Source organism: Novosphingobium sp. GW821-FHT09E05 (assembly GCF_059416165.1).
Map to the genome: position 1 here is coordinate 846186 of NZ_JBWKOQ010000001.1, position 114404 is coordinate 960589.

Sequence of the window (114404 nt, forward strand, 5' to 3'; positions counted from 1 at the left end):
GGGCAGGGCGGCCGAAATAGTAGCCCTGGCCCTCGTCGCAGCCCTCGGCCTCGAGCACGCGCAGCTGGCCCTCGGTCTCGATCCCCTCGGCCAGCACCGGAATGTCGAGGCTGCGGCCGAGCGCCAGGACCGCGCGGATGATGGCGCGGGCCTGGGCGCTGCCCTCGGACTTCAGGAGGAACGACTTGTCGATCTTGATCTTGTCGAACGGGAACGACTGCAGCGTGTCGAGCGAGGAATAGCCGGTGCCGAAATCGTCGATGGCCACGCTCACGCCCATCGCCTTGATCCCCCGCAGGCAGTGGAGGGCGCGCAGCTTGTCGTGGATGATCGCGGTCTCGGTGATCTCGAGTTCGAGGCGGCGCGCGGGCAGCCCCGTATCGAGCAGGATCGCGCGTACCATCTCGACGAGGTCGGGCTGGAGGAACTGCACCGCCGAGAGGTTGACCGCGACCTTCTCCTCGCCCGGCCAGGTCCGTGCCTCGGTGCAGGCCTGGCGCAGCACCCATTCGCCGAGGGGGATGATCTCGCCGGTCTCCTCGGCGATCGGGATGAACTCGTCGGGAGGCACGAGGCCGCGGCGCGGATGGGTCCAGCGCAGCAAGGCCTCGTACCCCGCCAGCGCGCCGGTGCGCAGCGTGCGCTGGGGCTGGTAGAGCAGGGTCAGCTCGCCGCGCGCGGCCGCCTGGCGCAGGTCGTTGGCGAGCTGGCGGCGCTCGCGCGCGCTCTCGTCCATCCCGGCTTCGAAGAAGCACACCGACTCGCCGATGGTGGCCTTGGCGCGGTACATGGCGAGGTCGGCGTTGTTGAGCAGCGTCTCGCGCGTGGCGCCGTGCTGCGGGCAGACCGCGACGCCGAGGCTGGCGCCGACCACCAGCGGCTGGCCGCCATCGTCGAAGGGCGCGGCGACGGGCTCGACGATGCAGCGCCGGATGCGCGCGATGAAGTCGTTGAGATCGGCGCGGCGGGTGAAACGCAGGGCGGCGGCGAACTCGTCGCCGCCGAGCCGGGCGATCGACTCGCCGTCGCGGCGGGTGAGGATGAAGCGCTCGGCCAGGGTGCGCAGCAGGCGGTCGCCCGAGGCGTGGCCGAAAGTGTCGTTGACCTCCTTGAAGCGGTCGAGGTCGATCGCGACCACGGCGACCTTCTCGCCCGTCTGCACGCTTTGCGCGATCATCTCGTCCAGCCCGAGATAGAAGCGGGCGCGGTTGGGCAGGCCGGTCAGCGCGTCGTGCATCGCCATGTGCGCGATCTTCGCCTCGGAGCGGCGCTGGCGGGTGATGTCCTCGAAAGTCGCGATCCAGCCGCCGCCGGGCACCGGACGCTCGCTGATGGCGAGAACGAGGTCCTCGCTGAAGTCGAGGTTCCAGGTCGGGTTGCCGCCCGACGCCTGCGCGCGCGCCACCGACTTGCGGATCATGTCGAGCGTTTCGGCGGGGCGGTATTCGGTCGAGAAGAAGCCCGCATAGGCCAGCTGCGACAGCGTGGAGCCCGGCGGGCAGCGCTCCTCGGGAATGCCCCAGATGCTGAAGAACGCACGGTTGGCGAAGACCAGCCGCTCCTCGGCGTCGAACAGGCACAGGCCCTGGCTCATGTGTTCGAGCGCCGTGTCCATCTGGTCGGTCTTGGCAGCGAGCGCGTCCTGCGCCGCCTTGATCTCGGTGATGTCGCGGGTGATGAGCGAATAGCCGATGGGCGTGCCGTTCTCGTCGCACAGCGTCTCGATCGTGCCATGCGCCCAGAAGTGCGAGCCGTCGCGGCGCACGCAGACCCACTGGCCCTTGGCGATGCCGTTCGCGTCGGCCTCGGCGATGGCGAGGGCGGGGCGGTGGGCGGCGCGGTCCTCCTCGGTGAAGAGGCGCGCGAAGGGCAGGCCGATGGCCTCGTCCTCGTCGTAGCCGATCAGCGACAGGCCGCCCGCGTTCCACTGCGCCACCCGGGCGCTGCGATCGAGCATGCAGATCGCGTAGTCGGAGGTGCCCTTGACGAGCATCGAGAACTGCCGCTCGCCCATCAGCCGCGCGGCATGGCTGCGCTGGCGCCACTGGTGCGCGAAGGCGCTGAGCGTCATGATTGCCAGCGAGGCGACGCAGAGCCATGCCGCCAAAGCCTCCTGCGGCACCGAGATGCCCCGATCGGACGACATGCGCGAAGGAATGAAGCTGAGCGCGGCGGTGCCGGTGAAGTGCAGCACGAGGACCGCCAGCGAGGTCAGCACGGTCGCCGCGAAGACCTGCAGGTTGTTGCGGGCGCGCAGCGCGATGTAGAGCGCGGGGTGCAGCAGCATGACCGGCAGCAGCACCGAGGCGGCGACGAGGTGCCAGTCCCAGCGCAGCAGCGCCGGCACCCGCAGCGCCGCCATGCCGGTATAGTGCATGGCGGCCAGCCCGGCGCTCAGCATCAGCGCCGCCGAGGCGCGGCCCACCAGGCTGCGCGACTGTACCGCGAACCACAGCGCCACCTGCGCGCCGACCACGCTCATGGCGAGCGACGCCGCCGTCATGCCCGGCGAGTAGCCGGCGACGTAGCCGCTGTCGTAGCCCAGGATGGTGATGAAGTGCGCGGCCCAGCCGCCGAAGCCGAGCATCAGCCCGGCCAGCAGGCACCATCCCCGCTGCTGGCGCCGGCGCGACGGCCCCCGCGCGGTCACCGCATGCTGCAGCAGGGACATGGCCTTGCCCGTCGCCAGTCCGCAGGCGAGCACCGCCAGGAGCACCATCTCCGGCCGATGCTGGTCCCTCACGCAGACGATGACTTCGAGGAGGTGTGTCGCGCCAATTCCGCTCATGCCCACGGCCCTATCGCGGCAATATTTAACGGCGCTTTGCAAAGACCCTGTCCACCGGGCCGGAAGTGGGTCCACAACGGCGGTAATCATGCGAAATGGCCCGCCGCACGGAGTGCGACGGGCCAAGCTTTCCTCCCCAGGAAAACTCCGAATTACCGCAAAACCTTAGCGCCGCGTCGCGCTGCCGAGGCGGTGGTAGAGGTTGGAATACTTGGACGAGATCGGATCATCTTCGTGCGCCTTGAGGTAGTAGAGAACGGCCTCCTGCAGCAGCTTGAAGTCCTCGTTCGAGAGCACCGCGCGGGCGCGGGCCGGTTCGGCGGTCATGGTGGTGGTCATGCTCATTCCTTTCCTTGCTTGCGGGTTGCTTCCCCTGGAACCCCGGGGGGATTCCCGAGGCTTCCATCCAAACTGGTGTCGTTTCGAACCCTTGCGCGCCCCTTTCTCGCCATCCCCGCGAAGGCGGGGCCCCATCTGACGTCCTTGCAACACGAGCATTCATCAGGTGGGTTCCCGCCTTCGCGGGAATGACGAAGAAGGGTTTACGCCGCGAACTGGTTCATCGTGTTGTGCGCGCCGCCGGCCTTGAGCGCGGCCTCGCCGGCGAAGTATTCCTTGTGGTCGTCGCCGAGGTCGGAGCCGGCCATGTTCTGGTGGCGGACGCAGGCGATGCCCTGGCGGATCTCCTCGCGCTGCACGCCCTTCACGTAGCCGAGCATCCCGGCCTCGCCGAAGTATTCCTTGGCCAGGTTGTCGGTCGACAGCGCCGCGGTGTGGTAGGTCGGCAGGGTGATGAGATGGTGGAAGATCCCCGCCTCGCGCGCCGAGTCCTTCTGGAAGGTGCGGATGCGCTCGTCGGCCTCGTCCGCCAGCGCGGTGCCGTCGTAGTCCACGCTCATCAGGCGCGCTCGGTCGTAGGCCGAGACATCCTCGCCCGCCGCAGCCCAGGCATCGTAGACCTGCTGGCGGAAATTCAGCGTCCAGTTGAAGCTGGGCGAGTTGTTGTAGACCAGCTTGGCGTTCGGGATCACCTCGCGGATGCGGCGGACCATGCCGCCGATCTGGCCGATGTGCGGCTTCTCGGTCTCGATCCACAGCAGGTCCGCGCCGTTCTCGAGCGCATGGATGCAGTCGAGCACGCAGCGGTCCTCGCCGGTCCCGGCGCGGAACTGGTAGAGGTTGCTCGGCAGGCGGCGCGGCTTCATCAGCTTGCCGTCGCGGCTGATGAGCACATCGCCGTGGCCGATCTCGCCGACCTCCTCGCAGTCGAGGAAACCGTTGTACAGGTCGCCGATGTCGCCCGCCTCCCGGGTGAAGGCGATCTGCTTCGTCAGCCCCGCGCCGAGCGAGTCGGTGCGCGCCACGATCACGCCGTCGTCGACGCCCAGTTCCATGAAGGCGTAGCGGACCGCGCGGATCTTCGCGATGAAGTCCTCGTGCGGGACGGTGACCTTGCCGTCCTGGTGACCGCACTGCTTCTCGTCCGAGACCTGGTTCTCGATCTGGATGCAGCAGGCGCCGGCCTCGATGAACTTGCGGGCGAGCAGGTAGGTCGCCTCGGCATTGCCGAAGCCTGCGTCGATGTCGGCGACGATCGGCACGACATGCGTCTCATAGGTGTCGACCGCGTGCTCGAGGCGCCTGGCCTCCATCTCGTCGCCGGCCTCACGGGCCTTGTCGAGTTCGCGGAACATCATGCCCAGCTCGCGCGCATCGGCCTGGCGCAGGAAGGTGTACAGCTCCTCGATCAGAGCGGGGACCGAGGTCTTCTCGTGCATAGACTGGTCGGGCAAGGGGCCGAAGTCGCTGCGCAGCGCGGCGACCATCCAGCCCGAGAGGTACAGGTAGCGGCCCTTGGTCGTGCCGAAGTGCTTCTTGATCGAGATCATCTTCTGCTGGCCGATGAACCCGTGCCAGCAGCCCAGCGACTGGGTGTAGTTGGCGGGGTCGCGATCATAGGCGGCCATGTCCTCGCGCATGATCTTCGCGGTGTGGCGGGCGATGTCGAGGCCGGTCTGGAAGCGGTTCTGCAGGCGCATGCGCGCGACCGACTCGGCCTCGATCCCGTTCCAGTGGGACTGTGTGCCGATCGCCTTGCCGGCCTCGATGATCTTGCTCTGGTAGGTCACGAGTGGGTTTCCCTTGCGGAAGAATGTCTGTTCGATGACCCCTGAGGTAGTCGGCCGATCGGCGGCGCGGAACTGGCTGCGCGGTGCTGTTGTCAAACTTTACAGATTTTCCTTGTAAAGTTGTACTGTCCTGACAAGGTTAGTCGGAATGGCAGAAAACCGTCCTCTATACCTCGGACCGCGCCTGCGCCGGTTGCGCCGTGAACTTGGCCTCACCCAGCAGGCGATGGCCGACGACCTCGAGATTTCGCCTAGCTACGTCGCGCTGATCGAGCGTAACCAGCGCCCCGTCACGGCCGACATGCTGCTGCGCCTCGCCCGCACCTACCGCCTCGACATCGCCGAGATCGCCGGCGACGACACCGCCGACTACGCTCGCCGCCTCACCGACGTGCTGCGCGACCCGATCTTCGCCGACATCGACCTGCCCGCGCTCGAAGTGGCGGACCTCGCCACCAGCTTCCCCGGCGTCTCCGAAGCGCTGCTGCGCCTGTACCAGGCCTATGCGCGCGAGGCGCAGGCGCTCGCCGAACAGCGCGCCGCCGGGCCGATGGCGGACGAAAACGAACCCGTGCGCGAGGCCCAGCGCTTCCTCGCAGGCGCGCGCAACTACTTCCACGCGCTCGACAGCCGCGCCGAGGACCTCGCCGCCGAGATCGACAGGGCGGGCGGGGCGACCGAATGGCTGGCAGAGCAGGGCGTGCGGGTGCGCTTCCTGCCGCCGGACGTTCTCGTCGATTCGCTGCGGCGCTTCGACCGGCACAACCAGCAACTGCTGATCGCCGACACGCTCGACGCCGCCAGCCGCGCCTTCCAGATCGCCACCCACATCGCCCACACCGCGCTGCGCAGCGAGATCAAGCAGGCGATCCGCGCCGACAGCTTCTCCAGCCGCACCACCGCCACGCTGCTGCTGCGCGCGCTGGCCGGTTACGCCGCCGCCGCGATCGTCATGCCCTATGGCCGCTTCGCCCGCGCGGCGGACCAGCGCGGCTACGACATCGACGCGCTCTGCGCCCTGTTCGGCGCCAGCTTCGAGCAGGTCGCCCACCGCCTCACCACGCTCCAGCGCCCCGGCGAGGAGCGCGTGGGCTTCTTCTTCATCCGCGTGGACGAGGCGGGCAACGTCTCCAAGCGCCTCGACGGCGCGGGCTTCCCCTTCGCCGCGCACGGGGGCGGGTGCCCGCTGTGGAGCGTCCACCAGGTCTTCCGCCGCCCCGGCGAGATCTCCACCCAGTGGCTCGAACTGCCCGGCGGCGAGCGGTTCTTCTCGATTGCGCGCACCGTCACCGGCGGGGCTACGGGGTACGGGGCCCCGCGCGTGGTGCGCGCCGTGGCGCTCGCCTGCGCGGCGGAGCAGGCGGCGCGGCTGGTCTATGCGCGAGGCGCCGATTCCGCCGCCTTGCCCACGCCGATCGGCGTGACCTGCCGCCTGTGCCAGCGGGCCGAATGCACCGCGCGCTCGGTCCCCCCGATCGGCCGCGACGTGCTGGCGGATGACTACCGCCGCGCCGCCCAGCCCTATACCTTTGCGGAAAGCTGAGCGGTTTGCGAGACACTCTGCCCAGATAGCGCGTCGCCCCCGCGAAGGCGGGGGCCCCGCTTTCCTTGCGTATTGGGCGAAGAGAAGGAACAAGCGTCATCCCCGCCTTCACGGGGATGACGAGGAGGTGGGTAGGGCGGTCACCGCTCTAGCGGTATCCTCGCAAACCGCGTTGTGCTCGCATCGACAATCCTCAATATCGACGATAAGTTTGAAATAGCGAATTAACTGCCCGCTTCCCAGGTGGGGAGGATGGACAAGCGGCGCGCCGCTTTCCATCGTCGGACGAACGCGAAAGCAGCCGCCGGGCCCTCGGGCACCAGGCGGGCGAGAGAGGGAACGAGAGAGTGAGCAGAGACACCGCCCCATCGGTCCTGGAGACGCCCGAAGCCGACGCGCCCGGCAAGGCCAACACCTTCGCCCAGCTCATCCGCGCCGCCGCTGCCGCTTACGGCGATGCCGTCGCCGTGGTGCTGGAGGACGGCGAGGATGTCGTCTCCCAGATCACCTACCGCGAACTCGACCAGCGTTCTGCCCTGATCGCGCGCGGCCTCGCAGCGCGCGGGATCGGCAAGGGCGCGCGGGTTGGCTTCGTCCATGGCAACGGCCCGGACTTCGCGGTGGCGCTGGCGGCGATCAGCCGGATCGGGGCGATCGCGGTGCCGATCAGCACGATGATCCGCGCGAACGAACTCGTCCGCGTGCTGCGCCAGAGCGACGTGCAAGGCGTGATCCTCCAGCGCACCATGCTGGGCAAGGACTTCGCCGAGCGCATGCTCGACGCGCTGCCCGAACTGGAGGGCCAGCACAGCGGCGCGCTGCGGCTGGCCAAGGCCCCGTACTTGCGCTGGATCGTCTCGGACGGGGAGGGCCTGCCTTCCTGCGTCGCCGGCCCCGAATTCCTCACCGATGCCGCCGCCACCGTCGATGAGGCGCTGCTGGCCGAGATCGAATCCGAAGTGCACCCCACCGATCAGATGGTCGAGATATACACCTCCGGCTCGATGGCGCTGCCCAAAGGCGTGCGCCATGCCCACGGCCCGGTGCTGTTCCGCAGCCATACGATGCGCGAGATGATCGGCCACGAATACGCCAAGCGCGTGCCCTGCATGCTGCCGATGTTCTGGGTCGGCGGACTGATGATGTACCTCGTCCCCGGGCTCGAGGCGGGCTCGGTGGTGGTCTGTACCGAGCGCACGCTGTCGAACAGCCGCTTCGCCATGGGCTCGGTGCTCGCCGAGGAGGACCTCGCGCTGATCCGGGGCCCGAAGCCCTGGTGGGGGCTGGGGATGAGCGAGACTCTGGGGCCCTACTCCTGGGGCGACGACTTCCGCGCGCCCGGCTACCCGGTCTGCGCGCCGATGGACCACTTCGGCCCCGGCTACGAAATCCGCATTGCCGACCCCGAGCACCGCCCCGTCGCTCCCGGCGAGGTCGGCGAGATGCAGGTGCGTGGCTACCCCGTCGCCAGCGGCCTCCACAAGATCGAGCGGTCCGAGCATTATACGCCCGACGGCTACTACCGCACCGGCGACATGTGCACGGTGGAGGAGCGCGCCGAGGGGCAACGCGTCCACTTCGTCGGGCGCGGGGGGGACATGATCAAGGTCGCCAGCTCCAACGTCTCGCCCGCCGAGGTGGAGATGGAACTGCAGTCGCTGGACGGCGTCCACAACGCCTACGTGGTCGGCATCCCCGACAAGGAACGCGGCGCGCTGCTGGTCGCCGCCGTGGTGCCGCGCGAGGGCGCGGCGCTCGACTTCGCCGCGATCGAGGCGGAACTGCGCCGCCGCCTGTCGGGCTACAAGGTCCCGCGCGCCTACGTCCAGCTCTCCCGCGAGGAAGTGCCGTTGTTGCATTCGAACAAGGTGGCGCGGCGCGAGGTAGCGAAGATGATGGAGGAGCGGTTGGGGCGGGGGTGAGGTGGGCAGACGTTGTTCACTCCCCCGAAACCCTCACCTCGTCATCCCCGCGTAGGCGGGGATCCCGCTTGTTCCCTCAAACCTCGGGGCCAACCGCAAGAAAGCGGGCCCCCCGCCTTCGCGGGGGCGACATTTGTTGGGTGCAAAACGCCGGCATGCCGCTCACCGAATTCGCCCTATTGAACAGTTGTGTCTATTGACGAACCGGCGGCCTTGCCCCTAGGCCACGCAATTCGAAATAGCGAAAGAGCCCATGTCGCGTTCCTCTCCCGGCGTCGCCCGCGTGGCCGCCATTCTCAACTTCATCGCCGATCACCCGGGGCAGGCCTTCGCGCTCACCGACCTCGTCCGCGCGCTGAAGCTGAGCCGGGCGACCTGCCATGCGCTGCTGACCGGACTGGTCGACGTTGGCTACCTCTACCGCACCACCGACAAGACTTACGTGCTCGGCCCCGCGCTGGCCGCGATCGGGCGCACGGCGGCGGACCACTTCTCGCCGTTGCAGGTCGCGCAGCCCGAGATGCGCAGCCTTGCCGACGAGTTCGACGTGGTCTGCGGCGCCTACTTCCTCGAAGGCGACGTGATCCACCTGCGCGAGCGCGCGGCCTCGCTCAGCCACATCGGCTACCCGGTGCCGCTGGGCACGCGCATGCCGCTGCGCTGGATCCAGGCGACCGTCTACTACGCCCGCGCCCCGCGCGAGGCCGAGGCGTGGATCGCCCGCGCCGACCCGGCGCCGGTCGACGATCAATTGGCGCAGTTCCGCGCCGGCATGGAGTTCGTGCGCGCGCAGGGCTTCATCGCCCTGGTCCGCCGACCGGGCGCCGACGAGGCGGGCATCCGCTCGGGGACCGAGGACCCGCCGGTGATCCCGCAGGTCGATATCCAGGCCGACCGCGTCTATCCGCTGATGGCGGTGATGGCGCCCATCTACGACGCCCGCAACCGGGTGATGATGGCGCTGGTCATGGCCGGCTTCGACGGTGCGATGAACGGCACGGCGGTGAACCACGCCGGCCAGCGCCTGGCCGCCGCCTGCGAGCGCATCTCGGGCTTCCTCTCCGGTCGCGGCGAGACCGACTGAGCCGGCGCTTCGGTGCCCGCCTCAAACTGGTGTGGCGCTTTTCTCCCATCAAATCCCACTCGGGCGAGGTGTGCTTCGCTTGACCGCGTCTTGTTGTCGTCCTATCAAATAGGCGAAAACAAATTCGCGATGTCGAACTAAATGACGGCATCGACGAGATAGCGGGAGAGTGGCCTTGTCCGACGTGATCGTTGCCCCGGAAACGCGGGACCTTGAGGAACTGGCCTCGCGGCTCGAAGACTGGCTGTCGGGCAAGCTCCCCGGCGCGAGCGGCATCACCGTCACCAACCTCGCCTATCCGCGCGGCGCCGGGCAGAGCCACGAAACGGTTCTGTTCGACGCGCACTGGAGCGCGGGTGGGCGCGAACATGCGCAAGGCTGCGTCGTGCGGATCAAGCCGAAGAGCTTCACGGTCTTCCCCGACAACCTGTTCGACGAACAGTACCAGGTCATGAAACTGCTCGCCGAGGAAGGCGAGGTCCGCGTGGCGAAGCCGCTGTGGTTCGAGGAGGACCCCGGTATCCTCGGCAACGCGTTCTTCGTGATGGAGAAGAAGCAGGGCCGCGTCCCCGTCTCGATCCCGCCCTACGCCCGCGAGGGCTGGCTGCGCGACGCCTCGCCCGAGCAGCGGCGGACCTTGTGGCAGGGCGCGGTGGAGCAGCTTGCGCTCGTCCAGCGCGTGCCCGTCTCCAAGGTCGGCTTCCTCAAAGGCGCCCCTGGCGCGGAGCAGGGGCTGGCGCAGGAGTGGGACAAGTACCAGCGCTTCACCGCCTGGCTCGAGGAAACGGCGCCGCAGCCGGTGCTGCGCGCCGCGCTGGCGCGGCTCGAGGCCGATTGGCCGCTACACGATCCGGAAGGCCTCGTCTGGGGCGATGCGCGGATCGGCAACATGATGTTCGACGCGGATTTCCGGGTCGTCGCGGTGATGGACTGGGAGCAGCCATCGCTGGGCGGGGCGCTGCACGACCTCGCGTGGTTCTCCACGCTCTCCGAGACCATGCACGGCAAGAGTTCCACCCACGGCGCCTATCTCGAAGGCATGGGCACCCGCGACGAGACGGTGGCTTTGTGGGAGCAGATCAGCGGCAAGTCGGCAGAGGGCCTCGCTTGGTACGAGGAATTCACCCACTTCAAGATGACCTGCACGGGGGTGCGCCTCGGCCACCTGCGCGGCACGCCGATGATGGACGAGGCGGCGATGCGGCGGCGCCTGAAGGTGGCGTGAGGGGCAGGCGGGCGTGATGCAGGAAGATCGGCGCGCGCGGGGTAACGTTGCGCCGCGCCGCGTTTGCGGGTAGGGGCTCTGCATTCGCCTGGACCCGGTGCAATTCCGGGTGGCTATTCCGGCCGCCGATCCGCCGGACAACGCATTTCGCACGCCGATCCGAAGCCGCCCTGCATGGCGGGGTCCTTTGCGAATTCTGCGGACACGCACATCCATGAACACGACACGCCTGGCCCGGTACCGCGCTGAATGGTTCAGCGACGCCGGCAGTGCCCGCCGCGACGTCCTGGCCGGCATGGTCGGCACCTTCGCGCTGATCCCCGAGGTCATCGCCTTTTCCTTCGTCGCCGGCATCGACCCCGAGGTCGGCCTGTTCGCCTCCTTCGTCATCGGCATCGTCATCGCCTTCGCGGGCGGGCGGCCCGCCATGATCTCGGGCGCGGCCGGTTCGGTCGCGCTGGTGGTGGCCTCGCTGGTGCATGGCCATGGCCTGCAGTACCTGCTGGCGGCGACGCTGCTGGCGGGCCTGCTCCAGATCGTCTTCGGACTGCTGAAGCTCGACGTTCTGCTGCGGTTCGTGTCGCGATCGGTGCGGACGGGCTTCGTCAACGCGCTCGCCATTCTGATCTTCTCGGCGCAGGTGCCGCAGATGCTCGGCGTGACATGGCACACTTACGCGATGATCGCCGGCGGCCTCGGCATCATCTACCTGGTCCCCCGCCTGACGACGGCCATTCCTTCGCCGCTGATCTGCATCGTCGTGCTGACCGTCATCAGCATCGCCTTCCCGATGCCGATCCATACCGTGGCGGATCTCGGGCGCCTCCCCGCCTCTTTGCCGGGCTTCCACATCCCCGATTTCCCGCTCGATCTCGCCGCCTTCCGCGTGGTCGCGCCCTATGCCTTCGCGATGGCCGCCGTCGGACTGCTGGAATCGATGATGACCGCGAGCGTGGTCGACGACCTGACCGAGACGACCAGTTCGAAGGCGCGGGAATGCACCGGCCTCGGCCTCGCCAATGTCGCGGCGGGCCTGTTCGGCGGCATCGCCGGGTGCGGCATGATCGGCCAGACCGTGGGCAACGTGCGCTACGGCGGCCGCGGGCGGCTCTCGACGCTGGTGGCCGGCGTCTTCCTGCTCGTGGTCATGGTGCCCCTGCGGCCGTGGGCCGCGCAGGTGCCGGTCGCGGCGCTGGTGGCGATCATGATCATGGTGTCCGTCAGCACCTTCGCCTGGGGATCGCTGGCCGACCTCGCCAGGCATCCCAAGGTGTCGGGCGTCGTCATGCTCGCCACGGTGGCGGTCACGGTCGCCACGCACGACCTTTCGGCAGGCGTCGGGGTCGGGGTGCTGCTGAGCGGGGTGTTCTTCGCCTTCAAGGTCACCAAGCTGATGCACGTCCGGGATGCGTTCGACCCGGCCACCCAGACCCGGACCTACACCGTCTCCGGCCAGGTCTTCTTCGCGAGCGCCGAGATCTTCGCCGATCGCTTCGACTTGCGCGACACGGCACGAAACGTGCACATCGACCTCACCGCGGCGCATCTTTGGGATGTGACGGCGGTCGGGGCGCTCGAAGAGGTCGTCACCCGGATGCGCCGCCACGGGATGCAGGTCGAGCTGGTGGGCCTCAACGAGGCCAGCGCCGTGCTCGTGGACCGGCACGCGCCGCTGGTGCGCGATGCGGCCGCCTGACCCGGCCGCACAAAACGCAACGCCGGGCTCTTGACCCGTCCGTGCCGGCGGGGCACCCAAGCGCCATGACCAAAAAGACCAGGAACGTCGCGAGCCTGGCACTGACCGCGCTCGCATTCGCCATCGCCGCTCCCCAGGCTGTCCTTGCGCAGGACGGCGGCGCGCTCACCGACACCATGATGAACGAGCAGGTGAAGTCCTACGACTGGGTGAGGCCCCAGGCGGACTACGTGCGCAAGGTCGTGATGGTGCCGATGCGCGACGGCAAGAAGCTCTACACCGTCATCGTCTACCGCAAGGGCACCACCGACGGCCCAATACTGCTCAGCCGCACCCCCTACAACGCCGACGGCATGACCAGCCGCAACCGCAGCCAGAAGATCGAGGAAATCCTCCCCGTCGCCGACGCCGAGTTCGTCAACGACGGCTACATCCGCGTCTACCAGGACGTGCGCGGGCTCGACGGGTCCGAGGGCGACTACGTGATGAACCGGCCGCTGCGCGGGCCGCTCAACAAGACCAGGGTCGACCACGCGACCGACGCCTACGACACCATCGACTGGCTGGTGAAGAACGTAAAGGAGAGCAACGGCAAGGTCGGCATCACAGGCTCGTCCTACCTCGGCTTCACTTCGCTGATGGCGCTGGTCGATCCGCACCCGGCGCTCAAGGCCTCGGTGCCGCAGAGCCCAATGGTCGACGGCTGGATGGGCGACGACTGGTTCCACAACGGCGCCTTCCGCACCTTCGGCTTCGACTACGACCTCGGCCAGACGGTCAAGACGGGCGGCGGCGCGGTGCCGCGCGGGACCGGCGACGACTACAGCGCCTATCTCGCGGCCGGCTCGGCGATGGACTACGCCAGGGCTTACGGTCTCACCGACCTGCCGGTGGTGCGCAAGGTGCTCGAGCATCCGAGCTACGACGCCTGGTGGCAGGGGCAGGCGGTCGACAAGCTGCTGGCGCAGCGCAAGCTGACGGTGCCGACCATGCTCGTCGTCGGCCAGTGGGACCAGGAGGACAGCTACGGCGCCCCGGCGGTCTACCAGGCGCTCAAGGCCAGCGGAGCCGACAACGTGAGCCTGGTGATCGGCCCCTGGCGCCACTCCCAGGTGAACTACGAGGCGCGCTCGCTGGGGGCGCTGAAGTGGGAGGGCGATACCGGCCTGCAGTTCCGCAAGCAGTACATGAAGCCGTTCCTCGACTGCCACCTCAAGACCAGTGCGCCGGCCTGCGATACGCCGCCGGTGCTGACTTACGCGACCGGCGAGAACCGTTGGGAAGTGTCGCAGCAGTGGCCGGCGGGCGCCTATACCCCGCTCTATCTCGGCGCTAACTACGCGCTATCGTGGTCCAAACCGCAGGCAGGCACCGACGCCTACGTCTCCGACCCCGCGAAGCCGGTGCCGATGCTGCCGCGCCCGATCACGATGTCGGGCGACGAGTGGAAGACCTGGCTCGTCCACGACCAGCGTTTCGTCGACGGGCGCACCGACGTGCTCAGCTACCAGACCGGGGTGCTCGACAAGCCGCTCCACATCAAGGGCGCGCCCAAGGTGGACCTGCGCGCGGCGACCAGCGGGCGCGACAGCGACTACGTGGTGAAGCTGATCGACGTCTACCCGGCCGAGAACAGCGCCGATCCGACGATGGCCGGCTACCAGCTCGGCATCGGCATCGAGATCTTCCGCGGCCGCTACGTGAGCGGTTTCGACAACCCGCAGCCGCTGGAGCCGGGCAAGGTCTACGACTTCAAGTGGGCGCTGCCCAACGTCGACCACGTGTTCCTGCCGGGCCACAAGATCATGGTGCAGGTCCAGTCGAGCCTGTTCCCGCTCTACGACCGCAACCCGCAGAGCTGGGTGCCATCCATCATGGAGGCGAAGCCTAGCGACTATGTGAAGGCCACCGAAACGATACACTGGGGCGGCGACTCGGCCAGCGCCGTCTGGCTGCCGGTCGCGCAGGACTGAGGCAGGGGAGATCCACTCCCCGCCCGATACGGGGAGTGGATTATGGCCGGAGCATTCGATCTGTCGGGGCGCGTGGCGCTCGTCACCGGCGGGGCCAGCGGCATCGGCGCGGGTATCTGCGAAGTGCTCACCGAAGCCGGCGCGTGGGTTGTCATCGCCGACCGTGACGAAGCCGGCGCGCGCGCCTGCATCGAGGCGGGCACGGCCGCGGACCATGTCGCCGTCGACCTCACCGACGAAGCCTCGATCGTCGCGGCCTGCGCCGCGGTGGTGGAGCGGCACGGCGCGCCGTGGCTGCTGGTCAACAACGCCGGGCTCCAGCACCGCGAGATGCTGCTCGACGCCACCGCGGCGCACTGGGAGCGGATCAACGCCGTCAACGCCCGCGCGCCGTTCCTGATGATCCGCGAGGTCGCGCGCGCGATGATCGCGGGCGGGGCGGCCGGAAATGACGGCGGCCGCATCGTCAACTGCGCTTCCTCTGGCCTCGTCGGCCAGTTCGTCCAGGGCCTCGCCGCCTATACTGCGAGCAAGGGCGCGATCGCTGCGCTGACGACCGCCGCCGCGTTCGAGCTGGCGGAACATGGCATCACCGTCAACACCGTGCTGCCCGGCGGGGTCGGCACCCCCGGCGCGATCGGCGCGGAAGGCCCGCCACCCGTCGGCCCCGGCAACCGCCGCCCGCCGCTCGGCACCTGTACCCCGCGCGACATCGCCTCCGCCGTGCTCTACTTCGCGACCCCGATGGCCGCGCGCGTGACCAACCAGGTTATCGCGGTGGACGGCGGCTTCACGGTCACCTGAGCAACGCAAAAGGGCCGCACCCTGCGGCGCGGCCCTTGTCGTATCGTATCGCGAAGGAGCTTACTTCGGCGGCATGCGGATCGCGCCGTCGAGGCGGATGCACTGGCCGTTGAAGTAGGTGTTGCGCGCCAGTTCCAGCACGAAGGAGCCGAACTCCTCCGGCTTGCCGAGGCGGCGGGGGAAGGGCACGGCCTTGCCGAGGTTCTCGTAGACCTCCGGGGCGTGCTCCTTGACGCGCAGCATCGGCGGGGTGGCGAACGTGCCCGGCATGATCGCGTTGACGCGGATGCCGAGGTCCATGAGGTCGCGCGCCATCGGCAGGACCATCGCGTTCACCGCGCCCTTGCCGCCGCCGTAGGCGACCTGGCCGACCTGGCCGTCCTGCGCCGCGGCCGAGGAGGTGAGAATGATCGCCCCGCGCTCGCCGTCATCGTTCAGCGGTTCGGCATTGGCCATACCCAGCGCCGCGATCGAGGCGACGCGGTACGAGGCGGTGAAGATGCCCTCGGCCGACTTGGAGATCTGCTCGGTCGCGGTGCGCTTGTAGGCGCCGGTCTTCTTGTCGAACGAGACGGTCTTGCCGCCGCCGGCGACGATCGCACAGTGGACGACGATCCGCTCCTGTCCGTGGGCCGCGCGGGCCTTGGCGAAGCCGGCCTCGACGCTGTCCTCGTCCATGATGTTGACGTTGCAGAAGATGCCGCCGATCTCGGCTGCGAAGGCCTCGCCGGCTTCCTCGCTGATGTCGAAGATGGCGACCTTGACGCCCGCGTCCGCCAGCGCCTGCGCACTGGCGCGGCCCAGGCCCGAGGCGCCGCCGGTGACGATGGCGGCCAGCGTGTTGTCGATCTGCATTGGAATGTTTCTCCCCGAACTCTGCTCGAATCGTATGCTGGTCTCGCTACCGCAGGGAGTGGACACATGTCGAAACGCCGATGCTAACCCACTGCAAGTATCGCCCCTGCGGAGGCGGCGCGCTCTCACTGGTCCGCATCGGCAATCGCGCTTGCACGCGCTGCCGATGCTCTTGCGCCTCCGGGCGAGCGCGCCTTGGATGGCGTCGCGAAAGAGCGAAGTTCAACGATACGGAACGGATGAGCGATGGCCGAAGGTGACGTCACCCTGGATACCAGCGATGTCGACAAGTGGGTGGGCAAGCCCGTCATCTTCGCGGAGTTCTACGACCCCTGCAACGCGACCGACATCCGCCGCTGGGTGCAGGCGATGGACTACGCCAACCCGCTCCACTGGGACGAGCAATATGCGCGGGCGAGCAGGTTCGGCGGCATCGTCGCGCCGCAGAGCTTCACCGTGGCGATGGACTACGGCCACGGCTGCCACCCCTCCTGCGTGGGCAAGATCCCCGGCTCGCACCTGATCTTCGCGGGCGAGGAGTGGTGGTTCTACGGCACCCCCGTCCGCCCCGGCGACAAGCTAACGCAGGAGCGCAGCTTCGCCGGCTACAAGATCTCCGACACCGCCTTCGCCGGGCCGACGATGTTCGCCGACGGCGACACCGTTCACCGCAACCAGCACGGGGCCCTCGTCGCCAAGGAGCGCGCGACCTCGATCCGCTACCTCGTGGAGGAGGCCGCCAGGCGCAAGGTCTACGACAAGGGCAACGTGCCGCCCAAGCTGTGGTCGCGCTCCGAACTGGAGGAAGTGGCGAAGGTGCGGCTCGACTGGATCCGGGCCGGGCGCTCGGGCGTCTCGCCGTCATGGAGCGAGGTCAAGGTCGGTGACACGCTGCCGCGCCGCGTGATCGGCCCGCACAGCCGCGTGACTTTCGCGCTCGAATGCCGCGCGCACCGCCAGAACATCTGGGGGACATGGCGCTGGAACGTGCCCGAAGGCGTCTACGATCCCGCGACCGAGGACGCCGGTTTCGCCGACGACATGTCCTACGACTTCGAGGCCCGCAAGATCGATCCCCGCCACGGTGACGGCCTGTTCCACGGCCCCAGCTCCGGCCACATCAACGCCGAGAAGGGCGAGAAGGTCGGCATGGGCGGGGTCTACGGCTACGGCTCGTCGATGAACGCCTGGCATCTGGATACGGTGGCCTACTGGGCGGGGGTCGACGGCTTCATCTGGCACTCCAAGACCCAGTTCCGCAGCCCCGCCTTCGAGGGCGACGTGACCTACGTGGACGCCGCCGTGGTCGACAAGCAGGAGACCAGCGCGTTCGGCCTGCCGGTGGTGACGGTCGAAACCCGCATGACCACGCAGGAAGGCGCGACGATCCTCAAGGGCACCGCCACCGTCTCGCTGCCGCGCTGAAGGGAACCGCCATGGCCGACCGCGAGGACATCATCGAACTGCTGAACCTCTACGGGTTCGCCATGGACACCCGCCGCTGGGACCTGTTCGACCGGATCTTCACAGCCGACGTCGACGCCGACTACGGCCCGACCTCCAGCTGGACGGACCGCGAGCGGTTCAAGGTCGATTTCGGCTCGTTCCACGAACTGTTCGACGCCACCCAGCACATGATGACCAACCACCTCGTCAAGGTGGAGGGCGACCGCGCCTCGGCCCATACTTACGGCAGCTGGCGTCTCATCCGTCACGCTGCGGGGGATCCGCCGGTGTGGGACGGCACCGGCTATTACGACGATAGCCTGGTGCGCACCGCCGGGGGATGGCGGATCGAAAAACGCACCTGCCGCGTGGTGTTCTGGACCGGCAACCCGCGCGTCCAGACGCCGCTGGAGGATATGGTCTTCCAGCTCGACCTCGTCTCGCTCCACGAGGAGGAGCGGGCCGGGCGCATCGGGTTTGCCCGTGCGCTTGGGTGAGGGATGGAAGCATACACCTCCCAAACCCGTCGTCCCCGCCAAGGCGCGGACCCGCTTGTTCTTTCGGCCTCGCGTATGAAGCGGGCCCCCCGCCTACGCGGGGGCGACGGAGTGTTGTAGCGGCCGCCTAGCCAGAGGAGCACCGGGGGGACGCACGCCGATATCGCCCCGCCGGTTCGACAACGATACGACCTTGCGGGACAACCGCCGGGCACTGGGGAGAGCCTGAATGTCCACGAGCTACACCGGCGAACTGCGCCGCAACGTGCGGCCGCTGATCGCCGCCAGCCTGGGGTCGGGCACCAGCCTGCCGCTGTTCGCCTATACCAACAGCGCTTTCGCGCCGCACCTCGTGCGCGAATTCGGCTGGTCGCGCTCGCAGTTCGCGCTCGTCGGGCTGACGATGCTGACGACGATCTTCATCCTGCCCTTCGTCGGCCGCTTCACCGACCGGCTGGGCGTGCGGCGCATGGCGCTGCTGGGGACGCTGGCGATCCCGCTGTGCTTCATCGGCTATTCGACGCAGAACGGCAGCTTCGCCTGGTTCCTCGCTGCCTCCACCGCGACGCTGGCGGTGGGCAGTCTGACCAGCACGCTCGTCTACACCCGCCTCATCGCCGAGAACTTCGAGAAGGCGACCGGCCTCGCGCTGACGATCGTCAACTGCGTGCCGGCACTGCTGGCGATGGCGCTGGTGCCGCTGACCAACTGGTGGATCGAGGCCATCGGCTGGCGCAGCGCCTACCTCGTGCTCGGCGCGATCGCATTGTTGGCGGGGCTGGCAGCGGTGCGGATGATCCCCAAGGGCACCGGGCCGGGGCACGAGGCGGGGCCGGGGGCCAACCTGCCCGACCTGCCGGCCACGGCCGAACTCCACCGCCCGGCGCGCGGCGACTATGGCACGATCCTCAGGAGCCCGGTGTTCTGGACGATCTTCGCCGCGATGTTCCTGTGCCTGCTGCAGACCCCGCTTCACGCCTCGCAGATGAACCTGATGCTGGTGGACAACCATATCTCCGCGCAGACCGCCGCGAACATCGTGACGATCTACGCGGCGGGCACGGTGATCGGCCGCATCGCCTGCGGCCTCGCGCTCGACCGTTTCGCGACGCCGCTGGTGACGAGCCTGTCGATGGTGCTGCCCGCGCTCGGTTTCTTCGTGCTGGGGACGAGCCACGATTCGGTGCCGGTGATCGGCGCCGCCATGTTCCTCGTCGGCCTCGCGGTGGGGGCGGAGAGCGACCTGATCTCGTACCTCGTGGCGCGCTACTTCAGCTTGCGAATCTACAACACGACGCTCGGGCTGGTCTACACGGTGAGCTTCCTTGCCTCGGCGCTGGGCGCGCTGGCGATCAGCCGCACGCTCGCCGCCTACGACAGCTTCGCGCCGTTCCTCTACGCGGTGTCGGGCTCGATCGCGGTGGGCGCGCTGCTGTTCCTGTTCCTGCCGTGGTCGGCGGACAGGCCGAAGGTCGGTTGACGGGCGGCTGAGCCGGTCAGCCCGGCTTGTTCTGCGTCTCGCCCGTTTCGAGGTCCAGTGCGGCGATGCCCGCTTCCGCCGCCGTCGCTTCGGCGATGAGCGCGCGCAGCGCCGTGGCGGTGTCTCCCAGCAGGCGGCTGCTGATCGGCAGGTCCCCATTCACGAAGCGCCGGAGCGCCCGCTCATCAATGCCGAGACGGCGCGATGCGGCGGTCGTGCCGCCGAACACCTGGATGCAATGGGCGAAGTGGTCGCGCGTATCCTGGATTGCGGACGATGCGGTCATGGGTTCTCCTCTCACCCCTCTCGGCGGTGAAGTGCTGGCTGGGGCGGCAGGATACGAAATTCCGAAACAAGTAATTGGATATGATCTATATACTGATTTTTTTAATTCATTAATACCAACTATAATCACAAAATGACTGTGATCATAACTGGGATTCATTGTGCGCTTGTGATACTCAGCAACCGTAATGTCAAGATGTTCAATTGGTATATTGTGGTTGGCGCTGTGGAACTCGATCAGCGCAGCTTTTCCCGCTTAGCGACGCCGCTCTGCTAATTATTTAAGCTTGGCGATACATCGTGCTGCAGGTTGGCAAGTCGTCCCCATGCGGGTAGTTCGTAGCGGAAGTTCATTGCCGAACAAAATGGTGTTCTGGCAGGTGTCGACCAACATATGCTGTTCAGCGGCGAACGAACCAACGCCAGCTTCTCCCAAGAGCGGTCGGCCGGCCTCGGGACCGCCGATATGTTCATCTGCCATGCTCCAGCGAAGGAAGCTCGGCGATTTGTGGCGCCCAAAATGACGCAAACGTTACGAAGACTGCAGGGTGAAGCGGATAACTGAATAGATACCCCTGCATGAGGTCGCAGCCGATGTTCTGCAAGTTTGTTGCCTGTACAGAGGTCTCGACCCCTTCCACAATGCACACCAGGCCAAGCGAACTGCAAAGGTTGAGGACTGCGTGGATGATCGATACGCTGTAGGTGTTATCAAGGTCCAAGGCGAAGCTTCGATCAATCTTGACCTTGTCGAGCGGCAGGCGATGGAGATTGCTCAGGCTAGAATACCCGGTACCGAAATCGTCGAGTGCAACCTCCATGCCCAAGGCGCGAAACCGGCGGAGCGCATTGATTGCTGCGTCAAGGTTTCGCATTACTGCGGTCTCAGTCACTTCGATACATAGACGGCCGGGATCGACCGGCGAGCGGTTGACCATGTGGAGAATCGCATTGACCGTGTCAGCGCACTGCAGATCGCAAGCAGACACGTTTACGGAAAGGCTTCGGCCGGCCGGCAGAACTTCGAGCAGTTCCAGCGCGCGACGCATTGCGTTTCGCGTGAGGATATGAATCAGAGCGCTGCGTTCCGCTATTTCGACAAAACGCTGTGGCTGGATGACCCCCAGTCGTGCACTCGTCCAGCGCGCCAGGAGTTCGCCGCCCACTATCGCGCCGGTCCTCATCGAGACGATTGGCTGTACGTCAAACTGCAATTCGCTTTCAAATGCGCTGGATTGCAGTTCGGCCTCGATAGTGTGGTCGTCCGTTACCCGCCGGTCGAGCTCCGGGCTGAATAACACAGGGCGGCCAGTTCTCTCACGCTTTGCGTGGTAGAGCGCATGGTCCGCTCGCTTTGCAAGTGCAAGCGGGCTCAGCTCGGCATCGACAAACGCTCCCAGCCCTATGGATGCCCCGACGCTCACTTGGCGGTCACAAATCCGCATCGGCGTCGCCACTACTGCGCACATCCTCTCGGCGAGCTGAAATGCTGCTTCCGCATCCAGCCACAGGATGATGGCGAACTCATCACCGCCGATGCGATAGAGTGTGGCAGCGGTCCCTGCCGTGTCGCGAAATACCTGAGCGACCTCCACCAGCAAGCGGTCTCCGACCAGGTGGCCAAAGGTATCATTGACTGCCTTGAAGCGGTCCAGGTCCACCAATCCCACGGTCATCGCGTTGAGGTTCGCCGGCGTGGCCGCAGTCTCCAGATCGGCGTAGAATCGCCGCCGGTTGTAGAGTCCCGTAAGCTCGTCGCTGTCGGCTAGCAACCGCGCCTCGCGCTCCTGCCGGCCCGCTTCCGCTGCGGTGTAGGAGTGCTCCGCCAGTTGCACGTTGAGATGTCGAACCCGGCGCGCGATCATCGCCGCGATGGCGAGGAACAAGACGATGCACAAGCAGATGATCGGCATCGCTTCGCGAACCGCCAAAGAACCCGGAGCGAGGCGCTTCCAAGCGATCGTGCCAATGTAAGCTCCCGACCAGTCGCGCACATCGGTCGACGCCTCGTCACGCGAGGCCTTGCCGTCAGGGAGCCATCGCAGATCCCGCAAGCCGAAGCCCTTCGCCCATTCTGCCAGCAGTTTATGGTCGAGCAAACGTATGTCGACGAAAATGCGGTAGGACGACATGTCGAGCGTTGCGGGGCCTCGTTCCCGCACGATCGGGGAGAAGGCAATCAAGGCCGGCGTTCCCCCCGCCTTTCCAAGAAGTACGACGGCGTCGCCCCGCAGTCTGACGGCGGCTTCGTTGACAGGAACTCTGGCAAGCAAAGCTTTCAGCGTGCGCGATCCGATCAATTCAGCAAGTGGCGGTTCCCGCCCTTCTGGAAGATGCGCAAACAATGTGCGCCCGTGTGCATCAATCACGTAACCCGTGCCGATGGGGGTCCCCCACTGCGATGCTATCCATGGATCCTGCATAGAGCCGTAAGCATGGGTGAACGCATCGTCCCAATGCGCGTTGATGTAGGCTTCGTTGCTGATACGCGAGCGTTCGCGGTCGATGGCCCCAGATATCGAGATCGCTGCCAGTTTATCGGCGTGGTCATCGGCGTGAGAGACGAGAAAGCTTACGATTAGCGCTGAAGTCAACACCGAGAGAAATATCAACACAGTCAACAGCGCAGTGTTAGACGAACTGCCGGCTCGCGATATGCGCAGCGCAACGCGGTATGCTTTCCTAAGCGCGGCGTACAATGTTGCCATCGACCTAAACTGGCTGAAACGCATTAACGGGGAGTAAAATTCCTACTCCTGAGCGCACGTCTGAAAATTCGATCCAGGCGAAGCTCCCGTTTTTTCTAAATTACTTCGCTTGCAAAGCGCCCAGCGAAAGCCTTCGAACCACCTCCTGCTATTTGGCTAAAGATGGGCTGCCACTCCGGCCCCGGGTTTGAATCTTTGTGAGCTCACACTCGCGATCGCGCCGGGCGCTCACGGTAAATTGCTCCGCTTCCAGACCGGACGAACCGAAGTCAAAATGCTACCTGGCCATTCGACTTCGACAGAAGCTCAATGGGCGATCCATGATCCCTCCACACGAAACGATCACGATGGCGGCTTCACGAGTAAAGGAAGTCACCATGCGAAGGAACAGCAATCCCGCCCTATCGCTGGTCTGCGCCCTGATCCCTCTGGTCGTCATCGGGTACGCGATGTGGTGGGGGCGCTGAGTGTCATGGGGCCAAGCCGCTATCGTGTCACCCAGCCCTTCAAGCTGGACGTCTTCGGTTGTTTGGAAAGACCGAGTGCATTGTTTCGGAGATGCACTTCTCTCCGGGCGCGAACCGAGTAGCTGGCACTTTGCAACAGCGTTACAATCCCCCGGTCTGTGATAAGATCGTGACCCCGGAGGATGCCGGCGGCACGTCGCAGGAGAGCACATGAACGATATCACCAGCGAATTCGAAGCGCATGATTTCTTCCGCAGCGATCGGTTCATCGACGATCCCTACGGCTACTTCGATTACCTGAGAGACCAGTCTCCGGTGGTGCGCGAGCCGCATCAGGGGATCGTCATGGTAACGGGCTACGCCGAAGCGCTCGAAGTCTACAACGATCCCGCGCGGTTCTCGTCCTGCATGTCGACGACGGGGCCGTTCGCGGGTTGCCCCATCCCGCTGGCGGGTCACGAGCAAGAAGATATTTCCGAACTGATCGAAACCTATCGCGACCAGACGCCGTTCAGCGACCAGCTCCCTACCATGGATCCTCCGACGCACTCGGCCCACCGGGCATTGCTGATGTCGCTGATCACACCGAAGCGCCTCAAGGAAAATGAGGCGTTCATGTGGAAGCTGGCCGATCAGCAGATCGACACGTTCCTTGCCCGCGGCGAATGCGAATTCATGGACGACTTCGCCCAGCCTTTTGCCGTGCTCGTCGTATCCGATCTGCTCGGCGTGCCGCCCGAGGACCGGACCGAGTTCCGCAAGCACCTGATCCGCGTGGAGCAGGAAAGTGGCGGAGCCGTGGTCGGCGGCACGGACGGGGAGGTCAACCACGGTCCTCTCGTGTGGCTCTACGATAAGTTCTCGAACTATATCGAGGACCGCAGGGCAAATCCCCGGGAGGATATCCTGACCGGGCTCGCCAGGGCCACCTTCCCCGGCGGCGAGGTGCCGGAGCCGCTCGACGTTGCCCGGATCGCCGCCAATCTGTTCGCGGCCGGCCAGGAAACCACGGTGCGTTTGCTCAGCTATGCGTTCAAGGTGGTGGGCGAACGTCCCGACCTTCAGAAGCGCCTGCGCGAGGATCGCAGCCTCATCCCCAATTTCGTCGAGGAATGCCTGCGGATCGAGGGGCCGGTAAAGGGCGACTTCCGATTGGCCAAGAAGCCGACGAGCGTCGGGGGTGTCGATGTCCCCGCCGGTGCCTTCCTCTATATCGCCAACAGCGCCGCCAACCGGGATGCGCGCAAGTTCGAAAACCCCGGCGAATTCGAACTGGACCGGAAGAACGCCCGCCTGCATGTGGCCTTCGGCGCAGGCCGCCATGCGTGTCCGGGCGCTCCCCTGGCGCGCGCCGAGGCGGTCGTCAGCCTCAATCGCATGTTCGACCGGACCAGCGACATCCGCATCTCGGAGAAGGTCCACGGGCCCGCCGACGCGCGGCGCTACGGCTATCTGCCCACATTCATCCTGCGCGGACTGACGCATATCGCGCTGGAGTTCGATCCGGTGGAGGCTGGCCCGCGATGAATGTCCATGTCGACACGGACCTCTGCGCAGGTTTTGGCATCTGCGTGGGTATCTGCCCCGAGGTGTTCGAACTGCACGACGACGGCTACGCCACGGTGCTGGTGGGCGAGGTGCCGCCGGAGCTCGAGGATCTGGTGCGCCGGGCGGCGAGCCAGTGCCCGGCACAAGCGATTTCCATAAGAGGCGACTCCTCACCAGATTGAGCCCGGTCAAACACCTATCCAACGAAACGTCGAAGGCCAATTCGACTGCCGATATCAACGGAGGAGAGCCTGAGGATGTGGCAACGTCGTAAGCCTAAGGGGATCCGGCAGCATTAATATGGGCGCGCAGGCTGTCGGAGGCCTGCGCACTCCGGCTCGCGCACACCTGCATAGCGTTCACAAAGTGCCGTTGCGCGCCTCGGTGGTGAAGAAGATCGCAGGTTGTGTGCGATCGATGCATGGTCGTGTCGATGATGCTCAAACGACCTTTGCGAGCAGGCTAGGCGGGTTGGCTCAGCGGCGCGTCTTCATGCTTCTGGCCACACGTTATCGCGCTCAGCATCGACCCCGTCGTTTGCGATCGACGTCAGCACCGATCGGGCGGCCCGTTTCCGAAGAATTCTCCAACGTCGCACCGGCAAAGCCCCACCTGAATGACGTGCAGCGCCTCGCGAAAGCTCCGCCGGTCCGATCGTCCGTTGGCGCGTCCTCGACATGGGATTGCCCCTGAAGCGTCCAGCGCAGGCATGTTCAGCTGGCCATAATTGCTCCATCGCCGCTCCACATGCCGTGTCTAAGAGGCAGGTCGGTTTTCAACGTGACTGGAAAAAGCGATGCATGCGGACCTTGCGAGAATCTCTATTGAAGCAGCGTCACGGTCCGAGTTCTGGAAAGCGCCAAAATCGCCAGCAGCCTCGCGTCGACGATCGCCACTGTGGCCGCTCACGGCAGGACTGGCTGCCGGTTCGATACTTCTTCTATCGGGTTGCGGGCTGGCGACATTGCCGGTCAAAGCAGTGAGCAAGACGGTCGATTGGACGACCACCAGCCAGGACGAAGCAGATCGTAATCGCGGGCGAGAGATGCGCAAACGCGATGAGGCCTATAGTGAATGCGCGCGGCGGCACTTGTCGGACTGCTAGTTACGCGCCTCGTACTCCTATCATCCCAAATAAAATGGCAGGCTTGGCCGTGCGCGAGTGCCGCACCCAGGTTCCATGATGCGTCGGGACTTGCGCTACCGTCGGTGCCTGCCTGAAACAGTAAGGCAAAAAATAATGTGTTATCTTCGCCATAACTCCTGGTCGTCGCGTCTGGCGTACGGGCTCGTTTTTGCTGCCCTGACGATAGGCCCTGCCGTACAAGCAGTGCGAGCCGAAGCCACGAGCGACGCCGCGGTTACATTCCGTCATCGAACTATGATCTCGGCACCGGTCGTCATTGAAGGTGCGGTGAATGTCGTCGGTTTCGCTGGTTTGGCGGCAGGCACGGCCGGGCGGCTGGAGATCGATGGTGATCTCATCCGCTTCAACGGTAAGACGGAGCACGGCACGATTCCCATGGGTGCGGTGCGCGTCGTGGCTCTGGAGCATTCCAACAAGGGGCTCATGCGCGGCGTCAAAGGCAATCTCGCGAGCATGGCGCCGCAGGCGGGGCAAATTTACAGCATGATCAGGCCGGGGGCGGAGACGCTGACACTGTTCTACGTCGATGAACACCAGGGATTTCACGGCGCCGTCCTGCTCTTGCCGAAGACGAGCAGGCAAAGCGTACTGCAGGCCTTCGACCAAGCGGGCATCCACCCTGCGGCGGTTATGGACGACCGCCTTAGTGATAGTCTTCGACCTGATGGCGTGCGCTTAGCGGCACGGGGTCACCGCCCTCGCGAACATAGCGTTCGGATAAACCTGCCCGGTTCCAACGGTAAACTGCCGCCGGCCTTTGTCGCGGCGACTTATGAGGAGCTCATCGCGCAATTGCGAAAGAGCAGCATGTTCGAGACCGTCTGGCGGCAGGGCGACATACGCAGCGATGACGATGCTGCCATGCTAGACCTGGACGTCACGCAGTACAAGAAGGGCAATGCTGGAGTACGTGGGGCGTTGCCCATTGTCGGCATGGTAGCCGGCAAGACGCTCATCCGGGCCGACCTGCGATTTACCGATGCCCAAGGCACCGTGGTTCTGCAGCGGGAAGTGAAGGGTTCGGTGCGCATGATGGGTGAAAGCATCGCTGCGAGCAAAAGTCTGGCGCAGCGTGTTTCCGCTGCGCTCATGAAGGAAGCGGGCCATTTCGAGGACGCTGCGCTTGGGTATGACACGTCTCATGCTTCCGAGCTTGCCAACCAGGATCGGTGACGAGGCCAACCTGGCTGGTATTGCTATGGGGCGATGGTCAGCTGCAGCACACGGCCCTCGCCACCAGTCGCAGCCGTGATCGCAAGTGTTCCGCCGTGAGCATCGACGATCGCCGCCGCCAGAGCCGGGCCGATGGCGCAGGTCATCTTTGTGCCCGCCCTGCCGTCGGCGGGCGAAAAGGGAATAAGCAGGTCCTCGTCTTCGCCGGGCAAAAGCTGATCCGCCGCGCCCGAGATACGCAGTACCGGCTGCGGGAACACTTCCAATTCCACGGCCAGACGCCCGCCCGACGGGGTGCGATCGACAAGATGTCGCAGCAGGATCGAGACAGCCTGAACAAGGCACGCGAAGTCTCCCCGTCCACGCGCCGTTCTCGTGTTCGCGACAATTTCCACGGTGGCCGCCTGCGCGATCGGCTGCACATCCGCTATTGCACGCTCCACGACAAGCGCCAGATCAATCGGCCGAACGTCCAATGATATTTCGCCCGAGTGGGCACGGGCGAACAGGCTGACTTCCTCGACGCTGCGCAGGACCTGATCGACGAGTTGCAGCAGACGGGCGCATTCCCCCGTCGATGGCGCTAGCACCGCATCGTCCAGCGCATGGAGTCTCCCTTTCAGGATCGTCAGCGGGGTTCGCAGTTCGTGGGCGAGGGCGGCCGCGAAGATATGGCGGCCTTGTTGCATTACCCTTCCAGCCAAAGGCGATACCCTACACCCCGTACTGGCTCGATAATGTCCGCGCAGCCGGCTACTACCAGCTTCTGGCGCAGTTTGGAGAGGTGACTGTCAATGACGCGGTCGTAGGCTTCGCTGCCCGGCGCTGCCGCCTCCAACAATTCGGCGCGGGTGAACGCCCGGCGCGGATAGCGTGCCATATGCGCGAGAATGGCGAACTCGGTCGGCGTCAGGTTGAGACGTACGGAGATGGCATCCTCGCCTGCACAGCTAACAACCCTGGCTTCGAGGTCGATCTCTAGCGGTCCGATCGTCAGCCGCTTGGGTTCGCGCTCACCATTCGCGCGGCGCAGGACGGCGCGGATGCGCTCGATTACCTCCGAAGGATTGAAAGGCTTGATGACATAATCGTCGGCGCCGATGCGAAAGGACGATAGCTTGGAGACGTCGTCGTCGACGGCCGTCAGCATAATGACCGGCGTGTCCGTGCGGCGCCTGATTGCGGCAAGAACGTCCAGTCCGTCGCCGCCGGGCAGGCCGATATCCAGGAGCACCAGATCCGGCCCACCCTGGTGATGGGTCATCACCGCCTCGCTGACCGAGGAGGCCCTCAATGCCTGCATTCCTGCCCGCTCGATGTACGCAACCAGAAGGTCGGCGATCTCCCGCTCGTCTTCCACCACCAGAATCTTCGACGTCATGCTTCCACCTCGCGCCCAATATGACCGCGATCGATGGAGGAATCGTGGAGAAACCGCGCTGCTGCACCGCGCGGTCAAATCGGAAGCGCGACGAGCGGAATAAGTTATCGATGAAGTGAAGGTAGGGTGAGCACGCTGCCGGGCCGTCTCCCGCTTGGAAAGACACTCTTTCGTGACGGAACAGGCATGAAACCTTCATCGCTTTTGACATTCGGCGGCCCTGCAAGCGGCAGTAGTGGTGCTCAGATTGCTGTCTCGCTGCGGTATTCGCAGACAGGCGCCCGTCTGCAGCGAAGCGCCCGTCTGCCCGTTTTCCTTCCTGCCTGGAGCGCAATGCCGGTACCAGATACCGTTTATCCGGCGCAGCGCGGGTCTGGAACCGGGGAGGGCGCGTGCAAAGAGCAGGGCAACCGGTGGCTGGCGGCAACGCTGAGCGCTTTGGGAGCCGTCATTCACAACCGGCTGGCCCTGGATGCCGTGCCTGTAGTGTTCCGGTGGCTGTGGCTTAAAAGAAATGCCGTGGCAACGCAAAAGGCCTTCGAGGCGGCGCATACTCGCGATCGGCGCATGATGATGACGGCAGGTGTGACCCATGAGCTGCGCACGCCGCTGACCATCCTCAAAGGTCGATTGCATGGTATCGAGGACGGCGTCATCAATCCTGATGTCGGTGAAACCTCGCGCCTCCTGCGTCAGGTCGAGCATGTGCTGGCCATCGTCAACGATCTCGATACCCTGGCCCAATACGAGCTCGGTCGCATCACGATGAACCGCCGCAGCGTCGATCTCTGCGAGATCGTGGGCGGGGTGGTGGCCGACCTGAAACCGCTGCTCGCGCGCCACGATGTCACGATCTTCGAGGACTATGCACCCGTCGTTCTCTATGCCGATCCAGTGCGGCTCACGCAGATCGTGACTAATCTGGTCACCAACGCGGCAAAACATTCGGTCGCAGGTGGCGAGGTCCTGGTGAGGATCACTGTCCAGCGAGGCGATGTTGTAATCAGTGTGCTCGACGACGGGCCGGGCTTTGCCCCTGAAGATAAAGAAAGCTTGTTCGCTCCGTTCTGGCAGTCGGAAGCCACGATCAGGCGTCCAGGATGTTCCGGGACCGGAATGGGTCTGGCGCTGTCGGCTCGCCTAGTGGAAGCTCATGGTGGGCGCATCACGGCTGAAAACCGCAGCGATGGTCCTGGTGCCCGCTTCGACGTGATGTTCCCTGTCTCCTGATCCGCTGTGCCGATCGGGCCAGGCGCTCAGAAGCTGCGCTCGATCCGGATCATTAGCGTGCGCGGTCTGGGCGGCGTGCGCTGCGGCTGGTTTCGATAAGTAAAGGGATTACCGAAGGCAAATGTGTTTCGGCCACTATCCAGGAGGTTGGAAACGCTCGCTACGAGACGCCAGCCATCGCGGCCCGCCATCATCCCTGAGCCGAGCATCCACAGCGAGGGCATGTCAAGCGGACGGGTGGGATCATACCCCAGACGCGAGCTCCCCGAATAACTCGCGGACAGGTATGCTCCCAGATTCCAGCTTCCGATATTTCCGTCCCAACTCAGCCTTGCCTTGGCGGACCTGTCCGGGAGCACGGGCAGGCGTAGATTGTCATCCTCGATGAGGCCGGAACGCAAGCGCCCGTGCTGCCTGATGAACGACACATCGAGGCCGAAGCCCCCCCAATGCACCTTGGATCCGAATTCCACGCCAAGATTGCCGGCATTGCCGATGTTGGTCGTGACTACCAGGCCATCGAGGCCGACGCGGTCGCTCTGGACATTGCTCCAGCGCAAGGCGAAGGCGGAGAGATCAAGATCAAGATGGCCGTCGAGCAGTGACATCCGGCTCCCCAGTTCAATGTCCTGCAACCTGTCTGCCTGAAACGTCGTCAGCTCTCCCGCCGCATCCAGGCTGCGGCCTCCCGCGCGCACTGCCGTGCCATACCGCAGCCAGACCAAGGCGCCGTCACGGGGGCGCCAGGACAGGGACAGACTGGGGGAAAAGCCGTTCTGGTCTATAGACGGTCCCGTGGTCGCACGCGGATCATCCCAGATGTTGGAAACGTAGGCTCTCAGGCCGGCAGTGAGGTCCAGCACCGAGTTCAAGGCCAGTGTACCCTCTGCATAAGCCGAAGCCTGCAAGTTGAGATTGGCCTGGATGCGACTGGCGACGGGAGCGGTCGACGGCGCTACGAACAGGCCCTGAGTGACGTTGATGGCATCTATGACCGAAACGCCGGCCAACCAGTGAAAGCGCCCTTGCGCTCGGCTCAGGCGAAATTCCTGGCTGATCAGATAAACGCGCCGCGTCTCGTCATAGAAAGTCGCGTCAGCTGCGGTCTTCGTGCTCCCCGTGCTGCCGGCATCGTAGTGGCTGACCACGCGGTTGTTTTCGATCGTCGTGGATGACAGGAAATCCAGCCCGCCGATCGGCCCGCTGGCTTCGATCCGGACAAGCGTGAAGTCGTTTTCGCTGGGCTCCAGTATCCGAGAGACGCGGGCCATTCCTTGCGTCGCATACTGCGCATCGCGGGTCTTAAGGTTCTGCTTTACGATCGACAAGTCGATGGTCCAGTCAGGGCCAGGCTTCCAGCGGAGATTTAGCCGCCCACCTTCCATATGCGAACTGTTGGTATTGGTTCGGCCAAGGGCTGGATGATCGATCCAGCCTCCCTCCTGCTCGGCATAGCCAACTGCCCGCAGGCCGAGCGCGTCCTGCACCAAGGGGATATTCACCCAGGCTTCGCCGGCACCGCCCGTGCCGCCATGGGCGACGTCCGACGCTTCGAGAGCTATCGAGCCGGCGGTGCGGTCCAATTGCGGTCGATTGGTGACGATGCGCACGATCCCCCCGAGTGCGCCTGCTCCGTATAGCGTTCCTTGTGGTCCCCGAATCACTTCCACCCGGTCGATGTCGACCAGGCGCAGGTCGGGGTCAGGCAGTGCGAAGTTGATCCGGGAATCGTCGAGAAACAGGCCGACGGTGGACTGCGTCGGACCATTGAACGGACTGTCGGCCACACCGCGCAGGAACAGGCGTTCGCGCCCTGGGCCCAGATGGGTCGAAAAGACGCTGCCGGCTTCCTCGGCGATATCGCTCGAGCCGCGCGCACTCGATGCGCCGCCGAAGCGGTTACCGCCCAGGACTGAGATCGAGACCGGCGCATCCGAGAGCCGGATGTCGCGCTTCAGCGCTGTCACGACGATGTCAACTGGAGGGGGCAGTGGAGGAGGAGGCGGCGGTGGGGACGGTCGGGGCGCCACTACCTTGGGCACACGGCGCTGCAGCGCTAACTGCCATAGTGTGGGCGCAACCCGGCGGGCCCGCCAGTCCGAGCCGGACAGAAGCCGATCAAGCGCGGTCTGAGGCTCCATCCGCCCGCGCACGGCAGGAGTACGCAGATCGGGGAGACGACCCTCCACCGCCACCGAAATACGCAACTGCCGAGAGAGGACGTTGATCGCCGACTGCAGCGAGCCGGCAGGCACATCGACCAGTACCGTATTGGCGGCTGCCGGGTCAGCGACCAGCGCGAGCGACAAGGCGAATACGCCCGCCGCTGCGCTGCGCCTCGACCGGTAGTATCGCGGTAATCTGGTCGACAAGATCGGAGCCATTCGTAATGGAGAATACGCCTGAAAGCTTGAGATTGGCCACGCTTGGATCGACTTCCACCGGAACATCCATATAGCGCGCGAGGTCCGATGCCACCGCCGAAAGCGAGGCCTGGTCATACACTAGCCGGCCGTTCCGCCAACTCCCTACCGCCTCCGGGGTAATCGCCTCGACCGTGCTGGTGCCGGTCTGCTCGTCGCCCTCGAAGGCTTGCCCTGCCTTGAGGTGGGCCGCCGCGCCGCCGTGCCAAGATATGTCGACAAGACCCTGTTCCACCGCCACGAAGAGTTTACCCTGATTGCGGGTGACGGTGAAACGCGTCCCGATGTCGCGCACGACGAAATCACCCGACGCGATCTCCAGCTTCGGCGCTGCGCCGCCGCGAATGTCGAAATAGGCGGCGCCCTTGTCCATCCGCACATGTCCACCCGATCCCATCGCAAGTTGGCTTCTTGCGTCGAGGCGTATCTGGCTGCCTTGCCCCAGGTCGATCGTCTTCTGCGCGCTTGCTGTTGCGTAGAGGGTCGGGTTTTCCCCCGCCGGACCTTTCAGCAGAGGAACGCTGACGACCAGCGCCGCAAGCGAGGCGGCGATAGCTCCACCAATCCACCATCGGTGCGGTGGTTTGACAGAAGCGGGCGCGACTGCGGTCTCGGATACATCGCAGTGCAGCGCCCACTCACCAACTTCGGCGTCCAACATCGCCAGCCGGTCGTAGGCCGGCTGGTGGCTGGGATCGGCATCGAGCCAGGCAGCGAATTCGTCCCAGTCGACGTCGCCGCTCAGGACCTGCGCGTGCCAGTCTGCTGCGTCAGTCTCGTTTCTGGGGTCGCGCGTCTGCATCACCGCCTGGGCCTTTTGTTGTCCGGACACCGGTATCTGAAGAGAGACGACGCGGCGACTGCATCACCCCAGCTTGTTTTTCGCGTCATCCGCCGATTTTCCTCGCGAGATGGCGCAAGGCGGTCGCCATGTGTTTTTCCACGCCCTTTCGTGAAATGCCCAGCTGGCTCGCGATCTGCGCATGACTGAGCCCGTCGATGCGGTGCAGGCGGAAGACCTGCGCCGCCCCCGGGGGCAGTGCGGCGATCGCGGCGCCGATCTGCTCGGCCCGTTGGCGCGCGGCCACTTCGGTGTAGGCGGATGGGCGCTCATCAACGTAGTCCTCGCCAAGGCGGGAGGTGTTCACCTCCGCCCAGTCCTGTTCTCGCCGCGCCCGTCGCTGCCGCTCGCGCGCCCGGTCGACCACGAGATTGAGGCCGACGCGGTGGAGGTAGCCAACAGGATCCGCGACCGGCCCAGAGCTGTGCGCGATGCGCAGATAGATTTCCTGAACGATTTCCTCGGCCTCGGCATGGTCCCGCGTGCGGCTGATGAAGAAGCGCAGCAGGCGATCCTTGTTCGCGATGAACGCGCCCGCAAGACCAGAGGGAGTATCGGGAGAGAGATCAGCCATCGTCGTCCGGCATCATCGTTTGCGTCTGCTGTCCCTGCGAGCGTGGAGTATCAAGCGATGCGTCCCGGTCCATACGCGGACTTATGGCGCGACATGATGGAGGATCTGTGAAGATGGCGTTCTTCATCCTTCGTCCATCGAAGCCGCGTCCAAACTCCATCCCCCTCCAATAGCCCGCTACGAAGCGGCAGATACAGGTTCAGCGCCTGTGCCTCTGCATATACGAGGAGCAGGCATAATGAAGTTACAGGTTTTTGCAGCATTGGTCGCCATTTGCCTCCCGGCGATGGCAGCGGCGCAGAATCACGAACTCCGGCGAGACCGGGAGAGCATCCAGGCGGCGGAGGATAATCTTGACCGCGCACAGCGCGATGGCGAACGCCGGCATGTTCGAGAGGCACAAAAAGGCCTGCGGGACGCCCACCGGGAATATCGCGCAGACTGGCGGGAACACCGCGTGCGAAACCGAAATCTCTACACGCGCGGTGACTGGCATGCACCGTTCCGCTACCAGTGGTTCGTCCCCGGCGCGGGCATCCGGCCAGGCTATTATGCCAGCAGGTATTACATCAGCGACTTCCGCCGCTATCATCTGCCTGTTCCGCCGCGCGGTGCCGGCTGGGTCCGGCACTATGATGACGTCGTATTGGTCGATTTCACGAACGGTCGGGTGGTGAACGTGATCCACGATTTCTTCGGATAGAACGCAAGGCCCGCCGGCGAGCCGAAGGGCTGCTCGGCGGGCTTCTTTGCGCCTATTTTGCGCTGATGCTACCTGTTGGACAGCATGAAGCCGCGCAGGCCGCTGAGGTACTGCATTCTGACGGCGACTTTGCGGGGTGAATTGCCCACGAATATCGTGGCCTGCTGCACCTTCGGGCGTGACCTGCCGATCGATCGCGCTGCGGGCAGGGCGACCCCGTCCTTGGATATGCTGAACTTGTCCTTCCCGTCGCGGTTGTGGATGATGATGAGAGCGTAAGTCCCAGCTGCCGGAGCGATGACGCAGAGCCGGAGCGGGCCGACGGGGCTGATCGGGATGGTGAAGCGCCGGAAGGTCTTGCCGCTTTTGACCAGGTCTTCGGCGTCGTGCAGGAAATCGGTCTCATTCGCAGGGTAGAGTTCCGCCACCAGCATGCCGGCACGATCCTTGAGGCCTTCTACCTCGATCTCGAGGGCGGGTCCTTTGCAGGTTGTGTTTGCCGCCGCATGGACGGGTTGGACGCCAGCCACCAGCAGGATCGCCATGCAGGCAAGAGCGAAAGACGAGGGTTTGCGCATCACGCGTCCTCCACAGATGGGCAAGGTAATGCCACGCCGCCCTGGGGAGACGTGGCATTCCTTCGGAGCGACCCGATGGCTTATTTCGAAAGCTCCGAAAGGGCGGGACGATCAGAACTTGTAGCGGACGCCGAGCGTGCCCGATAACGTGCGCATTGTCGGCTCGTACACGGCCGGTACGCCGTTGTTGACGCCGTCGAACTTGAGCCCGCTGATCTGCGTGTAGCGGCCACCCAGTTCGACAGTGACCTTGGGCGCGACCTTGACGCCAACCCCGGCGCCGACGTGCCACAGCAAGCCCCAGTCCTTGCCCGAATAGCTGCTGGTGTCGCCCAAAAGATCATCGGTGCGGCCCAGGCTCGCATCGACGCGAGCAGCGCCGACGCCGCCGCCGATGTAGGGTTCGACTATCGATCCGGTGGGGATATCGACGTAGGCGCCGATCGAGGCGAACATGGCCTTGTTGCGGCCGCTCCCGGAATAGTCGTCGTTGCCCAGCCCCTTGGCCTTCAGGCTCATGTAACCGCCGGTCTGCTCGACACGGACCGGGCCGAAGTCGTAACCGCCGCCCAGTTCGCCGGTGAAACCCGACTTGTATTTCGTCTTGTCGTCGAAGGTTGCCGAGGCCGGAAGGTCGTTGTCGTCGAACCGCTGGTCAGGCTTCACCGCCATGCCGACACGCGCGACGGCGTAAATGCCTTTGTCGTCCTCGGCATGCGCCGCCGTTGCCATTGCCGGCAACATCAGGGCGCCCGCCACGCTCAACATCGTCCAATCACGCATTTGCTTGTCTTCCTGTTTGCACGACGTCCAACCGCGAACGTCGTTTGTCAGCAAATGGGCGCGAGCCGTGTAGCCGGGTCGTAGGATCGATGGAGAGTCGATGGATATCGGCATATTTCGGGCTTCGATGAGAAATCGCGAGTTTCCAGCTCCTTGTAAATCAAAAGCAATGCCTGAGCGCCGCAAAACCACGGTTCGCCCCTAGGCTGGAAACTCGCAACAAGACCTCCACCGGCTCTCCACGACGCGGTGCTGAAGAGGCGGCGCATCGCGAACTGTCTGCAACGCGGCAACGCGGCGATGCCCAACACACCGGAGAACCATCATGAAGAAGTCAGTCTTTTCCATTCTTCCCGTCGCCGCCCTCGTCGCCATCTCGGTCTTCGCTGGTAACGCTTCGGCGCAGACCGCGCAGGAGGCCCGCCAAGCCGCCATCGTCGCGACCCAGGAAGCACGCGCGGCGGCCGTGAAGACAGCCGCCGACGCGCGAGCTTTGGCAACCGAATCGTCGGCAGAAATCCGCGCCGCCGCCCAGCAGGCGGCTGCAGAGGCGCGTACGAAGAGCGCCGAGTTCGCCCAGTCGGCGCAGGAAGCTCGTGTCGCAGCCCGGCAGTCAGTGGAGGAAGCGCGCGCCAGCGCAAAGCAGGCTTCGCAGGACGCCCGATCCGCCGCGCGCCAGGCTTCCGATGAGGCCCGCGCCGCTGCCAAGCAGGCGGCGCAAGACGCCCGCGCCGCCATAGCAGCAGCTCGCGGCTGACAACCATCGGCAGGCTGTAATCCAGGAAGTGGAGTGCGCATCCGCGCGCTCCACTTCGTTTGATGGGTACGAACATGACAAAGTACAAAGCGCTGGCGGTCGCCAGCGCGATGCTGGGGCTAATCGGCGCAGCTCAGGCTAAGGCAAATAGCGGCGATGGCATTGCCGCGAGCGTCGGCGGTGACTTCTCCAGCGGGACGTATGGCGGCGACACAAGGACCGATATTCTCGTAGTGCCGTTGGCGTTGCGTTACCGCGCCGGGAATTTGCGCGTTACGGCCGCTCTTCCGTGGCTGCATATCGCCGGCTCGTCTGCCGTGGTGTCCGATGGTGACGGCGGCGTCATCATTGATCCGCATGCGCTGGGTTCATCGCGCAGCGGTGTCGGCGACATGAGCATTGCGGCCGCCTATTCCATTCCGGAAGAAGCTCTTGGTCTAGGGTTGGAGATGGGCGCTAGGGTGAAGCTGCCGACCGGTTCGCGGGCCAAGGCGCTCGGCACCGGTAAAGTGGATTTTGCGTTGTCCGCCGAAGTCAGCAAGACGCTTGGCAAATTCACGCCTTTCATTAGCGCGGGTTACCGCCTCACCGGCCAGCCAAAGGGTTTGGATCTGCGCAACTCGTGGTCAGCTTCGGTGGGTAGTAGCCTGATGATCGGCAGATCGGTGCTGATTGGATCCTACGACTACCGTCAGGCAAGCAGCGCGTTGGCTAGCGATTCGCATGAAATCTTTGGAGCATTTAGCGCGCCTGTGTCGCACCGCCTGACATTGACCGTCTATGGCAGTGGCGGATTGAGCAAAGGAGCACCGGCCTACGGCGTCGGATCCAGCCTCACTCTGAAAATTTAAGGTGACGATCCTCGTAGCCCTCCGACGAAGAATGGCATCCTGCCTCCACACAACCTCCATCGTGTCTGGGTATGCGCAACCACAATACTTCAAAACGTGCTTTGAATGAGGATATCACCCATGCGTTTGTCGATCATCACGGCCTCGACCTTCTTGGCTTCGGCTGTCCTTCTCCCAACGTCGGCTAATGCCCAGGCTGCCGGTAAATGGCGAGTGACTGGCGAGATCAGCGGCAAGGCTTTCACGGTGGACTGCCAGTTCGGAGAAAAGGGCGGCCGGCTCGCCGGAACGTGCATCGATGTATCGTCCGAGGAAGGTAAAACCAAGCCGGGCAAGTCGCACGTCCTGACCAAGGGCATGGTGCAGGGCCAGACCGTCAGCTGGACCTACGCGACAAAAGTCATGATCATGTCGGTGGATATCAACTTTGCCGGCAAGCTTGATGGCTCGCATATGCGCGGCACTGTCAGCGCCAAGGGCCGCGAAGGGACGTTTTACGCAACGCGGCTTTGATGCCTTCCAGCATCTGACCTGAAAAGCCCGGTCAATCGGCTGCGCGTGCGGCTGCGGCTCGCACGCCGTCAATGGGACGATCGTCGTCGATGAGCATGTGTCGTCAAACTCTCGATCAGTCAAGAAGGTACAGCGTGTCGCGACCAGCCATAACGAAGACGTTGACGATGTGGGTGCCGGCCTGCGGTTTGCTCGGCATGCTCTCGGCCTGCAACAGCAGCCCTGAGGCGGCAGCTGCACCCCCGATGCCCGTCGAGGTGATGACGGTTCGGGGCGCTGCCGTGCCGAACATCGTCGAATTGCCCGGACGAATCGCTGCAGTACGCACTGCCGAGGTGCGTGCCCGCACCGATGGCATCGTCCAGCGCCGGCTTTATGAAGAAGGTTCGGACGTTCCAGCTGGCGCGCCCCTGTTCCTGATCGATCAACGCGACAATCGCGCGCAGGTGCAGGTCGCGCAGGCGACCCTGCAGCGCGCAATCGCAGCCAGGGACAATGCCTCTTCGATCGTCGGTCGCTACAAGCCGTTGATGAGCGAACGCGCTGTCAGCGCCCAGGAATATGATGCTGCGCAATCTGATCTGCGTCAGGCCGAGGCGCAGGTATCTGAATCCCGCGCAGCACTTGCCCGCTCGCAATTGCTCCTCGGCTACACGACGGTGCGCGCACCAATCGCGGGCAGGGTCGGGAACGCCAAGGTGACCGAAGGCGCGCTGGTCTCGGCTGGCGAAGGCACGCTGATGACACAAGTTGATCAGGCGAGCCCGGTTTATGCCATATTCAGCGCCTCCAACGCCTCGCTGCTCGATACCGTCAAGCAGGTGCGCAGCGGCGCCCTTAAAATTCCTTCGCTCGCGCAAGTCGAGGTGAAGCTCATTCTCGAAAATGGCGACGATTATGGTCCCGTTGGGCATCTCGATTTCACGAGCAGCGTCGTCGATCCCGAAACCGGCAGCCAGACTATCCGCGCACAGTTCGCCAATCCCGAGCGCATGCTCGCGCCTGGCCAGTTCGTTCGCGCACGGATTGTGGCCGGAACACTCGCCAGCGGCATCGTGATCCCGGCCCGCGCAGTGCAGATCAAGGGCGAGGAAGCGAGCGTGTCGCTGCTAAGCAAAGACGGGACGGTAACAGCGCGCGCCGTGACACTCGGCGCGCTTACCGCCCAAGGTTGGATCGTCCGTTCTGGATTGAAGCAAGGCGAACGGGTCATCGTCGAGGGCTGGCAGAAGGTGCGGCCAGGCCAGAAAGCTCAGGCAAAATCCGCAGCCAGGCCTATCCCCCAGCAAGGACGCTGAACCCGTGGATCGCTTCTTCATTTACAAGCCAGTCTTCGGCTGGGTCATCGCCGCGTTCATCGCGCTCGGCGGCCTGCTGGGTCTGATGAACTTGCCTATTGAGCAATATCCCTCGGTGGCACCGCCCTCGCTCAACCTTGCCTATACCTATACGGGCGCTGACGCACAGACGCTTGACCGCAACGTCACCTCGGTGATCGAGCGTGAAATGAATGGCATCGATGGTTTCCTTTATATGGCGTCGACCAGCCGGTCGAACGGTTCAGGCGGGCTCACGCTGACGTTTAAGTCCGGAACCGACCTCAACGTCGCCCGCAGCGAAGTGCAGGATCGCCTCAACAAGGCGGAATCGCGCCTGCCGCAGGCGGTGCGGCAGATCGGCATCACGATCACCGACAACAGCTCGGGCTTCCTACTGCTGCTTGGCATCTCCTCGCCCGATGGATCGATGTCGCCGCTCGAGGTCGGCAACTACACGAGCAACAACATCGTCAACGAACTGCGCCGCTTGCCCGGTGTCGGCGACGTAACCCTGTTTGGCTCCCAATATGCGATGCGCATCTGGCTCGATCCGGCAGCGCTTTCAGGATATGGCTTGTCTCCGGTCGAAGTGCTCGCTGCGGTCCAAGAGCAGAACAGCCAGACCGCCGGCGGCGGACTTGGCGAACAGCCGATCACGCGCGAGGCGGAGTTCACCGCCAAGATCGTGACCCAGAGTCGTTTCTCGACGCCCGAACAGTTCGGGCAGATCATTATCAAATCCAACCAGGACGGCTCTACCGTCCGCCTGAGCGATGTCGCCAGGATCGAGCTCGGCGCAGAGAACTACAGCTTCAAAGCGCGCCTCAACGGTAAAGAGATCGCGGGTATGGGCATCGCGCTTGGTGCAGGCGCAAATGCCGTCGAAACCGCTGACGCGGTCCGCGCCCGGATGGCTGAGCTCCACAAGAATTTCCCGCCGGGCCTCACATGGAACGTCGCGTCGGACAATACGCCGTTCATCACTGCGTCGATCGATAGCGTCATGACCACGCTGGTGGAGGCCATGGTGCTGGTGTTCATCGTCATGTTCCTATTCCTGCAGAACTGGCGCGCGACTTTGATCCCGGCCGTGGTGGTTCCGATCGCGCTTCTGGGCGCGTGTCTCGGCCTCTATCTTTTCGACTTCTCGATCAACACGTTGTCGTTGTTCGCTATGGTGGTTGCGATCGGCATTCTCGTGGACGACGCGATCGTCGTCGTTGAAAATGTCGAGCGCATCATGACCGAGGAAGGTTTGCCTCCCCGGCTCGCCACGATCAAGGCGATGGGACAGATTCGCGGCGCGATCATCGGCATTACGCTGGTGCTGATCGCAGTGTTCGTGCCGATGGCCTTTTTTCCCGGATCGACCGGCGGCATCTATCGGCAATTTTCGGTTACGCTGGCGATCTCGATCTTCTTCTCGGCTGTGCTCGCACTGACGCTGACCCCAGCGCTGTGTGCCACCCTGCTCAAGGCGCATCCTGAGAACTACGATCCGGTCGAGCCCAAGCTCGGCATCCGCGGCTGGCCGCAGCGCTTCTTTGACTGGTTCAACGACAAGTTCTCTCGTGCCACCGATCGTTACGCAGGCGGTATCATAGGCATGATGAAGGCGCCGTTCCGCTGGCTCGCCGTCTTCGCAGTGATGTGCGTCGTGACTTTTCTGATGTTCACGCGCCTGCCCGGTGGTTTCCTGCCCACCGAGGATCAGGGCTATTTCATGGTCAATTATGACGCCCCGGTCGGTGCGACCATGCAGCGCACTGAAACGGCAGTGACTGAGGTCGAAGGCTATCTGCGCAAGCAGCCGCAGGTGCGCAACATCATCACCTTGCTCGGGTACAACGCCTATGGCCAAAGCCAGGGCGCGGCGCTCTCGTATGTCGACCTCAAGCCTTGGGAAGAGCGAATAGCGGACGCCGATTCGGTCGAGACGCTGATTGCGGGTGTCCAGAAGATCGCCTTCGACATCAGCAGTGCGACGGTCTTCGCGATAAACCCGCCGCCGATACAGGCGCTTGGCAACGCCACCGGCTTCTCGATGAAGATCGAAGATCGCTCGGGCACGGATCGAGCAGGGCTGATCGCCGCTCGCGACGCGATCGTCGCAGCGGCGGCCAAGGATCCGATCTTTTCGCAGGTCCGTCCGGACGGTCAAGGCGATGCGCCTGAACTCTTCCTCTCGATTGACCGGGTGAAGGCACGGGCGATGGGCTTGTCGATCGATGCGGTCAACCAAGCGCTCGCGATCAGCTTTGGCTCGTCCTACGCCAATGACTTCACCAAGGAAGGCAATACGCTGCGCGTCTATGTCCAGGCCAATGCCTCGGCCCGGATGACACCCGAGAACATCATGGCGCTGCGTGTGCGCGGCGCCGATGGTCAGATGGTGCCCTTCAGTGCCTTCGCCCGCGGGAAATGGCGCGCAGGGCCGATCCAGCTCGAACGCTTCAACGGCTATCCGTCGCTCACCATATCGGGATCGGCAGCTCCGGGTCAGTCTTCGGGCGCTGCGCTCGAAGAGATGGAGCGGATCGCAGGCGAGCATCTGGGCGGTAGCTTGGCCTATGAATGGACCGGCACCGCCTATGAAGAGAAGCAGGCGGGCGGGCAAATCGGGATGCTGCTCGGCCTGTCCGTCATCGTCGTGTTTCTGCTGCTTGCAGCTCTTTACAACAGCTGGGGCATTCCAGTGTCCGTGCTGCTGGTGGTACCCTTCGGCATATTGGGCGCGGTGCTCTTCACGATGCTGCGCGGCTTGTCGGCCGACGTCTATTTCAACATCGGCCTCATAACGATCATCGGCCTGGCCGCGAAAAATGCGATCCTGATCGTCGAGTTCGCGATCGAGGACGAGGATCGCGGCAAGTCACCCGACGCTGCGACCGTCGAAGCCTCGCGACAGCGCCTGCGTCCGATCCTCATGACCAGCCTCGCCTTCATCCTTGGCATGGTGCCGCTGGTGATCGCTTCAGGCGCCGGTGCGGCCAGCCGTCAGGCAGTCGGTACCGGCGTCATGGGTGGCATGATCATCGCGACGGTGTTCGGCATTTTCTTTACCCCCATCTTCTACCTCCTGGCTCGGCGATATCTTGCGAAAAGGCGCGACCCGGAAGGCGAGGATGCCAAGTGGCAGGCCGAGCGTGGCCAGACGGGAGACGCCCATGCGTAAGGCCATTCTCCTCGTCAGCGCGGCACTGGCCGGCTGCAATCTGGCGCCGCGATACCGCCCCCCCCTAGCGCCGATTGCGGCAACCTATCCTACCGCGCCGACAGCTGCCGAAGCGGGACAGAGCGCTGCCAAGCTCGGCTGGCGGGGTTTCTTCCTCGATCCGCGGCTTCGGGCGCTGATCGGCACCGCGCTCAAGCGCAACCGTGATCTGGCGCAATCCTATGCGCGGATCGAGCAGGCCCGCGCGCAGTTCCGCGTTCAGGAGACACAGCGTCTCCCGACGGTCGAAGTCAACGGCAGTGGCACCAAGTCACGCCAGCCTGCCGCCGCGCTCGGTCCTGGCGGTGCCTTGGGCAGCGGTACTGGCGCAGCCACAGCGTTTGAGTTTGAACAATATTCCGCAGATGTCGGCGTCAGCGCGTTCGAAATTGATCTTTGGGGCAGCGTGCGAAACCTCGCCCAAGCGGAACGCCAGCGCTATTTCGCCTCGATCGAGGGCGCGCGCGCGTTTCAGTTGTCCTTGATCGCTCAGGTCGCCTCGGTCTATTTCGACATTCGCGGCGGTGAAGAGCGGATCAAGCTTGCTGAGCAGAGCCTGGAAGGCCGGCGTGAAGGTGTCCGGATCGCGCAATTGCGGCTCGATGCAGGCGTCACATCGACGGTAGACTATGATCAATCGGTGCTCCTGCTCACCCAGGCACAGACAGAACTGGCCGATATACAGCGCACCACCGAGGTCGCGCGCAACCTCCTCGACGTGCTGGTGGGCGGGCCGATTTCGGGGGTACTCCCTGAGCCGGTCTCGGGCGGTGAGCAAATTCGCAGCATTGAGCCGGATCTACCGTCCGCCTTACTCGCGAACCGTCCCGACATCCTCCAGGCTGAGCATCAGCTGCGCGCTGCGAACGCCAATATCGGTGCAGCGCGGGCGGCCTTCTTCCCCAGTATTTCGCTGACCGGAAGCTATGGCTTTGCCTCCAACGCGCTCGACACGCTGTTCAAGGACCGCACCCAGTCGTGGAGTTTCGGTGGTTCGCTCAACCTGCCGATCTTCGACTGGGGCCGACGCCAGGCACAACTCAAGCTGAGCAAGGCGCAAGCCGACGAACTGTCCGCCGCCTACCAACGCGCGGCCCAAGGCGCCTTCCAGGAGGTCAGCGACGGCCTTGTCAGACGCCGCCGCTATGCTGAGCAGATCGTCGCGCAAACGCAGACCTTCGAAACCCAGCAACGGCTCGCCCGCACGGCGCGCCATCGATATGATAATGGCATAGCCATCTACCTCGAGGTCCTCGACGCCGAGCGCAACCTCTTCTCGGCCGGACAGCAGCTCATCCAGTTGCGGGCGCTCGAACTGCAGAATTCTGTCAGCCTTTACGTCGCTTTGGGCGGTGGGCTGGAAAAGATGGCATCTGCCTCGCCATGATCGACGCAGACCCCGGCTCGTTTTCCAAACCAGTCACCCCGCGCTTTCCAGTCGGAGGCGCATCATTTCAAAAAGGGTAGGTTTCATGAAAAAGCTTCTGTCCACGGAGCCCTGTTTTCGGCTGTGCTGCTCTCAGGTTGCGCCATCGATCGTGGCGAACGCCGCGCTGGAAGGCGCTGCAATTGGCGCCGCTGGTGGTGCAGTGGTCGGAGCCATCACCCAAGACGGCCGACGCCGGGATGTTTACCGCGACAATCGCGGTCGTAAATATTGGAGCGTTGACCGGGGTCGACGCCACCGCGTCCGCTGAACCTGATTGCAAAATCCACCGGATGGTATCGGCGCGATGGTCCTGCCTGGTCTTTCGTGTCGAGGCCTCACGCAATCAGAACTGTGCCAAGCAAGCCGCCGCTGGGGCAGCCGATTTTCGGCATTACGCAGCACCACTGGCGGCCCGTTACCCTCGCCCATATAATGAATGCACTCGCCCCTCCAGTCGAAGGTCGTCAAGGGCTTAGCGCGCGCTTTCGGGAATGACGATTCCAAGCCGATGGGCGTGAGTGAGTTCGAACACCGCAAGCTCACCGATGCCGCGTGCGACGACGAACGTACTCTGAACCGTCACCAGGACTTCTTCTTTAGCGCGGGACCCAGCGCCCCCCACGGTAGCGCCGACCTTTCGTTCGATAGCGGCCAGCGCGGCGAGCGGCTTCCGCCGCAATTCTGCTACGAATCAGACATTCGCCTATCGACCCAGCCTTGCCGGGCCCGTGCCGCTGTTTGTTATCTCTTAGAACGTCCGGTGTTAGGCTTTAAGCGGCGCTTTCGATGCAGGGTTAGGAATGACGGCAATGTCCCACTTTAAGGCGATGAACGAAGGACCGGAATCGGGCGCCTGAGTTTGGCTCGGGAACGAGCGCCAGGGCGGACCGTTCATGCTGCGCGGCACTGGGGAGATGCGCAATAAGCTCGCTTTTTGATCAGCCTCAAAACTTTCGGCGTAGCTCGACGAACCAGCTCCGTGCGTTGCCGATGTAAGCGCCTTTCGGGCCGGTGAAACCAGAAACCGCATAAAACTTGTCGAAGATGTTCTCGATACGGAACTTGGCGCCAAAAATCCCGAAATCGTGCGAAATCGTGGCATCGAAAACGGTGAAGGGCTTCAGCCGGTCGCCGCTGCGATCGATCTGCGAGGACACGTACTGGCCACCGACCGAGAACGCGGTGTCGATTGCGGCAACCTGGTAGCGGGTCCAGAACCCCGCCTTGTTCTGCGGCGCATTGGGGAAGCGGCCGCCGACGGAGCGATCCACCGCCTGTCCTTCGACCGAGCCGGTCACGCGGGTATCGTTGTAGGCGTAGTTGGCCGAGACGAGCCAGTCCTTGGTGATGTCGGCGGTCAGCGTCGCCTCAATACCCTTGCTGGTGACTTCGCCGATGGGGGCAAGCTGGTCTATTCCATTCACGGCATCCTGGCTGTCGTCAATCTGCAGAACATTGCGCCGCACGATGCGATAGGCTGCCAAGGTAGCCTGGATGCGTCCGTCGATCAGGTCGGTCTTGGCGCCCACTTCCCACTGGCTGCCGGTCTCGGGTGCAAAGGGACCGCCTGCAAGAGGCGATTGGTCGGTCACGCTCTGGGGTTCGAACGCCTCGGACCAACTGGCGTAAAGCGAGACGTCCTTGCGCGGCTTGTAGATCGCGCCAGCGCGCCAGGTCGTCGCCGCGGCGCTGGCTTCTGCGCCTTCGATATAGTCGGCGTCGTCGAACCAGTCGCGGCGCAGGCCTGCGACCAGGATCACGTGCTCGCCAAGTCCCATCTGCTCCTGCAGGTAAACACCCCGGCGCAGTGCCCGCGCGTCCGAGTAGGACGGGGCGACGTTCGACAGATCGGGGCGGCTGTCCGTCGTGTAGTCAGGGTCGATCAGCGAGCGAGTGGGAACGCTGCGGGTAGCGTAATTGGTACCGCTCGAATCCTCTCGATACCAGTCACCTCCCAGCAGGATGGTGTGGTCAATCGACCCGGTCGAAACCTTAGCGACGAGGTTGGCGCCGAACGAAAGCCCCTCCACCTTGCGCTTCTGGTCGCGGTACTCGCGGGTGATGGTGTCGTAGACGCCGTCAGCATCCGTATCGCGCAGAGCGACCGGCTCGTGGTACTTCTGGTTCTCGTCATACTTGAACCAACGCGCAGCGGCATTGAAAGAAAGTGCGTCGGTCAGCTTGCTGTCAAGCCGGGCCTGGGTAACGAGGCCGTTGTAGCGGATGTAGTCATCCGGGTCGTTGTGGTTCCAGCTGCGCTTGGCGTAGAAATTGCCATCGGCATCGATCGGAATGCCGCGCAGACGATTACCCGGCAGGTTCTGATCGTAATCGGTTAGCTGCACCGTCAGCTTGGTATCCGGTGCCAGCTTCACGGCCAAGCCGGCATCGCCCACAAATGTACGGCTGCTGGCCTTGTCGCGATAGCTGTCCATGTCCTCGTAGAACAGGCCTGCGCGGGCAGTGATGTCGCCCGCTGCATCAAGCGGCCCCGTCACGTCGGCCGATCCGCCGTAGCGGTTGCGCCCGCCCCCGATCACGCGCACGTTTCCGCCGAACACGTCGCCGGGCTTCTTGGTAACGTAGTTGATCGTGCCGCCTGGAGAGCCCGAACCGTAGAGCATTCCGGCCGGTCCCTTGAGGAACTCCACCCGCTCGATGGTGAAAAGCTGGGGCACTGAAAACGTCTGGAACGGATCGCCGCGAAGCCCGTCGTAATAAGTCACGTCCTGGCTGAAGCCGCGATAGGTGACAGTGGCGTAATTGTCGGCGCTGACGCCGGGCACGTTGCGATACAGATCGCGGATATCGCGCGCGCCCTGGTCCTCGATCATCTCACTGTTGATGACCTGCACCGACTGCGGCACGTCCATGGGGTCGGCAGCGATCTTTCCGATCTCTGTAGTGGTCACGCGATAGAGTTTCTGCGCTCGCGCGGTTACGACGATGGTATCTCCGGCATCATCGGCGCCAGGTGCCTCATCTGCAGAGGCGGGGGCGGCAATGCCAAGCATCAGCGGGATTGCGGCTACGCACGACGCAAGCGAATGCGCGCGAGACGGCGAAAAGCAACGTGGCACTATTTAGTCGACCCCTATTCGCGAAAAGCGGTGTGCTCTCCGAAAAAGGCGCGTGCCGGTTGGCGTTGCGAGCCCCAATTTCCTCTTCAGCGCGTCCGCTAATGAGAGTGTATCGCATTAGCAAGTGCTTTCCTGTATTCTTTCAAGATTGGTGCACGAACCACGCTCAGAGCACTCGGCAAACGAGGGGTCGATGCTGGAGGGAGGCCAGCCACTCGGGTCGTTGATTGCCGACCGCAAGCATGGACCTGCCACGCTATCTCATCCGTAACCTACAGACCTTGTCCAGACCTCAGAATTCGAATTCCGCGAGATAGAAAGGATAGGTCAGGCCGGAAGCGCTGTTTCCCCAAGGTGCAACTCCAATGCCCCTATGCCGTTGCCATCGATTTCAGCAGTCGGATCTCATACGGCAGCTTCCGCCGTAACCCGCTGTTACGGCGCCAGCTGGGAACGGCGAGAATGTCCCAAAAGCGGGGCCTTGTCGTCTACCATCTCATGAACGAATGGGCGGTCGGTAACGGTAAGTCGATTGCGACCCTAAAAGGTAGAAATGTCCGCGTGGCTAGCGTCAGGCTCCATCGACTGTAAGAGTATTATTTTATTTATCATAATGTTGAAGATAGTCAGGAGTTCGCCCTCATCTTGAGGCCAGCCCGGCAGTTCTGCCTCGCAAAGAGCCCATTCCACGTCTTTTTGCTCCAGTTCACGGATTCTGATGGCATCCGGCATTCTAATCTCCAGTCAAACGGCCGCCGAGGTACAATGATGGCCGAGCTTTATTCGAGGAAATGAACTTATTGTAAGTTCCGCTATTGTGCCGTTTTGCCCAATTCCAGTTAGCGCCTTAAGCGGCGATGCGAGGCAAGCCGCATAATCACATTGGTTTGCCTGTGAAGTCTGAGTCCGTGTCTGGTCCGCCCTGAGATGATGGGATGCTCGCGGAAGGCCACATACCACGACCGAAGAGGTTCCTCGGAATTGCAGACCGGCGAGGCTCCGGGAACCCGAACATGCGGCGTTGGACGGCCCAGTCGAGGGGGATATGCGCCGATGCCAGAGTCCTGCGGTTCAGTCCGGTTGGTTGAGTCCCATCAACTATTGCGGCAACAATATCGGGAGCGAGGTAATTCAACCGGATGAGGCGAGAAAAATAGCCTGGAGTGCGGCCAAACCGCAGCGCCAAACCTCTGAGGTCAAGTTCGCGATGGGCCTCGAATAAGCCCTGCGCCGAGCGGGCGCTACGAAGCAGCAGGTTAAGTTGCTTGTCAGGCTTTCGTATAACAGTCAGATCAGCCGGCTGTGCGGAGAAAGAAGGCCAACGTTCGGGGGCGATGACGCTGACGGGCACTTCGATAGCAAAGCGCGCATTGCTCGTCGGCCAGTCCGCCGGTCGAGCAACGAATGTGCCTTGACCATCCCATTCGAGAAATCGCCGGAGTTCGATCGGACGAAGATGCATTGTCAGTGCTTCTGGTGAGACATCGATCCGCATGAACAAAGCAGCGAAGAGGGGCGCTCTCTGATCCGGAGGTGTCTTCCCGAGCCGATTGGCAGCACAATTCCCACTTGATGCGATCCTATCGAGTTCGCTACCGAACAGCCCGTGAGTGCGGAGGGCTCCGCGCAATTTGCTCCGGTCGGCGAGGAATGCACCGAAAGCCGCTAGTGCGACGGCGTCCAGTCGGTCCGCGCGCGACCGGTAGACGCGGCGATATTCAGCCTGTGACCACTGTGCGTTGCTCGATACATAGAAGTTATAAGGACGGCCGTCAGCCGAGTTGACATCGAGTAGCATGTGGCGGCCCAGATCGTCCCACAAAATGCCGGCGAGGAAGTGATTTGTGCCGACGCTGGCGGGGCCTTTACGCGTGCGCGCGGCGGCAAGATCGCAGGCAGCGCGCCAGGTCTCACGGTCGATGATTGCCTCGTGCCGACCCGGCCAATTTTGCTCGTGGCCGCGGATTTCTCCGTTGTAGATCGGGTTGCGCAAGATGTTGTAGACCGAGCCCGGACTCAATGGCTTACCTCCCCGAACAGTTCCGTTGCGCGCCGACTTTTGCGAACTGCAAAATCCGGCTTCGCGCACCGCTGTCATCACGGCGGTATAGGTCCCGCAGCGAAGGAATGCTGTGTAGATGAAGCGTACAATCTCTGCTTCTGCCTCGACAACCACGAGCGCGCCCTCGCGGAAGTCGTAACCGAACGGAGCAAAGCCGCCATGGATTTGGCCATGTCGCTTTCGGGTACGTATGCTGTCACGCACGCGCTCAGCAATCAGCTCGCGCTCGAATTGCGAAAAGGTCAGCAGCACGTTCAAGATCATACGTCCCATGCTGTCGGTGGTGTCGAACGCTTGGGATACTGAAACGAGGCCGACCGACCGCCGGTCGAAAATTTCAACCAGTCGGACGAAATCCAGCAGGCTGCGCGTGAGCCGGTCAATTTTGTAAACCACAACCGTGTCGATCTGGCCGGCCTCAATATCGTTCATGAGGGCAGCGAGCGCTGGCCGCTCCAATCCACTGCCCGAGTGACCGCCGTCATCGTAACGCCGAGCGAGCGCGGTCCAGCCGCGATATTGCTGACTTGCGATGAAGGCTGCGCAAATCTCGTGCTGAGTGGTGAGCGAATTGACCTCGTGCTGGAGGCGGCTGTTGGTACTTTTGCGTGTGTAGATCGCACAGCGCTTAAGCGCAGTCGGCAGGTTATCTGGCATTGGCTGTCTCCAATTGCAAACGGCCTCCAAGCTATACTGGCGAATTTTCCTAAAATCGGAATCGGTGATTTCACCCTCAACTAACGTCATGGCGCCGAAAGGAGGAGAGTCGCGAATGTCTCATTCAAGGCGATCAACGAAGGGCTGGAATCGCGCATCAGCTTTTGGCCGGTCATGATCGGAGTCAGTGCGCTGGTGGCCGTAGCGGCTGCGATACTTGGGTCCGTTCCGCACGGCATCCTAGAAGTCGTGGTCGAAGTCGCGAATTCGGCGGTCGCAACGTTTTTGGCTGGGAGCTTCCCGGCCGGGCCTAACGGTGCCTTCGATAGGGCTCGCAGGCGATGCCATCGTTGTCGCCATCGAGCATCGGGTTATAGCCGGGTTCACCCCTGTGGACCGGTGCTGCGCCCGCCGCGCGAGCCTGGGCGCAGCTGCGCCACATGCCCGATGTGGCCGGCGCCGCTGCTCGTCGCGAGATGCTGGCGGGCGGATCCGCAGCCGCAGGGACGCTGCTGCTACGCGGATTTGCCGCACGGTATTCCGAAGGGGTAACGAATTCCGACGCCCAGATACCAGCCCCTGCTGTTCTGCTGGCGGTCTGGCGCTGAACGTACTCGGCCGGAGCGTGCTCGAGTGTGATGGCGAGGCCGCGGCTGAGCATTTCGCCCGCGACATCGACGCCGCTCGCCCGGCAGGTGGCGACAGTGCGGCCATAGACATCCTGATCCCGCGCCGTGCAGGTCAATTGGCGCCCGTCGACCATTGATCGCAGTGCGGTCGCGGCATCTCCGCCGCAGCTCCAGTTGGTATAGCGGATCTTGCAGGTCTGACGGTATTCGGGGGCATCGATGCCGAACAGGCGAACCTCCCGATTGCCCACGCGCAGCGAATCGCCGTCGATCGCCCGCGCGATGCCGGTGAAATCCTGCGCCTGCGCCGCCTGGGGCAGGAAGCAGCCAAGGAAGGCGGCGGCAAATGCAAGACGGATCATCTTGGGCCTCAAAGCAATGTTGGAGAGGAGGGCGTGCGTTGACGGGGTTTGGCCCAAGGTTCGGGCGTGGCATCCACCAGCAGCTGTCCGTCCCAGATCCGGCATAGCGCGAAAGCCTCCTCCGGCGTTCCATGTAGCCACGCGTCCCAGGCGTCGCGGTGCAGAATCGTCGGCATCCGGTCGTGGACCTCCGCCATGAACGCACAGTTGCCGACCATGACCATCGAATAGGCGTCGCCCCATTCGCTGGTCGGCCGCCAGATTCCCGCTACCGCGAACGGTTCGTCGCCGGGCACGGCATACCAGGTCCGGGTCATCCGTCCCTCCTCCCCTTGCGCCTCCGCCCAAGCGCTGACCGGGATCAGGCAGCGCCGGTTGACGAAGCTGTCGCGCCAGAACGGGGTTGCCAGCTTGTCCTCGCGGGCATTGTTGACCGTGCGCGGCTTGATCGGAAGACCGGTACGCTTGCTCTTCATGGCCCGAGGAAACCCCCATGTCATCGACCGGATCTGACCGCCGGCGACGACGAGACCCGGATAGCCCGGGTAGATTTCCTCCGCCACGTTGGGTGCCGGCCCGGTCTGCGCGGCGAACAGCCCGGCAATGGCGTCGGTCGGCGTGGTCAGGCGATACAGGTTGCAGATGGGCGTGCTCCTCTCGCCAGGCACGATAACCGTCGATTTCCGCTTGGCAATCGGGGCCAGTCTGGCGCCGGTGATCGCAGACAGGTCCATCGTCTTAGCGTCTTCGCACCGGGCAGTTCGGATCAAGCGGGCGAGAGGCTTGCACCGGATTGCAGGGGCTTGCAGCTTTTGCGGCGAACCCAATCCCCTGCCGGACGTTGATCCGACCATGAAGAACATTGAATTTCCGGATGGAACGGCAGTGCCTGCCCTGGGCCAGGGCACATGGATGATGGGCGAGGAGCGCGGCCGGCGGGCCGACGAGATCGCCGCACTGCAGGCAGGCCTCGATCTCGGCCTGACGGTGATCGACACGGCCGAGATGTATGCCGACGGCGAAGCCGAACGTGTCGTCGGGGAAGCGATCGCGCACCGCCGGGACGAGGTCTTCCTCGTCAGCAAGGCCTATCCGCAGAATGCATCGCGGGCGCGCCTGCGGCAGGCGTGCGAAGCGAGCTGCAAGCGCCTGCGCACCGACTGGCTTGACCTCTACCTGCTGCACTGGCGGGGCAGCGTGCCTCTCGCGGAAACGGTCGAGGCGATGGAAGCCCTGGTCGCAGCGGGGCTGATCGCGCGCTGGGGCGTGAGCAACCTCGATACCGAAGACATGGCCGAGCTCGAGTCGGCCGGGGGCCGGACCTGCATGACCGACCAGATCCTCTACAATCTCACCCGGCGTGGTCCCGAGTTCGACCTGATCCCGTGGCTGGTACAGCGTGCGATCCCGGTGATGGCCTATAGCCCGGTCGAGCAGGGCCGGCTGCTGGGTCACCGGGCGCTGGCGCAGATCGTGGCCGAACACGGGGTGTCACCGGCGCAGGTCGCTCTCGCCTGGCTGCTGCGACAGCCCGGAATTCTGGCGATACCCAAGGCCTCCTCGCTGGCGCACGTCCGTGACAATCGCGCCGCCCTGGACCTCGATCTCACTGCGGACGACATCACGCTGCTCGACCGAAGTTTCCCAGCGCCAACGAAGCGGCGCCCGCTCGAGATGCTCTGAGTGGGCGAGCGTCGGCCCGCTTAACGTCTCGGTGCGCCGCGGGCAGGTTGGGCACTGTCGAAAATCCAGTTCAGGTAGGCGGCGATACGCACACCGCCTTGCTTGAGACGATCGTCGACTTCGGTCCGGTGCTGGTAGGCATAGTCCCAGGAGAGCGCGGGATCGACCGGATAGATCGTTTTGCGCAAGGCGATGCTCTCATGGATCCACACGGCGGGATCGCGCTGATTCCAGGCAATCACCTGCGCGGGCGTGATCGAGCGCGATAGCCACTTGGCGTACTCGGAATACGATAGCGAACGCTGCTCGATCAGCCCTGAATCCCAAACCGAGTGCAGGTTGGTCGGCTTGCCGAACCACGTGACGGTGACGGTATTACCACCGCGATCGGTGCTGGCGCCGTCGTGCAGCGGCTGATGCAGATCGCCGATGATGTGGACGATGAAGCGCAGCGCCAGGCGCTTTTCGTCCGCAGACGCCTTGGGATCGCGCAAGGTGGCAGTGAACCGCGACAGCGCCGTCATCGCATCCCCCTCTGCCGGAGCATCGGAGGACTGGTAGTCGTCACCTTTCACGGTGACATAGTGCCAGGGGCTGGCCTGCTTCTGCCAGAAGGTGTCGGGATCGGATTTCATGTCATCGGGCCAGGTCGCCGCCTCGGCCAGGTCCTCGGTGCCGAGCAGCGACCGGACATGGGCGCGGGCAAGCCCGCTGAGGTTCTCGTCGGCGATGGCGCCGGTGATGCGGTGGCCGATCGGTCCCCAGGCATAGGCAGGAGAGGCGACGGCGAGCGGCAAGGCAATGAGGATCAGTTTACGCATGCTTCTCTCATAGAGGAGGCGAGGCGGCTTGAAACCCTATCTGCGGCGGCTTGCCGGCAAGGTGCTAGCGATATCGCTCGCAGGCGGACTGGGTATGGAAGGCGGGCTCGCCGTGCCCGGCGTAGATGTCCTGCAGCAGCCAAGTCCGTTCGCTTTCCATCTCTCCCTCGGTGATGGTCTTCCCCCAGAAGCGCATGGCCGCGTCCCAGCGATAGCCGCGCGCCTTCAAGGCATCCTTGCCCTCGAACGGGGCATCGACGGCGTTCACACGGTAGCTCGGCCGCTCCGAGCAGGCGAGCAGCTTGGCGAGGATCGTCTCGCCGTCCGGGGCGGCATGGCCGAGCAGATAGATGAGCGCGAGGATGTCGTTCTCGGCGCGGTGGCCTTCGAAGAACCACCCGCACTGCGCGACGAGGTAGCCGAGAGCCTTCCCGTCGAAGCCCAGCTCCAGCCAGTCGAGTTCGGCCATCGAACAGGCCCAGGGCCGGCCGGCCACCGCCGGGAGCCGGCGATCGACGAAGGGCCGGTCGAAGGCGGCATTGTGAGCGACGATGAGGTCGGCGGAGGCGAGGATTTCGACCGCGGCGGTTTCGTCGATCGCCTGGCCTGCGAGGTCGTCATCGGTAAGGCCGGTGAGCTTCGTGATCCGGGGGTCGAGGGGCTGCTGCGGATCCTCGCGCCAGACCCGCGGTGTGCCGATCTGCACGATCTGGCCGAGTTCGTCGAAGCGGAAGCGCTGCACGGCCAGTTCGATGATCTCGTCGTTTTCGCGGTCGAGGCCGGTCGTCTCGACATCGAGCGCAATGCCGATCCGCGTCTTTCCCTGGGCTGGCCCCGCATGCAGGCGATCCACCGGCACGAGCCGCCGGAGCACGCGGAAGTCCGGGTGCGCGGCGAGGGCACGCGCGGCGTCTGCCAGCAGGTCGATCGGGGGAGGCGCCATAGCGGGGTGATAGCCACGCCAAGCGCTGTGTGAAACCCCGCCCCGCGCTTACCGCCCGGAAAACGCCGTGCGCATGGTCAGGGCTAGGCGGCGCTGCGCGGATCAATGGAAATCGTGGCTACGGATCGGCACGAGATCATCCAGGTTTGCAGCAGTACCAAAGGGCGGTGAGGCCAGCGTCCGGCCCCGCGGCCATGACGGGTCGCGCGGATCCGGACCGCCGCCGTTGCTCGCCCCATCGCCGCGCCCCGGCGCCACCGCAAAGTCGGTGTGGGCGATCGAACGCAGCATGTCGTCGTGATCGATGATGCGGTCGCAGATGACGTGGATGATCTCGCCTTCCTTCTGCAGTCGGCCGCGCATCGCGATCATCGACGTGGACATGATCTGGCGCCGGTAGATTTCGAACTTGTTGGGCCACAGGATGCCGTTGGCGATCCCGGTCTCGTCCTCGATCGTCACGAACAGGATACCCTTGGCCGAGCCGGGCCGCTGGCGCACCAGGATAACTCCGGCGACCTCGATATTGCGACCATCGGGGACCAGGCCAAGATCGGCGCAGGGCACGATGCCCATGGCATCCAGCTCGGCGCGCAGGAACTGCAGCGGGTGCCCGCGCAGCGACATCTGGAGCGAGCGGTAGTCCTCGACTACTTCGCGCCCCTCGCTCATCGCCCGCAAGCTGACGTCCGGCTCGACGCCTTCGGGCGAGAACCGGGCCTCGCGCTCATCGGCCGCCGCGAAGAGCGGGAGCGGCGCTTCGCCGAGGCCCTTGACCTTCCACAGCCCCTGGCGCCGATCCTCGGCGAGGCAGGAAAAGGCGTTGGCCTCTGCAAGCCGCTCGATAGCCGCGCGCGGCACCCCGGCGCGGCGCCAGACCTCCTCGACGCTCTCGAACGGGGAGGGGCCGCGGGCGGCGACGATCGCGGCGCCGTGGATGTTGGCAAGCCCGCGTACCTGCCGGAAGCCGAGACGGACGGCGAGATATCGCCCTCGCCCGGGTTCGAGCGAGCAATCCCAGTGACTGTGGTTGATCGAGACGGGCCGTACCTCGACGCCGTGGCTGCGGGCATCGCGCACGATCTGCGCTGGTGCATAGAAGCCCATCGGCTGCGCATTGAGCAGGGCGGCGCAGAAGACGTCGGGATGATGATGCTTCATCCAGCAGCTCGCATAGGCGATCTTGGCGAAGGAGGCGGCATGGCTCTCAGGAAAACCATAGGAGCCGAAGCCCTCGATCTGCTTGAAAGTGCGCTCGGCGAAGTCCTTGGGGTAGCCGCGCGCAACCATGCCGCCAACGAGCTTGTCGTAGAAGTGGCTGACCCCGCCGGTGAGCTTGAAAGTCGCCATCGCGCGCCGCAGCTGGTCGGCCTCGGCGGGCGTGAAGCCGGCCCCGACGATCGCCACTTTCATCGCCTGTTCCTGGAACAGCGGCACGCCGAGGGTCTTTTCCAGCACCGCGCGCAGCTCTGCCTTGGGGTACTCGGGCGTCTCTTCGCCTTCGCGCCGGCGCAGGTAGGGATGGACCATGTCGCCCTGGATCGGCCCGGGCCGCACGATCGCCACTTCGATGACGAGATCGTAGAACTTGTCGGGCTTGATGCGCGGCAGCATCGACATCTGCGCGCGGCTTTCGATCTGGAAGACGCCAAGCGTGTCGGCCTCCTGGATCATCGCATAGACGTCCGGGTCGTCGTCCTGCAAGTCGGCCATGCCGACGCGGACGCCCTTGTGGGTCTCGAGCAGGTTGAAGGCCCGGTTCATGCAGCCGAGCATGCCCAGGCCCAGCACGTCGACCTTCATGAACTTCAGGGCATCGATATCGTCCTTGTCCCACTCGATGATCTGGCGATCCTCCATGCGCGCCGGCTCGATCGGGACGAGATCGTCGAGCCGCTCCTGCGTCAGCACGAAGCCGCCCGGGTGCTGCGACAGGTGGCGCGGCGTGCCGATCAGCTGCCGCGACAATTCCAGCGTCAGGCGCAGGCGGTGGTCGTCGGCGTTGAGATTGAGGCTCTCGATCTGTTCGTCGCCGATCCCGTCCACCGACCAGCCCCACACGAGGCCGGTGAGCATCTTGGTAAGATCGCGCGGCAGCCCCAGCGCCTTGCCCACTTCCGCGACCGCGCCGCGCGTGCGGTAGCGGGTGACGACCGCGGTCAGCGCCGAGCGGTGGCGCCCGTAGGTCTCGTAGATCCACTGGATGATCTCCTCGCGGCGCTCGTGCTCGAAATCAACGTCGATATCCGGCGGCTCCTTGCGCTCGCCCGAGACGAAGCGCTCGAACAGCAGTTCGTGTTTGATCGGATCGATCGAGGTGATGCCCAGCATGAAGCACACGCAGCTGTTGGCGGCGGACCCCCGCCCCTGGCACAGGATGCCGCGCCGCCGGCTTTCCGCGACGATGGCATGGACGGTCAGGAAATAGGGGGCATAGCCGAGCTGGGCTATCAGCCGCAGCTCGTGATCGATCTGCTTGCGGTAAGCCTTGCCAAGCCCGTAGGGGAACATGCGCAGCGCCGCCTCCTCGGTCAGCGCGGCAAGGGCCTGCTGCGCGGTGCGCCCCGCCATCACTTCCTCGTAAGGGTACTGGTACTGGATCTCGCCGAGATCGAAGCGGCATTGCGCGGCGATATCGGCGGTGGCGCGAATGGCGTCGGGGAAGGCGGCGAAACGGCGCTTCATCTCTTCAGGGGATTTCAGGTCCCGGTCCATGAACCGCTCGCGCCGGAAGCCTAGTGCGTCGATCGTGGTCCGCTCGCGGATCGCGGTCATCACGTCCTGGAGCGGGCGTAGTTCGGCCTGGTGGTAGAGCACGTCGCCGGTCGCGACGCTGCGGATACCGGCTGCCCGGGCCAGGGCATCGAGACCGTGCAGCCGCGCCTGGTCGCCCGGCCGGCGGCGCAGCGACAGCGCGCAGTAGCCGCGACCTCCGAACACGGCGCGCAGGTCCGCGAGGTGCTGCGCTGTTCGCGCGTCCGGCATGTCCGGGAGCAGGATCGCGATCAACCCTTCGCCGCGCTCGGCAATGTCGCTCCATTCCAGAAGGCACCGTCCCTTGCCGCCGCGGCCCTTGCCCAAGGACAGCAGGCGCGTGAGCCGCGACCAGGCAGCGCGATCGGCGGGGTAGAGCAGCAGCGCGCGGCCATCTGTCAGGTCGATGCGCGAGCCCGCGACCATGCGTACGCCCGTCTCCTTTTGCCCCGCCCATCCGCGGACTACCCCGGCAACCGTATTATGGTCGGCAAGGCCCAGCGCGCCATGCCCGAGGGCCGCGGCAGCCGCGAAGAGTTCCTCTGGCGCGGAAGCGCCGCGCAGGAACGAGAAGTGGCTGGTGACCTGCAGTTCGACGTAGGTCGCCATCAGCCGAACACGCCGTGGAGATACCAGCTGAGATCGCCCGTCGGTGCATCGATGCCGTCGCCGCGCCGAAACAGCCAGAAGCGCTCGCCGCCCCCGGTCTCGACCATGAAGTAGTCGCGCACCGCCCACATTTCGCGGGCCGAGCGCCACCATTCACCGTGGACGCGCTCGGGGCCTTCGCCTGCCGCGACCCGATAATCCGTCCCGCGCCAGGAAAAGCGGCGAGGGGCATGATCGGGCAGCAGCGCGACAACGTTGGAGAGTTGCTCGGGGTGCCTCAGCAGGCGGACAGGGCGGCGCCAAACCGGCCATCCCAATGTCGTTGCCAAGGGCGCGGTGCGGCGCACCGCACGCTCAGGCACGTCGCTCTCGACCGCGCTCACACGGAACAGCGCCGCATCGCCGGCCCGGCCGGCCAGCTGGTCGACGAGGGGGGCAACATCGGGCGCGTGCGCGGTGTCGAGGAGGCCGGATGCGATGGCGACCGGTTGCAGGTCCTCGACGCGCGGCGCGGCGAGCTGCATCACCTCGATGCCGAGCCCCGGGTCGATCCGTTCGACGCGCATCGCGAACATGCGCGCCAGATGCCTGGCGTCGCGTGTGGCGCGCGCGGTGCCCACGGCGATCCGCTGCGCCAGCCCGTCCACCCGCTGGCAGGTCAGGACAGCGGTGCGCAGGCCCAGCCGGCGGCCTTGCAGACCGTGCACCAGATCGCAGAGGAGATCGCCGATGACCTGGTTGATCGCATCGGCCGTGATGATCGGCTCCAGCAGCCGGCGCTCAGCACGCGGTGCCTCGAACGGGACCACGGGCACGATCGGTTCCGCCACCAGGCCTCGTGCCTGGTCGAGCCGCTCGACGGCCTTCAGCCCGAGACGTTTGGCGAGGGGGCCGCGCGGCATCGCATAGAGATCGGCGATCCGCTCCAGACCGAACCGGCTTGCCGTCGCCAGGGTATCGGCAGGGAGGCGCAGCGCCGCCAGTGGTAGATCGGCGATCGCCTGGGCCTCGGCGCGCGGCGGCAGGAGAGTCACGGCGTGTCCGCCGAAGCGGGCGAGGGCATGCGCGGCGCCCGGCGTTCCGGCGATGGCGATGCTGGCGGTGAAGCCGAGACGCTGGAGGAACCGCAGGACCCGCCGGCAGAAACGTGCCTCGCCGCCGAACAGATGGGTGGTCCCGGTCACGTCGAGCCACAGGCCATCAGGATCGCAGGTGCTCGCCGTCGGCGTCCAGTGGCGCACGGCGTGAAGCGACAGGCGTTCGAGCCACGCCGCGTCGGCAGCCCGGTCGGCGTCGCGCACGTCGAGGTCGCTTACCAGTGCCCTCGCATGGGCGGCGGCCATGCCAGGGCGAAGGCCGAGCTCCAGCGCCGCGGGGCAGGTGGCAGTCACGACGTCGCGCTGACCGCTGCGCGCGATGAGCACCACGGGCTTCGTCCAACGACTTGGGTGGCTATGGACCACGCGCACCCGCGATGGCGCGCAAGATGGCACGCCGTCGTCGGGAGCCATCGCCCTGAAGGGATGATCGGCGCTCTCGCTGCGTCGCCCCATCTCACGCATGGTGGGTCGCTGGTGCGCCGGCAAGGCGTCGATATCGGCCTGCGCCGGCGCGGTGCCGAGTGCCCCCTGCGCCCAGCGCGCACCCGGCCGCCAGCCGCCGCCGCGCGGCACCGAGCAGGCACCGGGATCGTCGTCGATGGGGGGCAGGAAACGGGGGGCCAGCGCCGCCGCGTCAGGCGGCGCGGATGGCCGCTCCAACCGTCGTAGTCGCTCGATCGGCAACTGCGGCAGGTAGAGCGAGGCAACCCTGGTCATCGCAGGCCTCGACGCAAAGAGAAAAAGGATTGCCGCCGCGCTGGCGGACAAGTTCAACGGACCACTGCCCCCGTCCGATGCCGGCATGGGGAAGCGGCGCGGACGGCGCGCATCCGATGCTCCAGCGCGTCATGGCGGCGGATGGCTGGATCAGCGGACTACGCTCGCGAGACCTATGCCGCCGGTAGAGCAGCATGGGAGTTCGCCCGTCGGAGGCGGCAAGCTGCAGCCGCCGGGTAGCGGTTTGATCGGCTGCTCTGACCTCGGCGATTACGCAGGCCAGCGACCCGTCACGTAAGGCATCTTCGGCAAGTGCCAGCACTTCGGCGTCTTTCGTCCCTTGCGCGTAGAGCACCTTGTCGGGGCCGAGGCCGATCTGCTCGAGGCCGGGCGCGTAAAGGTCGAAGCGGCTGAGCGCCCACAGCACCGTCATGCCTGGCCTAACAGCAAAGCGCGCGGCGAGGCCGGCGGCGAACAGCGTGGCGGCGGCATCGTCGCTCCAGCTGGCACTCGCGCCGGCTATTTCATGCAGCGCGGCACCATCCAGGCCGCCGGCCGCGAGCCGGGAATCGATGTCCGGCACGCCAAACGGCAGCACCGGACCACGCATGGCCTGGACTTGCGCGACCTGCGCGCGCAGCGCGGCGAGGTGTTCGGCGGGCAGCCGGGAGGGAAGGGCAGTTTGCAGGATCATTGGTCAATAGCGACTCATGTGTTCGCTATATGTTCCAACTTTGACCGTGTTCCGTCAAGGCGTCAGCTAACCCAAATCCGGGGAGCGAGTGGCTAAGCAATGGGCTGAAAACGAAAAAGAATTCGAGCAGCGCCTATGCGCGCACTAGTGCTCTCAGAGGCTCGCAAGCGCTCAGGATTTGGGCCGGACCGGGCGTTTGCGGGGGCTTTCGCCCCGCTTGCGCGGCGCGGCCGCCTCCGAAAGTTCGATGCACAAGGGCGCATGGTCGCTGGTCTTTTCCCATCCGCGTGGCCGGGTGTCGACCTCTGCGGCGACCAGTCGCTGTGCCGCGACCGGGTTGAGCAGGGCATGGTCGATCCTGAGCCCCGCATTGCGCTCGAAGGCGCCGCGCCAGTATTTCCAGAAGGTGTAGATGGTCTCGTGCGGATGGAGTGTACGCACCGCATCGGTCCAGCCCTGCTTGAGGAGACGGGCATAGGCGGTGCGCACTTCTGGGGCGAAAAGTGCATCTTCCTGCCAGCGTTCGGGCGCATAGACGTCGAGATCGGTCGGCATGACGTTGAAGTCGCCCAGGCAAACGACCGGCGCGTCCAGACCGATGAGCCCGGCGAGATGGTCGTGGAGCCGATCGAACCAGCGCAGCTTGAACTCGAACTTGGGGCCAGGGCGCGGATTGCCATTGGGCAGATACAGTCCGCAGATCAGCACGCCATTGACGGCCGCCTCGATATAGCGGCTCTGTTCGTCGGCAAGGTCGCCGGGCAAGCCGCGGCGGGTTTCATGAATCTCGCCGACACGGCTCAGGATGGCGACGCCGTTCCACCGGCTCTGCCCATGCCAGATCGCCTCGTAGCCGGCATCCCGGATCACGCTTTGCGGAAAGCTCTCGTCAGGTGCTTTCAGCTCCTGGAGGCACACGATGTCGGGTGCGGCGATTTCCAGCCATCGCAGCAGGACGGGCAGGCGGCCGTTGATCCCGTTCACGTTGTAGGTGGCGATCTTCATGGCGTTTGCAAAGCGCGGTGGCGCCGAAGGGTTCCTCGTACGTTGAGCCGGGACGGCTGAACGCACTCATGCCGCGAGCAGACGTTCACCCTCGAGCTTACGAACGGTGGTTTCAGTGCTGAAGTGGGGCATTTGACGGCTCGTGGTAAGCGCTCGGCAGGGGTAAGCTGATCATGAGTGCCGCCATCAACTTCCGCTATCCTCGACCGAATAGAACATCGGATTGCGCATCCACTCGTTGACGGCGCTCTCGCGCCAGCCCGCGCAGCGCGCTGCGATCCGCAGCTGCCTGGGAAAGGTCCCGCCCTGGATCTTGCGATAGAGCGTCGCGCGTGAAAGTCCGGTGCGGTCGAGCACGGCGTTGAGGCGAAGGATACGGTCGGGGGTGTTCTCGGTCACGGTGCTGTCTCCCGGACAGGCGTAGGCGGCATTGCCTCGCGAAGACAGCATTTGAGATGGCTCCGATGCGGTCAAGATCGTGGGATTCCGCAGGTTTTACGCCATTATATCCTGTGCTTGGCGGTCGTCTCCGAGGCTGCTTGGGGCTGCGACAGAAATATTTTCAATGCCGTTTCGGGCGTCCCTCGGCCGGTGGCCGGGCCGGGCTCTGCTTTCCGCTTCGCGTCGGTCGAGCCGCCTTGCGGCGTCTCGCCGGCATGGCCGCTGCGATCCCTGACGCGAAGGGCGGCCCTGCGTGGCGGTCCGGGCGGGGCGCGGGTGCGCCCCGGATGCGGACGCCGCGGGTGCGCGGCGGCGCTGGGCCTTCGGCCCCAAGGTGGCGGGGGGCGTCGCTACCCCCTAGCCCCGCCTCGGCGCGGCGCAACCTGCGCTGCGCTCAGGTCCTCCACTGCGTTGCGGCCTTTCAGGTGCGCCCCGCCTTCAGCCGGCGGGGCTTTTCGGTTCGCTCCTGCCGCCCCCCGCCACCCTGGCGCCGGTCAATGGCGGTTGAGGAAAGAGTGAAGGAGCATGTCCGAACGTCAGAGCCTCTATGGCGAGGTTACCGCGCGCATCATTGCCGAGCTGGAAGAGGGCCGGTTGCCGTGGGTGCAGCCCTGGGACGCGAGCAAGTGTCCGTGCATGATGCCGGCGAATGCGGTGTCGGGGCGGGTCTACTCGGGGATCAATGTGCTCATCTTGTGGGCGGCGGGTGTCGGGGGCGGGTTCTCCTCGCAGCGCTGGCTCACTTACCGGCAGGCGGCAGCGGCGGGCGGGAACGTGCGGCGCGGCGAGAAGGGGACGGTGATATGCTATGCGGATCGCTTCACCCCCAAGGACGAAGCGGCGCGTGCGTTGAGCGAAGGCGGCGAGGTGCGCACGGTGGCGTTCCTCAAGCGCTTTGTCGTCTTCAACATCGATCAATGCGAAGGGCTGGATGAGGGTCTGGCGGGTGGTTCGGCGCTACCCGATCCGGTCCTGGCGATCGCCGAGGCGGATCGGATCATTGCCGGGTCGGGGGCGGACTTCCGGATCGGCGGCAGTGAGGCGTTCTATGCGCCGGGCCCGGATTTCGTGCAGGTGCCGCCGCAGGTTGCCTTCCGGGAGCCGATCAACTGGTATCGCACCGCACTGCACGAGCTCGGTCACTACGTCGGCGGCAAGGGCCGGCTGGAGCGCGATCAGTCCGGAGTGTTCGGTTCGGCAACTTATGCCCGCGAGGAACTCATCGCGGAAATGACGGCGGCGTTTGCCTGTGCCTCGCTGGGTATCCAGCCCACGGTTCGCCACGCCGATTACATCGGCGCATGGCTTGAGGTCCTCAGGGCGGATGACAAGGCGATCTTCCGGGCAGCGAGCGCGGCCAGCAAGGGGGCGGACTGGTTGCTCGCCTGCGGGGAGGACCGGCCATGAGCCGGCAGCCTTCCCGCCGGGCCCTGCTGCGCGCCGAGCGGCGGGGGCTCAGGCAGATGACGCCGTTCCAGCGCGAGGTGTTTCTGGCCTTGCGCATCGAGACGGTGACGTATGCCGATCTTGCCCGGAATCACGGTGTCGGGATGGCGGAGATCGAGGCGGCGTTCACCCAGGCGCTGCTGATCCTGATGCGATCCGTGCGCGAACGCGAACGCGAGCCATGGTGGCGCCGTCTGTGGCCATGGTGAAAGGTTCCCGCCGCCCGGTGGCTTGCCATCGGGCGGCGGGGACGACAGGGTAGGAGGCACCATGCGAAGCGATCTCGACCATCTTCCCGCCAACAAGCAGCGCGAGCTCGCGCGCGTGCTCCAGCTCGTCTTCGAGGAATTCGAGGACGGCATCGCGCTCGCCACCCACGACTGGAAGAAGAAGGGGCGTATCCTCAAGGTCGTGCTCTACGGCTCCTATGCGCGGGGCGGTTGGGTCGATGAGCCGCATACCGCCAAGGGCTACAAGTCCGACTACGACCTGCTCGTCATCGTCAGCGACAAGCGCCTGACCGACCGGGTCAAGTACTGGGCCAAGGTCGATGACCGGCTGATGCGCGAGTACGGCATCACCGGCACCCTCAAGACCCCGGTCAATCTGATCATTCACACCCTGCAGGAAGTGAACGACGGGCTCGCCCACGGTCGCTATTTCTTCATGGACATCGCCAAGGACGGCATCGCGCTCTACGAGAGCGACGATACGGCGCTGCACACGCCCAAGCCCAAGACGCCCGAGGCGGCGCTGGCGATGGCGAAGGGGTATTTTGAGGAGTGGTTTCCGAGTTCAGCGGAATTCTTTGACGACTTCGCATCAAACCGCGATCGCCAGCGCTTCAACAAAGCAGCTTTTGAACTTCATCAGGCGACCGAACGCCTCTATCACTGCGTCCTGCTTGTGACGACGTTCTACACGCCCCACGTGCACAATCTCGCATTCCTGCGCACCCAGGCCGAGCGCCTTGACCCCCGGCTTGTCTATGTCTGGCCGAACGACAATCACCGCCACCGCGCCATGTTCGAGAAGCTCAAAGAGGCTTACGTCAAGGCGCGCTACTCCAAGCACTATACCATCACTGCGGAGGAGCTGACCTGGCTGGGCAAGCAGGTCGAGGAACTCGGCCGCGTGGTCCAGGCCATCTGCAGCGAGCGCATCGCCAAGCTGGAGGCGGATGCGCCGGTCGGCTGAACCTCGAGAATGACCGGCCCTCTATCGGACAGGTTTGTCGTCATCTCGGGCTGCTCGGGCGGCGGCAAATCGACCCTGCTCGCCGAACTCGCGCGGCGCGGGCACGCCGTTGTCGAAGAGCCCGGCCGCCGGGTCATCGCTGAGACGAGCTCCGGTGATGGATCTGCACTTCCCTGGATCAACATGCAGGCCTTTGCCCGCCGCGCGATCGACGTTTCGCTGCACGATCGCGCCGAGGCCCAACGCCATGACGGATGGGTCTTCTTCGATCGCGGCCTGATCGATGCCGCCGTCGCGCTGGAGCATGTCAGCGGCGAGCCGGTGGCCGAGGCTCTCTGCCGCGAGCACCGCTACCACGGTGAAGTTTTCCTGACCCCGCCCTGGCCAGAAATGTATCGCCAGGATGCCGACCGCCAGCACGACATCGCGTCGGCCCTCGATGAGTACGAGCGCCTTCTCGTCGCGTATCCGCGCCTGGGCTACGATGTGGTGATCGTGCCGAAGGCATCGGTCGAGGACCGCGCCGCTTTTCTGCTCGAGCGGTTGGGCGCCTGAACCGGATCTCATCCGCACGGGAACGCTGGTGGTTCGACCGTAACGGTTTTGCCTACCCGTTTGGCGCCGACGCCGAGATCGTCCTAGCGACGCGGCAATCTTGCCAGCCAGCGTCGTCCTTCGGAACGAAGGCAATGAAGTCCCCGTCCAGGATCAGCGTGGCCTGCGGGCCATGGTACTGCTGACCCATCGACGAAGGCGTGCGGACGAGGTCGATTTGCCGCTCGCCCAGCCGGACCCGTGCGCGCCGCTGCTCCGCCTGGAGCAGGAACTGACGGCCACCCGCACACTGTACCTGGACGGGCGTTTTGGCAGGCCGGGCCGACGCTGAAATTGTTGTGACGGCAGCACTCCCCAGAACGGCAAGCAAGACGAGCGAGTGAGACGCCGCGCGGCGCATGAGGCGGGAGCTCCGGTAACCTGAACCCACTTAAGCCACAGCCGAGTCTGCGGTTCCCTCCCGAACGGCGCTGGCGATCATCGCGGCGAGTGTCTCTTCCGCTCGCTGGCGCAAGGCATCCTCCTTGGCGTCGAGGTCGTGCCGGATCCATTGCGGTGTCCGTCCGAGCACCCGCAGGATGATTGCATTGAGATTGTCGTCCATCGGCGCGGCTATGGCCGCTCGGGCGGCGCCGGGCAATGCGCTTGCGGTGGCCGGCGTTGCCCGGCAGGATTTCGGTTATGAAGGTACCGATCCTCGCCCCGGGTTTTGCCGTCGCAACGGCGCCGGCGCCGGCATTCGCGAACCCGAATTCCGCGCCGGTCGCATGCTCCGGACCTGAGCTCCGGGATGAAGAACCCGATCCGGCTTCCGTTGCCATATCGCCAGGCCTCTATCGCTGCAGCCAGGAGGGCATCACCATCACCCTGCGCCTCGATGCCGATAGCCGGTTCGAGGAGCGGATGACCGCCGACGAACCGATGTTCGAACGTGAGGGCGGCGGGATGGGGACAGAGATGTCGCTGGTCGGGCAGTGGCGGCTCGAGGGCATTCGGCTGCATCTCTTCGCCCGGCCGCTGCGCGCGCCGAAACTGGCCCTCGCCGAAGCCCGCCACGATTCGGCGGTGGAGCTGCGCCTCGAGGTGATGACCCCGGATGGACAACCGGCGCAGGGCCTCTTTGTTGGCGAGGGCGAACAGGCCAATCCTCGCTCGTCGCTGGATGACGGTGTGCTGGTGATCCCGAAGGGACAGGTGTGGCAGCCCGGCACACACTGGATCGTGCGCGACGGTGACGAACTGCGCCTGGCCTCGTTCGCTGTCGCGGCGGGCGGGCCGAACAGCTTCCGATACGTCTACGAGCCAAGCGAGGTCGAGCCCTTCGACCAGGGCGGTATGGTTGCCGGCGCATACGGCGAAATCGTGGTCGTTCCCCTTGGCATCGGCGGCGCGGCGCTGCGACGGGTTGACGGTGCTAGGTAGGATCGGTGCGCTGCAGGCCGGAGCGGTCTGCCTGCGCATCGCGTTCAGCCTGATCTTCCGCAAAGGCACGGGCGCCGCGCCGTCGCCATAGCGTCAGGCTTTGCTCGCGATCGTCCCCCTGTAGCTTGGCGGCGGCCTCGACCAGCAGGCCCAGGATAACGGCGCGATCGTCATCCACCAGTTCGACAAGGCCGGCCTTCACCACGAGCCCGCCCAGTTCGATCAGATGTCTGGTGCGTTCCCGCCGCTTCACCCGCCATTCCCGCGTGTCATGCCGTGCCCTGTTCGCTGCGAGGCGGTTCATGGCCGCCCGGTTCCGCCGCAGGCCGGCGCGGCTCGCCGCCAGTGCCTGGGCGAGCGGGCTCCGGATCGGCTGTCCGCTCGCCTGAAAAGAACGCGGTGCCCCGCTTGCGCCATGCCTCCCGCTTGGCCGGCTCGGTGGTCGCGGCGATGGTCAGCAGCGCGCCCGCCAGTTCCTCCGCCGTCAGTGCGTCGGCGCCGGTGGCCTCGACCAGTTCGCCGAGCTGCCTCGTCTTGCGCGCTTTGAGTTGCCGGGCCTTGTCGGTCAGTGCCTTCAGTTCGGCGTCGTAGTCCCGTGGTTTGCGCATGGGTTCGTCCTTTCCATTGATGGTGCCGGACGAAGCAGTTATCGAAGCTTCCGATCAGTCTCAACGTGCTGGAATGTCTTGAGATCTTGCCATCCCGAGACTGATGAAATCTTTCGAGGGCGCGCTTATACGTCGTGCCGACGTGCGCTTTTAAGGGTAGATGGTATGTCGCCATGGCGATCTACCACTTCTCGGCCAAAATCATCTCGCGCGCCGCCGGCTCGTCGGCGGTGGCTTCGGCTGCCTACCGTTCGGGCTCGCGGCTGCGCGACGAGCGGCTCGATCGCTCCCATGACTTTTCCAACAAGGCCGGCGTCGTCCACAGCGAAGTGCTGCTCCCCGAAGGCGCGCCCGACGAGTGGCGCGACCGGGAGCGGCTGTGGAACGACGTCGAGGCGATCGAGGTGCGCAAGGACGCGCAGCTGGCCCGTGAAGTCGAGTTCGCCATCCCGCGCGAGATGAGCCAGGCCGACGGGATCGAGCTGGCCCGCGACTTCGTCGAACGTGAGTTCGTCGCACGCGGCATGGTCGCCGATCTCAATGTGCATTGGGATATCGGCGAGGATGGGCAGCCCAAACCCCATGCCCATGTGATGCTGGGCTTGCGCGAAGTAACGGAAGTAGGCTTCGGTCCCAAGGTCCGCGACTGGAACCGCACCGAACTGCTCACGCAGTGGCGCGAGGCCTGGGCCAATCACGTCAACGAGAGGCTGGCCCAGCTCGACATCGATGCCCGCGTCGATCACCGCTCGCTCGAAGCGCAGGGGATCGATCTGGAACCCCAGCACAAGATCGGCCCTGCCGCCTCGCGCATGGCGGCCCAGGGGCTGGAGAGCGAGCGGCTCGAAGAGCACCATGCCATCGCTCGCAGCAACGGCGCAAAGATCCTCGCCGACCCGGGAATCGCGATCGATGCGATTACCCACCAGCAGGCGACCTTCACCAGCCGCGACCTGGCCATGTTCGTTCACCGGCATAGCGAGGGAAAGGACCAGTTCGATCAGGTGATGGCGGCGGTGCGGACCTCGCCCGAGCTGGTGAAGCTGGGCAAGGACGGGCGGGGGGAAGACCGCTTCACCTCGCGCTCGATGATCGCGACCGAGCGGCGGCTCGAGAACGCCACCATCCGCCTCGACGCCGGTCGGCGCCACGGCGTGCCGGAACGCATGCAGGATGCGGCGCTGGCGCGCGCCGAGCAGCGCGGGCTGATCCTGTCGCCCGAGCAGCGCGGCGCCTTCGAACATGTGACCGGCAGCAGGGGCCTGAGTTCGGTGATCGGCTATGCCGGCACCGGGAAGAGCGCAATGCTGGGCGTCGCCCGTGAGGCCTGGGAGGCAGCGGGCTACGAGGTGCGCGGTGCGGCGCTTTCCGGCATCGCCGCGGAAAACCTCGAGAACGGCTCGGCCATCGCCTCGCGCACGATCGCCAGCATGGAGCATCAGTGGGGGCAGGGGCGCGAGCCGCTGACCGACCGCTCGATCCTCGTCATCGACGAAGCCGGGATGATCGGCACGCGCCAGATGGAGCGCGTCGTCTCGGAAGCCGAGAAGCGCGGGGCCAAGATCGTGCTGGTCGGCGATCCTGAGCAGTTGCAGGCGATCGAGGCCGGCGCCTCATTCCGCTCGGTCGCCGAGCGGCATGGCAGCGTCGAGATCACCACCATCCGCCGCCAGGAGGTCGACTGGCAGCGCGATGCGACCCGGCGTCTGGCGACCGGGCGGACCGGCGAGGCGCTGGCGGCTTACGAAGAGGCGGGTCATATCCATGCTGCGGAGACGCGCGAGGCGGCAAGCGAGGCGCTGATCGAACGCTGGGACCGGGACCGCAAGGCCCGACCCGATGCGAGCCGGCTCATCCTCACCCATACTAATGACGAAGTCCGTCTGCTCAACGAGGCCGCGCGCGAGCGCATGCACGCTGCCGGAGACTTGGGCGAGGATGTAACCCTCCAGGTCGAGCGCGGCAGCCGCGATTTTGCTGCTGGCGAGCGGGTCATGTTCCTCAAGAACGAGCGTAGCCTGGGAGTGAAGAACGGCTCGCTCGGTACGGTCCAAAGCGTCAATGCCGTCAGCATGGCGGTGACGCTCGACGACGGGCGTTCGATCGCCTTCGACCTCAAGGACTACGCCAATGTCGATCACGGCTACGCGGCGACGATCCACAAGGCGCAGGGTGTGTCGATCGACGATGTCCACGTTCTGGCAACACCAGGGCTCGATCGCCATGCTTCCTATGTCGCGCTCTCGCGGCACAAGGCGCACGTCGACATGCATTACGGCGCGGATGACTTCGCCGATCGCGACCGGCTCGTGCGCACCCTTGGCCGTGAGCGTGGCAAGGACATGGCATCGGATTACGGCGCCGCGCGCGACGCGGCTGCGGACACCAAGCCCGAACGCAGCATTTTCGATGGACTGCGGCTTGGTGGGGGCCGGCATCGCAGTGTTCCATCGAACGAGCGACCGTTACCACCCGCTCAGGTCATCGACGACGGTGATGACGCCCACGAGGCCGCCTTGCGGCGGGAGCGCACGCTGGCGCTCAAGCGCCATGCCCGAGCGGTCGATGCCATCTTCACGGCCCAGGATGAAGGGGGCCGTGCGACCCCTGAGCAATATGGCGAGCTTAAGGATGCCCGAAAAAACTTCGATGCGCTGCGGCCGCATGGCGCGCGCGATGCCGAGGCCGCCTATCGCGAGGATCCGAGCCTCGCGCGCGAAGCGGCGAGTGGCAGTATCAATCGAACGATCCGCGCGCTCCAGCTCGAGACCGAACTGCGCACCAATCCCGAGCTGCGCGCAGACAGCTTTGTCAGCCGCTGGAAGGCGCTAGCGGCCGAAAGCGACAGGCAGTACGTTGCAGGTGACATGAGTGGGAGGCGAGCCACGCGAGCGGTGATGGCTGGCATGGCGGAAAGTCTGCATCGCGACCCGCAGCTGGAGTCAGTGCTCGCACAGCGCAAGCAGCAGCTTGGGATCGATATGACCAGCGGCCGTTCGCTTGGTCATGATATGGCTGCCAGCTTCGGGATCGATTTTGGTCACGGGAGGGGGCTGGGGTTGTGAATCATTCAAGCGCCAAACATGACTGGTGAGGCTGTCAGCTTGGCCCCCTCCATTCGGCCGTTGCATCCGCTTGGATGCCACCCCGGAACTTGCCGTCCACCGAGACCATACACCGACTGGTCAAAAGGCCCGGGTTTGGGACTTTCCGGAAAGTCCGCTTCGGAGCGACTCACTGGAACAAGCTGCCGTTCCGGGTCACAGTTAGGGAGTATTTTCGGAGGCGAGCGCTGGGACATTCGCGACGGTCCGCTTCAGAGACGGGCACTCGCTATACCTGTCAGTTATTGCCCCAGGAATGCGATAGAAATACTCTTGCGCGCGCGGTCGAGTTCGACGCTGCACAGGGAGCTGTTCCTTAACTGCCTGGCACGTGGCAGGCCAAGGCTTTCACTTCCTGGGCTATTTTGCCCCTAACCTTTTCCTTGAGCAGCCATGTCGGGCGAACGAACCCTGCGCCACCCGATGATGCAATCGCGCTGCGTCATTTCTCGAGGGGTTGCAGGCGCCATGACGCACGACATTGTCCGGCGACGCGCAGATCAGGAGATGCTGGGTGCCTAACCGGCGGGTGGTCAGGTCTGCATCGTGGCCGAGCGGGCCGACACGCGCGGCAAGATCGACGCCGTCGGCTATGACGTTGGGCGTGCGCTCGGTGGACATCACGGCGGGTCGAAATGCTGCTATTGTTCCATAAGCTGCAGGAGGAATGACATCATATGCTTGCGGTCGAACGCGGCGAGCAGGTTGAGATGCAGCGTTCCCACCGACGTGGCACGACCTGAAGCCATCGTCAGCTCTTACGTGAGCCGCGCATCCAGCGCTAGGGCTTCGCTATTCCCGCCCTGCGTTGCGCCTCCCGGAGATCAGGTTCGCGGCCCCGTCAGCAGAAGACCGGGTTTCATCATCCCTGGATGCGGACGTTGTGGAATCCGCGTCTTTGGTCGGGGGGCGATTGGCAAAGGGCTTGGCTTCGGCGCCGGCCAGGGCGCGGTCGATGTCGCGATCGGTCTCGGCTTGTGCGTCCACTCCCTCTTGCACGGATGCTTTTTTGTTTGAGCCCGGACCCGGGCCTATCGAAACGTCGCTCATGACTATCGCTCCTGTCGCTTAACGCTTGGGCTCATGCCCGTACTGTTATGCTGAAGTACGCCCCTCCCGGCGCTCGGTCAGCCATCGGGCAAGGCTTTCGTTGCCCTGCATTCGCGCGAGGCTGGCCGCGTCATTACCTGCCGCATCCACCGCATCGATATCGGCGCCGGCGCCCAGAAGGAGTTCGATGACCTCCCGCCGGTCGAATAGGGCGCTCATCATGATCGCGGTCTGTCCTGCGGCGTTGCGCAGGTTCGGGTCCGCACCGGCGGCAAGTAAGCGGCGGGCGATGGCCAGATGTCCCTTGAAGGCGACCCCCATCAACGGGCTGCCACTCGCCGTCGTCCCGTTTGGGTCGGCGCCGCGATCCAGCAGCAAGGCGGCGGTTTCCTCGAAACCATGATAGGTCGCTAGGACCAGGGCGGTGTGCTCCTTCGCATCGACACCCTCGATATCCGCCCCTGCCTCCAGCAGGACCGGTATCATGTCGTCGCGCCCCAGCCTGGCCGCTTCGAACAGGAGTTCCTGCACGCGTTCAGGCGAAGGAAGCGGCGGCAGTTCGCGCCGCGTCGATGGCGTTCGATCCTCCGGCTCGTTCAGCGGACGCATGATCATCGTTCCTTTAATAGTCCCCAAATGGACGCGGAAACCTCCTAGCCGGCGGCGATTTCGTCGAACACGCGAGTCACGATGGCCGCGCGCGCGTCGTCGTTGATGTCCACAGAGACGGATATCGGCTCGGAAAGCGGCGCATCGTTGCGCTCGGGCTCCAGATGGGTCGCGGTGTCGCCGCCGCTGGGCGTATCGCCGGCGCTGTTTTCATCGCCGGCCGACGATACGAACACGTCGGTTCGCTCGAAGCCGTATTCCTGAACCAGTCGCTCGACTGCCAGTTCGGCGTCGCGGCGACTGCCGAATGTGCGCTCTATCGTGGTGGTCATGTATCTATCCTTTGGTTCGCAGTGCCTGAGGTCAGCGCCTCTATCGAGGCGGCATAGTCATTCGGCGGAGCCGGGCTGCGCCATCTTGCGATGCTGCTCGGCCAGGATCGCCGCTGGGGTGACGTGCGCCACCGCCGCCTGGATCTTGTTCTTCCAGCCCGAGACGATGTGGGCATCGCCGTTCATCAGCGCGTTCCACCCGTCGCGGGCGACGTCAACCGGATCGCTCTTGCTTTCTGACGCGCCCACGCTGGTGCCGAGCATGTCGGCGCGATCGAAGAACTCGGTCTCGACTGGTCCGGGCATGAGTGTCGTGACAGTCACGCCCTTTGCCTCCTTGATCTCGTTACGCAGCGCGTCGGCAAAGCTGTCCACGAAAGCCTTGGTGCCATTGTAGACCGCCTGAAAGCTGCCCGGAATGAAGCCTGCGATGGACCCGGTAATCAGTACCTTGCCATCGTCGCGTGCTACCATTCCCTTGAGTACCTGCTGCAGCAGATAAAGGGTGCCGGTGATGTTGGTATCGACCACCCGGCGCCAGTCGGCGACATCCTGCTCGAGGAAACCGTGGCCCAGCCCCAGGCCCGCATTGGCGCAAAGAAGATCGATGCGGCGGCCGGCAGTGGCGGCCAGCAAGTTATCGAGGCCTTCTAGGGTCGACAGGTCGGCCTGCACCGCGTCTACCGAAACGCCGTGCAGCCGAAAGTCCTGTGCGGCCGCATCGATCAGTTCTTCGTCTGCGACGACGAGCAGGTCGTAGCCGTTTTCGGCGGCGATGCTCGCCAGCTCAAAGCCGATGCCGGTGGAGGCACCCGTCACGATCGCAAATTTGTCAGCCATGGTGCGTGTCCTATTCTGCCGCGACGGCGGTTTCGGTGAAGCCGGGCTTGAGCACGACCTTGGTGACTTCGTCCTGGTTGTCGTGGAACATCTTGTAGCCCTTGGGCGCATCTTCCAGGCTCATGCGGTGCGAGATAAGGAAGGTCGTGTCGATCTTGCCTTCGACGATCGCGTTGAGCAGCGCGGGCATGTAGTGCTGCACGCTGGTCTGCCCAGTCTTGAGCGTCAGCCCCTTTTCCATAAAGGCGCCGAGAGGGAACTTGTCGACGATGCCGCCGTAGACGGCGGGCATCGAGACCCGGCCACCCTTACGACAGGCGACGATGGCCTGGCGGATCGAGTGAATGCGATCGGTGCCGAGCATCAGCGATGCCTTGATCTGATCAACTACGTTGTCGACGAAGAAGCCATGCGCTTCCAGGCCCACCGCGTCGATGACCGCATCGGGCCCAATGCCGCCGGTCATTTCCATCAGCGCTTCGTACGTCTTGGATGCCTCGAAGTTGATGGTCTCGGCCCCGAACTTGCGGGCCAGTTCCAGCCGGTGGGGGAAGTGGTCTATCGCAATCACCCGCGCCGCACCCATCAGGAAGGCCGATTGCACCGCGAACAGGCCGACCGGCCCGCATCCCCACACCGCGACGGTGTCGCCCGGCTCGATGTCGGCGTTCTCGGCGGCCTGCCAGCCTGTGGGCAGGATGTCGGAAAGGAACAGCACCTCGTCGTCGTCCAGCCCGTCGGGCACGACGATCGGGCCGACGTCGGAAAACGGCACGCGCACGTATTCCGCTTGCCCCCCGGCATAGCCGCCGGTCAGGTGGCTGTAACCGAACAGGCCCGACATGGGCTGGCCGTACAACTCCATGCCGATATCCTGGTTATCGGCCGGGTTGCCGTTGTCACAGGCGGAGTACTGGTGCTTGCCGCAGTGATAGCAGCTGCCGCAGGCGATGGTGAAAGGCACGACGACGCGCTGGCCCTTCACTAGCGTCGATCCCGGGCCGGTCTCGACGACCTCGCCCATGAACTCGTGGCCCAGGATGTCGCCCGCCTTCATGGTGGGGATGTACCCGTCGTAAAGGTGCAAGTCCGATCCGCAGATCGCGGTCGAGGTGATCTTGATGATCGCGTCGCGCGGGTTGAGGATCTCGGGATCGTCGACCGTGTCGACGCGGACGTCATGCTTGCCGTGCCAGGTGAGCGCGCGCATCAGGCTGTCTCCTCTTGAAGTTGCGCGCGAGTGCGCGACGAGGTGGCAACTTCGCCGGTTTCCATCAGTTGCTTGAACCGCCGCAGGTCGCGCCGCGCTTGGATGGCGGGCTCGCGCTGGAACATCTTGGCGATGAGCTTGCCCACCACGCCTGCCGGCGGGTCGTAGACGATCGTCGCGGTAACGATGGTGCCACGATCACCGGCATCGCGGAATTCGATCCGGCCGCTGTTGGGCACGTCTGCGCCTTCGCCAGACGTCCAGGCGATCAGTTCGCCCTCCCGCTCTTCGGTAACCAGCGCATCCCATTCGACGGTCCGGCCGCCCGGGGCCTTGACGACCCAGTGCGAGCGGGTCGGCGGCAGCACGTCGACCCGCTCGACGTTGTCCATGAACGTCGGCAACCGTGCGAAATCGCGCCAGTAGGCGTAGAGCTCCGCGCGGGGTCGGTTAATCGTCACGGTGTGCCCGATCAGGGTGTCGCCCCGCGTATCCGCAAAGGCCTGCGCTGCGGCATCGCGGGTCTCGCGCGATTTCGACGTGGTGGGTGGCGCGTCGTCGTTCACGGTTGCCATTCCTGCTCTCCATGTTTTTCGGATGTGCTGCCCGCCCCGTCGGACCTGGCTGCTTTCGCAAATGAAACTATCGCCGCGCGCATAAAGACCCAGCACGGCCGAAAGATAATCCCGCCGCATGCACGGCTCGACGCGCCGGCCCGTCAGCATTCGAGACTGTCGAGCAGGCTTTCGACGCGCAAGATACGATCGGCCTCGCTCGACAGGGCCTCGGCAAGGATCCAGCGCCCCTTGCTTTGGGCCAGGCCCGTGGCCGCGACGTCGATCGGGCAATCGTTGCGCGGAGTGAATGCGATCGCAGCGGGGCCCGCGTCTATGCGCGCGATCTGCAAGGCCCGCGCGGTCAGGCGGATGCGGGCGTGGGCCAGCAGCGTGGCCGCTTCGGCGGGCAGCGGTCCGAAGCGATCCAGCAGTTCATCATCGAAAGCATCGAGCGCCTCCTCGTTCTCGATGCGCGCCAGTCGAACGTAGAGGGACAGCCGCAGGTCCGCCTCCGGTATCCAGCTCTCGGGCAGGACGCCGCTCATGCCCAGGTTGAGTTCGGGACTCCACCGCTCGACGTCCTCTCCCCGCGCGGCCTTCAGCGCGACACGAAGAAGATGCTGATAGAGATCGACGCCGATCAGCTTCATGTGCCCGGCCTGATCCTCGCCGACGAGGTCGCCCGCGCCGCGCATGTCGAGGTCCTGGCCGCTGATCGCGAAGCCGGCGCCCAGCCGGTCGAAGGTGGCGAGCGTGCGCAGCCGCTTGAGTGTGCGCGCGCCGATCGTGTCTTCGCTTTCGATCAGCAGGATGACCTGCCCGCGCCGGTTGCCACGCCCAACGCGGCCACGCAACTGGTGCAGCTGCGCCAGGCCAAAGCGGTCGGCGCGCCAGACAATCATGGTGTTCGCGCGCGGCACATCGAGGCCTGCTTCGATGATGTTGGTCGCCAGTAGGATATCCCCCCGGCCAGTACCGAAGTCGACCATGGTGTCGTCGATTTCGACCGCGGACATCTTTCCGTGTGCTTCGACCAGCGCCAGATCGGGTGCCACGCCTCGTATCTTCTCCGCGACTTTCGCCATGTCTTCGATACGCGGAACGACCACGAAGCTCTGGCCTCCCCGCGCCTTTTCGCGAGTGAGCGCGGTGCGGACGAGCACGTCGTCATACTGCCCGATGCTGGTGCGGATAGGCTGGCGCCGGGCGGGAGGCGTGGCGATGACGGACATCTGCTGCAGGCCCACCAGAGCGGCCTGCAGGGTACGCGGGATCGGCGTGGCGCTCAGGCTCAGGATATGGACGGGGCCCAAGCCGCGCAAACGGGCCTTGTCGGCAGCGCCGAAGCGTTGCTCTTCATCGATCACGACCAACCCCAGTCTCGCGTAGTTCACGCCCTTTGCCATCACGGCGCCGGTGCCTACAACAATACCGATCGAGCCATCGGCGAGCCCCGCCTTCGCAGACTTCCGTTCTGCGGCACTGCTCAGCCGTGACAGGCCAACCACCTCGATTTTCGTTCCTTCGAAGCGGCGGCGGAACGTCTCCAGGTGCTGCCGCACGAGCACGGTGGTCGGTGCGGCGACCACCACCTGGAAGCCGGCCAGCGCAGCCAGCGCAGCAGCCCGCAACGCGACCTCGGTCTTGCCATAGCCGACGTCGCCGATGACCAGCCGGTCCATGGGCCGGCCGCTCGCCAGATCGTCACGGACGGCGGCGATGGTCCGGGCTTGGTCCGCCGTTTCGTTGAAGGGGAAGCCGCCCGCGAAGCGTTCGTAGGCAGCAGGATCGGGCTCCATGACCGGCGCCTTCAGCGTTTCGCGCTCGCGCGCCAGAAGCGTCAGGGCCTTCGCGCTCTCGTCGATCGCGGCGTTGATCGCCGCGCGCCGCTTGTGCCAGGACGAGCCATCCAGCTTGTCCAGACTCACCACGTCGCCGTCGGCGCCGTAACGCCAGATCCGGTCGGCCTCGTCGACAGGGACCAGACGCCGGCCACCACCAGCATACTCAAGCACGATCCGCTCGATCGGAGGCTGGTCGCCGTTCTCGCCGCCAACTGACGAAGGATCCAGGCCCATTACGCGCCCGACTCCGTGGTCCTCGTGAACCACTAGGTCGCCGCTGCACACTTCAATGCCAACGTGCCAGGGATTCACAGCTGTCGGGCTGCCATCGCCGATCAGAGCGCGACTCCCCATCAGGTCGGCCGCTGCGACCAGGACGATACGCTCGTCTACGTATCCAGCGTCGAAAGGCGCCGTCAGGCTGCCGCAGCAGCCGGTGGGTAATTCATCCAGCGCCGACCATCCGTACAGTTCCACGATTTCCAGCGATAAGCGTTGGGCCACCTTGCCCCGCAAAAAACGCAGATCTCGCGCGCTGCCTGCCAGCACGAACGCGCGTCCCGCAGCAAGCAGCGGCTTGGCGAAGCGCACCGTCGCGGCGAGCGGCGAGCGGTCACTGGCGAAGCGCGGAACCGGCTCGAAGTCCGCGTCGAACGGCGACGCCGTCCAGTCCTTGCTGGCCTTCTTCCAGGCGGCGTCGTCTATCGCATCCAGGCGATGCGGCGCACCACAGGCGGCGTCACCGGCCAGCTGGATGAAACGCCTACGACGATGATCCGCCTTTCCGGACAGAGCCAGTATCCCTGGCGTGAGATGGGCCAGAATGGACGTCGGCTCGCCGATCGGTGGTTCGGCGGCGCGGCCGATCTCCAGGTGCTCCAGATCGTCGACTGTGCGCTGCGTCACCGGGTCGTACGATCGGATCGCGGCGATCTTTCCCGCTGCCAGTTCGATGCGTGCCGGACCACTGGCGTCGGCGGGAAAGATATCGATAACCTCGCCGCGTACGGCCATTTCGCCCGGCTCGTCGACGCGGTCGTCGGCGACATACCCCAACGCCGCAAGTTGCGTCGCGAAAGATTGGGCGTCGGCTTCATCGCCCGGATGCAGCGTGGGCGGCGCGCTGTCGAACGCATCGGGCGCGGGATACCGACGCGCTGCGGCTTCACCGCTCATGATGCAGGCGACGTGGGTGTCTCGCGCCAGTCGGAGGGCGCGCAACGCGGACGCACGGCGGCCCGCGTTGGCCGGCGTCGCCGGAGCGGCTTCCCCGGGGAGCGCATCGCTGGACGGCACGTGTATGACATGCCCGTGCGGCGCCAGCGCCTTGACGGCCTCGGTCAATGCCTCGGCCTGTTGCTCGTCATCGGTCAGGAATGCGATGGAATGGTCGGCAAGCGTTTGTGCGATGCGGACCGCAGTGAAGGCCAGATTCACGCCGCACCTGTGACGCCGACGCGCCGACCGTCGATTGCCGGAACCATTGTCGAGTTGCGGGGCCCTTCCCGCTTGGCGATGTCAGTCAGAGCGCGATCCTTGCCTGTCAAGCAAGCCACCTGCGTGGTGCGGCGGCTATCCAGGCTTCACAACGCACGGAGAAAGCGAACGAATGAGGGCAAGTCCGCTATATTTGACTAATCCATGTTCATGGCGGCATCGCAACGCCTCGATACCACCCGACGGGACTGGCAGGTGACGCCGCCCCCTCAGGCCCCCTTGGCACGCTGGTCCTCGGGGTAGTCTTCGGGTGTGACAGTGCTTTCCGAAGGTCGATCTTGCAATTTCTCTGGCTTCTGGCCGCTTTCGTTCTGCTCGTGCGGATCGAACGAGTCCGGACGCGCGTCCCCTAGGGGCCCGCGAGGGGTTTCAGGATCGCTTTTGGACATGTTCGCTTCCTTCAACGTGAGGAGTGTCGAGCGCGGATGGTCCGTCCCGGTACTGAGCAAGAAGCCCCCAGCAGGCACCCGCGTTCCCGGAAGAAACGTAAGCGCCGTCATTTAAACGGCCCGGGTGCCGATCGGTCCTATTCCTTGCGACCCCGTCGGCGCCCCTTTGTCATCGAGTCCGGTTTCTTCGGTGGTTTCCATCCCAGAGGGGGATTTACCTGTTGCCGGCTGGTGCCCAGCCCCATCGTTCCCGGCTGCTGGCGGACGAGACCGGAGGGATCGACCTCCTGTGCCGGCGTACCGGCAGGTACGCCGCGCAACAGGCTGATCCGGTCGCGGAACTGCGCCGCCTTCTCAAAGTCTCCCTGCGCCGCTGCGTCGTGCATCGCGCGTTGCAGTTCCTGTAAATGACCCTCGTGGTGTTCCATCATCTGAATGCCCAACGCAGTGCCTGTGCGACGCCGAGCGTGCCCACGCGCACCAGCGGCGTTCGGAAAGGCGAGGAAGACAGGCCGTGGAGAGCGCGTGCCCAGCGTGGCAGCAGGTCGATGCCAGCCTCGCCGGCAAGCCTACCCGGCACCGAAGCGAGCCGGTTCGCTGCGGCCGGGTTCAGGATCAGCCTGGCGACTTCGGCCGTTCGCGCATCTGCCTTCAGGGCCGGACGCATCTCGGCTAGCAGGCGATCCGCCTCGGCGCGCGTGCGCGGCAAAGGCTTTGCCCCCAGCGCCCCGCCGATCAAGGTCATCTCGGCGAAGTACCGGTCCTGATCCGCGCGCGACATCCACGGCTCCGCGTAGCGGATCCAGGCATCGAGGAAGCTGCTGGTCTCGGTCACATGCACCCACGCCAGGAGCACTGGGTCGGTCGCGTCGTACGCGGTGCCGTCGGGCAGATGCCCCTTGACGCCGCTGTGGACGGAGCGGACCCGCCGGATCATGCCCTCGGCCTCGGACCGCTCGGCATACGTTGTGGTGGCGATGAAGCGGGCGGTGCGCCGCAACCGGCCGTGCATGTCGGCGCGGAAGTTGGAATGGTCCCACACGCCAGCCAGAACGCCAGGATGGAGCATCTGGAGCAGAAGACTGGCGATGCCGCCCGCCATCATCGATGCGACGTCGCCGTGAACTCGCCAGGCGATCGACGTCGGCGCGAACAGGGCGTTCCGGCTCCTGACGACCGGCGCTTCGCCTCGCTCGCTATCGTTGAACAGGCCGACGACCTGTTGACGGATGGCCCGCTTGACCGGATTGGACGTGCGATTACCTTCGCTCATACCCTGTCCAACGTGCCGCCGTCGCTATTGCTCCCGGTGAGGCGGGGGGCAAGGTCGCGCGAAATGTCTTCAGGTCCCGGCCCCGCGCGGCGTGCTACTCTCCGGGCATTTCGTTGGGGCTGCGACGATCCGCACAGGTACGCCCTTGGAAGCAGGCGTGCGCGACTCCTCGTCATGATACCATATCGGGATGAGCGGGTTCATCTCGGGATAGTAGCCGCCGATGCAGCCGCGCGGGAGGAGGAAGGGGGTGACGGTCAACCCGTCGACCTGCCGATGGACCCTGTCGCCGGCATCGCCGACCAGCCCGATCACCTGACCTTGCACCAGCCCTGCTTCAGCGATGTCCTCGGGGTTCATGAGCACGACGTCACGCGTGCCCTCGATACCGCGCAGGCGGTCGGAATAACCGTAGATGGTGGTGTTGAACTGATCGTTGGAGCGCAAAGTCATGAGCCGGAAACGACCGGGCGAATCCTCGAAGCCGATCGAGCGCATGGCGGTGGGTACGCTGAACTGCGCCTTGCCGCTTTCGGTCTTCCAGGTCCGCTCGCGCGCCGGGTTTCCGCGATGGAACCCGCCTGGCGTGAAGACGCGCCGGTTGAAGTCGTGGAACTGCTCGGGATAGGTCTGCTCGATGCAATCGCGGATTTTGGCGTAGTCTCCCGTCCATTCGTCCCAGCGCACCTCGGGATTGGCCGGTAGGGTCGCCTTTGCGATTCCTCCGACGATCGCAGTTTCCGAGCGAAGATGTTCGGATGCCGGGGTGTTCTTGCCGAGCGAGCCGTGGATGCACGAAAGCGAATCCTCCATCGTCACCGCCTGCGCGCCGGTGGCCTGGACGTCCTCCTCGGACCGGCCCAGGCAGGGCAGCAGGTACGCGATCTCGCCGTTAACCAGATGGCTGCGGTTGAGTTTGGTGGCGATCTGGACGGTGAGACGCAGTTTGGTCCAGGCCTCCTCCATCCGCTCGCGCTCGGGTATGGCGCGGATGAAATTCCCGCCCAAACCGATGAATGCCTTGAGTTCGCCGGCCAGGATCTTGTGGCAGGCCATGACGGTGTTCAGGCCTTCGTCGCGCGGTGGTTCGAAGCCGAACTGCTTGGCCAGCCTGTCGAGCGGCACGAGGTCCGGCTTTTCCGAGATGCCGACGGTCCGCTGGCCCTGCACGTTGGAATGTCCGCGCACGGGTGAGATACCGGTGCCCTCGCGACCGACATTGCCCCGGAGCAACCACAGGTTGGTGAGCGCGGCGATATTCTGCGACCCGTGGACATGCTGGGTCAGCCCCATGCCGAACATGGCGATCGCGCGGGGCGCCTCGATGTAGATCTGGGCCGCTTCGCCCAGATCTTCACGCGAAAGGCCGCTCTCGCGTTCGATCTCCTCCCAGCTTGTCGCCTCCACGTAGGCCGTCATCTCGTCGAAACCGGCGGTGTGCTGCGCGATGAAGTCGACATCGAGGACGTGTTGTTTCTCGTCCCGCCAGCGGATCTCTTCCGCCGCCAGGACGTGCTTGATCAAGCCCGTTATGGCCGCGATGTCGCCACCCGCCTTGACCTGAAAGTAGAGCGTGGAAATCTCGGTCGTCTTCGGGGTAAGCATTTCCAACGGGCTCTGGGGGTTCTTGAACTTCTCAAGGCCCTTTTCCCGGATCGGATTGAACGTGACGATCTTCGCGCCGCGCTTGACCGCCTCCTGCAGCGGGTGAAGGAGGCGCGGGCTATTTGAGCCGGTGTTCTGTCCGAAGAAGAAGATGGCGTCGCACACGTCGAAATCGCCCAGGACACAGGTGCCGACCGGAGATCCGATCACTTTCTTCAACGTGACCGAAGTCGTCTCGTGGCACATGTTGGAACTGTCGGGCAGGTTGTTGTGCCCATACAGCCGGGCGAACAGCGCATAGAGGTAGCTGGTCTCCAGGCTCGCGCGGCCCGAGGCGTAGAAAACCGCCGAGCCGGGATCGATCGCTTTCAATTCGCGTCCGATCGCTGCGAACGCGTCCTCCCAGGAACACGGGACGTACGTGTCGCTCATTGCCTCGTAGCGCATGGGATGGGTCAGGCGGCCTTGCTGTTCAAGGTCATGATCCTTCCATGTCCTCAGCTCGCTGACGGTATGCCCGGCGAAGAACTCGGGGGTGCAGCGGTGGCTCGTCAATTCCCAGAGCGTGGCTTTGGCACCGTTCTCGCAGAATTCGAAGGCGTGAGGCTTGGCCGGCTTTCCCCATGCGCAGGAAACGCACATGAAGCCTTTGACCTTGTTTTGCCGCCTTAGCGTATCGAGTGCACCTGGCGTCGGCCGTTCGCGCCAGGCGGTTTCGACAATGCCGCGTACCGAACCCCATCCACCTTCGGCACCGTCGTAATGGACCGTTCGGTCTTGTTCGTCAGTCATGGGAAATTCCAGCTATGGATCGCGGAGAGGAAATGGGGCGGCCTGGATTTGGTAAAGGACGACCCGACGCGGCGGCCATGTTGCGACCAGGCCGGCGTTCCTGAAAAACCTCGGCCGATCCACCGCTTACTCGGAGGCAATGTCCTGCGGCGTTCGGGGATCGTGCATCGGGCAGCCGTTGACCCGGCCGCGAAAGGCGGTCGAGCGACGGTAGGTGTCGTTGCGAGCACGATTGATGTTGCCCAGCGGTTGGTGCGCCGTGATCCCTCGCCAGATGTTGAAGCTGAGCGCATCGTCCTGGCGGTCACTCGTCCCGTGCTGCCAACTGATCTGCGGTTCGATATCGAGCGTAGCCACAGTCACGAACGGGCTTTCGTCTTCGCTCCATGCGACGGTCGAATCCTCGACCGGCATTCTGTCGAGATCGGTGTTGAGCTGGACGCGCAGTTCCCACCGGCCACCATGCTCGACCATGGCGCGGCTGACGTCCTCGCGCAGCGCATCGGGGCGGTTGGTCACGTCGATCTTCACGCCCGTCAGCGAGGTCAGCGAAGGCGCCACCGGCACGAGGCAGAATTTCGCGATATAGTCACCGAACCGATACGGGGTCTGGGTATAATACGTCTCGCCGAGCGGATGGACCTGAGGGGCGCCTCCCATCTGCTGTATCGTCGGCGATTCGTAGCCCACGGCGGACAGCGCGGCGTTGACGCCCTGCAGCACCGAGGAGAGCACTTTCTTGCCACTTTCGGCGACATCCGTGGTCTTGGCGAGTAGTTTCAGGTTCTTGAGGAAGGCAGCAGCATCGGGAGCGGTGAATACCGGCCCGTTGACCATGATGAAATCCTGCGAGGTCTCGCCTTCCGATCCAGGCAGCCGATCGCCGGGGACATCCATGACCTTGAGCGCCAGCCCGCGCGGAAGGGCAATCGCATCGTCAAGCACATCGCCTGCATTGGTGGAGATGCGGACGACGGCGTCGAAGCTGGCAGGATGCGAAAAAATCCCTTGGGCAAGCTCCTGGGGAAGCCCGGCGTTTACGGTGAGACGGCCGATGGCAACGCCATGCGCCTTGGCATGAACAGCCCGGACACCTGCCTTGTAATCCTGAGCGGTCGTTTGCTGGATGGAATCGAATTGTTCTTCAAGATCCCGAATGGTTTCTGCTTCTTCCGGCTTCACATGCTCGACCGAAGGCGCAAAACGGATGGGGTGGGTCATGGTCAGTGTTCCTGTGAGATTTTAGGTATCTAACGCTGGCGAAGCGCCGTGAGTTTCCCGCACCATGCGCCCGGGCTAAATAGAGGTCGGCCAGCTATCCGGAGTTATCGGCGCAATAGAGTCGAACGCATGGCGAGAGATCAGCAGAACCAACTGGTCGCACTCGAACACGACGGCGTCGCGCGGAACCGGCCGCAGCTGTTCAGCGATCCCGGCAGCCCCGGTGGTCGCCACAACAACATAGCTCACCGCGCCGGACCTGCATTCGATGAGCGCCTCGACGGCTTTGCCGAGAGGTCTGCTGTCGCCGGCCAGCACGGGCATGCCCGCAATTCCGGTTGCGGTGAACAACGTGGGAGAAGACGCCCTGCGACTGGCCGCCTTGGCAGATCGACCGCCGTCCTCGTACGCACGTTGTCTTCCTAGCCAGCGCCATATGCCTACGAGATTGACGAACGTCAGAAACCCGTTGGCCGCGATCAGGCTGAACTGTCCCGAGCCAAGCCCGACAATTGTCCAGGCAACCGAACCGATGGTGAAGACCACGAAGCCCCACCCCGTCACACGGGCGCCCAGGTTGACGGCGGTCATCATGGCCGCAATCATCGTTGCGATCGGAGCCAGCCACTCTGCGATGTCGGTCAGTGTCCAGTCCTCGCGTATATTGCAGACTGCATCGATTGTTTTGGTCTTTGCTGCCACTCAACGCATGAATTTATGAGATGGGATGTGGCGTGGGGTTGAAATCGCATTGATCCAGATTGATTTTGTTCTGGCAAAGTCATGCCGCTCGGCTGGCGTACCAAGCGGCGTAAGGAGTAGTCCTTGCCATATGGCGATTGAGGTCCGGCGCTCCGTCGTCCCACCAGACCTGTCCCCGTTCTCCCAGACCGTGCTTGGCTCGATCGACTGCGGCGTGCGCCTCGTCTTCGGCGACCCTGTCTTTTGATCGCCGCGCCGCCGCTATCGCACGGCGGGCCGTCATCAGTTCCTTAACCAGATGTGCCCGGCGGTCTTCGGGGAGGCGGGGATCGGACATCCTCCATAGCCTGCCGCGGACCACGAAGTAGCGGCCGTCAGGCGTGACGGGATGGTCCCGTGCGATTGGGGGCCTGTCAGCCATAGAACGAAGTCGACAGCCTCGTGCGTGCCTCGTCGGGATTCCGCTGCACGATCGGAGAGCTCAACTGTTTTTCCGGATTGGTACATATTGGCAGGTGAAGCTGGGCTCGATGCCGGGAGAAGCCGGAGTCAAATGCACGAAAAGTTGCTCCCCGACAGGCTGGTCCGTCAGGCAGAAGGCGTGTTCGGCTTCGTACAGGTCGTCCTTGTGCGGATCGGCCCAGTGCCTGACCGACTTCATCGCGCGCGACTTGGCCTTACCCTCGTTTCCCGCCACGACGAAGACGTTGCGGTGTCGTTCCGCAAACTCCCCGGGCTCATAGCCACCGAGATTGACGAAGTAGAGCTTCTCGGGTCCGGTGAACGGCTCGCGGCGCAGCGACACGTCATAGCCATCGGCATGGGTGATCTGTGCCCAGCAATCGATGTGCAGACTTCGGGGCACGCCCCACCAATCTCGGCGTAGTTTCGCGTAGGTCTCCTCTATCGCGTTGGCGACCACGAACCGCACATCGTGGACTTCGATGTTGGCGCCAGGAAACTCACCGCCGATGTAGATTGCGAACAACTTCATGACAGAGCCATGCCCTTAGCCTGGCTGGTCAGTTCGGCCGCTACCGCGCTTTGCCTGGCAAGGGCGGCGGCCAGTTCCGCGCCGACAACGAGGCCCATCTCGTAGGAGCTGGTGATGCCCTGGATGAAGGGATGCCTCCCCATGATGAAAGGCAGGCTCAGACAGAAAAGCTGGTCGGCCGGGATGTCGGGCGATATTGGATGGTACTGGTCATCGACGACGATGCCCCGCGAAGGACCACGCGCCTGGCTGGCTGCAACGTCGCGCACGATGCCCTGATCGCGCAGCGATGCGAAAGGGAAGTCCTTGGCCGCCAAAGCACGCTGGCCCGTAGCCTCGATGAACACCGGGAAATGGACCGCCCCACCATCCAGGTGCAGGACCGCGCCGCTCTGCGCCCGGTGGCTGTCGATCCGGTAGTCCTCTCCCACCCGGACGACGTCGAGCTTGCCAGCTTTATGAAGCGCCAGCATCCGCTTGATCGATTCGTGCGGAACCGTAGCGTAATCGTCCACGAACACGGGTTTGAAGAAACGAGAAAAACGCTGGAAATCCGCGTCGTCGAGATGCGGTATGAGGCGCTGGATGACTTCGTGCATGCGCAGGATCGCGTAGCGCCACGCCACGGTTCGGCTTGCCTCGTAGTCCGCCTGGGCTTCCGCCAGGTTCCGTTCGGCCCACAAAAATGGATCGGCCGCCATCCGCTCGGCAAAGTAGCCGTCGCAGAACGCTTCCATATCGAGCCGGTCGAGTTGCGCCTGCTCTGCATAGGCGCCATCCGCTGCCGCCAGTTCGTGCTTGAAAAGCGCGAAAGCCCGATCGAGAAGATTGTCCTTTTGCCCGGCGATCAGGCCTTCGATGGCTTCGTCATTGCAGATGGCAAGTGGTTCATAGGGAATCGGGAAATAGAAGTCCGCTTCGGGAAGGAGCCCCTTGCGCGAGAGCATCGTCATGTGGAAGTCGTCGGTATCCGCGCAAGGCGCGTAGATCAGCTTACCCTCGCCATCGTCGATGAACTCGCCATGGCTTACCGCCAGGGCCACTGCCGCATCGATAGCGGTAAGCGACGAACCGCGAATGCCGATCCGGCACGCGGGGATCTTCTCGATTTCGGAAGCAGGCCAGGGGCTGAGGAAGTAGCCTGGCCGCACTTCCGGCTGGTCGGGCCATTGATGACCGGTTGCGAGCACGACGTGGTCGAAGCGGTTCTCGAAAACGTCACCCCGCTCGGGTCGGACGACCAGGGTCATTCCATCGTCCGCCCTTATCGCGTCGATGACTTCGCACCGGGTGCGCACGTTCACTATCACACCAGCGCGCGCCGCCCGCTCGAGCATCGCCTGAAGCTGATCGTAGAAGTACTCGCCGAGCAGCACGCGTGGGTAGAATGCACGATCATCGATCTGCTCGCGAGCTATGTGCAGTTCTACAAGCCGATCGTCACTCTGCCGGTCGAGCCATTCGACCAGTGGCTCCTCCAGCGGCGGAATTTCCACGCTGGCGATGTTGGAGAGCATGGCCGTATCGTTCCAGCCGGGGCGATAGGGGGTGCCCCGCCCGACGCTCCCCTGCTTTTCGAACAGGGTGAGTTCGAATGGCGGTGGCTCCTGTTGCAGCAAGGCGTGCAGCGTGTAGATAGTGGTCGGGCCGGCACCGACGAACGCGACAGATCGGGTCATTCCCGCAAAATGCCCAAGACAGGGGATCGGCTCCCGCAAAACGGTTTGATCCATGTTAATGGCCGCGAATTTTGTGACCGGAGCGGACCTTCCGCTCCTGGGGATCAAGATTTGATCGCCGAGAGTCTCACAAGGGTCAGGTCTTGCTACAGACCCATTCCACAATAGCTAATTATTCCGAAGTTTTTCAGGTCCAGTCGCCGCGCTCCGCTTTCGCTTAAATCAATTCGATCCAGACCGTATTGTAGTTCGGCAGTTCAAACGTCTACCAGATTGCGTGCCCGCATAAGTGCCTTCGGATCAGCGGCTCTGCCAAGCAGCGCAGTGAAGGATTCCATTGGGTCGCGACTGTCGCCGACGCTCAAGACTTCCTCACGGAACTGCTTCGCCAGTCGGGCGTCAAAGATGTCGCCTGAGGCTATGAAAGCTTCAAAGACGTCTGCGTCGAGCGCTTCGGACCACGCATAGCTGTAATAGGCGCTGGCATAGCCGCCGTCGAAAATATGTGTGAAGTAAGGGAAACGATGCCGCAGCCCGACTGCCGGCGGCATGCCCAGCCGCTCAAGCTCGGCCTCGACGAAGGCGCGGGGATCGGCGGCGGCCTGCGCTGAGCCATGCACGGCAAGGTCGATCAGCGAGCAGCCGATGAGTTCCACCGTAGCGAAACCCTGCCCATAGCTCTCGGCGTTCCGGATCGCGGCGATCAGCGCATCGGGTACGCCGAAGCCGGACAGGACTTCCCTGCTGACGATCCAGTTTTCCATCAACTTGCTCGGAAACTCGACGAAATCGCGGGCCACCGCAGTGCCGGACTGGCTGGGATAGGTCACCCGCGAAAGCAGGCCGTGCAGGGCATGGCCGAACTCGTGGAACAGGGTACGCGCCTCGTCAATGGACAGACGCGTGGCGCCGGTGTCCGGCGGCGGCGCGCCTGCGAAATTGGCGACGAGGTAAATGACCGGGAGCACCTCGCCGTCCATCGTTTCCTGCACGCGCAGGCTGCCCATCCAAGCCCCGCCGTGCTTTTCCGGCCGGGCGAGATAGTCGGTGAACAGCAGCCCGACCGGCCCAGCCGCCTCGTCGCGCACCTCCCAGGCCCAGACATCGGGATGATAGCCGGGAATATCAGCGCGGCGCGTGAAGGACAGTCCGTAGAGTCTGGCAGCCGTATCGAACGCGGCCTGCCGGACGGCGTCGAGACGCAGATGCTGCGCCACCGCCGCGCCGTCCAGCGCATAGCGCGAACGGCGCACCTGCTCGGCGTAAAAGCGCCAGTCCCAAGGAGCCAGGTTGAACCCGCCGCCCTCGGCATCGATCAGCGCCTGCAGTTCGGCCGCCTCCTCGGCAGCGCGGCGCTTGCCGGGCTCCCATAACTGCTGCAGCAGATCGAGCGCGGCGGCAGGCATGTGGGCCATGCTGTCCTCCAACGCGTAATGCGCATGGTCGGCGTATCCTAGCAGGGTCGCCCGCTCATGCCTGAGCGCGAGGATCTCGGCGATGATGGGCCAGTTGTCGTGCGCCCCGCCGTCGCAACGCTCGGTAAAGGCGCGCCACAGTTTCTCGCGCAAGTCGCGGCGCTGGGAGAAGCCCAGGAAACTTTCATAGTCGGTGCGATCAAGTGTGACGTGGAAACGGCCCGGGGCCGCTGCGGCTGCGGCGCGCGCGGCAGCGGCGTCACATTGTGAGGAGGGCAGCCCGGCTAGGTCGTCCGCGCCGAGGTCCAGTACCCAGTTGGCCGTCGCTGCCAGGACGTTGTGGCCGAACTGGACGGAAAGCGCCGAGAGCCGTGAGTCAATCTCGGCAAAGCGTATCTTCTGCTCGGGGCCCAGGGCAGCGCCGGTTCGACGGGCGCCGGCGTAGCTAGCTTCGACGAGGCGCACCTGCGCGGGCGTCAGGCCAGCGTCATGGCGCGAGGCATGGACGGTGGCGATGCGCGCTGCGAGCGCGGAGTCGTGGTTGATCGCGATCGAATGCGCGCTGAGCAGCGCCGAAACATTCCCCTCGATAGCGCGGATGGCAGCAGTTCCCTGCGCCGAGGCTAGCGTCCAGAACAGGCGGCGAACCCGGCCGAGCACTTCGCCTGACCGTTCCAGGGCGGCTATGGTGTTCTCGAACGTCGCCGCTTCCGTCTGCCCGGCGATACCCGCCACTTCCGCGCGGTGCCAGGCGGCGGCGGCCTCGAACGCGGGCAGGAAGTCCTCGGCCCGCACCTGCGCAAAGGACGGGGCGCCGAGCGGGCCGTCCCAGGGACGTAGAAGCGGGTTGCTCAGCGGTTCATTCAAGGGACTGGACCTCGTCGGTATACACGTCGAACCGCACCAGGTTTGCCGGGCCGAACGCTGTCGTCAAGGCAACGTCGGTCGCATCGCGCCCTCGCGCCATCAGGATCCGACCGATGCGCGGTTTGTTGTGGCGGGCATCGTGCGTGTACCAGCTGCCATCGATATAGACGTCGAACCAGGCGCTGAAGTCCATCGGCGCGTCTGAGGCGGGCACGCCGATGTCACCGAGATAACCCGTGCAGTAGCGCGCTGGAAGATTCATGCAGCGGCACAGCGTGATGGCGAGATGAGCGAAATCGCGGCACACGCCCTGCCGCTCCTGATAGCCGTTCCAGGCCGTCTTGTCGGGCCGAGCATAGTGGTAGCCGAACTCGATATGGCGGTGAACGAAGTCGACGATCGCGTCCACCCGGTCGCGGGCATTGGTGTAATGGCCAAAGTTGCTCCATGCCACGTCCATGAGGCGATCGGTTTCGCAATAACGGCTGCCCAGCAGGAACGGCATCACGAAATCGGGCAGGTCCTCCACCGGCATCTGCGGGCCGTTGGCCGGGCGCATGTCAGGCTCGCCGTTGTCCTCGATGACGAAGTCGCAGGACAGGGTCACGCCGCCGGACGGTATGCTGAGGCGCGTGGCGACGTTCCCGAAGCCGTCCTCAAACTGATAGAGCGGGATATCGGGGTCGGCCAGCAGGCGCTGGGGCGTGTGCAGGTCCTGGTGGCGCGAAGGGTGAAGGCTGAGCATCGCCATCATCGCGGTCTTGGTTTCGGTTTCAAATCGGATATCGTAGCCACAGCGGATCAGCATGGGTGTCACTTTCCTGAAGCGCCGGAGCGGCGGCTGTTCACGGCGCCATGGCCGGTTGAGGGGAACTGGTCGGGATCGGCCCGGTGGACGTCGACGGTCACGTCCATGCCGAGGAAGCTGGCAGGCACGCCGAACCAGGTGCCGGACAATGGCAACGCCTGGTAAGGATCGCGCGCCACGGCGACGCGGATGAGGCCGCGATTGCCGATGATGCCGTTGGTAGGATCGAACTCGACCCAGCCGGAGCCGGGGAGGAAGATGCGGACCCAGGCATGGGTATTGCCCCCGCCGACCACGCCCTCGGACCGCGACGGATTGTAGACGTAGCCCGAAACGAACCGCGCCGCGAAGCCGAGCGCGCGCACGGCCTCAATCATCAGCACCGCGAAGTCGCGGCAGGTCCCCTGCCGCTTCTTCAGCGTCTCGAGCGGCGACTGTGTGCCTTTTTCATGACGCGGAACATAGGTGAAATCGCGCTTGATGCTGGTCGCCATCTCGGTCAGCAGGGGAATAGTCCCGGTGCTTGCGTTGTCGTTGAGGAACGCGCGAGCCCAGTTGTCGACGATCCGCCCCGCGTCCAGGTGCTGCCGCTCGATCGAGCGCAGCAGGTCAGGCATGTCTTCCGCCGAATAAGTGAAGGGGAACAGGCGGGCATAATCCTCGACGTCCACTTCCGTCTGGGCGAGCGGGGCATGCTCCAGCGTGCTCTCGCTGGTGATCGTCAGGCGCGCGGTGCGGCGCTCGAACGAGGCGACGGCGACCGAATTGCCGAAGACGTCATGCAGCCAACGCAATCCGCTGGGCTCGGGGTCGATGATCAGGCGCGCAGACAGCAATCGCTGGTCAAAAGCCTCGCGCGGCCGCATCATGATCCGATGTTCACCAAGCGATACAGGTTGTTGGTAGCGATACAGCGTCGTGTGTTGGATCGTGAGCAGCGGCATCGAGGAACTTCCTGGTGACCGGGCGCACGGCAGAGAGCGTGCTGGGTTCGGAAGATCCGGCGCCGTTTGGTCTGTTCAACGCAGCAGGAACCTCGCCGTTCCTGCTTATCGGCGACCACGCAGGATCTGCAGTTCCGCGTCCCTTGCAATCTCTTGGTTTGCAACCCGATGATCTGAGGCGCCACATAGCAATCGACATCGGCGTGCTAGGCCTCGGTCGGGCGTTGGCGCTCCTGCTGGATGCGCCTTTCGTGCATCAGGCCTACTCGCGCCTCGTCATCGACTGCAATCGCCTCCCCGCAAGGCCCGACGCTATCCCGGAGGTTTCCGACGGCACCCCCATTCCAGGAAATCGGCATCTAAGTGATCGGGCGCGCGATGCCCGAAGCGCCGCGATCCACAGACCTTATCATGCCGCGATCGCAGCGCTCCTTGATACTCGGCGCACTTCCGTCGAGGAGACGATCCTACTGTCGTTGCACAGCTTCACGCCGAAGATGGACGGAGTGACCCGGCCTTGGGACGTCGGGGTATTGCACGGTTCGGGACGGACGGAATTTGCCCTTGGACTGCGAGATGCACTTGCGGAGCAGGCAGACCTGACCGTTGGCGACAACGAGCCTTACGCCATGGATGAGACCGACTATACTGTTCCGTTCCACGCGTTCCCGCGAAACCTCCCCTACGCCGAGATCGAGGTCCGCCAAGACCTTATTTGCGGCCTGCCTGGACAAAAGGCATGGGCGACGCGTCTGGCTGAAGCAGCAAGAGGAGCCGCTGGAATATCGTCGATGCGTGACAACTTAGCGCAAGAGGCGCCCGCTTGTGGGCATGGACCCATACTGGCAGATAGGGCGTGAGCGGCAGCCCCTGGAAAGAGGGCGACCATCATCCCATCAGCCCGGCGCTCCTCAGCGCATCTTCGATGACCTTGCGCACACCGCCAGCGTGGTGGGCATGCAGGTCATGGACGAAGGGGCGGCATGCCAATATCGGCGCCTTGCCGATCGAGTCGTGAGCCGGTTCCTGCTTTGACGGGGAGGATGCAGGCTTCTTCGCAACCCCGGCAGCCCCGTTCTCGGCCTCTTGAGCCAGTCCCCAAAAACGGCAGATGCGCTGAGTGGAGGAAATGTTCGCTTCCAACATGTAGGCACCGCTGGCTCCGCAGCCATCTTCGCCCAACGTGTCCAACGGAGTGCCGTGACCCATGCCGCGGATGGTGTATTCCTCGATGACTTCTCGACCGGACGCGTCGGTCCACACGCGCCGGTCATGCCCACGGACAGTCTCGATATGGTCCGGCGCCGTTCGCGCGGCGTGCAGGGGGCGCCACTGATCGATGATAGCCCGGGCGTTGTCATGGCTCACAGTTGCATCGGCGGTGCCATGCCAGATCGACAGCGTGGGCCACGGTCCCTCGTTGCCCGAAGCACTGCGAACCAGTGCCGTCAGCTCCACGGCGCTCGGCATCCCGTGTCCGCGCATCCGGTCGAATGCCTGCGGGACCGTATTTGCACATCCGTAGGGCAGGCCTGCGATGATCGCGCCCCCCGCGAACACCTCCGGGTAGGCCGCGAGCATGACCGAGGTCATCGCTCCGCCCGCCGACAGGCCGGTCACGAACACGCGGGCCGGGTCCAGTCCGTACCGCGCGGTGACGGCGGCAACCATCTGACGGATCGAATGCGCCTCGCCCATATTCCGCCGGTTGTTGATCCGCGAGAACCAGTTGAAGCACAGATTAGGGTTGTTCTGACGCTGCTGCTCAGGGAATAGAAGGGCAAATCCGTGCCGGTCCGCCATGTCCGACCATCCTGCACCGATGTCGTAGCCACCAGCATTCTGCGTGCAGCCATGCAGGACGACGACAAGCGCCGCGTTCGCCTCCAGCGTCTGGGGTATGTAAACGTATCCGCTCAACGCCGCGGGGTTTGGACCAAAATCGGACAGCGGTGTGAGCCTGCTGCTTGCCGCGGCAAAAACATTTGCGGATCCAGCCGCGCGCAGGGCTGCAAGCCGATTAATCGTATCGGATACCTTTCGCATGCCAATTCCTTTGGGTCAGGGCCGCTATCAGGTGCACATGCCGATTTTGCTGCACTGCACAATAATTGGTGGTACGGGCATCAACTTCAACGTTCGTTGAGACGGCATTGATCTGGGTTAACACGTTTGTGCGGCCGTCCTGAGAGGCTCGGCTTCTCCATATTCTGGTTCGCGTCCGAGGCATTTTTCGCGCCAGAGCTTCGATCAGTTCGCGCGAGGTTAGCTTTTTTTGCTTGCGGGTTATCCACACGAGAAATCCGGAGGCGCCTCGGACCATTCGATTTTAGGTCACAGTCCTGAATATCCTGAAGCCGCTATCCGAGATGTTCGGACTAAGCCCGCCGGTCACCTGACTGACCTGAAGGTTCCGAAATGGGAAAGCGGACGGACTGTTCCTGTGAACGGAAAATCTGCCGCTGAGCGTCTCATAAGGGTCGACAGATACCTAAAGACGGTGAGTTTCGGCTCGCCGCAGGGTGATGCGCGTAAGTTCGGAGGGCTTGCCCAGCCGCAGGGCGAAGCCGGGCCAGATGCCGGTCCCGTTGTTGACGTAAAGAGTCATGCGGCCGACCGCATACAGGCCCGAAACGAAACCGCCATTCGCGCGCGCGACTAGACGGTCGAGCCCGGAGACCATCCCGCCATGGGTATGGCCCGACAGTTGGAGCGCCACGCCTTCTCCAGCCGCCTCGCGTGCCCTTCGCGGTTCGTGGTCCAGCAGCACGATCGGTGCGTTCCGGGGGCGTCCGGCCAGTGCCTTGGACAAATCGGGAAGCGGCTTGCCGGCGCCGCGCGCGGAGGGGTCGGTGACGCCCGCCAGAACCAGTTCGGCGCCACCGCGCGCGATAACCGTATGCGCGTTCGCAAGCACATGCATGCCGAGCGAGGCCAAATGTGACATCCATGCGTCATACCCGGAGAGGTATTCATGATTGCCGGGGATCAGCCAGACGCCGTCGGCAGCCCGCAAATCGCGTAGGGGTTCGACGTCCTTTCGCCGGTGGGCGACGCTGCCATCGATCGCGTCGCCCGTCACGACGATCACGTCGACGGCAAGACGATTCACGGCATCGACCACGGCGCGGGTCCAGGGTGCGGGAAACAGCCGGCTGATGTGCAGATCGGTCAGTTGCACGAGCGTATAGCCTTCGAACGCGGCGGGTAGGTTCGGAATGGCTATCGTCACGTCCTTCAACGGTGGAACCCGGCTGGCCTGGCCCACGCCGAAAGCGGCGAGGGTGAAGGCAGCGATGGCGATGCCATACCGTGCCTCGCTCCAGACACCCGGTGCGATCCCGGCGAGCATCGCGACAAGCCCGGCCAAATCGAGCGCGATCTGGAACGCGGCGAGCAGGACGATCGCGCCGAAGACCCAGTTGAACAGGATCACCAGCGGCCTCGGGAATTCGGGGGCGAACACCGAGCCCGACGAAAGACGGCTCCAGAAATGGAACTGGGAAGCGACTAGCAGGACGAGGGCGATCGCAATCTTGAGAGCGATCGGTAAGGGAAGGGGGACCAGAGTGCGGGTCACGACGTAAAACCAGGGTAACGCAAACACCAGATGGAACATCGCTGGCTAGTCTTCCTATGCGGGGAATGGATGCAGTGGGGCGAACAAGGCGCCGCTTAGCCGAACGCGATGCCGGTCAGTCTTTCCGAAGCGGTCCACAGCTTCGCGGCAACCTGGGCATCAAGGGCCTGCGGTTCGATCCTGCCGGGCCCCGGCGGGCCTTTCAGTTCCTTCCAGCCCTGTGGCCCGAAATACTCGCCGCCGGTCACCCCAGGCATGGTCGCCGCCATCAGTTGCGGCAGCGCGCCTTGCGCGGCCGAATGGCCGATCACGCCTAGCGCCAGCCTGCCGAGCCACGGCACGAGGCCGCCGTTGCCCGCGGCCGGACCGTTGGCGATCAGATCGGTGTTCGCGGCGCCGGGATGCGCTGCGACGCTGTTTAATCCCCAGCCGTTGGCCTTGCTGCGCCGGTCAAGCTCCAGCGCGAACATCAGCATTGCCAGCTTGGTTTGCGAATAAACCGGCCAGGGCTTGTAGCCTCGCTCGTATTGCAGATCGCCCAGCCTGATCGCCCCGCGGCGGTGCGCGATGCTGGCAAGCTGCACGACGCGCGCCTTGGCGGCGATCAGCAGCGGCAGCAGCCGCGCGGTCAGGGCGAAGTGCGAGAGATAGTTGGTGCCCAATTGCATCTCGAACCCATCGGCGGTGGTCTCACGGGTGGGGAGCGCCATGATGCCTGCATTGTTTACGAGAATATTGATCGGGCGTCCCGCCGCCAGCATACGCTCGGCGAACGCTTCCACCGAGGCGAGGCTGGCAAGATCGGCAATTTCGAACCGGACCGAGGCGCCGGGGTGGCGGCCGCGGATGAGCGCTTGTGCGGTTCGGCCCTTGTCCGGATTGCGACCGACGAGGATGACCTCGGCGCCAGCGCCCGCCAGTGCCAGAGCCGTCTCCAGGCCGAGCCCGCCAGCGGCGCCGGTGATGATCGCCAGCCTGCCGGACTGTTCGGGAATGTCCTTGGTGGTCCAGTTCGCCATATTTGCTATCCTTCGCAGCGAGCAGTCACAGGAGGGCGTTGGGTGCAAAATTATGCACTCGGTGCAAACATACAAGAAGTGCAGGAAAATTTATCAGCTAGGCCGAACGGCCTGCGTGGGCGCAAGCGGGCGCAGACGCATGCTCGTATCCAGTCAGAGGCCATGCGCCTGTTCATCGAGCGGGGATTCGAGGAAACCACGCTCGATGAAATCGCCGAAGCCGCCGGAGTCTCGCGCCGTAGCCTGTTCCACTATTTCGGGTCCAAGGAAGAGATCGTCTTTTCGGCCAAAGCGAATTTTCCAGACCTCATCGTCGAGGCGGTCAGCCGGCGGCCTGCCGACGAGCCGTTACTCGACATGGTGGAGAACGCGCTGATCGACGTGGCGATCCGGTTCCAGTCACCGCAGGCGCGCGATCTGGCCCGGCTGATCCACGATACGCCCGCGCTCAGCGCTGGCGACCAGGCCAAGTACGAGAAGATCGAGCGCGTGCTGGCCGACGCGCTGGCCGATCGCAAGGGGCTTGCCCGGCCGGACATCGACTGCCGCGTCACCGCCGCGACTGCGATCGGCATCCTCAAGCTCTCGACGGAAGTCTGGTTGACCGGAGACGACGCGGGCCCCGAGATATTCGGCAAGGCCGCTTTCGCCGCGTTGCGACGGGTCACGGGCTAGCCGTAGCGGTTTTCGGATGCCGGCGTGTCGTCGCCCTCGTCTTGCCCACGCGTGCATAGGGCGTCGCCGTCGTCATGAGCCGATGGAGGAGTGCATCGGCTCCTGCTTGTACACCCCCGGGCAGGTCACAGGCCTTGAAGCGCGACAGAATGTCTCGCTTTATGATCTCGCGGCACACTTCGTCGGGAAGGTTCCTTTCCAGGCCATAGCAAACGGCGATGCGCCCTTTGCGTTCCGCTTGAGCTCCGAGCGATCCACCTTCGCAGTCTCGTCCCATTCGGGCGACGATCACTGGCAGGGCAGGTCCGCCGCGCGCGTTGGGTGAGGACAGCGCGCACCCGCGCGCTCGCGTTGCTTAATCAGTCTGCCAGCCGGCGGTGTGGGCGCCGCTCAAGCGTGTCGGCAATCATGTGGATTTTGGTCGTCCGTCCACCTCGGGAACGCCCCAGCGGCTGATACTTGTCCCTCCTTTTCTAATCGCTAGCTGTTGGCGGTTATGTCGCGAATCTCCGAAGTCTGCGGTCACCATGACGTCTGAAACCAGGCGAGCGTCTTTTCCTGCTTGTGCTGGGTGACCTTGAAGCCCTCCAAAACCATTGGTGCCGCCTCTTCGGCGGCATCCAGGTACTTTGCCCACCACGTCATCATGTCGCGCCGCTGGGAGAGATAGCGGGCAGCATTATAAACGCCTCTGACGCCGCGCGGCATATGCGCCAGCTGCATCTCGATCCAGTCCGGCATGAACAGACCCGACTCGTTGAGCACTGTACTTCCAAGCGACCGAAAACCGTGGACCGTGGCTTTTCCGCGAAGGCCCATACGGTACATGACATCGAGCATCCGGTTTTCGCTGATGACGTCCGACCGCGATCCCGCCACGGGGAAGAGGAACTTGCCGAGCCGTTCGTTGCCCGCTTTTCCAAATGGATTGGCATCGCGGATCTGGCGTAGCAGATCGACGGCCTGCGGTGGGAGCGGCACCAGATGCTCGGAGCGCATTTTCATGCGCTCGGGCGGTATCCGCCAGAGGGGTTCGTCACCCCCAAGGCCTTCGAATTCGGTCCACTGGGCGAACCGGGTCTCCTGGGTGCGCACCATCGTGAGGATCGTCCATCGCAAAGCAAGATGGCTCAGGCGCGATCCTTCATCCGCGTTGAGCCGCGCGAAGAATTCCGGAAGGTCCTTGATTTCGACCTTGGCGCGGTGACGCACCGGCGCTGGCTTGATCATCGCGGCAGACAGATCGCGGCAGGGATCACTTTCGCAGCGGCCGTCCGGAATGCCGAAGCGGAAGATCTCGCTGCAGTGATTCTTGATGCGGTGCGCCATCTCGTACGAGCCGCGCGCTTCGATGACGCGCAAGGCTTCGAGCATCGTGCGCGGCAGGATGGAGCGCACGGGCTTGTCGCCAATGATGGGGAGGATATCGCTCCTGAGACGTCCCTCGATAAGCCGGGCATAGCGCGGTGACCAGGCCGGCCGGCGCGCTTCGATCCATTCTCGGGTCAGCATGGCGAACGTCGTCTTGTCGGCGGCGACCTGAAACTTCGCCTCTTTCTTATGCGCGATCGGATCGGTGCCTTTGCCGACGAGCTCTTTCATCTCTTCGCACCAGACGCGTGCGCGGTGAAGGCTCACGGCCGGATATTCACCGCCATCGACGGTCTTCTGCTTACCGTCGAAACGGTAGGCAAGGCGCCAGCGCTTTTTCCCGTTGGGCATGACGACGATGTGCAGGCCGCCGCCATCGGATTTCTTGATCGGCTTGTCGTGGGCGGTGAGGGTCGTGAGCAATTGATCGGTCAGCATGGTCGGCACCTTCGGCTCTGCTGTCGCGGATCCGTTCCTTGCCTGGGCCGTTTTAGCTGCCTTCGAGCCTGTTTTTACCAACAGGATGACCAACAGATCGCCTGAAACTGCCTGATCGGAATGGCTCCGGTGTGGGACAGCATATGCGAAATATGTCATTGAAAACAGTATATTTTATTGCGACCGCTTGAGACGTTGTTGGTCAAAATGGGTCGAAATATTGGCTGGGGCGGCAGGATTCGAACCTGCGAATGCCGGTACCAAAAACCGGTGCCTTACCACTTGGCGACGCCCCAGCGGATCGGCCGCGCGTCACGCAGCCTCATGGGAGAGGCGCCGCTTAGCGGCTTATCCCGGCGCTGAAAAGTCCCTTTGGACCGAGTTATCCAGCACCGGAAGGCCGGTCAGCCCTTCAGCACCGCGTCGATGTCGGCCGCGCTGTGGCGTTCGGGGACGAGGCCCTCGCCCTTGCGGTTGACGATGCGGCCGCGCCGGACACCCTCGCGCGCGCCGAGTTCCTCGCCCCAGCGCACGAGGTTGGTGTAGCTCGGCACGTCGAGGAAGGTCGCCGCGTCGCCGTAGGCATCGCCGCGCACGAAACCGCCGAACCAGCCATAGGCGGCGATGTCCGCAATCGTGTAGTCATCGCCTGCGAGGTAGCGGGTTTCGCCCAGGCGCTTGTCGGCGACGTCGAGGATGCGCTTGGTTTCCATCGCGTAGCGGTTGATCGGGTACTCGTACTTCTCGGGCGCGTAGGCGTAGAAGTGACCGAAACCGCCGCCGATCAGCGGCGCGGTCGACATCTGCCACATCAGCCACGACATGCATTCGGTGCGGGCCGGGCCGCTGGACGGCAGAAAGGCCCCGAACTTCTCGGCGAGGTGGAACAGGATCGCGCCCGACTCGAACACGCGCACCGGCTCGCCGCCAGAGTAGTCGAGCAGCGCGGGGATCTTGGAATTCGGGTTGACCGAGACGAACCCGGAGGAGAACTGGTCGCCCTCGCCGATATTGATCAGCCAAGCGTCGTACTCGGCCCCGGCGTGGCCCGCCGCCAGCAGTTCCTCGAACAGGATCGTGACCTTCTGGCCATTGGGCGTGCCGAGCGAGTGGAGCTGGAAGGGATGCTTCCCGCGCGGCAGGTCCTTCTCGTGCGTGGCGCCGGACACCGGGCGGTTGATGTTGGCGAACTGGCCGCCGTTGGCCTTGTCCCAGGTCCAGACCTTGGGCGGGGTATAGGTGGGATCGGCCATGCGGGGATGCTCCTTGGGGAGAGGGAATTGCCGCCCACAGGTAGGTTGGCGTCCGTGCTCCGGCAAGGGCCGCCGGGGAGCTATTCGCATGGCAAGAGGGGCACGCCGTCTGGACGTTCGATCAAGCCCCCGTCATTGACTCGAAGGTGGGCAGGGCGTGCAATCGGGACGTGTAAAAGAGCCGGGCCCCCGGCCGCAGAACGGGAGACTTGCCCCATGACCGCCACCTCGCTGGCCCCGCCGCCGCCCGCCGCGCCCTTGGGAAACCGCACCGTGGAGACCATCCGCGGCCAGCACCACAAGTTCATGCTGATCCCGATGGTCGAGCGCCACGCGCGCTGGTTCGATGCCGGGCTGGTCTCGATCGCGGTCGAGGCGCGGGCGCTGGGCGACAGCCTCCAGCGCATGGTGCGCGGTCCCAGCATCCACGTCTTCAACGCCGCGCGCGACGAGGAGTACCTGCGCTTCGACGTCTTCGGCAAGGTGCTGCACTACCACTACATCCTCAACGGACCGGGCCACAACGTGCTCTGGGGCTACGACCCCGACGTCAACGGTCCGATGATCCCCTGGGTGGCGGGCGCGCTGAGGGAGCGCCTGCCGGTCATGCTGCGGCGGGCGGATGCGGGCGCGCTCGCCGACGAAGTCGAGCAGCAGGGCTGGGACACCTCGGTCCTGCCCGAAGTCGCGCGCGAGGCGACGCTGGCGCTGGCGCCGCGCGAGGACGACCTGGTACGCGCCCGCGAAGGCATGGACTGGATGTACGAATGGAAACGCCTCCACCCACAGTTCAACACCGTGGGCGAGGGAGAGTATTAGGGGCGTTGGCGGGCTGGGCGGTTCGCTGTGCCGCGATCGTTGCCCGATCTCAAAAACTACTCCATCCCAAAAACCTCGTCGCCCCCGCGCAGGCGGGGCCCCGATTCCTTGCGTCCTCGAAAGACAAGCGGGGTCCCCGCCTGCGCGGGGATGACGGGGTGTTGGGTCGTAATCCAGCTGCCCGGCCGCCAACCGGCGCGGCCTTGCCAGCGGTCCCGGATCAAGTCCGGGACGACGTTTAGCCGATCTTTCGGATCCAGCCGTGGGCGTCCGGTGCTTCGCCGCGCTGGATGGCGACGAGGCGGTTCTTGAGCTTGCCGGTCAGCTGGCCGGGGCCGCCGGTGCCGACGGTGAACTCGCCGTCACGGCCAGACACCTTGCCGACCGGGGTGACCACCGCGGCGGTGCCGCAGGCGAATGTCTCCACCAGCTTGCCCGAGGCGGCGTCTTCGCGCCACTGGTCGAGGCTGTAGCGGCCCTCCACGACGTTCAGCCCTTCCTCGCGCGCCAGCGTCAGCAGGCTGTCGCGGGTGATGCCGGGCAGGATGGTGCCGGTCAGCGCCGGGGTGAGCAGCGTGCCGTCCTCGAACACGAAGTAGAGGTTCATGCCGCCCAGTTCCTCGATCCACTTGTGCTCGGCGGCGTCGAGGAAGACGACCTGGTCGTGGCCGCGCGCGATCGCTTCGGCCTGGGGCACGAGGCTGGCGGCGTAGTTGCCGCCGCACTTGGCGGCGCCGGTGCCGCCGGGCGCGGCGCGGGTGTAGTCGCTCACCCAGATCGAGACGGCCGGCGCGCCCGACTTGAAATAGTTGCCGGCGGGGCTGGCGATGACGATGAACTTGTACTGCTTGGCCGGTCGCACGCCGAGGAACGCCTCAGTCGCGATCATGAACGGGCGCAGGTAGAGCGAGCTGCCTTCGCCTTCCGGAATCCAGTCGCGGTCGAGCGCCCCGAGCCGCTCGATGGCCTCGACGAACAGCGCCTCGGGCAGGTCGGGCATGGCGAGGCGCTGGGCCGAGAGATTGAAGCGCGCGGCATTGGCCTCGGGACGGAACAGCGAGATCGATCCGTCGGCCTGCTTGTAGGCCTTCAGTCCCTCGAAGATTTCCTGCGCGTAGTGCAGCACGGCCGCTGCCGGGTCGAGCGCGATGGGCTGGCGCGGGCCGATCACCGCGTCATGCCAGCCTTGCCCCTCGGTCCACTCGATCGTCACCATGTGGTCGGTGAAATTGGTGCCGAAGCCCGGGTTGGCGAGTACGGCGCCGCGCGCTTCGGCGCTGGTCGGGGCGGGGTGGGCCAGGGCGGTGAAAGACAGGCCGGTATCGGCGAGACTCGCCATCGAACGAACTTCCTATAAACTGCGATCAGGATGCGCCGTTGAACGAAAATGTCGTGGATCGCAACCCTAAAGCAACATTGCTTCTCAGACCCTCAGGTCTAGCATGACGATCGGAAGAGGCAAATCCTCCTCGAAACGGGGAGGAGAGCAGGGGGCGCTGTCCAAATGAGAAGGGCCGCACCGGAATTCCGGTACGGCCCTTCGCATGGTCAGCGGCCGGGAAGTGCCGCCAGCGAAGCCTTTATCGCTAGTCAGGAATAGCGATAATGCTCCGCGACGGGAATTGCCGACCTCTCTGCTGAACCATGAGACATCGGATCACCTCCTTTCGCGCTGTTGAGCCAAGTGCCGCACTGAAGCGGCGAGGACTTCGGTAACCCCCGGGCGCGTTTCCCGGGTCCCGTCGTCCTGAGAAAAATGTGGCTCATTCCGCATCGCACAACAAGTCTTGCAATCATTTTTTTTGGCGTCATGATCTTCGCTTCCGGCCGGCTTTTACCCAGCTTTGCGGCGGGTTTCGGGTCCGGTGGCGGACCGTCCCGTCAGATTTTTCCACAGTCCAGAATCGCCGTCGTCCGCGCGAACGCGGGGACCGCCGATGACCCTTGAGAAGGCCCCTCGCCGAGAGGCCGCGCGGCCTGGCAAGCGTCCCCGATCAAGCGGGGGACGTCGGGGTCAGCGGCAGTCCTCGACCACGCGGGTCACTTCCGTCCAGCTCGGCACATAAAGCGTCGGCTCGCCCGCCACCGCGATGACGAAGCGGCCCCGGCTCAGCGCCATGGAATCGAGCAGGGGGTCGCGGGCGGGCAGGCTCGCCTCGATCCCCGCGGAAGTGGCGGTGCCGGCCAGCGCGCGGCTGGTGTTCGAGGTGGTCACGCCGATCGAGACAGGAACCGCGCGGGGCCCGGCTGCGCGGGTCAGGGTGACGATGCGGGCCTGCGGATTGCAGCGCATGCTGAACACGCCGCCGCCGAAGCTGGCCATGGAGCCGCCGGCGGTGGCTGCGTAAGTCCAGTCGCCCGGCGTGATCGGGGCGTCGCGCCAGTCGGCGGAGAGCGTCGGCGTGGGCGCGGGGCGCTGCGGCGGAGCGGGGAGCGCGCTGGGCGTCGGCGTGGGCATCGACGGCGGCGGCGGCACGCAGCCGGCCAGTAGTCCCGCCAGGAGCGAGGAGGAGAGGGCCGCCGTGGAGGGGAAGCGGGAAACGATGGCGCGGACGCGCGGATTTGCCTTCATGGCCCCGGTATGGAATGACGCGCCGCCCATCTCAAGTGTACACTGCCCCATGACCGACCCATCCGTGCCCCGTTCCGTCGAAAAGAAGCCCGCCAAGGCGCGGGTCGATCAGCTGCTGGTCGACCGGGGCCTCGTCGAGAGCCGCACCCGCGCGCAGGCGCTGGTGCTGGCGGGCCTCGTGTTCTCGGGCGAGACCAAGATCGCCAAGCCGGGCCAGAGCCTGCGCGGCGACGCGCCGCTCGACGTGCGCGGGCGCGACCATCCCTGGGTCTCGCGCGGCGGGATCAAGCTGGCGCACGCGATCGCGCACTTCGGGCTCGATCCCTCGGGCGCGACGGCGATGGATATCGGCAGTTCGACGGGAGGCTTCACCGACGTGCTGCTGACCCACGGGGCGGAACGGGTCTTCGCGGTCGATTCGGGCACCAACCAGCTCGCGTGGAAACTGCGGAACGATCCGCGCGTCACCGTGCTGGAGCAGACGAGCGCCCGCATCCTGACGCCGACCGAGATCGACGCCCCCTGCGACTGGGTGGTCTGCGACGCCAGCTTCATCGGCCTCGCCAAGGTGCTGGAGGTGCCGCTGCGCCTCGCCGCGCCGCGCTGCCGTCTCATCGCGCTCATCAAACCCCAGTTCGAGGTCGGGCGCGGCGAAGTGGGCAAGGGCGGCGTCGTGCGCGATCCCGTCCTCCACGGGCGGGTCTGCGGTGAAGTGCGCGACTGGCTCGAAGGCGGGGGCTGGGTGATCCAGGGGATCGTCGAAAGCCCGATCAAGGGGCCGGAAGGAAACATCGAGTTTCTCGTTTCGGCACAACGTGAAGGGTAAGCGGCCGCAAGCGATTGCGCCCGCGCGCGGCGCGCTCCACAAACCGCGAAAGGCCGGTGTCCGGCCGTCGATTCGGAGAATAGAGCGCCCATGAACCTGCTAGCCTCGTCGGGCCAGTTGCGTGCCGGTTTCATGCGGTGGCTGCTCGTTTGCGTTCCCCTCGTCGTGCTGCTTGGTTTCCTGTCGGGCACTCTGTCCCAGAGCGGGCCGGAAAATCCGTGGTTCGCCGAACTGGTCAAGCCCGCCGGCTACCCCCCGCCCGCGACCTTCGGGATCGTCTGGACAGTGCTCTACGTCATGTTGGGCGTGGCGCTGGCGCTGGTCCTCTCGGCCCGCGGCGCGCGCGACCGCAGCATGGCGGCGGCGGTGTTCGGGGCGCAGTTCCTGCTCAACCTCGCATGGTCACCGGTATTCTTCGGCCTGCACCTCATGTCCGTCGCACTGATCGTGATCGTCGCGATGCTTCTCGCGGCGGCAGCCACCACCGTGCTGTTCTGGCGGGTGCGGCCGGTGGCGGGCGCGCTGCTGCTGCCCTACCTCGTGTGGCTGGCTTTCGCGACCTACCTCAACTTCGCGATCCTGCGCGAGAACCCCGGCATGGACGGCGTCCAGCGTTCCGGCGCGGTGGAGCGGTTCGAGATCTGATCCCTCTTGCGCCGGGCGCCGCCGCGCTCCATTTAGGCGCCATGCAAAGCGAAAACCCCTTCGTCGCCGATTTCGTGAAGATGATGAACAGCGCAGCCGGTACGCTGGCCGGTGTCGGCCGCGAGGCGCGCGACGGTGCGCGGGAGCGCGTCAAGGAGTTCATGGGCGACATGGACTTCGTCAGCCGCGAGGAATTCGACGCGGTGAAGGACCTCGCCGCCACCTCGCGCGCCGAGGTCGAGACGCTGAAGGCCCGCCTCGACGCGCTCGAAGCGAAGCTCAATCCTTCCACCTGACCTGCCGTAAGGCGCGGCGATGCACTTTCGCGCGCCTGCCATCGTCTGCGGCGCCCTGCCGCACGGCGAGACCGCCGTCATCGCGCGGCTGATGACGGCGCAGCACGGCCTCGTCGCGGCCTACGTCGCCGGGGGCAGGGGGCGGCAGCTGCGCCCCGTGCTGATCCCCGGCAACTCGGTCGAGGCCGAACTGCGCTGGAAATCCGAGAACCAGCTGCCCTTCGCCCGCGTGGAACTCGTGCGCAGCCGGGCGCCCTGGCTCGCGGAGCCTCTGCCCGCAGCGGCGATCGGCTGGATAACCGCACTCACCGCCACCGTCCTTCCCGAGCGGCAGGAGTTTCCCGGGCTGTTCGATGCGCTTGAGGGGGCTCTCCAGGCGATCTGCGTGGCACCGTCCGCGCGCGGCTGGGCGCTGGGCCTGGTGCGCTACGAAGTGCTGCTGCTGCGCGAACTGGGCTACGGGGTGCGGGTGCCGCGCCCGGCGCAGGACGACTGGCCCGCGCTTCTGGACACTTTCGATGCTGTCGGGCGCGAATTGGCGCGCTACCCGCTTGCCGATCGCCGCAGAGACGTTATGGCGGCGCGCACCCTGCTGCGCGAGCGGCTGGGGCGGATCGGAACCTAGGAATAGAGCGGGAAAACGCATGCGGATCGCGGTTTTTGCAGGAGACGGAATCGGCCCCGAGGTCACCGAGCAGGCCGTGCGCGTGCTCGAGGCGCTCGCCATTCCCGGCCTCGAACTCGTCGAAGGCGACGTCGGCGGCGCGGCCTACCGCAAGCATGGACACCCGCTTCCCGCCGAAACGCTGGAGATCGCGCGTTCGGCCGATGCGATCCTGTTCGGCGCCGTGGGCGACTTCTCGCTCGACCATCTGGAACGCGCGCTGCGCCCGGAACAGGCGGTGCTCGGCCTGCGCAAGGAGCTTGGCCTCTTCGCCAACCTGCGCCCCGCCACCGTGTTCAAGGGCCTTGAGGACCTGTCCACCCTGCGCCCCGAAATCTCGGGCAAGATCGACCTGCTGATCGTGCGAGAACTCAACGGCGACGTGTACTTCGGCGAGAAGGGCACCCGCACGCTGGAAGACGGCCGCCGCCAGGGCTGGGACATGATGTCCTATGCCGAGGACGAAGTGCGCCGCATCGCCCACGTCGGTTTCAAGGCCGCGCAGGGTCGTTCGAAGAAGCTGTGTTCGGTCGACAAGGCCAACGTGCTCGAAACCTCGCAGCTGTGGCGCGACGTGGTGATCGAGGTTTCCGCCGAATACCCCGACGTCGAGCTGACCCACATGTACGTCGACAACGCGGCGATGCAGCTGGTGAAGAACCCCGGCGCCTTCGACGTGATCGTCACCGGCAACCTGTTCGGGGACATCCTCTCCGACCAGGCGAGCATGTGCGTGGGCTCGATCGGCCTGCTGGCCTCCGCCAGCCTCGCCGAGACCAGCTTCGGCCTGTACGAGCCGATCCACGGCTCCGCCCCCGACATCGCCGGCAAAAACCTCGCCAATCCGATGGCGACGATCCTCTCGGCGGCGATGCTGCTGCGCCATTCGTTCGGCCTGGAAGCCGAGGCCGCGCGCATCGAGGCGGCAGTCGCGGCGGCACTGGCGGACGGCGTCAAGGGCGGCGACCTCGGCGGCAGCGCGGGCACGAGGGAAATCGGTGACGCGGTCGTCGCGCGTCTATAAAGGCGATAATGCTTTCTTGACGCTTAGCATCTACAATCAGGACGCATGAACATTACCAGTTCAGAATTCGCCCAGGCCGCACACGCCGCTGACGACGCCGCCGCGCGCGGCGTGAAGCCGCTTGAGCTCGCCGTGGTCCTGCCGACCTACAACGAGCGCAAGAACATCGCGACCATGATCGAGCGTCTCGAAAAGGCGCTCGCCGGTATCGCGTGGGAAGTGATCTTCGTCGATGACAACAGCCCCGACGGCACTTCGGACGAGGCGCGCCGCCTGTCGCTGCTCGACCCGCGCGTGCGCTGCATCCAGCGGATCGGCCGGCGCGGCCTCGCCAGCGCGGCGATCGAGGGGATGTGTTCCACCTCCGCGCCGATCGTCGCCGTCATGGACGCCGACCACCAGCACGATCCTGCTTTGCTGCCAGGCATGCTCACGGCCGTCGCCTCGGGCGAGTTCGATATCGCCTACGCTTCGCGCTTCGCCGAGGGCGCCAGCACCGAAGCCTGGGGGCGCCCGGACCGCGTCAAGGCCTCGGGCCTTGCCAACCGGATCGCCAACAAGGTCACGGGGGTCGAACTCACCGATCCCATGAGCGGCTTCTTCATGCTGCGCACCCAGACCCTGCGCGCCGACGCGCACCGCCTTTCGGGCGTGGGCTTCAAGATCCTGCTCGACATCCTGGCGACGGTGGAGACCCCGCTGCGCGTCAAGGAATTCCCCCTGAACTTCGCCGCCCGCGCGGAAGGCGAGAGCAAGCTGGACCAGACCGTAGTGTTCGAATTCCTCGTAGGTCTTTACGACAAGTGGCTGGGCCGCATCATCCCGACGCGCTTCGCGCTGTTCGGCACCGTCGGCGCGCTGGGCGTGCTGGTGCAGCTGGCGGCGCTCTGGGTGCTGCTCCACGGCATCTTCGGCGAGCGTTTCGTCATGGGTAACTGGTCGGAGAGCACCACCTTCAACATCGCCAACACTCTGGCGGCGATGGTGGCGATGACCTTTAACTTCGTGCTCAACAACGAGCTGACCTATTCGGACAAGCGCCTGCGCGGATTTGGTCCGGTCCTGCGCGGCTGGGCGCAGTTCGCGGTGACCTGCTCGCTCGGCCTGCTCACCAACGTCGGTTCGGCCGCCGTGCTCAAGACCGTCGGCATCCACAGCGCCGTCGCGGTGGTGACCGGCATCGTGCTCGGCTCGGTGTGGAACTTCGCGCTGTCGTCCAAGTTCGTCTGGGGCAAGTACTGACGATCGTGGCTCCCGCTCTTCGCGGAGCGTGATTCCGCGCGTCGAGGCGCGGCATTCAAGTAAAAGTTCTGTCATTTGTCGGCGGGCGCAAGTCGTTCGTCGGAATCCCTTTGTAACGGCAGTGCCACTGGTCTTTTGGCCCGCGATCGAATTTGCGGGAGGACCAGATGATCTTTCATGTTTCCATGGATGCGCGCGATCCGCGCCGCGTTGCCGAAGTGCTGGCCGAACTGCTCGGCGGCCGCGCCACGCCGTTTCCTCCGGTCGCCGAGGGGAGCTGGCTCGCCCATGCGGGCGACGATCGCAACACCATGGTCGAAGTCTATCCGCGCGGCACCCAGCTGGTCGAGGCCCCGGGTGATGCCGACGCGCTCGGCGTGCCGGGTGACGCCGGCCTGAGCGCCACGCACTTCGCCATGGCGACGCACCGTACCCAGGCCGAAATCTTCGCCATCGCCATGCGCGAGGGCTGGCCCGCCAAGTACCGCAAGCGCGGGGGCGCCTTCGGGGTTATCGAACTGTGGATCGAGGGCAACCGGATGGTCGAGGTGCTGACCGAGCAGATGCAGCGCGAATATCTCGAGACTATGCGGCTCGATGCCTGGCAGCAGATGCTTGCGCAGGCCAGCGGGAAGCGCAGGGTCGCGGCGTGACGACGGCGGGGAAGGGCGCCGACCTTCCCCGTAATGTCATCGCCAGCTCGGCAACCACATCCAGAAGTTGTATGCGCTCTTGAACGGCAGCGGCCAGCCCGAGATGATCGGGTAGAACAGCGCGAACATCGCCAGCGAGAGCATGAAGGTCCCCTTTCCGAGCCAGCGCCAGCGGCCCGGCCGGTCCCACACCGCGTCGAGCGCGAGGCCGAGGAGCGCCATCAGGAAGGCACCGGGCAGCAGGTAGTGGTAGTAGAACTGCACTGGCTTGCCGTTGACGATCCACATGCCCAGGCACGCAGCGTAAAGCAAGACGAAGGCCAGCGCGTCCCACCGCCGCCGGAATGCGGCCGCCCACAGGCTCCAGGCGAGCGCGACGATGCCGGCGATCATGGCGACCGGGTTGCCGATCATGACGATCCCGCGCTGGGCGCCGTCGACGTTCTCGAACAGATACCAGATGCCGCGCCAGTCGGCGATCCACTGGTACCAGTAGGTGCGATAGGGGTGCGGTTTCTTCACGCTGTCCTGCAGACGGATCATCAGCTCGTGCTGCTCGATCACGCCCCACGGCGAAACCGCGTGATGGGGGTAGAACATCGCCGGCAGGTACGTCGCCCAATAGACCGCGAAAGGCAGCAGCCCGAGCCAGAGCGCCGCCTCGCTGAGCGTCACGCCCTTGATCGGCCCGGCGCCGCGCCGGCCGATGCGCAAGGGGCCGGTCTCGCGCAGCCGCAGGATCAGGAACGCGAGGCCCGGCATCATCAGCGCCGGCGCGCCGCTCCACTTGGCACCGAGCGAGAGGCCGAGCGCAATTCCGCTGGCTATCAGGTGCAGGCGCGCCGCGCCCGTCCGGCGCGCGCGCAGGGCCGCGGCGAACTGCCACAGCGCGGTCATGCACAGCCCTGCCGCGATCATGTCGAGCATGGCGATGCGGCTCTGCACGAACCACATGAAGTTGGTCGCCAGCAGCGCGGTCGCCAGCAGCGTCGCGCGGCGGCGCTGCGTCAGGTGCCAGGTGAGGCGCGAGAACGCGAAAAGGCCGAGCCCTCCGAACACCGCCGGGCCGAGGCGCCAGGCCAGCGGCCGGTCGCCGAGCAGGTGGATCAGGCCGGCGATCACTTCCTTGCCGAACAGCGGATGCTCGCGGTTGGCGGGGATCAGTTCCAGCAGCTTCAGCGCGGCGGGAACGTAGTGGACTTCGTCGAAGTAGTAGCGGGTCGGCGTGCCGATGCGCCACAGCACTAGCGCCTGGAACGCAGCGGTCAGCAGCAGGCACCAGCTGAGCGGGTCGCGATTCTGTCGGGCGGCTGATGGCATCCGGGGGCGGGATAAGAGTGATCGGGGATTTGGGCAAGTGGGCTGGACCATGCGACCTGCCGGGTCTGTGCCTCTCGCCTGGCCCGAACGGTGGTGGGGCATGGGAACGGAGGGCAGGCGGCCATCCGCTTGCGCTCCGCCCCGCGCGCTCTTACAGGCAGACCCATGAAACGCACCACCGGACAGGACCGCACCCAGACCCTCAAATGGCGTCCCGCCACCCGCGCGATTCGCGGCGGCACCTGGCGCTCGGAGATGGGCGAGACGAGCGAGGTGCTCTTCCTCACCTCGGGCTATTCCTATGACGACGCCGCCACCGTCGCCGCGCGCTTCGCGGGCGAAGAGGACGGCATGACCTACTCGCGCCTGCAGAACCCTACCGTGGCGATGCTGGAGGAGCGCATCGCGCTGCTCGAAGGGGCGGAGGCCTGCCGCACCCAGGCCTCGGGCATGGCGGCAATGACCGCAGCGCTGCTGTGCCAGCTTTCGGCGGGCGACCACATGGTCACCGCGCGCGCCGCCTTCGGCTCGTGCCGCTGGCTGGGCGACCACCTGCTGCCGCGCTTCGGCGTCGAAGTCACGATCGTCGATGCGGGCGATCTGGCGCAGTGGGAAGCGGCCGTGCGCCCGAACACCAAGGTGTTCTTCTTCGAGACCCCGGCGAATCCGACGATGGATATCGCCGACCTTGCCGGGATCGCGGAAATCGCCAAGGCGCACGGCATCACCACCGTGGTCGACAACGCCTTCTGCTCGCCCGCGCTCCAGCGGCCGATGGAGTTCGGCATCGACGTCGTCGCCTATTCCGCGACCAAGCTGATGGACGGGCAGGGCCGTGTGCTCGCCGGCGCCGTCTGCGGTTCGGAAGAGTTCATCAACGACAAGCTGCTGCCGTTCCAGCGCAACACCGGCCCGAACCTCTCGCCGTTCAACGCCTGGGTGGTGCTGAAGGGGCTCGAGACGCTCGACCTGCGCGCCAAGAAGCAGAGCGAGAACGCGCTGAAGGTCGGGCAGTTCGTCGAGAAGCGGGTTCCCAAGATCCTGCACCCCTGGCTCGACAGCCATCCGAGCCAAGCGCTGGCGATGAAGCAGATGGACGCCTGCGGGCCGATCTTCAGCTTCGTGCTCGACGGCGGCCGCGCGCAGGCGCACGCGCTGCTCGACGCGCTGCAACTGATCGACATCTCGAACAACATCGGCGACTCGCGCTCGCTGATGTGCCACCCGGCCTCGACCACGCATCACAACATGGGGCCCGAGGCCCGAGAGGCGATGGGCATCGGCGAAGGCATGCTGCGTATCAACATCGGCCTCGAGGACGCCGACGACCTGATCGAGGACTTCGACCAGGCGCTGACCAAGGCGGGTCTCTGACCATTTCTCCCCGGGGTTATCCCGGGGAGGAAAGGCGCCTTCGTTACACGGTTGTAGCCTCACAAATTCCTCGTTAGGCTGACCCCGTCATGAAGGAACTGTTCCAGCATACCGCCATCACCGACGGCCTCACCGTGCGTGTCGCCGTCAATTTCCTGCCCGAGCAATCGCGTATCGAGGCGGGGAAGTGGTTCTGGGTCTACCACATACGGATCGAGAACGAGACGGGGCAGACGCTGCAGCTGATGACCCGCCACTGGCGCATCACCGACGCCACCGGCCGGGTCGAGACGATCGAGGGCGAGGGCGTCGTCGGCGAACAGCCGGTGATCGCGCACGGGCGCAGCCACGACTACGTCTCCGGCTGCCCGCTCACCACGCCGCAGGGCTCGATGGAGGGGCACTACACGTTCGTGCGCCAGGACGGGCGCGAGTTCACGGCGCTGATCCCCTACTTCCCGCTCGCCGCGCCCGCGACCGCAGGCTGACTTGCCCGGCCCGCTTGCCGCCCGCGCTCGCTGCGCATAGGGAAGCGCCATGAAGCGTACGCACCTGCCCCTCAACGCCCTGCGCGTCTTCGACGCGGCGGCCCGCCACCTCTCGTTCACCCGCGCGGCGGACGAACTGGCGGTCACCCCCGCTGCTGTCGGCCAGCAGATCCGCGCGCTCGAGGACCTGCTTGGCGTCGTGCTGTTCCGCCGTACCAGCAAGGGCCTGGAGCTGACCGACGAGGCGGGCACTGGCCTTGCCGCGCTGCGCACCGGGTTCCTCCACTTCGAGGACGCGGTGCAGGCGATGCAAGCAGGCCAGTCGAGCCACGTCTACACGATCGCCGCTCCGCGCGAGTTCTTCGCCGCCTGGCTCGCGCCGCGCCTCGCAGCCTTCCGGGCAGCGAATCCGCAGGTCCAGTACGTGCTCGTCGATGGCGAGATGACCGACTTCACCGAGGCCAACCTCGACCTCGCCGTGCGCTGGACCGACGGGCCGGGCGACCTTGAAGGCATGCCGCTGGGCACCGCCGAATGGGTGGAGGTCGGCTCCGGCGACTGGATCGGCTGGCCGGGCGATCCCACGCCCGACTATGAGGAAGGCGCGGCCGACGAAGTCAAACCGCCGATCTCGGTCGGTGACGCAGGTCAGGCCATCGCCGCCGCGCTCGCCGGGATGGGACGAGCGCACGTGCCCGCGCTGCTGGCGGCGGGCATTGGCGATGGCGGGCGCGGCGATCTCGTGGGCACGACCGTTCCCTGCCGACGCGGCTACTGGCTGGTCGCGCCGCTGCCGCAGTGGCGGCAGAAGAAGGTCAAGGACCTCGTGGCGGCGCTTACCGCCGGGGCGTAGCGCGCGCCGATTGACGATGATCCCGCGCTCGCCCACTCTACCGGAAAAGTAGAGATAGGAGCGACGAGATGGCCAGAGGTTCCCTGAAATTGCTCGGCCTGGCGGCGGTCGCGCTGGCTTCACTGCCGCTCGCCGCACGCGCGCAGGAAACGCCTGCGCCTTCGACGGCCTCTCCCGTCGAAGGCTGGGACGCCTTCGTCGATTCTCTTCGTGACCTGCCCGGGACGATGCTGGCGAAGCTCCCCGAGGCCATGCGCGAGGACCCGCAGATCCGTGCCGAAATCGGCCGTATCGCACTGGAGGCGGTGGCAAGCTCGTCGATCGAGGCGCTCGGCTCCGATCCCGCCGCGCCGGCGTTCCTGCCAGCCATCGGCCAGGTCCTCAACGTCGGCCAGCCCAATGCCGACACCGTCTACAAGGTCGCCGCCGTCGATCCGACGCAAAGCTACCGCATTTCGGGGCGCAAGGGCTCGGTGACGCTGGCGGTGATCGCCCAGGTCCTGCCCGGCAGCAATTCACGCCCGCATCTCGACCTCGCGACGCTGAAGACCGACAGCGAGGGGCGTTATTCGGTACTGGTCGCGCCGACCAGGCCGGAAGGCTACGAGGGCGACTTCTGGCAGCTCGAAGGCCAGACCCGCCGCCTGATGCTGCGCGTCGTCAGCTCCGACTGGAGCCACGAGGAGCAGCCCACGGTCACCATCGAGCGCGTCGGCGCGCCGATGGGCCGCCGTCGCCCTTCGGCTGCCGACCTCACCGCGAAGCTGAAGGGCCTGCCGCGGGCGATCGGCACCATCGCGCCGATGTTCGTGGCGACGGTGCAGAAGCTGGCGGACGAAGGCTACGTCAACCGCTTCAAGGTCATGGTCCCGCCCGAAGGCGCGCTGGCCTCGCAGTTCTATTATGACGGCGTCTACGACATCGCCGACGACGAGGCGCTCATCGTCGAGTCCGAGGTGCCCGCCAGCTGCCGTTACCGCTCGCTGATCCTGACCAACGCGCTCTACGAGACGGTCGACTGGACCAACAACCATTCGAGCCTGAACGCCGCGCAAGCCGCGCCCGACAGCGACGGGCGCCTGCGGATCGTCATCGCGGGCAAAGACCCGGGCGTGAAGAACTGGCTCGACACCGCCGGCTATCCGCGCGGCATCATCCAGGGCCGCTGGACCGGCTGCGACAGCCAGCCGATCCCCAGGCTGACCAAGGTGAAGTTCAGGGACCTCGCCAAGGCGCTGCCCAAGGACGTGGCGCGGGTCACGCCCGAGCAGCGCGAAGCGATCGTGCGCGAACGCAACCGTGCCTATCAGGAGCGGGCCCTGTGGTGAGGGGCTGACGCAAAGCTCAGTTATTTACCGCCGTTTTCGCAATTCACGCCGGTTTACGTCGTTCCTTTTCGTCATTCCCGCCTTCGCGGGAATGACGAAAAAAGGGGGCGAAATGGGTGAAAAAGAGACGGAATGGGGGCGAAAAGATCCGCCTCGGTCCGCCCCGGTTCAACCCAGCGCGGCTTCCTTCTCCGCCAGCAGGCGGTCGATCTCGGCGCGGCTCTTCTTCTCGGCGGAGGTCTTGAGCTGACCGCATGCGGCGTCGATGTCGCGGCCGCGCGGGGTGCGGACCGGGGCCGAGATGCCCCCCTGGAAGACGATGTCCGAGAAGGTGCGGATGCGCTCGGGCGTCGAGCACTCGTAAGGCGCGCCGGGCCAGGGGTTGAACGGGATCAGGTTGACCTTGGCTGGCAGATCGTACTTGCGCAGCAAGCGGACCAGTTCGCGCGCGTCGGCGTCGCTGTCGTTCTTGTCCTTGAGCATCACGTATTCGAAAGTGATGCGCCGGGCGTTGCTGGCGCCGGGGTAGTCGGCGCAGGCCTGGAGCAGGTCTTCTAGCCCGTACTTCTTGTTGATCGGCACGATCTCGTCGCGCACGTCCTTGGTCACCGCGTGGAGTGAGACCGCGAGGTTGACGCCGATCTCCTCGCCGCAGCGCGCCATCTGCGGGATCACGCCCGAGGTGGAGAGCGTGATGCGGCGCTTGGAAAGGGCCAGGCCCTCGCCGTCCATCACCAGCTTGAGCGCGTCGCGCACGTTGTCGAAATTGTAGAGCGGCTCGCCCATGCCCATCATCACGATGTTGGTGAGCAGGCGCCCGCTGGACGAGTAGGAGCCTTCGTCCTCGTCGTCGTCCAGGTCTGGTACGCTGGAGGGGCGCGTGTCGCTGACGCCGTTGGGCCATTCGCCCAGCGCGTCGCGCGCGAGCATGACCTGGCCGACGATCTCGCCCACCGTCAGGTTGCGCACCAGGCGCATGGTGCCGGTGTGGCAGAAGCGGCAGTTGAGCGTGCAGCCGACTTGCGAGGACACGCAGAGCGTGCCGCGGTCCGCATCGGGGATGAACACCATCTCGTAGTCGTGCGCGTCGGCGGTGCGCAGCAGCCACTTGCGGGTGCCGTCGCTGGAGTGCTGGGCCTCGACGATCTCGGGCCGGCCGACGACGAAACGTTCGCCGAGCCACGGGCGCATGGTCTTGGCGATGTCGGTCATCGCCTGGAACTCGGTGACGCCGCGGTGGTAGAGCCAGTGGTAGACCTGCTTGGCGCGCAGCTTGGCGGCCTTCGCATCGAGCCCGGCGGCTTCGAACAGTTCGGCGATGCGCTTCTTGGGCAGGCCGAGGAGGTCGATGCGCCCGTCCTCGCGCGGGGTCACGCCATCGACGATGCCGGGGCGCGGCACCGGCATGGGCTCGATGTGGCCCGGGATCGGCATGAGGCCGGCGGCAGCGGATGCGGTGTCCGCCCCGGCAGGGATATCGTTCGTCTGTGACATGATCGGGGGGCGTATAATGCATGTGGCGCCAAAACGGAAGGTGCGCCTCGCGCGCGGGCGCCATGGGCCTGCGCGAACGGCGGCAAGGGCAGTTCGTTCCATCGGCCCGACCTTCCGATCTCTCGTCACATCGCAGTAGTGTTGCCGAAAAACATCAACGTTTTCGTTGTGTTAGGTTCAGGAAACTTCGGTGGCAGGGAGGGCATTTCACCAGTCCAAGGCGGACGAAACCCGCCCGATGGCGCGGCGGAAAAACCGCCGCATGGAATGATCGGAGTACCTTAATGAAGAAGATCCTTTTCTCGCTCGCCGCTGGCACCGCGATGGCTTCCGCCCCGGCCATGGCGCAGAATGTCGCCCCGGTTGACCCGTTCTCCGGCTTCCACGTCGAGGCTCTGGCCGGTTACGACGTGTCGAAGGCCGGCAGCAGCATCGACGATGACGTCAACGAGGACAACGACCAGTCGATCGATGGCCTGGCCTACGGCGTGGGCGCGGGATATGACCTGCGCTTCAATAACTTCGTGGTCGGTCCCGAGGCGGAAGTGACCTGGTCGACCGCCAAGACCAAGTTCGACGACGGCGAC

100 protein-coding genes, 1 tRNA gene and 1 other annotated feature (2 of these 102 cut by a window edge) are annotated in these 114404 nt (G+C 65.0%); of the genes, 44 read left to right on the forward strand and 57 right to left on the reverse strand.

All coding sequences use genetic code 11. The features are described 5' to 3' along the window. The 3 genes from AC07M9_RS03935 to AC07M9_RS03945 all read right to left on the reverse strand — a co-directional run. Positions 1-2788, reverse strand: the 5' portion of a protein-coding gene (locus AC07M9_RS03935) for a bifunctional diguanylate cyclase/phosphodiesterase (RefSeq protein WP_494881473.1). Its footprint begins 50 nt before the window's first position; the window shows 2788 of its 2838 coding nt (coding positions 1-2788); the start codon lies at positions 2786-2788; its stop codon lies off the left edge, out of view. A gap of 165 nt (positions 2789-2953) precedes the next feature. Next, positions 2954-3133 (reverse strand): hypothetical protein, encoded by a 180-nt coding sequence (locus AC07M9_RS03940; RefSeq protein ID WP_494881475.1) that lies wholly within the window; start codon positions 3131-3133, stop codon positions 2954-2956. Between the two features lie 197 nt (positions 3134-3330). After that, positions 3331-4917 (reverse strand): isocitrate lyase, encoded by a 1587-nt coding sequence (locus AC07M9_RS03945; RefSeq protein ID WP_494881477.1) that lies wholly within the window; start codon positions 4915-4917, stop codon positions 3331-3333. 148 nt (positions 4918-5065) lie between these two features. On the opposite strand from AC07M9_RS03945, the gene AC07M9_RS03950 reads away from it, so the two are divergent. The 7 genes from AC07M9_RS03950 (at position 5066) to AC07M9_RS03980 (ending at position 15164) form a co-directional block, all read left to right on the forward strand. Then, positions 5066-6460, forward strand: a complete 1395-nt coding sequence (locus tag AC07M9_RS03950; RefSeq protein WP_494881479.1) for a helix-turn-helix domain-containing protein — start codon at positions 5066-5068, stop codon at positions 6458-6460. A gap of 347 nt (positions 6461-6807) precedes the next feature. Then, entirely contained in the window at positions 6808-8382 is a 1575-nt protein-coding gene (locus AC07M9_RS03955) for a class I adenylate-forming enzyme family protein (RefSeq protein ID WP_494881481.1), read from the forward strand. A gap of 253 nt (positions 8383-8635) precedes the next feature. After that, a complete protein-coding gene (locus tag AC07M9_RS03960; RefSeq protein WP_494881482.1) occupies positions 8636-9466 on the forward strand; it encodes an IclR family transcriptional regulator in 831 nt (276 codons plus the stop codon). A 169-nt stretch (positions 9467-9635) separates the two neighbouring features. Further along, positions 9636-10691 (forward strand): phosphotransferase family protein, encoded by a 1056-nt coding sequence (locus tag AC07M9_RS03965; RefSeq protein WP_494881483.1) that lies wholly within the window; start codon positions 9636-9638, stop codon positions 10689-10691. 87 nt (positions 10692-10778) lie between these two features. Then, positions 10779-10834: a sequence feature (sul1 is cis-regulatory element that is thought to sense ions involved in sulfur or methionine metabolism; They are found in Alphaproteobacteria), on the forward strand. Positions 10835-10905: 71 nt separating this feature from the next. Then, a complete protein-coding gene (locus AC07M9_RS03970) occupies positions 10906-12387 on the forward strand; it encodes a SulP family inorganic anion transporter (RefSeq protein WP_494881485.1) in 1482 nt (493 codons plus the stop codon). Positions 12388-12452: 65 nt separating this feature from the next. Next, the gene (locus AC07M9_RS03975) at positions 12453-14360 is read left to right on the forward strand and encodes a CocE/NonD family hydrolase (RefSeq protein ID WP_494881486.1); all 1908 of its coding nucleotides are present in this window, start codon (positions 12453-12455) and stop codon (positions 14358-14360) included. Positions 14361-14402: 42 nt separating this feature from the next. Next, complete coding sequence (locus tag AC07M9_RS03980) at positions 14403-15164, forward strand: SDR family NAD(P)-dependent oxidoreductase (RefSeq protein ID WP_494881488.1); 762 nt, start codon at positions 14403-14405, stop codon at positions 15162-15164. 60 nt (positions 15165-15224) lie between these two features. Here the strand turns inward: AC07M9_RS03980 and AC07M9_RS03985 are convergent, their stop codons facing one another. Continuing rightward, positions 15225-16019 carry an SDR family oxidoreductase gene (locus tag AC07M9_RS03985; protein WP_494881490.1) on the reverse strand — a complete coding sequence of 265 codons (795 nt, stop codon included), beginning with the start codon at positions 16017-16019 and terminating at the stop codon, positions 15225-15227. A gap of 246 nt (positions 16020-16265) precedes the next feature. Between AC07M9_RS03985 and AC07M9_RS03990 the strand changes: the two genes are divergently transcribed. The 3 genes from AC07M9_RS03990 (at position 16266) to AC07M9_RS04000 (ending at position 19442) form a co-directional block, all read left to right on the forward strand. After that, positions 16266-17444, forward strand: coding sequence for an FAS1-like dehydratase domain-containing protein (locus AC07M9_RS03990; protein WP_494881491.1), 1179 nt, complete (start codon positions 16266-16268; stop codon positions 17442-17444). Between the two features lie 11 nt (positions 17445-17455). Next, entirely contained in the window at positions 17456-17962 is a 507-nt protein-coding gene (locus AC07M9_RS03995; RefSeq protein WP_494881493.1) for a nuclear transport factor 2 family protein, read from the forward strand. A 229-nt stretch (positions 17963-18191) separates the two neighbouring features. Then, positions 18192-19442, forward strand: a complete 1251-nt coding sequence (locus AC07M9_RS04000; RefSeq protein ID WP_494881495.1) for an MFS transporter — start codon at positions 18192-18194, stop codon at positions 19440-19442. A gap of 16 nt (positions 19443-19458) precedes the next feature. Here the strand turns inward: AC07M9_RS04000 and AC07M9_RS04005 are convergent, their stop codons facing one another. Together AC07M9_RS04005 and AC07M9_RS04010 are read right to left on the reverse strand one after the other, a co-directional pair. Next, positions 19459-19728 (reverse strand): hypothetical protein, encoded by a 270-nt coding sequence (locus AC07M9_RS04005; protein ID WP_494881497.1) that lies wholly within the window; start codon positions 19726-19728, stop codon positions 19459-19461. A gap of 469 nt (positions 19729-20197) precedes the next feature. Further along, entirely contained in the window at positions 20198-22459 is a 2262-nt protein-coding gene (locus AC07M9_RS04010; RefSeq protein WP_494881499.1) for a putative bifunctional diguanylate cyclase/phosphodiesterase, read from the reverse strand. 758 nt (positions 22460-23217) lie between these two features. Between AC07M9_RS04010 and AC07M9_RS04015 the strand changes: the two genes are divergently transcribed. From AC07M9_RS04015 to AC07M9_RS04025, 3 genes are all read left to right on the forward strand, one after another. Beyond that, positions 23218-24429: a cytochrome P450 gene (locus AC07M9_RS04015; RefSeq protein ID WP_494881501.1), complete on the forward strand. Its 1212-nt coding sequence runs from the start codon at positions 23218-23220 to the stop codon at positions 24427-24429. Next, entirely contained in the window at positions 24426-24632 is a 207-nt protein-coding gene (locus AC07M9_RS04020) for a ferredoxin (RefSeq protein ID WP_494881503.1), read from the forward strand. Before AC07M9_RS04015 ends, AC07M9_RS04020 begins: the two co-directional genes overlap by 4 nt. A 1199-nt stretch (positions 24633-25831) precedes the next feature. Further along, a complete protein-coding gene (locus tag AC07M9_RS04025) occupies positions 25832-26770 on the forward strand; it encodes a DUF4410 domain-containing protein (RefSeq protein ID WP_494881504.1) in 939 nt (312 codons plus the stop codon). Between the two features lie 23 nt (positions 26771-26793). Here the strand turns inward: AC07M9_RS04025 and AC07M9_RS04030 are convergent, their stop codons facing one another. Beyond that, complete coding sequence (locus AC07M9_RS04030) at positions 26794-27459, reverse strand: sensor histidine kinase (protein WP_494881505.1); 666 nt, start codon at positions 27457-27459, stop codon at positions 26794-26796. After that, entirely contained in the window at positions 27459-28151 is a 693-nt protein-coding gene (locus AC07M9_RS04035) for a response regulator (protein WP_494881506.1), read from the reverse strand. The genes AC07M9_RS04030 and AC07M9_RS04035 overlap by 1 nt, the downstream gene beginning before the upstream one ends. Before the next feature lie 186 nt (positions 28152-28337). On the opposite strand from AC07M9_RS04035, the gene AC07M9_RS04040 reads away from it, so the two are divergent. After that, positions 28338-29381, forward strand: a complete 1044-nt coding sequence (locus AC07M9_RS04040; RefSeq protein WP_494881508.1) for a sensor histidine kinase — start codon at positions 28338-28340, stop codon at positions 29379-29381. Between the two features lie 26 nt (positions 29382-29407). On the opposite strand, the gene AC07M9_RS04045 is transcribed toward AC07M9_RS04040, so the two are convergent. The 3 genes from AC07M9_RS04045 to AC07M9_RS04055 all read right to left on the reverse strand — a co-directional run bounded on the left by AC07M9_RS04045 (position 29408) and on the right by AC07M9_RS04055 (position 33219). After that, the gene (locus AC07M9_RS04045) at positions 29408-31690 is read right to left on the reverse strand and encodes a TonB-dependent receptor (protein WP_494881509.1); all 2283 of its coding nucleotides are present in this window, start codon (positions 31688-31690) and stop codon (positions 29408-29410) included. Next, on the reverse strand, positions 31668-32606 hold the full coding sequence (locus AC07M9_RS04050) for a FecR family protein (protein ID WP_494881510.1): 939 nt from the start codon (positions 32604-32606) through the stop codon (positions 31668-31670). The genes AC07M9_RS04045 and AC07M9_RS04050 overlap by 23 nt, the downstream gene beginning before the upstream one ends. Positions 32607-32691: 85 nt before the next feature. Then, on the reverse strand, positions 32692-33219 hold the full coding sequence (locus AC07M9_RS04055) for an RNA polymerase sigma factor (protein ID WP_494881512.1): 528 nt from the start codon (positions 33217-33219) through the stop codon (positions 32692-32694). A gap of 238 nt (positions 33220-33457) precedes the next feature. On the opposite strand from AC07M9_RS04055, the gene AC07M9_RS04060 reads away from it, so the two are divergent. Continuing rightward, complete coding sequence (locus AC07M9_RS04060) at positions 33458-33922, forward strand: RcnB family protein (protein ID WP_494881513.1); 465 nt, start codon at positions 33458-33460, stop codon at positions 33920-33922. A gap of 68 nt (positions 33923-33990) precedes the next feature. Here AC07M9_RS04060 and AC07M9_RS04065 read toward each other — a convergent pair whose 3' ends face one another. Next, positions 33991-34467 (reverse strand): DUF2141 domain-containing protein, encoded by a 477-nt coding sequence (locus tag AC07M9_RS04065; RefSeq protein WP_494881514.1) that lies wholly within the window; start codon positions 34465-34467, stop codon positions 33991-33993. A 144-nt stretch (positions 34468-34611) separates the two neighbouring features. Next, a complete protein-coding gene (locus AC07M9_RS04070; RefSeq protein WP_494881516.1) occupies positions 34612-35283 on the reverse strand; it encodes an outer membrane protein in 672 nt (223 codons plus the stop codon). A 325-nt stretch (positions 35284-35608) separates the two neighbouring features. Here AC07M9_RS04070 and AC07M9_RS04075 point away from each other — a divergent pair, with 325 nt between their 5' ends. The 3 genes from AC07M9_RS04075 to AC07M9_RS04085 all read left to right on the forward strand — a co-directional run bounded on the left by AC07M9_RS04075 (position 35609) and on the right by AC07M9_RS04085 (position 37404). Next, complete coding sequence (locus AC07M9_RS04075; RefSeq protein WP_494881517.1) at positions 35609-36040, forward strand: hypothetical protein; 432 nt, start codon at positions 35609-35611, stop codon at positions 36038-36040. Between the two features lie 74 nt (positions 36041-36114). Beyond that, complete coding sequence (locus AC07M9_RS04080) at positions 36115-36891, forward strand: transporter (RefSeq protein ID WP_494881518.1); 777 nt, start codon at positions 36115-36117, stop codon at positions 36889-36891. 120 nt (positions 36892-37011) lie between these two features. Beyond that, entirely contained in the window at positions 37012-37404 is a 393-nt protein-coding gene (locus AC07M9_RS04085; protein ID WP_494881520.1) for a hypothetical protein, read from the forward strand. A gap of 115 nt (positions 37405-37519) precedes the next feature. On the opposite strand, the gene AC07M9_RS04090 is transcribed toward AC07M9_RS04085, so the two are convergent. Then, positions 37520-37696: a hypothetical protein gene (locus AC07M9_RS04090; RefSeq protein WP_494881522.1), complete on the reverse strand. Its 177-nt coding sequence runs from the start codon at positions 37694-37696 to the stop codon at positions 37520-37522. Here AC07M9_RS04090 and AC07M9_RS04095 point away from each other — a divergent pair. The 3 genes from AC07M9_RS04095 to AC07M9_RS04105 are packed head-to-tail and all read left to right on the forward strand — an operon-like array spanning position 37686 to position 43324. Next, positions 37686-38702 carry an efflux RND transporter periplasmic adaptor subunit gene (locus AC07M9_RS04095; RefSeq protein WP_494881524.1) on the forward strand — a complete coding sequence of 339 codons (1017 nt, stop codon included), beginning with the start codon at positions 37686-37688 and terminating at the stop codon, positions 38700-38702. The genes AC07M9_RS04090 and AC07M9_RS04095 overlap by 11 nt on opposite strands. Positions 38703-38706: 4 nt before the next feature. Further along, on the forward strand, positions 38707-41898 hold the full coding sequence (locus tag AC07M9_RS04100) for a multidrug efflux RND transporter permease subunit (RefSeq protein WP_494881526.1): 3192 nt from the start codon (positions 38707-38709) through the stop codon (positions 41896-41898). Then, positions 41891-43324: an efflux transporter outer membrane subunit gene (locus AC07M9_RS04105; RefSeq protein ID WP_494881528.1), complete on the forward strand. Its 1434-nt coding sequence runs from the start codon at positions 41891-41893 to the stop codon at positions 43322-43324. The genes AC07M9_RS04100 and AC07M9_RS04105 overlap by 8 nt, the downstream gene beginning before the upstream one ends. Before the next feature lie 986 nt (positions 43325-44310). Here the strand turns inward: AC07M9_RS04105 and AC07M9_RS04110 are convergent. The 5 genes from AC07M9_RS04110 to AC07M9_RS04130 all read right to left on the reverse strand — a co-directional run bounded on the left by AC07M9_RS04110 (position 44311) and on the right by AC07M9_RS04130 (position 50800). Next, complete coding sequence (locus AC07M9_RS04110; protein ID WP_494881530.1) at positions 44311-46380, reverse strand: TonB-dependent siderophore receptor; 2070 nt, start codon at positions 46378-46380, stop codon at positions 44311-44313. A 606-nt stretch (positions 46381-46986) separates the two neighbouring features. Continuing rightward, entirely contained in the window at positions 46987-47178 is a 192-nt protein-coding gene (locus tag AC07M9_RS04115; RefSeq protein WP_494881532.1) for a hypothetical protein, read from the reverse strand. Positions 47179-47323: 145 nt separating this feature from the next. After that, positions 47324-49165, reverse strand: a complete 1842-nt coding sequence (locus AC07M9_RS04120; RefSeq protein WP_494881534.1) for a recombinase family protein — start codon at positions 49163-49165, stop codon at positions 47324-47326. A gap of 310 nt (positions 49166-49475) precedes the next feature. Continuing rightward, positions 49476-50156: a thermonuclease family protein gene (locus tag AC07M9_RS04125; RefSeq protein WP_494881536.1), complete on the reverse strand. Its 681-nt coding sequence runs from the start codon at positions 50154-50156 to the stop codon at positions 49476-49478. An 8-nt stretch (positions 50157-50164) separates the two neighbouring features. Then, positions 50165-50800: an SOS response-associated peptidase gene (locus tag AC07M9_RS04130; RefSeq protein ID WP_494883885.1), complete on the reverse strand. Its 636-nt coding sequence runs from the start codon at positions 50798-50800 to the stop codon at positions 50165-50167. Positions 50801-51008: 208 nt separating this feature from the next. Between AC07M9_RS04130 and AC07M9_RS04135 the strand changes: the two genes are divergently transcribed. Next, positions 51009-51839, forward strand: coding sequence for an aldo/keto reductase (locus AC07M9_RS04135; RefSeq protein WP_494881538.1), 831 nt, complete (start codon positions 51009-51011; stop codon positions 51837-51839). A gap of 20 nt (positions 51840-51859) precedes the next feature. On the opposite strand, the gene AC07M9_RS04140 is transcribed toward AC07M9_RS04135, so the two are convergent. From AC07M9_RS04140 to AC07M9_RS04170, 7 genes are all read right to left on the reverse strand, one after another. Further along, positions 51860-52660, reverse strand: coding sequence for a S1/P1 nuclease (locus AC07M9_RS04140; RefSeq protein WP_494881539.1), 801 nt, complete (start codon positions 52658-52660; stop codon positions 51860-51862). A gap of 64 nt (positions 52661-52724) precedes the next feature. Beyond that, positions 52725-53603, reverse strand: a complete 879-nt coding sequence (locus tag AC07M9_RS04145) for a 3'-5' exonuclease (RefSeq protein ID WP_494881541.1) — start codon at positions 53601-53603, stop codon at positions 52725-52727. A 102-nt stretch (positions 53604-53705) separates the two neighbouring features. Beyond that, positions 53706-56966: an error-prone DNA polymerase gene (locus AC07M9_RS04150; protein ID WP_494881543.1), complete on the reverse strand. Its 3261-nt coding sequence runs from the start codon at positions 56964-56966 to the stop codon at positions 53706-53708. Further along, positions 56966-58783: a DUF6504 family protein gene (locus AC07M9_RS04155; RefSeq protein ID WP_494881545.1), complete on the reverse strand. Its 1818-nt coding sequence runs from the start codon at positions 58781-58783 to the stop codon at positions 56966-56968. Before AC07M9_RS04155 ends, AC07M9_RS04150 begins: the two co-directional genes overlap by 1 nt. Next, positions 58701-59477 (reverse strand): ImuA family protein, encoded by a 777-nt coding sequence (locus AC07M9_RS04160; RefSeq protein WP_494881546.1) that lies wholly within the window; start codon positions 59475-59477, stop codon positions 58701-58703. Before AC07M9_RS04160 ends, AC07M9_RS04155 begins: the two co-directional genes overlap by 83 nt. A gap of 171 nt (positions 59478-59648) precedes the next feature. Beyond that, a complete protein-coding gene (xth, locus tag AC07M9_RS04165) occupies positions 59649-60482 on the reverse strand; it encodes an exodeoxyribonuclease III (RefSeq protein WP_494881548.1) in 834 nt (277 codons plus the stop codon). A gap of 186 nt (positions 60483-60668) precedes the next feature. Continuing rightward, a complete protein-coding gene (locus AC07M9_RS04170; protein WP_494881550.1) occupies positions 60669-60881 on the reverse strand; it encodes a helix-turn-helix transcriptional regulator in 213 nt (70 codons plus the stop codon). Between the two features lie 567 nt (positions 60882-61448). Here AC07M9_RS04170 and AC07M9_RS04175 point away from each other — a divergent pair. The 5 genes from AC07M9_RS04175 to AC07M9_RS04195 all read left to right on the forward strand — a co-directional run bounded on the left by AC07M9_RS04175 (position 61449) and on the right by AC07M9_RS04195 (position 64452). Then, a complete protein-coding gene (locus AC07M9_RS04175) occupies positions 61449-62330 on the forward strand; it encodes an ArdC family protein (RefSeq protein ID WP_494881552.1) in 882 nt (293 codons plus the stop codon). Next, positions 62327-62578, forward strand: coding sequence for a sigma factor-like helix-turn-helix DNA-binding protein (locus tag AC07M9_RS04180; RefSeq protein WP_494881554.1), 252 nt, complete (start codon positions 62327-62329; stop codon positions 62576-62578). The genes AC07M9_RS04175 and AC07M9_RS04180 overlap by 4 nt, the downstream gene beginning before the upstream one ends. A 61-nt stretch (positions 62579-62639) precedes the next feature. Continuing rightward, on the forward strand, positions 62640-63566 hold the full coding sequence (locus AC07M9_RS04185; protein WP_494881556.1) for a HEPN domain-containing protein: 927 nt from the start codon (positions 62640-62642) through the stop codon (positions 63564-63566). A gap of 9 nt (positions 63567-63575) precedes the next feature. Further along, positions 63576-64121: an AAA family ATPase gene (locus AC07M9_RS04190; RefSeq protein WP_494881558.1), complete on the forward strand. Its 546-nt coding sequence runs from the start codon at positions 63576-63578 to the stop codon at positions 64119-64121. A 172-nt stretch (positions 64122-64293) separates the two neighbouring features. Continuing rightward, positions 64294-64452 (forward strand): hypothetical protein, encoded by a 159-nt coding sequence (locus AC07M9_RS04195; protein ID WP_494881560.1) that lies wholly within the window; start codon positions 64294-64296, stop codon positions 64450-64452. A gap of 99 nt (positions 64453-64551) precedes the next feature. Here the strand turns inward: AC07M9_RS04195 and AC07M9_RS04200 are convergent, their stop codons facing one another. Then, the gene (locus AC07M9_RS04200) at positions 64552-64725 is read right to left on the reverse strand and encodes a hypothetical protein (RefSeq protein WP_494881562.1); all 174 of its coding nucleotides are present in this window, start codon (positions 64723-64725) and stop codon (positions 64552-64554) included. 77 nt (positions 64726-64802) lie between these two features. Here AC07M9_RS04200 and AC07M9_RS04205 point away from each other — a divergent pair, with 77 nt between their 5' ends. Beyond that, positions 64803-65543: a hypothetical protein gene (locus AC07M9_RS04205; protein ID WP_494881563.1), complete on the forward strand. Its 741-nt coding sequence runs from the start codon at positions 64803-64805 to the stop codon at positions 65541-65543. Here AC07M9_RS04205 and AC07M9_RS04210 read toward each other — a convergent pair. Both AC07M9_RS04210 and AC07M9_RS04215 read right to left on the reverse strand, forming a co-directional pair. Then, the gene (locus AC07M9_RS04210; protein WP_494881565.1) at positions 65536-65847 is read right to left on the reverse strand and encodes a conjugal transfer protein TraD; all 312 of its coding nucleotides are present in this window, start codon (positions 65845-65847) and stop codon (positions 65536-65538) included. The genes AC07M9_RS04205 and AC07M9_RS04210 overlap by 8 nt on opposite strands. Beyond that, positions 65813-66151: a conjugal transfer protein TraD gene (locus AC07M9_RS04215; protein ID WP_494881567.1), complete on the reverse strand. Its 339-nt coding sequence runs from the start codon at positions 66149-66151 to the stop codon at positions 65813-65815. Before AC07M9_RS04215 ends, AC07M9_RS04210 begins: the two co-directional genes overlap by 35 nt. Before the next feature lie 173 nt (positions 66152-66324). Between AC07M9_RS04215 and traA the strand changes: the two genes are divergently transcribed. Next, positions 66325-69216 (forward strand): Ti-type conjugative transfer relaxase TraA, encoded by a 2892-nt coding sequence (gene traA, locus AC07M9_RS04220; protein WP_494881569.1) that lies wholly within the window; start codon positions 66325-66327, stop codon positions 69214-69216. Positions 69217-70047: 831 nt separating this feature from the next. Here traA and AC07M9_RS04225 read toward each other — a convergent pair. The 17 genes from AC07M9_RS04225 to AC07M9_RS04305 form a co-directional block, all read right to left on the reverse strand. After that, positions 70048-70305 (reverse strand): hypothetical protein, encoded by a 258-nt coding sequence (locus tag AC07M9_RS04225; RefSeq protein WP_494881571.1) that lies wholly within the window; start codon positions 70303-70305, stop codon positions 70048-70050. Positions 70306-70350: 45 nt separating this feature from the next. Then, positions 70351-70914, reverse strand: coding sequence for an ankyrin repeat domain-containing protein (locus AC07M9_RS04230; protein WP_494881573.1), 564 nt, complete (start codon positions 70912-70914; stop codon positions 70351-70353). Between the two features lie 44 nt (positions 70915-70958). Then, entirely contained in the window at positions 70959-71246 is a 288-nt protein-coding gene (locus tag AC07M9_RS04235; protein WP_494881575.1) for a hypothetical protein, read from the reverse strand. A gap of 57 nt (positions 71247-71303) precedes the next feature. After that, positions 71304-72086, reverse strand: a complete 783-nt coding sequence (locus AC07M9_RS04240) for an SDR family NAD(P)-dependent oxidoreductase (RefSeq protein ID WP_494881577.1) — start codon at positions 72084-72086, stop codon at positions 71304-71306. Positions 72087-72096: 10 nt separating this feature from the next. Next, the gene (locus AC07M9_RS04245; protein ID WP_494881579.1) at positions 72097-73296 is read right to left on the reverse strand and encodes a zinc-dependent alcohol dehydrogenase; all 1200 of its coding nucleotides are present in this window, start codon (positions 73294-73296) and stop codon (positions 72097-72099) included. Next, complete coding sequence (locus tag AC07M9_RS04250) at positions 73296-73871, reverse strand: SRPBCC family protein (protein WP_494881581.1); 576 nt, start codon at positions 73869-73871, stop codon at positions 73296-73298. Before AC07M9_RS04250 ends, AC07M9_RS04245 begins: the two co-directional genes overlap by 1 nt. A gap of 143 nt (positions 73872-74014) precedes the next feature. Then, a complete protein-coding gene (locus AC07M9_RS04255; RefSeq protein ID WP_494881582.1) occupies positions 74015-77134 on the reverse strand; it encodes a TRCF domain-containing protein in 3120 nt (1039 codons plus the stop codon). Positions 77135-77720: 586 nt separating this feature from the next. Beyond that, positions 77721-78014 (reverse strand): UvrB/UvrC motif-containing protein, encoded by a 294-nt coding sequence (locus AC07M9_RS04260; protein WP_494881584.1) that lies wholly within the window; start codon positions 78012-78014, stop codon positions 77721-77723. After that, entirely contained in the window at positions 78011-78856 is an 846-nt protein-coding gene (locus AC07M9_RS04265; RefSeq protein WP_494881586.1) for an oxygenase MpaB family protein, read from the reverse strand. Before AC07M9_RS04265 ends, AC07M9_RS04260 begins: the two co-directional genes overlap by 4 nt. A 69-nt stretch (positions 78857-78925) precedes the next feature. After that, positions 78926-81253: an FdhF/YdeP family oxidoreductase gene (locus tag AC07M9_RS04270; RefSeq protein WP_494881588.1), complete on the reverse strand. Its 2328-nt coding sequence runs from the start codon at positions 81251-81253 to the stop codon at positions 78926-78928. Between the two features lie 126 nt (positions 81254-81379). Continuing rightward, the gene (locus tag AC07M9_RS04275; protein WP_494881590.1) at positions 81380-82474 is read right to left on the reverse strand and encodes a catalase family protein; all 1095 of its coding nucleotides are present in this window, start codon (positions 82472-82474) and stop codon (positions 81380-81382) included. Positions 82475-82549: 75 nt separating this feature from the next. Continuing rightward, entirely contained in the window at positions 82550-83176 is a 627-nt protein-coding gene (locus AC07M9_RS04280) for a PRC-barrel domain containing protein (RefSeq protein ID WP_494881592.1), read from the reverse strand. Positions 83177-83657: 481 nt separating this feature from the next. Next, a complete protein-coding gene (locus tag AC07M9_RS04285; RefSeq protein ID WP_494881594.1) occupies positions 83658-84170 on the reverse strand; it encodes a DUF1543 domain-containing protein in 513 nt (170 codons plus the stop codon). Beyond that, positions 84167-85903 (reverse strand): FAD/NAD(P)-binding protein, encoded by a 1737-nt coding sequence (locus AC07M9_RS04290; RefSeq protein ID WP_494881596.1) that lies wholly within the window; start codon positions 85901-85903, stop codon positions 84167-84169. Before AC07M9_RS04290 ends, AC07M9_RS04285 begins: the two co-directional genes overlap by 4 nt. Positions 85904-86106: 203 nt before the next feature. Next, positions 86107-88131 (reverse strand): M3 family metallopeptidase, encoded by a 2025-nt coding sequence (locus AC07M9_RS04295; protein WP_494881598.1) that lies wholly within the window; start codon positions 88129-88131, stop codon positions 86107-86109. Beyond that, positions 88124-88939: a transglutaminase-like domain-containing protein gene (locus tag AC07M9_RS04300; protein WP_494881600.1), complete on the reverse strand. Its 816-nt coding sequence runs from the start codon at positions 88937-88939 to the stop codon at positions 88124-88126. Before AC07M9_RS04300 ends, AC07M9_RS04295 begins: the two co-directional genes overlap by 8 nt. A gap of 5 nt (positions 88940-88944) precedes the next feature. Then, a complete protein-coding gene (locus tag AC07M9_RS04305) occupies positions 88945-89883 on the reverse strand; it encodes a transglutaminase family protein (protein WP_494881602.1) in 939 nt (312 codons plus the stop codon). 14 nt (positions 89884-89897) lie between these two features. Here AC07M9_RS04305 and AC07M9_RS04310 point away from each other — a divergent pair, with 14 nt between their 5' ends. Next, on the forward strand, positions 89898-90743 hold the full coding sequence (locus AC07M9_RS04310) for an N-formylglutamate amidohydrolase (RefSeq protein ID WP_494881604.1): 846 nt from the start codon (positions 89898-89900) through the stop codon (positions 90741-90743). 28 nt (positions 90744-90771) lie between these two features. On the opposite strand, the gene AC07M9_RS04315 is transcribed toward AC07M9_RS04310, so the two are convergent. From AC07M9_RS04315 to AC07M9_RS04325, 3 genes are all read right to left on the reverse strand, one after another. Further along, positions 90772-91929, reverse strand: coding sequence for an extracellular catalytic domain type 1 short-chain-length polyhydroxyalkanoate depolymerase (locus AC07M9_RS04315; RefSeq protein ID WP_494881606.1), 1158 nt, complete (start codon positions 91927-91929; stop codon positions 90772-90774). 445 nt (positions 91930-92374) lie between these two features. Continuing rightward, complete coding sequence (locus AC07M9_RS04320; RefSeq protein WP_494881608.1) at positions 92375-93502, reverse strand: metallophosphoesterase; 1128 nt, start codon at positions 93500-93502, stop codon at positions 92375-92377. 56 nt (positions 93503-93558) lie between these two features. After that, complete coding sequence (locus AC07M9_RS04325; protein ID WP_494881610.1) at positions 93559-94482, reverse strand: SDR family oxidoreductase; 924 nt, start codon at positions 94480-94482, stop codon at positions 93559-93561. Between the two features lie 162 nt (positions 94483-94644). Here AC07M9_RS04325 and AC07M9_RS04330 point away from each other — a divergent pair, with 162 nt between their 5' ends. Then, a complete protein-coding gene (locus AC07M9_RS04330) occupies positions 94645-95157 on the forward strand; it encodes a TetR/AcrR family transcriptional regulator (protein ID WP_494881612.1) in 513 nt (170 codons plus the stop codon). On the opposite strand, the gene AC07M9_RS04335 is transcribed toward AC07M9_RS04330, so the two are convergent. The 4 genes from AC07M9_RS04335 to yghU form a co-directional block, all read right to left on the reverse strand. After that, positions 95147-95434, reverse strand: a complete 288-nt coding sequence (locus tag AC07M9_RS04335) for a TPM domain-containing protein (protein WP_494883886.1) — start codon at positions 95432-95434, stop codon at positions 95147-95149. The genes AC07M9_RS04330 and AC07M9_RS04335 overlap by 11 nt on opposite strands. Positions 95435-95679: 245 nt before the next feature. After that, positions 95680-97059, reverse strand: a complete 1380-nt coding sequence (locus AC07M9_RS04340) for a tyrosine-type recombinase/integrase (RefSeq protein ID WP_494881614.1) — start codon at positions 97057-97059, stop codon at positions 95680-95682. A gap of 128 nt (positions 97060-97187) precedes the next feature. After that, a tRNA-Gln gene (locus tag AC07M9_RS04345) sits at positions 97188-97262 on the reverse strand. Positions 97263-97370: 108 nt separating this feature from the next. Further along, the gene (gene yghU / locus AC07M9_RS04350) at positions 97371-98219 is read right to left on the reverse strand and encodes a glutathione-dependent disulfide-bond oxidoreductase (protein ID WP_494881616.1); all 849 of its coding nucleotides are present in this window, start codon (positions 98217-98219) and stop codon (positions 97371-97373) included. A 216-nt stretch (positions 98220-98435) separates the two neighbouring features. Here yghU and AC07M9_RS04355 point away from each other — a divergent pair, with 216 nt between their 5' ends. After that, positions 98436-99038 carry a DUF7700 domain-containing protein gene (locus AC07M9_RS04355; protein WP_494881617.1) on the forward strand — a complete coding sequence of 201 codons (603 nt, stop codon included), beginning with the start codon at positions 98436-98438 and terminating at the stop codon, positions 99036-99038. A gap of 238 nt (positions 99039-99276) precedes the next feature. Here the strand turns inward: AC07M9_RS04355 and AC07M9_RS04360 are convergent, their stop codons facing one another. Together AC07M9_RS04360 and AC07M9_RS04365 are read right to left on the reverse strand one after the other, a co-directional pair. Next, on the reverse strand, positions 99277-100377 hold the full coding sequence (locus AC07M9_RS04360) for a branched-chain amino acid aminotransferase (protein ID WP_494881618.1): 1101 nt from the start codon (positions 100375-100377) through the stop codon (positions 99277-99279). A gap of 675 nt (positions 100378-101052) precedes the next feature. Continuing rightward, positions 101053-101610 carry a hypothetical protein gene (locus AC07M9_RS04365; protein WP_494881619.1) on the reverse strand — a complete coding sequence of 186 codons (558 nt, stop codon included), beginning with the start codon at positions 101608-101610 and terminating at the stop codon, positions 101053-101055. 49 nt (positions 101611-101659) lie between these two features. On the opposite strand from AC07M9_RS04365, the gene AC07M9_RS04370 reads away from it, so the two are divergent. The 7 genes from AC07M9_RS04370 (at position 101660) to AC07M9_RS04400 (ending at position 106960) form a co-directional block, all read left to right on the forward strand. Next, positions 101660-102436: a TlyA family RNA methyltransferase gene (locus AC07M9_RS04370; protein WP_494881621.1), complete on the forward strand. Its 777-nt coding sequence runs from the start codon at positions 101660-101662 to the stop codon at positions 102434-102436. A gap of 90 nt (positions 102437-102526) precedes the next feature. Continuing rightward, entirely contained in the window at positions 102527-103081 is a 555-nt protein-coding gene (locus AC07M9_RS04375; RefSeq protein WP_494881623.1) for a TspO/MBR family protein, read from the forward strand. Between the two features lie 41 nt (positions 103082-103122). Further along, positions 103123-103377 (forward strand): accessory factor UbiK family protein, encoded by a 255-nt coding sequence (locus AC07M9_RS04380; protein ID WP_494881625.1) that lies wholly within the window; start codon positions 103123-103125, stop codon positions 103375-103377. 19 nt (positions 103378-103396) lie between these two features. Beyond that, positions 103397-104002, forward strand: coding sequence for a DNA repair protein RecO (gene recO, locus AC07M9_RS04385; RefSeq protein WP_494881627.1), 606 nt, complete (start codon positions 103397-103399; stop codon positions 104000-104002). 19 nt (positions 104003-104021) lie between these two features. Then, positions 104022-105065, forward strand: coding sequence for a 3-isopropylmalate dehydrogenase (gene leuB, locus AC07M9_RS04390; protein WP_494881629.1), 1044 nt, complete (start codon positions 104022-104024; stop codon positions 105063-105065). Positions 105066-105110: 45 nt separating this feature from the next. After that, positions 105111-106307 carry a glycosyltransferase gene (locus AC07M9_RS04395; RefSeq protein WP_494881631.1) on the forward strand — a complete coding sequence of 399 codons (1197 nt, stop codon included), beginning with the start codon at positions 105111-105113 and terminating at the stop codon, positions 106305-106307. 167 nt (positions 106308-106474) lie between these two features. Further along, positions 106475-106960: a hypothetical protein gene (locus AC07M9_RS04400; protein ID WP_494881633.1), complete on the forward strand. Its 486-nt coding sequence runs from the start codon at positions 106475-106477 to the stop codon at positions 106958-106960. 36 nt (positions 106961-106996) lie between these two features. On the opposite strand, the gene AC07M9_RS04405 is transcribed toward AC07M9_RS04400, so the two are convergent. Continuing rightward, on the reverse strand, positions 106997-108280 hold the full coding sequence (locus tag AC07M9_RS04405; protein ID WP_494881635.1) for a phospholipid carrier-dependent glycosyltransferase: 1284 nt from the start codon (positions 108278-108280) through the stop codon (positions 106997-106999). A gap of 165 nt (positions 108281-108445) precedes the next feature. Here AC07M9_RS04405 and AC07M9_RS04410 point away from each other — a divergent pair, with 165 nt between their 5' ends. From AC07M9_RS04410 to AC07M9_RS04425, 4 genes are all read left to right on the forward strand, one after another. Further along, entirely contained in the window at positions 108446-109654 is a 1209-nt protein-coding gene (locus tag AC07M9_RS04410) for a trans-sulfuration enzyme family protein (RefSeq protein WP_494881637.1), read from the forward strand. A gap of 89 nt (positions 109655-109743) precedes the next feature. Next, positions 109744-110142 carry a Co2+/Mg2+ efflux facilitator ApaG/CorD gene (gene apaG / locus AC07M9_RS04415; RefSeq protein ID WP_494881639.1) on the forward strand — a complete coding sequence of 133 codons (399 nt, stop codon included), beginning with the start codon at positions 109744-109746 and terminating at the stop codon, positions 110140-110142. Between the two features lie 49 nt (positions 110143-110191). Next, positions 110192-110995, forward strand: a complete 804-nt coding sequence (locus tag AC07M9_RS04420) for a LysR family transcriptional regulator (RefSeq protein ID WP_494881641.1) — start codon at positions 110192-110194, stop codon at positions 110993-110995. A gap of 68 nt (positions 110996-111063) precedes the next feature. Then, positions 111064-112323, forward strand: a complete 1260-nt coding sequence (locus AC07M9_RS04425) for a DUF1214 domain-containing protein (protein WP_494881642.1) — start codon at positions 111064-111066, stop codon at positions 112321-112323. Between the two features lie 168 nt (positions 112324-112491). Here AC07M9_RS04425 and rlmN read toward each other — a convergent pair whose 3' ends face one another. After that, a complete protein-coding gene (rlmN, locus tag AC07M9_RS04430; protein ID WP_494881643.1) occupies positions 112492-113817 on the reverse strand; it encodes a 23S rRNA (adenine(2503)-C(2))-methyltransferase RlmN in 1326 nt (441 codons plus the stop codon). A 284-nt stretch (positions 113818-114101) separates the two neighbouring features. On the opposite strand from rlmN, the gene AC07M9_RS04435 reads away from it, so the two are divergent. Then, on the forward strand, positions 114102-114404 hold the beginning of the coding sequence (locus AC07M9_RS04435; RefSeq protein WP_494881644.1) for an outer membrane protein. The gene runs 366 nt beyond the window's last position; the window shows 303 of its 669 coding nt (coding positions 1-303); it begins with the start codon at positions 114102-114104; its stop codon lies beyond the right edge, outside the window.

Excerpts from the sequence above, each read along its gene's own strand:
- AC07M9_RS03940 (WP_494881475.1), bottom strand. The coding sequence starts at position 3,133 with ATGAGCATGACCACCACCATGACCGCCGAACCGGCCCGCGCCCGCGCG.
- AC07M9_RS03950 (WP_494881479.1), top strand. The coding sequence starts at position 5,066 with ATGGCAGAAAACCGTCCTCTATACCTCGGACCGCGCCTGCGCCGGTTG.
- AC07M9_RS03960 (WP_494881482.1), top strand. The coding sequence starts at position 8,636 with ATGTCGCGTTCCTCTCCCGGCGTCGCCCGCGTGGCCGCCATTCTCAAC.
- AC07M9_RS03970 (WP_494881485.1), top strand. The coding sequence starts at position 10,906 with ATGAACACGACACGCCTGGCCCGGTACCGCGCTGAATGGTTCAGCGAC.
- AC07M9_RS03975 (WP_494881486.1), top strand. The coding sequence starts at position 12,453 with ATGACCAAAAAGACCAGGAACGTCGCGAGCCTGGCACTGACCGCGCTC.
- AC07M9_RS03980 (WP_494881488.1), top strand. The coding sequence starts at position 14,403 with ATGGCCGGAGCATTCGATCTGTCGGGGCGCGTGGCGCTCGTCACCGGC.
- AC07M9_RS03985 (WP_494881490.1), bottom strand. The coding sequence starts at position 16,019 with ATGCAGATCGACAACACGCTGGCCGCCATCGTCACCGGCGGCGCCTCG.
- AC07M9_RS03990 (WP_494881491.1), top strand. The coding sequence starts at position 16,266 with ATGGCCGAAGGTGACGTCACCCTGGATACCAGCGATGTCGACAAGTGG.
- AC07M9_RS03995 (WP_494881493.1), top strand. The coding sequence starts at position 17,456 with ATGGCCGACCGCGAGGACATCATCGAACTGCTGAACCTCTACGGGTTC.
- AC07M9_RS04000 (WP_494881495.1), top strand. The coding sequence starts at position 18,192 with ATGTCCACGAGCTACACCGGCGAACTGCGCCGCAACGTGCGGCCGCTG.
- AC07M9_RS04005 (WP_494881497.1), bottom strand. The coding sequence starts at position 19,728 with ATGACCGCATCGTCCGCAATCCAGGATACGCGCGACCACTTCGCCCAT.
- AC07M9_RS04010 (WP_494881499.1), bottom strand. The coding sequence starts at position 22,459 with ATGCGTTTCAGCCAGTTTAGGTCGATGGCAACATTGTACGCCGCGCTT.
- AC07M9_RS04020 (WP_494881503.1), top strand. The coding sequence starts at position 24,426 with ATGAATGTCCATGTCGACACGGACCTCTGCGCAGGTTTTGGCATCTGC.
- AC07M9_RS04025 (WP_494881504.1), top strand. The coding sequence starts at position 25,832 with ATGATCTCGGCACCGGTCGTCATTGAAGGTGCGGTGAATGTCGTCGGT.
- AC07M9_RS04030 (WP_494881505.1), bottom strand. The coding sequence starts at position 27,459 with ATGCAACAAGGCCGCCATATCTTCGCGGCCGCCCTCGCCCACGAACTG.
- AC07M9_RS04035 (WP_494881506.1), bottom strand. The coding sequence starts at position 28,151 with ATGACGTCGAAGATTCTGGTGGTGGAAGACGAGCGGGAGATCGCCGAC.
- AC07M9_RS04040 (WP_494881508.1), top strand. The coding sequence starts at position 28,338 with ATGAAACCTTCATCGCTTTTGACATTCGGCGGCCCTGCAAGCGGCAGT.
- AC07M9_RS04050 (WP_494881510.1), bottom strand. The coding sequence starts at position 32,606 with ATGCAGACGCGCGACCCCAGAAACGAGACTGACGCAGCAGACTGGCAC.
- AC07M9_RS04055 (WP_494881512.1), bottom strand. The coding sequence starts at position 33,219 with ATGGCTGATCTCTCTCCCGATACTCCCTCTGGTCTTGCGGGCGCGTTC.
- AC07M9_RS04060 (WP_494881513.1), top strand. The coding sequence starts at position 33,458 with ATGAAGTTACAGGTTTTTGCAGCATTGGTCGCCATTTGCCTCCCGGCG.
- AC07M9_RS04065 (WP_494881514.1), bottom strand. The coding sequence starts at position 34,467 with ATGGCGATCCTGCTGGTGGCTGGCGTCCAACCCGTCCATGCGGCGGCA.
- AC07M9_RS04070 (WP_494881516.1), bottom strand. The coding sequence starts at position 35,283 with ATGCGTGATTGGACGATGTTGAGCGTGGCGGGCGCCCTGATGTTGCCG.
- AC07M9_RS04075 (WP_494881517.1), top strand. The coding sequence starts at position 35,609 with ATGAAGAAGTCAGTCTTTTCCATTCTTCCCGTCGCCGCCCTCGTCGCC.
- AC07M9_RS04080 (WP_494881518.1), top strand. The coding sequence starts at position 36,115 with ATGACAAAGTACAAAGCGCTGGCGGTCGCCAGCGCGATGCTGGGGCTA.
- AC07M9_RS04085 (WP_494881520.1), top strand. The coding sequence starts at position 37,012 with ATGCGTTTGTCGATCATCACGGCCTCGACCTTCTTGGCTTCGGCTGTC.
- AC07M9_RS04090 (WP_494881522.1), bottom strand. The coding sequence starts at position 37,696 with ATGTTCGGCACGGCAGCGCCCCGAACCGTCATCACCTCGACGGGCATC.
- AC07M9_RS04105 (WP_494881528.1), top strand. The coding sequence starts at position 41,891 with ATGCGTAAGGCCATTCTCCTCGTCAGCGCGGCACTGGCCGGCTGCAAT.
- AC07M9_RS04110 (WP_494881530.1), bottom strand. The coding sequence starts at position 46,380 with ATGCTTGGCATTGCCGCCCCCGCCTCTGCAGATGAGGCACCTGGCGCC.
- AC07M9_RS04115 (WP_494881532.1), bottom strand. The coding sequence starts at position 47,178 with ATGCCGGATGCCATCAGAATCCGTGAACTGGAGCAAAAAGACGTGGAA.
- AC07M9_RS04120 (WP_494881534.1), bottom strand. The coding sequence starts at position 49,165 with ATGCCAGATAACCTGCCGACTGCGCTTAAGCGCTGTGCGATCTACACA.
- AC07M9_RS04125 (WP_494881536.1), bottom strand. The coding sequence starts at position 50,156 with ATGATCCGTCTTGCATTTGCCGCCGCCTTCCTTGGCTGCTTCCTGCCC.
- AC07M9_RS04135 (WP_494881538.1), top strand. The coding sequence starts at position 51,009 with ATGAAGAACATTGAATTTCCGGATGGAACGGCAGTGCCTGCCCTGGGC.
- AC07M9_RS04140 (WP_494881539.1), bottom strand. The coding sequence starts at position 52,660 with ATGCGTAAACTGATCCTCATTGCCTTGCCGCTCGCCGTCGCCTCTCCT.
- AC07M9_RS04145 (WP_494881541.1), bottom strand. The coding sequence starts at position 53,603 with ATGGCGCCTCCCCCGATCGACCTGCTGGCAGACGCCGCGCGTGCCCTC.
- AC07M9_RS04150 (WP_494881543.1), bottom strand. The coding sequence starts at position 56,966 with ATGGCGACCTACGTCGAACTGCAGGTCACCAGCCACTTCTCGTTCCTG.
- AC07M9_RS04155 (WP_494881545.1), bottom strand. The coding sequence starts at position 58,783 with ATGACCAGGGTTGCCTCGCTCTACCTGCCGCAGTTGCCGATCGAGCGA.
- AC07M9_RS04160 (WP_494881546.1), bottom strand. The coding sequence starts at position 59,477 with ATGATCCTGCAAACTGCCCTTCCCTCCCGGCTGCCCGCCGAACACCTC.
- xth (WP_494881548.1), bottom strand. The coding sequence starts at position 60,482 with ATGAAGATCGCCACCTACAACGTGAACGGGATCAACGGCCGCCTGCCC.
- AC07M9_RS04175 (WP_494881552.1), top strand. The coding sequence starts at position 61,449 with ATGTCCGAACGTCAGAGCCTCTATGGCGAGGTTACCGCGCGCATCATT.
- AC07M9_RS04180 (WP_494881554.1), top strand. The coding sequence starts at position 62,327 with ATGAGCCGGCAGCCTTCCCGCCGGGCCCTGCTGCGCGCCGAGCGGCGG.
- AC07M9_RS04185 (WP_494881556.1), top strand. The coding sequence starts at position 62,640 with ATGCGAAGCGATCTCGACCATCTTCCCGCCAACAAGCAGCGCGAGCTC.
- AC07M9_RS04190 (WP_494881558.1), top strand. The coding sequence starts at position 63,576 with ATGACCGGCCCTCTATCGGACAGGTTTGTCGTCATCTCGGGCTGCTCG.
- AC07M9_RS04195 (WP_494881560.1), top strand. The coding sequence starts at position 64,294 with ATGGTACTGCTGACCCATCGACGAAGGCGTGCGGACGAGGTCGATTTG.
- AC07M9_RS04200 (WP_494881562.1), bottom strand. The coding sequence starts at position 64,725 with ATGGACGACAATCTCAATGCAATCATCCTGCGGGTGCTCGGACGGACA.
- AC07M9_RS04205 (WP_494881563.1), top strand. The coding sequence starts at position 64,803 with ATGAAGGTACCGATCCTCGCCCCGGGTTTTGCCGTCGCAACGGCGCCG.
- AC07M9_RS04210 (WP_494881565.1), bottom strand. The coding sequence starts at position 65,847 with ATGAACCGCCTCGCAGCGAACAGGGCACGGCATGACACGCGGGAATGG.
- AC07M9_RS04215 (WP_494881567.1), bottom strand. The coding sequence starts at position 66,151 with ATGCGCAAACCACGGGACTACGACGCCGAACTGAAGGCACTGACCGAC.
- traA (WP_494881569.1), top strand. The coding sequence starts at position 66,325 with ATGGCGATCTACCACTTCTCGGCCAAAATCATCTCGCGCGCCGCCGGC.
- AC07M9_RS04225 (WP_494881571.1), bottom strand. The coding sequence starts at position 70,305 with ATGAGCGACGTTTCGATAGGCCCGGGTCCGGGCTCAAACAAAAAAGCA.
- AC07M9_RS04230 (WP_494881573.1), bottom strand. The coding sequence starts at position 70,914 with ATGCGTCCGCTGAACGAGCCGGAGGATCGAACGCCATCGACGCGGCGC.
- AC07M9_RS04235 (WP_494881575.1), bottom strand. The coding sequence starts at position 71,246 with ATGACCACCACGATAGAGCGCACATTCGGCAGTCGCCGCGACGCCGAA.
- AC07M9_RS04240 (WP_494881577.1), bottom strand. The coding sequence starts at position 72,086 with ATGGCTGACAAATTTGCGATCGTGACGGGTGCCTCCACCGGCATCGGC.
- AC07M9_RS04245 (WP_494881579.1), bottom strand. The coding sequence starts at position 73,296 with ATGCGCGCGCTCACCTGGCACGGCAAGCATGACGTCCGCGTCGACACG.
- AC07M9_RS04250 (WP_494881581.1), bottom strand. The coding sequence starts at position 73,871 with ATGGCAACCGTGAACGACGACGCGCCACCCACCACGTCGAAATCGCGC.
- AC07M9_RS04260 (WP_494881584.1), bottom strand. The coding sequence starts at position 78,014 with ATGATGGAACACCACGAGGGTCATTTACAGGAACTGCAACGCGCGATG.
- AC07M9_RS04265 (WP_494881586.1), bottom strand. The coding sequence starts at position 78,856 with ATGAGCGAAGGTAATCGCACGTCCAATCCGGTCAAGCGGGCCATCCGT.
- AC07M9_RS04270 (WP_494881588.1), bottom strand. The coding sequence starts at position 81,253 with ATGACTGACGAACAAGACCGAACGGTCCATTACGACGGTGCCGAAGGT.
- AC07M9_RS04275 (WP_494881590.1), bottom strand. The coding sequence starts at position 82,474 with ATGACCCACCCCATCCGTTTTGCGCCTTCGGTCGAGCATGTGAAGCCG.
- AC07M9_RS04285 (WP_494881594.1), bottom strand. The coding sequence starts at position 84,170 with ATGAAGTTGTTCGCAATCTACATCGGCGGTGAGTTTCCTGGCGCCAAC.
- AC07M9_RS04290 (WP_494881596.1), bottom strand. The coding sequence starts at position 85,903 with ATGGATCAAACCGTTTTGCGGGAGCCGATCCCCTGTCTTGGGCATTTT.
- AC07M9_RS04300 (WP_494881600.1), bottom strand. The coding sequence starts at position 88,939 with ATGCTGATCCGCTGTGGCTACGATATCCGATTTGAAACCGAAACCAAG.
- AC07M9_RS04305 (WP_494881602.1), bottom strand. The coding sequence starts at position 89,883 with ATGCCGCTGCTCACGATCCAACACACGACGCTGTATCGCTACCAACAA.
- AC07M9_RS04315 (WP_494881606.1), bottom strand. The coding sequence starts at position 91,929 with ATGCGAAAGGTATCCGATACGATTAATCGGCTTGCAGCCCTGCGCGCG.
- AC07M9_RS04320 (WP_494881608.1), bottom strand. The coding sequence starts at position 93,502 with ATGTTCCATCTGGTGTTTGCGTTACCCTGGTTTTACGTCGTGACCCGC.
- AC07M9_RS04325 (WP_494881610.1), bottom strand. The coding sequence starts at position 94,482 with ATGGCGAACTGGACCACCAAGGACATTCCCGAACAGTCCGGCAGGCTG.
- AC07M9_RS04330 (WP_494881612.1), top strand. The coding sequence starts at position 94,645 with ATGCGCCTGTTCATCGAGCGGGGATTCGAGGAAACCACGCTCGATGAA.
- AC07M9_RS04335 (WP_494883886.1), bottom strand. The coding sequence starts at position 95,434 with ATGGGACGAGACTGCGAAGGTGGATCGCTCGGAGCTCAAGCGGAACGC.
- yghU (WP_494881616.1), bottom strand. The coding sequence starts at position 98,219 with ATGGCCGATCCCACCTATACCCCGCCCAAGGTCTGGACCTGGGACAAG.
- AC07M9_RS04355 (WP_494881617.1), top strand. The coding sequence starts at position 98,436 with ATGACCGCCACCTCGCTGGCCCCGCCGCCGCCCGCCGCGCCCTTGGGA.
- AC07M9_RS04360 (WP_494881618.1), bottom strand. The coding sequence starts at position 100,377 with ATGGCGAGTCTCGCCGATACCGGCCTGTCTTTCACCGCCCTGGCCCAC.
- AC07M9_RS04365 (WP_494881619.1), bottom strand. The coding sequence starts at position 101,610 with ATGAAGGCAAATCCGCGCGTCCGCGCCATCGTTTCCCGCTTCCCCTCC.
- AC07M9_RS04370 (WP_494881621.1), top strand. The coding sequence starts at position 101,660 with ATGACCGACCCATCCGTGCCCCGTTCCGTCGAAAAGAAGCCCGCCAAG.
- AC07M9_RS04375 (WP_494881623.1), top strand. The coding sequence starts at position 102,527 with ATGAACCTGCTAGCCTCGTCGGGCCAGTTGCGTGCCGGTTTCATGCGG.
- AC07M9_RS04380 (WP_494881625.1), top strand. The coding sequence starts at position 103,123 with ATGCAAAGCGAAAACCCCTTCGTCGCCGATTTCGTGAAGATGATGAAC.
- recO (WP_494881627.1), top strand. The coding sequence starts at position 103,397 with ATGCACTTTCGCGCGCCTGCCATCGTCTGCGGCGCCCTGCCGCACGGC.
- leuB (WP_494881629.1), top strand. The coding sequence starts at position 104,022 with ATGCGGATCGCGGTTTTTGCAGGAGACGGAATCGGCCCCGAGGTCACC.
- AC07M9_RS04395 (WP_494881631.1), top strand. The coding sequence starts at position 105,111 with ATGAACATTACCAGTTCAGAATTCGCCCAGGCCGCACACGCCGCTGAC.
- AC07M9_RS04400 (WP_494881633.1), top strand. The coding sequence starts at position 106,475 with ATGATCTTTCATGTTTCCATGGATGCGCGCGATCCGCGCCGCGTTGCC.
- AC07M9_RS04405 (WP_494881635.1), bottom strand. The coding sequence starts at position 108,280 with ATGCCATCAGCCGCCCGACAGAATCGCGACCCGCTCAGCTGGTGCCTG.
- AC07M9_RS04410 (WP_494881637.1), top strand. The coding sequence starts at position 108,446 with ATGAAACGCACCACCGGACAGGACCGCACCCAGACCCTCAAATGGCGT.
- apaG (WP_494881639.1), top strand. The coding sequence starts at position 109,744 with ATGAAGGAACTGTTCCAGCATACCGCCATCACCGACGGCCTCACCGTG.
- AC07M9_RS04420 (WP_494881641.1), top strand. The coding sequence starts at position 110,192 with ATGAAGCGTACGCACCTGCCCCTCAACGCCCTGCGCGTCTTCGACGCG.
- AC07M9_RS04425 (WP_494881642.1), top strand. The coding sequence starts at position 111,064 with ATGGCCAGAGGTTCCCTGAAATTGCTCGGCCTGGCGGCGGTCGCGCTG.
- rlmN (WP_494881643.1), bottom strand. The coding sequence starts at position 113,817 with ATGTCACAGACGAACGATATCCCTGCCGGGGCGGACACCGCATCCGCT.